Raw genomic sequence first — 96843 nt, forward strand, 5'->3', positions numbered from 1 at the left:
CTGACCCTGGACGCCAACGGCAACGCCGTCTACCACAGCAACCCGAACACCGTCGGCGCACCGGGCGCGACCGATGTGTTCACCTACACCGTGCGCGATGCCGATGGCGATGAAAGCACGACGACCATCACCATCGACGTGCACAACAGCTGCCTCGTCGCCGCAACCGACCATGACGTGACCGTCTACGAAAAAGCCCTCGACCTGAACCAGGACGGCCAGGACCTGGCCCCCGGCACCGTCACCGGCAGTGACCCGAGTGCCTCCGGTGAAACCGCCACGGGCACCTTGGTGGGGTCTGTCACCGGGGCAACGGGCGCCGTGTCTTTCGCCTTGGTGGGCAATGGCGTCGGTGCCCATGGCCAACTGTTGCTCAATCCGGATGGTTCCTACACCTACACCCTGACCTCGCCGGCCACGACGACGCCCGCCGCCAACGACGGCCCGAACGTGTTGAGTGAAAGTTTCACCTACCAGGCCAAGGACTCCCTGGGCAACATCGTCACGGGCAATCTGGTGGTGAGCATCGTCGACGACGTGCCTACCGCCATCGCGTCCGAGCGTTCGGTGACGGCGGTGGAGATCGATTCGAACCTGCTGATCGTGCTTGATGTGTCCGGCAGCATGAAAGACGATTCCGGCGTGCCGGGGCTCTCGCGTATGGATCTGGCCAAACAGGCGATCAGCGCCTTGCTCGACAAATACGACGACATGGGCGACGTCAAAGTCCAGCTGGTGACCTTCAGCGGCAGTGCCACCGACCAGAGTGCCGTGTGGGTGGACGTGGCGACCGCCAAGACGCTGATCGCCGCGCTGAGCGCGCACGGTGACACCAATTACGATGCGGCCGTGGCGATGGCCAAGACGGCGTTCGCCACCCCCGGACAACTGACCGGCGCACAGAACATTGGTTATTTTTTCTCCGATGGCAAGCCGACCTTGGGCGAAATCGGCTCGGCGGACGAGGTCGCGTGGAAAGCCTTTCTCGATGCCAACGGCATCAAGAATTATGCCGTCGGCCTGGGCAGCGGCGCCAGAAACGTCAATCTCGACCCGTTGGCCTATGACGGCAGCACCCACACCGACACCAATGCGGTGGTGGTCACCGACTTGAACCAGCTCAACTCGGTGCTTTCCGGTACCGTGCAAGGCGCGCCGGTCACCGGCAACCTGCTGGGCGAGGGGGGCTCGTTCGGCGCCGATGGCGGCTTCATCAAGAGCCTGGTGGTCGATGGCACCACGTACAGTTATGACCCGGCGGCCAACGGTGGGCAAGGTGCGCTGACCGCCAGTGGCGGGGCCAACCACGGCACGTTCAACACTGTTGGCAACACGCTGAGCATCGCCACCGCCCACGACGGTACCCTGGTGGTCAACCTCGACACGGGTGCATTCAGCTATACGTCGCAGACGGCCACCAGCACCCTGATCACCGAGCACATCGGCTACACCGTCAGCGACCATGACGGTGACCTGGCGAGCTCCAACCTGGTGATCAACGTCGTGCCCAACAGTCCACCGATCGCTGCCGACGACAACATCATCACCAACGTGCTGTCGGGCAACATCGTGATCCCGGGCGAGTTGCTGCTGGGTAACGACAGCGATGCCAACGGCGATCCGCTCACCGCGTCACCCACCAGTTTCAATACCGGTTGGGTCGCCAAAGGCGCGGACTTCACCGGCAGCACCGGCACGGCCAGCTTCACCGGCAACAACGTGCAGTCGATCAACCTCAGCCGCAGCGCTTTCGTCGCCAATACCGCGAGCATGACGGCGATGTTGGTGGTCAGCGGTGCATTGGGGATGGTGTCCAATAACAACACCAACGATGAAGACCGGCTCAACATCAGCCTCAAACAGGGCGAAACCCTGACCCTGGACCACAACCTGTCGGCCGGTCACATTGCGCTGGAGTATTCACTCAACGGCGGGCCGTTCATTGCCATCAACGACGGGGCTTCTTTCACCGCGGCAGCGGATGGCAATTACCAGATTCACGTCACCAACATCGCCAATCCCGGCGGCGGTAATTCCAACGCTGCGGAGAACTATCAACTGACCCTCACCGTCGACTATGCCGGGGCGCAAGACAAAACGCCGGATTACCACGGCAGCTACACCGCCAGCGACAACCACGGCGGCAGCGACAGCGCAGCGGTAGGCATCAGCTATCAGGCGGGCCATACCCTGACGGGCACCAGTGGCGACGATGTGCTGCTGGCTGGCAACGGCGACAACATCCTCAACGCCGGCGACGGCAACGATGTACTCAGTGCCGGTTCGGGCAACAACACCCTGAACGGTGGGGCAGGCAATGATCTGCTCTACAGCGGCACGGGCAACGACCTGCTCGATGGCGGTACGGGCAACGACACCGTCAGCTACGCCCACGCCACGTCGGCAGTCACGGTGAACCTGGGCCTGTTGGCGGCGCAGAACACCCTGGGGGCGGGCACCGATACATTGAGCCACATCGAAAACCTCGTGGGCTCGAACTTCAACGACACCCTCACCGGCGACGGGGCCAGCAACCGCCTCGACGGTGGTCTGGGTCATGACGTGCTCAATGGCGGTGGCGGCGACGACCTGCTGATCGGTGGCCTGGGCAACAACACCCTCACCGGCGGCAGTGGCGCCGACACCTTCCAATGGCTGGCGGGCAACAATGGCCACGACGTGATCACCGACTTCACGCCCGGCATCGACAAGCTCGACCTGTCCCAGCTGTTGCAAGGGGAGAATGGCAGCGCGGCGTCACTGGATGATTACCTGCATTTCAGCGTGAGCGGCAGCGGGGCGTCGGTCATCACCAGCATCGACGTCAGCGCCATCGCCGGCGCCACGCCGAATCAGACCATCGACCTGGCCGGCGTCAACCTCGCCAGTCACTACGGCGTCGCGCCAGGCGCGGGGGGAATCATCGGCGGGGCGGACACGGCGACCATCATCAATGGCATGTTGAATGATCATTCGTTGAAGGTGGACACGGTGTGAGGTGAGCTGGATCGCGGCGTCCGTCTGGGGCTGCCGGGAGCAAGCGCCTGCTGCAGGATATGAGGGCGGCTGAAGCGGACTGACGTTATCCCGGCGTTCAGGTCGCCCCACTGCCAGCGCCTGACGACGATTTCCGGGCGCTGGTCCTCGCGCGTCATATCGTGCCGACAATGATGATGAACGTCGCCGCCTTGCCGTTGGAAGTCGCGGTGACTGTCACGAAACCGTATCTGTTGCCGGCGATCAGCTTGGGTGACACCGCATCGCCATTCCTGTTAGTCGTCGCTGTCGGGGTCTGATCGGCCCCGACGAATCGGGTTCCGGTCTCCCTGTCATCGATGATCGTGTAGGTGACCCAGGCCCCCTCTACCGGATCCCGGTCCTGATTCAGTGTCCGTGCCGTGAGGGGGAGGGGGAGGGGGAGGGGGAACTCGGTTCCCTCCGGTGCGATCTGCCCTTGCCCGGTTATCACGGACAAGTGTTCCACCTCATCCGTCGGGTCACCGTCTTGCGACACCACCCGCAAGTGGAACGTGGCCGTCGTGCCGCTCGACATGGCAGTAACCTGCAATGTACCGGCCCTGGAGTCGGCGACCAGCGTTGGCGACGTCGCGTCACCCACGGTGTTCGTCTGCACGGTGGGTGTCTGATTGTCCCCTTCGAACCGCGTCCCTGTTCCACCGTCATCAGTGACCGCGAAGGTGACATCCGCGCCCACGACCGCCGCGTCCATCAGGTCTTTCGCCCGTGCGGTCAAGGGTTCCGGGAACCGGCTGTGCAGTGGGGCGGCCTGAAAATTCCCCGCCTGTGCTCGTAGTGACTGAACCTCGCCTGGGCCCCGCGACATCACGTTCAGGGTGAGGTTGTTCGCTCCGCGGATCTGTCCTGTATCGGACAATAGTCGTACCCGGCCATCGCTGACCAGGCCGTCGGGGGCGGTGTTATCCACGCGCAGCGCCACCGACTGTGCCGTGGTCCAGTTCGCTGCGCCTGACAAGGTGCATGACGCGGCCTTGCCGTTCTCGGCGATCCATTGGGTGGTTCCGCTCTGGCAGGACACGTCGGTGATCGTGGTATGTGTGGGGGCGTGATAATACAGCTGTTCACCGGGTGCCCCGGCCACCGGGGATTGCCCATCCACCTGCGTCACGCGCACGTTTACCTGTACGCCCACCGCTCCCGGCTTGGCCATCGGCACGCCCGGCTGCTCCACCGGGACACTGCCCTCAGGCAACTTCTCGTCGAAATATTCCGCGATAGCGGGCCAGATGCTGCTCATCTGCGCGCCAGCGTTGTACCCCGAACTGAAACCAAAGTTCAGGGCAATCACTGCGTTGGTTCGTGCATCGATCACTGGCGATCCGGAAGACCCTGAGTCGGTATCGCAGTTGTATTTTGCGAAATCAGTGCGACCGTTGTCGCGTACTTCGGTTACCCAGCAGGGATGTCCGTCATCATGAAGACGCGAAATCCGTTTCGGCCCCGCCAAGGGATGCCCTGCAACGTAGACCGGGTCGCCGACCTCCGAGATACGGGTATCCAGGCCCAGGTAGCCGAAGGCATCCAATACGCCGCTGTCGACCGCCTCCTGATCCAAGGCCAGCAGCGCAAAATCGGCCGACCCATCGGAGGCCAGGAGCCGCTCGACCGGAACCCGGACAGCAGGCTGAACTGCATCCGAGTCGCAGCTGGATTCCTCGTAATCGAACTCCACGACCATCCGAGCCAGATCCGGGTTCTCACCCACGACATGCAGGTTGGTGAGCACCAGGTTTCCAGGGCCTACCCGCCACGCAGTCCCGTAGCTGCTCCCTGTATAAAGCCGGCCCACGGCGCGTGAGCGTTGGTATTTTGCCGGTTCCGACTCCTGTACACACCGAGCCTTCTCGAGCTGACTCTCGCCGATGATCTGGCCCGGAGTGATCGGGATGGGAGGCGCAGGCTGCGCGGCGGCAGCGACGGCCGCCCCCGCGACCATTACCAGCCCAACACAGGCCTGTATCAACCCATGGGCAGCCGACCGCAAGGCCAGCGACACCGGAGTTTTTTTCAGTCGGGTCAGCATGGCAGACGCTCCGTTCGCGTAGGGACGATGGAGCGATTTATGCGGTGGAATGGGTTGACTGCCTACTGTCAGAGCTGACAGGGTTAAGCAGGTCAGACGGATGGTCGGGGCTTGCTTAAGGTTTGCGCAGGGTTTTTTGCTTGAGGATGTAAATTGTCACCAGCACTGCGCTGGTGAGCATGAATCCTCGCGCCCACGGCAGGGGCACCAGGTAGCAGGAAAAGAGAATGCTCGCCCACATCAATCCGATGGCATAGACCTTGCCCTTGAGCGGGATGCCGTTGCCGCTGAGGTAGTCGCTGATCCACGGGCCGAGGCGGGGATGTTCGACCAGCCATCGGTAGAAGCGCGGCGAACTGCGGGCGAAGCAGGCCGCGGCCAGCAGCAGGAAGGGGGTGGTGGGCAATACGGGAACGAAAATGCCGATGACTCCCAGCACCACGCTCAGCCAGCCGATGGCCAGTAGAGCGTAACGCAGGATCAGCGGGCGATTGCCAACTGGCGAGGGCACCCGGTCACTCAGTGGTGGCGAGGCTTGAGGATCGCCGGTTTCTCGTCCGGGGCGTTGCACAGCAGGTACAGGGCGGTGAGGGCTTCGGGGATCTGGACGATCATGTCGTCCATCAGGTTCGCGTCGGCGGCGATGTCGGAAAATTCCGGTTGCTCGTCGAACAGGCCGGAACCCACCATGATCGGCAGCAGCATTTCGCTGACTTCCTCTTCGGCGGTTTCGAACCAGGCGGCTTCGCGCAGGAACACGCCTTCCATGAAGCCGATGCACCAGCCACGCAGCTCCGAATCGTCCGGGTCATCGCCCAAGTCCAGTTCGCATGGCAATTCGAATTCTTCGTCGGAAGCCAGCTGACGGGCGATATGGGCCTTGAGGCCGACCAGGGTGGCTTCGATTTCGGCGCGCTGGGCTTCGTCGCTGTAATGCGGCTCCTCGGCGAACAGGGCGTCGATCCACTCACGATCCGGCACCGTTTCGGCGCAGATCGACAGGGCGGTCAGATAGCCGTGAGCGGCCACGTAGTCCAGCGCTTCCTCGTGCAGCTCATCGGCGTCGAGGAAGACTTGCAGGCGGGTCAGTTGCTCAGCGAAGGACATTACGGGCTACCTTGGGGAATAAACAATGCGGGAATTCTAGGCCTTCTTGAGCGTACAGGCCAGCCGCGTGGCGTATTTGCCTCTTGGAGGCCTGGGGGGAGGATACAAATGCGGAGGGCACCGCAAAGCAAATGTGGGAGCGAGCTTGCTCGCGATGAGGGCGTTACATTCCACATCTTCTCAAAATGACCCACCGCTATCGCGAGCAAGCTCGCTCCCACAGGGGCTTGTGGCAACAGAAGCCATGTGTTGGCCATCCCAGCCGCAAGCACCTCTTGTCAGCAGCGCCCTTCGCAGCGAAGGCCTCGGGTATACTGCCGCGTTTTGTGATGCCCTGCGGCGTCCCGCCGGTTCGAAACGCGCACTTACGATTTGCCGGTGCGGCGTTTGCGATTCTGAACCAGCCTTGCAGGGATGTTTCGGTGATTTTTGGAGTTTCTATGCTCGAACAGGCTCAACGCGTCCTCAAGGACATCTTCGGCTACGACAGTTTCCGTGGCCGCCAGGGTGCCATTATTGAGCGCGTGGCCAACGGTGGCGATGCCTTGGTGCTCATGCCCACCGGCGGCGGCAAATCCTTGTGCTTCCAGGTGCCGGCGCTGCTGCGCAACGGCCTGGCAGTGGTGGTTTCGCCGCTGATCGCGCTGATGGACGACCAGGTCGCGACCCTCGAGGAACTGGGGGTTGCCGCCGCTTCGCTGAACTCCACCCTCAGTGCCGAGCAACAGCGGGACCTGGCGACGCGGATCAAGCGCGGCGAAGTGAAAATGTTGTACCTGGCCCCGGAACGCCTGGTGCAGCCGCGCATGCTGGCGTTCCTGCAGAGCCTGGAAATCGCCCTGTTTGCCATCGACGAAGCCCACTGCGTGTCGCAATGGGGCCATGATTTCCGGCGTGAATACCTGCAACTGGGGCAATTGGCGGAACTGTTCCCCGACGTGCCGCGCATCGCCCTGACCGCCACCGCCGACAAACGCACCCGCGAGGAAATCGTCGAGCGCCTGCACTTGCAGAATGCCGAGCGGTTCCTGTCCAGCTTCGACCGTCCCAACATTTTCTACCGCATCGTGCCCAAGGAGCAGCCACGCAAGCAACTGCTGGCGTTCCTCGCCGAGCGCCGCAGCGATGCCGGTATCGTCTATTGCCTGTCGCGCAAAAAGGTCGATGAAGTGGCGGCGTTCCTGTGTGAACAGGGGTTCCCGGCGTTGCCGTATCACGCCGGCCTGCCCAACGACCTGCGGGCCTACCACCAGAAGCGCTTCCTCAACGAGGAAGGCCTGATCATGGTGGCCACCGTGGCGTTCGGCATGGGCATCGACAAGCCCAACGTGCGGTTTGTCGCACACCTGGACTTGCCCAAGTCCCTCGAGGCGTACTACCAGGAAACCGGGCGTGCCGGCCGTGATGGCTTGCCGGCCGACGCCTGGATGGCCTACGGCCTGCAAGACGTGGTGATGCTCAAGCAGATGCTGCAGAACTCCGAAGGCGATGAGCGCCACAAGCGCCTGGAGCAGCACAAGCTCGACGCCATGCTCTCGTTGTGCGAAGAAACCCGCTGCCGTCGCCAGACCCTGCTGGCCTATTTCGACGAAGACATGCCCCAGCCTTGCGGGCACTGCGACAACTGTGTCGATGGCGTGGAAACCTGGGACGCCACCGAACCGGCCCGCCAGGCTTTGTCGGCGATTTTCCGCACCGGCCAGCGCTACGGCGTCGGGCACCTGGTGGACGTGTTGCTGGGCAAGGACAACGAGAAGGTCCGCAACTTCGGCCACCAGCACCTCTCGGTGTTCGGCGTGGGCAAGGCGCGCTCCGAGAGTGAATGGCGCTCATTGTTCCGACAATTGGTGGCCCGCGGCCTGGCAGACATTGACCTGGAAGGCTACGGCGGCCTGCGCTTGTCCGAAACCTGCCGGCCCTTGCTCAAGGGCGAGGTGACCCTCGAACTGCGCCGCGACCTCAAGCCGGCCACGGCGATCAAGAGCAGCAAGAGCCAGGCCAGCCAATTGGTCCGTGGCGAAGAGCGCGATCAATGGGAAGCCTTGCGCGCCTTGCGTCGCAAGCTGGCCGAGGAACACGGCGTGCCACCGTACGTCATCTTCCCCGATTCGACGCTGCTGGAAATGCTCCGCAGCCAGCCCACCTCCCTGGCGGAAATGGCCCGGGTCAGCGGCGTGGGGGCGCGCAAGCTGGAGCGTTATGGCGAAGCCTTCCTCCAAGTCCTGGGGGGCGAGGGCGAACCGCCGAAAGCGGTGGCCGATGTGCGCCACGAGCTCATCACGCTGGCCCGGGCCGGCATGACCCCGTTGCAGATCGCCGGGCAATTGCAGTGCTCGGAGAAAAACGTCTACACGATGCTGGCCGAGGCCATCGGCAAACAGCAGTTGTCCCTGGAACAGGCACTGGATTTGCCCGAGGAACTGATGGGCGAGGTACAGGACGCATTCCTGGACGGCGAAGGCGAGTTACCGCCGGTGTCCGAAGTTGCCGCGCTGTTTGTCGGACGGGTGCCCGAAGGTGTGCTGTATTGCGTCAGGGCTGCGTTGCAGTCGGAATTTGAAGTCTGATCAGTGAGTTGCGCTCCTTTAACGATTCAGTACAAGGCGAACCTTGCTTGAATCCAAAGCTCATGCTTAGCTGACTAATAATTAGTTTTTCTCTATTTCAGATCTGATGAGTTTTTTATGCCGTTAACCGATCAACACCGTTTTGGCATGCAGTTGGCGCAAATGTCTCGAGGCTGGCGCGCCGAACTGGACCGCCGCCTGGCCGGGCTGGGCCTGTCCCAGGCGCGCTGGCTGGTGCTGCTGCACCTGGCCCGTTTCGAACAGGCGCCGACCCAGCGTGAACTGGCCCAGAGTGTCGCCGTCGAAGGCCCGACCCTGGCCCGGTTGCTCGACAGCCTGGAGACCCAGGGGCTGGTGCAGCGCCAGGCGGTGGCCGAAGACCGTCGGGCCAAGAAAATCGTGCTCTGTGCACCGGCCCTACCGTTGATCGAACAGATCGAAACCATTGCCACCCAATTGCGGCGGGAGCTGTTTGAAGGTGTCGACGAGGCGGACATGCGTGTGTGCATGCGGGTTCACGGCACGATCCTGGCTAACCTGGAAAAATCCTGAGGCAGATCCCTGGCGTCGGACTTTTGAGATTCGCCGGTTAGCGAACTATAACCAGTAGTAAGCGTTCCTAATGGAAGCGTTTACGCTGCGGTTGGTTCTGGTAATCGAAAGGGATGCCCATGCTTGTAAGTTTGCAGTCCACGTTGCGCAGTTGGGTCAACGTGTCGATCGTCGTGGGTGCCCTGGGGTTTCCGGCCTTGGCGTCAGCGCTGGGCCTTGGCGAGATCACGCTCCATTCCGCCCTGAACCAGCCGTTGCGCGCCGATATCGCCCTGGTCGATGTGGCCGGGATCGGTGAAGGGGATCTGTCGGCCAGCCTGGCGAGCCCGGACGACTTCAATCGTGCGGGTGTGGAGCGGGTGTTCTTTCTCAGCAACCTGCGCTTTACGCCAGTATTGCGTGGTGAACGCAGCTTCATTCGGGTGACGTCCAGCAAACCGGTGGAAGAACCCTTTCTCAATTTCCTGGTGCAGCTCAATCAGCCCAATGGGCGCCTGCTGCGCGAATACACCGTGCTGATCGACCCTCCGGGCTCACCGGGTATCGTGCCGGCCCGTGACGAACCGGCCTCGGAGCCTGCGACCCCGGCCATCAAGCCGCCCCCGGCGGCGCAGGGCAAGCGTTACACGGTCGTGCAGGGAGACAACCCCTGGGTGATTGCCCAGCGCCTGCATGACGCCGGCAGCAACGCGTCGGTCAACGAGTTGATGCAAGGGATCCAGGCCCTGAATCCCGGCAGTGACCGGCTCTCCATCGGCCAGCGCCTGTTATTGCCCGACTCGGCCGTGCTGCCGACATCGGCGGCATCCACCGCTGGCCAGGCCTCCGCCGCGTCCGATGAGCAGTTGGCCGCCAGCGTGCTGCAGAGCCAGGAGCAACAGAAGACCATCGAGGCTCTGCAGGCGCGGCTCCAGGCCCAGGACGAGGAAATCGCCGGCCAGCGCAAGCAGATCAGCGAATTGCAGACCCGGCTGGCAGAGACTCCAGCCCCCGTTGCGTCGGCGCAACCGCAACCGGCGAAGCCTGCGTCGGAGCCGGCTCCGGACGCCTCCCCCGTGACCGAACCGGTTGCAGAGCCAGAGGGCATCGATTGGACATGGGTGGCGGGGCTGGTGGCCTTGTTGGCATTGCTCGCATTGTTACTGTTCATTCGGCGTCGGCAGCAGCGGGACGAGTTGGAGCCGATGACCGAGCGCCCCGAGCCGATGCTGGAAAAGGGTGACGAAACCTTTGCGTCCATCCCCGACACGGAGCCATCCGAGGCTGCGAGCTCGTTCAACAACGGCGATGCGCCCCAGGGGGATGTGCTGGAGGGCGTCGGGATCTACCTGACCTACGGCCGTTTCACCGAGGCCGCCGGGTTGTTGCGCGCGGCCTTGCTGGCCGAACCGGAACGCACCGACCTGGGCCTCAAGTTGTTGGAGGTATTGGGCAAGCAGGGCGATGTCATCGGTTTCCAGGCCCAGGAACATCATCTGCTGGCACAAGGCGTCGATGCCGGAACGCTGGAGGATATCCGCGGGCGCTATCCCAAGGTTGCCTTGATCACCGCACCGATAGTGGAACAGGCGCAACCCCAGGTATCGGTTCTTGCGCCTGAACGTGAACAGGCACCCAGTGACGAGTTCGAGCTGGACCTGGATGCACTGTCCATGGACACCAGTTGGGACCTGGCGGATGACCAGGCCGCCCACGCCGGAGAAAAACCTGCAACGCCCCTGGCCGACAACAGTGTCGAGGGCTTGTCGCTTTCAGGTTTCGACGAATCGGAGTTGCAATGGGAAGCGCCCCTGGAAACCGAGTCGCTGGACGATGATTTCCTCGATGGCTTTGCCGATGAAGAACAGGCACTGGAATTTGAGCCGCTGGCCCTTGAACCTGTTTCCCTGGACACCCTGTCCCTCGAACCTCAGGTCCCGGAACATTCGGTCAAGCTGGAACAGGCACAGAACTGCATCGACGATGGCGACCTGAAGACCGCCGTCACCCTGCTTGAAGAGCTGCTCGAAGAAGGTGACGAACCCCTCAAGCAGACCGCCCGGGTACTGCTGGCGGGGATTCGCTAAGCGCCATCGAGGTTGTAGCGGCTGGCCTTATCGCGAGCAAGCTCGCTCCCACAGGAGTCTGCGCCCCCATGTGGGAGCGAGCTTGCTCGCGATGACGGCCTGTCAGGTTATCAAGCCAGCCCAGGCAAACACCCAGCCCCTCAAAACGTCTGCCCCAGGTTCAGGTACACCGCCTGTTCATCGTCGTCGTTGAAGCCATAGCTGAAGTTCAATGGCCCCAGCGGTGTATCGAAACCGAGGAAAATGCTGGCGGCGTTGATGTAGCCACTGTCGAATTCGTTATCGTTGTTCCAGGCCCGGCCGCGTTCCAACGAGCCGCCGATGTACAACGGGAAATCCAATGGCAGGTAGGCCCGCGGTGTGAGGCGGCGGTAATACACGGCACGCATCAGGCTCATGTTCTGTCCGGACACCCCATCTTCGCGAAAGCCCGACAATTGCCGCGCGCCACCGAGCACAAAGCTGGAGGTCACGATCTGCGCGGTGTCCAGGGTGCGACCGTAGCGTCCGCCCAGGATGAAAGTGTCCGGGCCGCTGCTAAGCGCCTTGTCCAGTTTGAATTCCCACTGGCGGTAGCGCTGGTCGGAGCCCAGCCCCGGTTCGTACTGGCGCCAGCTCAGGCCGATGTCTTCCCCTTCATGGGGGAAGTAGACGCTGTCGAGGGAGTCGAACGAATACTTGAGTTCGTAGAAACCTTCGTTGAAATTCTCGCTGGGCTGGTCGTGGTCGCCGATGCGCACATCGGCCTTGCCCCAGGCCTGGCCGACACCGAAGCGGATTTCGCCGCTGTTGCCGATCTGGCGGCCCACGTTGAGCCCGAAGCCATAACGTTCGACGCGATACTGGGCCACCGGATCGTTGTCCAGGATGGATTCCACATTGCGCGATTCGAATTGCCCATAGGGGGCAATGAAGTAGCGCGAACCGACGTCCAATGGCTGGTAGAACTCGCTGTACAGCTCCTGCCTGTCGCCGATCTGCGCCCGGGTCAGCCACTCGGCGCCCAGGCGATTGATGCCGTTGACCCGATAGCTGGCCCCCAGGTTGAAAGCGCTGTCGCCGCGCATATCGTCCGACAGGCTCAGCCCCAGCCGCAGGTAGTCGGTGCCGGTGCGTCGGCCCCGGGCGCTGATCACCAAGGTGTGGTCCGGGCCCTTGTGGACCACGCGGTATTGCACCTGTTCGAAGTAGTCCAGGCCGTACAGCGTGCCCATGTCGGTCTGCAGGCGGCCCAGGTCCAGCGGCTCGCCGATCTGCTGGCGAATGTAGTAGCGAATCACGTCATCGCCGACTTTCGAGTCGTTCTCTACGCGAATGGCGGTGATGACCGGCGTGCGTTCGCTGGGCGCGCGCGCGGCCATGAGTTCGGCGTCGGGCGCCTCGGGCGGGCGTAGCGCGGCCAGGCGTGCCTCGAGTATCCGGGTGGCGCGATAGCCGGCGTCGATCATGTCCCGGGCCCGGCCGAAGTCGGTGGAGCCGAAGCTCGCCAGGGCCGGCTGGATCAATACGTCGCTTTTTTTCAGGGTGGCCAGTTGTTCTTCAGAGTTGCGCCGGGTCATCAGGGTGGTCGACTGGTTCAGCACGTCGACCACCGTGACCAGTTGCTTGCGGGTGCGCAGCGGCGTGCCGATGTCGACCACGATGGCTACGTCCACGCCCATGTCCCGGGCCACATCCAACGGGATATTGTCGGCCATGCCGCCGTCCACCAGCAGCCGGCCGTCCAACTCCACCGGGGCGAACACCGCTGGGATCGACATGCTGGCGCGAATGACCTTGGGCAGGTGGCCTTTGCGGAAGACGACTTTTTCGCCTGTGGCGATGTCGGTGGCGACGGCGCGAAACGGGATCGGCAGTTTGTCGAAGTCCCGCGTGTCGCTGGCGTGGGCCAGCAGGCTTTCGAGCAGCAGGGCCAGGTTCTGGCCCTGGATGACCCCCAAGGGCAGGCCGAGGCTGCCGTCGTCACGAAAGCTCAGTTTCTGTTTCACCAGGAAGTCGCGGTCATCCTGCTTGCGCCGGAACGGCACGTCCTTGCGTGGCGGCGCATCGGACAAGGCCTGTTGCCAGTCGATGCCCAGGGCGAGCTTTTCCAGTTCGTCGATCTTGTAGCCCGAGGCATACAGCCCGCCGATCACCGCGCCCATGCTGGTGCCGGCGATGGCATCGATCTTGATGCCTTGCTCCTCCAGGGCCTTGAGCACGCCGATGTGGGCCAGGCCCCGCGCCGCGCCGCCGGACAGCACCAGGCCGATTTTCGGGCGTGGCGCTTCGACGGCGGGCTCGTTGGCATGGCCGGACAGGGGCAACAGCAGCAGAAGCAGGAGCAGGCGGCGCATCGTCTATCTCGGGGCGGGCGATCAAAGGCAGGTATTATAACGACGCCTTCGAACCCAGGAGTTCACCCGCAATGACCGAGCACAAGCCCGAAGTTGTCATCACCTATTGCACCCAGTGCCAATGGCTGCTGCGCGCCGCCTGGCTGGCCCAGGAACTGCTCAGCACCTTCGGCGACGACCTGGGCAAAGTGTCCCTGGTGCCGGGCACCGGCGGTGTGTTCCACATCAGTTGCGACGGTGCGCAAATCTGGGAGCGCAAGGCCGATGGCGGTTTTCCCGAGGCCAAGGTCCTCAAGCAGCGGGTTCGCGACCGGATCGACCCGGAGCGGGACCTGGGCCACAACGACCGGGTTCAGTGAGACGCGGCTTGGGCACCGACACCCGGTTTCTTCGAGCCGCCCGACTGGCTCGAGATCACGATGGCCGCGATGATCACCACGCCGCCCAGCAGCATGCGCAGCGTCGGGCGTTCGTCGAACAGCCACCAGGCCATGGCGATGCCGTAGACCGGTTCCATGGCGAAGACCACCGCCGCCGTGCGGGCCTTGATCACCGCCAGGCTGGCGACGAACAGGCTGTGGGCCAGGCCGGTGCAGAACACGCCGAGCAAGCCGATCCACAACCAGTCGAGGGGGCGAACGTCACTCAGTTGTGGCGCGGCCATCGGCAACAGGCACAACCCGACCACTACGTTCTGGCACAGCGCGGCCTGCACAGGCGGTACATGCGCGGAGCCGGCACGGTTGGTCAATGACAACAGGGCAAACAACAGCCCCGAAGACACGGCCCACAGCAGGCCGGTGGTGGCACCGCTGGCCAGGTCGAAGTTCGGCGTGACCAACACCAGGCCAACGCTCACCAGCACCACCAGCCAGATTTCATTGGCGCGAATCCGCTCGCGGAAGATCAGCCCCTCGAGCAATACCGTGAAGGCCGGGAAACTGGCGAACCCCAACGTGGCGATCGCCACGCCGGCCACCTTCACGGCGATGAAGAAACTCACCCAGTGCCCGGCCAGCAACAGGCCGCCCAGCAGCAATCGCCGGCCATCCTGTGCCCGCAGTTTCTGCCAGCGACTGCTGCTGGCGAACCGGGCGAACGCCGCCAGGGCCAGCACGGCGAAGACAGCACGCCCGAACACGATGACCGCAGGCGAAGCCGCGGCGAGTTTGCCAAAGACACCGGTCAGGCCAAACATGAGTGCACCAATGTGCAGGGCGCCGAGGGCGGTACGGGGTGTCATTTCAATCCTTTCAACAGACAGTGGGGCAACGGGCGAGTGTCTTCTGTGGGAGCGAGCTTGCTCGCGAAAGCGGTGGTTCAGGCAATGCAGATATTGACTGACAGATAGCAATCGTCGGACTGCCGCCCGGAGCAAGCTCCCACAGGACCGCCGCGTCACGGATGTCAGTATTTAAGCGTGGGTGAGGCGGCTGTGTCTGTCGCGATCCTAGCGATTTTTAGCGCGCATCTAGCGCTGACGCCGCAGCTTGCCCGGCGAGGCGCCGAATTCCCGCAGCACCGCCGCGGCGAAAGCACTCTGGGAGTTGTAGCCGACCCGGTGGGCGATCTCGCCGATGGGCAGGTCCGACTCGCGCAACAACGCCACGGCCTGGTGCAAGCGGCGGCTGCGGATGTACTCCATCGGGGTTTGTCCGCATTCGGCGATGAAGCGCGCATGCAGGCGGGCGCTGGAAAGGCCGGCGACCCGTGCCAGGTCCGCCACTTGCAGCGGGTAGGCGGCGTTCTGGTCGATGTGGGCGTTGAGCGCGGCGTAGGGCAGGCGCCGGCCACCGAGGGGGCGCTGGCGAACGCCATTGAGACTTGCCAGTAGCAGCACCGCGCCTTGCTGGGCGATCAACGGGTCGTCCACCGGGCTGCCCGCCAGCCAACTGACCAACTGGCTTTGTCCCGCGTCCAGGGGCAGGCGAGCGGTGTCGTCGAGCAAGCGGCGGCTGGCGTCGGCGTGATCCCCCAGGCATTGCCCGACCCAATCGTCACTGGGCACATCCAGCACCAGGCAGCGACTGCCCTGGGGACTGCCGCAGGCATGATGGGCGCCGGCGGGTACTACCACGAAACTCTGTTGCACCACCTGGCTGCCACGCCCTTCGACTTCGAAATCCAGCGCGCCGGACAACCCGAACACCAGTTGCGCGTGGTCGTGGCTGTGGACAATCAAGTCGTGGCTGTAGTGGCGTAGCGTGAGGATCGGTCTCATCGCGGTCTCCCGTGTCAGGCTGCCAGCATACACCGAGGGCACACCGCCCCGCGCTGTCATGTAATGGACTTGTGTTTGTCATGGGCCATTAACCGCCGGCGTGCACAGTGGCGAAAACGATCAGAGGGTTGCCCAATGACCAGCGCCGAGCTCGCCAAACCCAGCCGCAAGCAGCGTGTTCGCACCCTGTGGATTTCCGATGTGCATTTGGGCACCCGGGATTGCCAGGCCGAGCACTTGTCGCAGTTTCTCAAGGGCTACCACGCCGACAAGATCTACCTGGTGGGTGACATCATCGATGGTTGGAAACTGCGCGGCGGCATGTATTGGCCCCAGGCCCACACCAACGTCATTCGTCGCTTGCTGACCATGAGCAAGCGCGGCACCGAAGTGATCTACGTCACCGGCAACCATGACGAATTCCTGCGGCGCTATTCGAAGCTGATCCTGGGCAATATCCAGTTGGTGGACGAAGCGGTGCACGTCACCGCCGATGGTCGGCACTTGTTGGTGATCCATGGCGACCAGTTCGATGTCATCACCCGTTACCACCGTTGGCTGGCGTTCCTTGGGGATTCGGCCTACGAGTTCACCCTCACGCTGAACCGCTGGCTCAACCATTGGCGGGCCCGTTATGGCTACGGCTACTGGTCGTTGTCGGCGTACCTCAAGCACAAGGTCAAGACCGCCGTCAGTTTCATCAGCGATTTCGAAGAAGCCATCGCCCACGAGTGTGTGAAGCGCGAACTGCATGGCGTGGTCTGTGGGCATATCCACCACGCGGAGATGCGCAGGGTGGGCGAGGTGGAATACCTCAATTGTGGCGATTGGGTCGAATCCTGCACGGCGCTGATCGAGCATTGGGACGGGTCGATCGAGCTGTATCGGCTGGCGGAAGCCCAGGCGCGGGAGGCGCTGGCCAAGACTGAGTTGAAAGTGACTGAGCCGGTGTAGGTCTTCATGACGCCATCGCGGGCAAGCCTTGCTCCCACAAGTACTCACCGCCTATGAGAGCAGGCAACACTTGTGGGAGCAAGGCTTGCCCGCGATGGACCGCGCAGCGGTCCCCAGCAATCTGTCAGCCAGAGGGCTATTCAGCCATCGCCGCCTTGTAGATCGATTGCTTCGGCGTGGCAAAGACCCTTTCCAGCATCGGCTCGAAGAAACTCAACGGCAGGGTGTCGTATTCGGCATCGAATGCCGCCGCGTCGTACTTCGCACAGAACTCAATGGTCGCCTGGTACTGCGGATGGCCACTGAATTGCTCGCGCAGGTGCCGGTCCATGCCCAGGTGATGGAAGAAGTAATAGCCTTGGAAAATCCCGTGCTTTTCCACCATCCACAGGTTTTCGGCGCTGATGAAGGGCTTGAGGATGGCCGCAGCGATGTCCGGGTGGTTATACGAACCCAAGGTGTCGCCGATGTCGTGGAGCAGGGCACAGACCACGTATTCCTCGTCCCGCCCGTCACGGTAGGCGCGGGTGGCGGTTTGCAGGGAATGAGTCAGGCGATCCACCGGGAACCCGCCAAAATCGCCGTCCAGCAGTTTCAAGTGGGCCAGGATCCGGGCCGGCAATTGTCGCGCGTAGGCGCTGAAGTCGGCCGCGATGATCGCCCAGTCTTGTTGGGTGCCTTCTTTCATATGGGTAAAGCGCGCGTGGTTGCTCATCGGCAATCCTTATTAGAACGCGACCTTGCCCAGCAGCATGTCACGGTACATGACGAAATCGCCGAGCAGGCTGTAGAGCGGATGCTGGAAGGTGGCGGGACGGTTCTTTTCGAAGAAGAAGTGCCCGACCCAGGCGAAGCCGTAGCCGGCCACGGGCAGGGCGAGCCACAGCCACCCGTTACCCACGACCAGAGCGAGGGCGAACACCAGGATGACCAGGGAGGTGCCGATGAAATGCAGTCGCCGGCAGGTGCTGTTGCTGTGTTCGCTGAGGTAATGCGGGTAGAACTCGGCGAAGCTATTGAATCGTTTAGCGTTTTCCACGACGGCTGGCTCTGTGGTTATTGTTCTGATATTTGAAGTCTAGAACCATCAATCGCTACGGCCAGTGACAATCAGCGCCACTCTAGTGTCCGGTCTTACCAATAACGCCCCTTTTGGACGGCTTCTGTTGCCGTCATGCTGTGTTGCCACTCCTCGCCATAGCGGGCTATGACTCGGTCGTGGCGCCTTGCCTGACAACAACAGCCGCTCGTACAAAAAGGGGCGTTATTGATAAGTCCGGACACTGCTATCCTTCGCAAATCCAGCCGTACCCCGCGGCTCGTCATGCAAGTAAAACGTCATGAGCGAACGAACCACTTCTTCAAGCTGGGCGATGGGGATTGTCAAGGCGTTGGAAATGGACGGCCTCAATTGTCGGGTGCTGTTCAAGCAACTGGGGCTGGACTTCGATGCGCTGGAAGATCCGGATGCGCGTTTCCCCCAGGACTCGATGACCCGGCTCTGGCAACGGGCCGTGGAGTTGTCGGGTAACCCGGCCATTGGCTTGAACATGGGCAAGGTGGTACGCCCGGCCTCGTTCCATGTGGTTGGCTACGCCTTGATGTCCAGTCGCACCCTCGTGGAGGGTTTCCAACGGCTGGTGCGTTACCAGCGGATCATTGCCGAAAGCGCCGATTTGAGTTTTCGCCAGTTGGAAGATGGCTACGGGCTGATCCTGACGGTGCATGGCGACCATCTGCCCCCGACCCGTCAAAGTGCCGAAGCATCCCTGGCGTGTGCGCTGGCCCTGTGCAGTTGGTTGACCGGGCGCACCCTGCATCCGGTGAAGGTGTTGCTCCAGGGCGCGGAGCCGTTGGACCTGGCGCCTTATCACCGAGCCTTCCGCGCGCCGTTGGTGTTTGGCGCGCGTTATGACGCGCTGATCTTTGAGCGGGCCGACATGGAGGCGCCGCTGCCGACGGCCAACGAAGCCATGGCACAGCTTCACGACCGGTTTGCCGGGGAGTACCTTGCGCGTTTTTCGGAAAGCCGCGTGACCCACAAGGCGCGACAAGTACTGTGTCGGCTGTTGCCCCAGGGAGAACCCAAGCGAGACGTGGTGGCGCAGACCTTGCACCTGTCGCAGCGCACCTTGCAGCGGCGCTTGCAGGAAGAGGGCACCAGTTTCCAGAGCCTGCTCGAAGACACCCGTCGTGAACTGGCCGAGCAGTACCTGGCGCAGCCAGGCATGACGCTGCTGGAAATCGCCTATCTGCTGGGGTTCGCCGACCCGAGCAATTTTTTCCGGGCCTTTCGCCGCTGGTTCGACACCACGCCCGGCGAATACCGGGCGCGATTGACGAGCGAGCCTGAACCGGTCAGTGGCGCCAGAACGCCGGGATACACAGCACGAACACCGTGATGATCTCCAGCCGGCCCAGCAGCATGCCCCCGGACAGAATCCATTTGGCCGCGTCCGGCAGCGGTGCGAAGTTGCCGGCTGGCCCGATGGTTTCCCCCAGCCCCGGGCCGACACCGGACACGGTACTGGCCGCGCCGGTCAGGGCCGTCATCCACTCCACCCCCAGCAGTGACAGCAGTAGGGCGATCACGCAGATGGTGATGGCGAAGAAGAACGAGAACGTGAGGATCGAGCGGACGATTTCTTCGTCGAGGCGATGACCGTTGTACTTTTGCTTGATCACCGCACGGGGGTGGATCAGTTGGTTGAGGTTGGCCCGAAGCAGGATGTAGGCGACCTGGAAGCGGAAAATTTTGATCCCGCCGGCCGTCGAGCCCGAACAGCCGCCGACGAACCCCAGGTAGAAGAACAGCATCAACGAGAAATTGCCCCACAGGCTGTAGTCGCCCAGGGCGAAGCCGGTGGTAGTGACGATGGACGTCACGTTCAGCGCCACGTGCCGCAGCGCGTCCAGCCAATGCAGGTCGGTGGTCGCCCAATACCAGGTGCCGAGTACCAGCCAGGTCACCAGCAGCACGCCGATGAGCCCTTGGACCTGCTGGTCCTTGATCAGCGCCCGGCGATTGCCTCGCAGCGTCGAGACATACAGGGCAAACGGCAGGCTGCCGAGGATCATGATGACGATGGCGACCCAGTGCACCGCCGGCTGGGTCCATTTGGCCAGGGACAGGTCCGAGGTGGAGAAACCGCCGGTGGAGATCGCCGACATCGAATGGTTGATGGCATCGAACAGGCTCATCCCGGCCCACCAGAGCGCCAGGGTGCCGAGGATGGTGATGCCCACGTAGGACGCCACGATCAGCCGCGCCACCATGTGGGACCGGGGCATGACTTTTTCCGAGCGGTCCGACGACTCGGTCTGGAACAGCCGCATGCCACCGATGCGCAGCAGCGGCAGGATCGCCACCGCCATACCGATGAAGCCGATACCGCCGAGCCAGTGCAGCAGCGAGCGCCACATCAGGATGCCCGGGGACATGGTGTCCAGGCCGCTCAGGACGGTGGCGCCAGTGGCGGTGATGCCCGACATGCTTTCGAAGAACGAATCCGTATAGCTGATGTGCTGGGTCAGCAGGAAGGGCAGGGCGGCGAAGATACATACCACCAGCCAGCTGCTGACGGTCAGCAGGTACATGTCCCGCGGACGCAGGTGGATGTGTTCCGGGCGCCCGGGAAGCACCAGCGCCAGGCCGGCGACGAAGGTAATCATGCTCGACCAGAGGAACGACGGCAGGTCGCGGGTGCGCTCGAAGACCAATAGGGTGGCCATGGGCACGACCATGAAGATCGCCAGGGTGATCAGGAAGATGCCGATGATGAAACCAATGATCCGCAGGGTCGGCAACGCCATGAAGTCCGCTCAGGCTGTAAAGGGAAGGGCGCCATTCTACCCGCGACAAGCGGCATGTAAACCGGCAGCCGGCCGCGCTTCCCGCTAGAATAGCCAAACATTTTTTCAGGAGGTGGCCGATGCAGGCTCTCGACGCTTTGCTCAACCGTGTTTCCGTCCCGCGCCTGGTGGAGCCGGCACCCACGCCGGAACAGCGCGAGGTCATGTTCGCCGCGGCCATGCGGGCGCCGGATCACGGCCAGTTGCGGCCATGGCGCTTTCTGACGGTCGAGGGTCAGGCGCGGCATCGCATGGGCGAACTGCTGGCCGAGGCGGCGAAGTTCAATGACCCGCTCGTCCCGGAAGCTGTCGTGGAAAAAGCCCTCAACGGCCCATTGCGCGCGCCGCTGGTCGTGGTGGTGATTGCCCGTCTGCAGGACCATTTCAAAGTCCCGAAATCCGAGCAACTGCTGGCGGCCGGCTGCGCGGCCCATGGCATCTTGCTGGCCGCGTATGCCCAAGGGGTGGGTGGGGTATGGCGTACCGGTGAGCTGGCGTATTCACCGCATGTGGCCAGGGGGCTTGGCCTTGAAGAGGGGGAAGAGGTGATCGGTTTCCTCTACTTGGGCACACCGCAGAAAGAAGCGCGCACGGCGCCGCAGGAAGATCTCGGGCAGTTTGTCCGGGAGTGGACGGGCTCGTAGGAGCTGCCGAGCGAAGCGAGGCTGCGATCCTTTTTCAGACACTTGAGTCTCAAGTGGAAGATCAAAGATCGCAGGCTTCGCCAGCTCCTACAGGGACCGGGAGCAAGCTCCCTCGCCACAGGTGTTATCTGCACGCATCCGCAATCGCCTCGGCCAGCAGGTCCAGGCGCGTGGCGTCGATGCCGGCCACGTTGGCCCGGCCGGTGCCGACCATGTAGACACTGTGGCGCTCGCGCAGGTGCTTGACCTGTTCCGGCGTCAGGCCAGTGTAGGAAAACATCCCGTGTTGCACGCCGATATGGGCGAAGCGCTCGCGCAAGCCATGGGATTCGAGGGCTTCCAGCAAACCGCTGCGCAATTGCGCGATGCGCAGGCGCATGGTCTGGACTTCATCGGCCCACAAGCTTTTGAGTTCCGGGTCGCCGAGGATGGTCGCCACGACGGCCGCGCCATGGTCCGGCGGTGTCGACCAGAGGTTGCGGGCGATGTTTGCCAGTTGGCTGCGGATGTCCACCAGCTTCTCGCCATCCCGGGCGCAGACGATCAACGCACCGGTACGGTCGCGATACAGGCCGAAGTTCTTCGAACAGGAGCTGGTGACCAGCACTTCCGGCAGGGCCTGGGCAAACAACCGGACCGCCCAGGCGTCCTGCTCCAAGCCATCGCCAAAGCCCTGGTAGGCGAAGTCGATCAACGGCAGCAGGTCGCGGCTGCGCACCACCTCCAGCACCTGGCGCCATTGCTCATGGGACAGGTCGAACCCGGTGGGGTTGTGGCAGCAGGCGTGCAGTAGCACCACATCGCCTTTGGGCGCCCGGTTCAAGGTCGCCAGCATCGCCTCGAAATCCAGGCGATTATCGGCGCCCACGTACGGGTAATGGCTGGCCTTGACCCCGGCCGCGGCGAAAATGGTTTCGTGGATCGGCCAGGTCGGGTTGCTCAGCCATACGCCACGGCCCGGCAGGCACTGGGCGATGAAGTCGGCGCTCAGGCGCAGGGCACCGGTACCGCCCGGGGTCTGGGTGGCGCCAGCGCGTTTTTCGCTGATCAGCGGCGAGTCGGCGCCCAGCACCAGCTCATTGATCAGTTGGCCGAACGCGGCGTCGCCATGACCGCCGATGTAGGTCTTGGTGGTCTGGCGTTCCACCAGTCGCTGCTCGGCCCGCTTCACCGACTCAAGAATCGGTGTCAGGCCCTGGGCGTCCTTGTAGACACCCACGCCCAAGTCGAACTTGCTCGGGTTGCTGTCCGCCCCGTAGGCCTCCATCAGGCCGAGGATCGGGTCGCCGGGGACCCGGCCGATGGCATCGAAATGCATTACTTGCGGCCCTCGGCGGTCTTGGCCACGTCATCGGTGCGGGCCGCCATGATGAAATCGTTGCGGTGCAGGCCCTTGATGGAGTGGCTCCACCAGGTCACGGTGACTTTGCCCCATTCGGTGAGCAGGCCAGGGTGGTGGCCTTCGGCCTCGGAGATCTCGCCGACGGCGTTGGTGAACGCCAGGGCGTGCTTGAAGTTCTTGAACAGGAAAACTTTTTCCAGCTGCATGACGCCGTCGCGCACTTCGATGTTCCAGTCGGGGATCTGCTTGATCAGCACTGGCAGTTCTTCGTCGCTCACTTGCGGGGCATCGGCGCGGCAGGCTTCGCAATGGGCTTGGTTCAGAGTGTTCATGGTGTGTTCCTGGATCGAATATTTGGAAAACGTCGATGCACCCACGCTAAAGCAAAGCGGCGTCGTGCAACAGACTCAATTGGGATTAAAAGAGGCGGTTCACGCCGCTTTTGGTGGGAATTTCGGGGCATGCAAGCCCAGCTCCCGGCCGCGCTTGACCATGCCCATGATGTCTTCGTGGGCCAGGTCGAACAGACGCTTGAGTTCGGGCAGCACGAAATACACCGGTTGCAGGATGTCGATGCGATAGGGGGTGCGCATGGCTTCCAGCGGATCGAAGGCCTGGTGTTCCGGCTCGTCCGACAGGCAGTACACGGTCTCCTTGGGCGAAGACAGGATGCCGCCGCCGTAGATGCGCCGGCCTTGCGGGGTCTGCACCAGGCCGAACTCGATGGTCATCCAATACAGGCGCGCCAGGTAAACCCGTTCTTCCTTGGACGCCTGTAGGCCGAGTTTGCCGTAGGTGTGGGTAAATTCCGCAAACCAAGGGTTGGTCAGCAGCGGGCAGTGGCCGAAGATCTCGTGGAAAATGTCCGGCTCCTGCAGGTAATCCAACTCTTCCCGGGTGCGAATAAAGGTCGCCACAGGAAACTGTTTGCTGGCGAGCAATTCGAAGAAGGTCTGGAAGGGAATCAACGCTGGCACCCGGGCGACTTGCCAGCCCGTGGTCTGGCCCAGCACCTTGTTGATTTCGTCCAGTTGCGGGATACGGTCGTGAGGCAGGCCCAGCTTGTCGATGCCATCCAGGTATTCCTGGCACGCACGGCCTTCGATGACTTTCAGCTGGCGGGTGATCAGCGTGTTCCACACCGCGTGTTCTTCAGCGGTGTAGTGGATAAAACCTTGCGCATCGGGCTCACGGGCCACGTACTGCGTCTGCTTCATGCTGCTCTCCTGCTGATTTCCCTCAGGGGGATGATGTGTTTGTTGTTATGTCCAGCGATGCAATAGAGATAACGCGAAGCGGCGGCCTGTGCCGCACGCTGACAAGGGCGGGACAGGGGAAAGAAAAGCAAATCCGTAAAGTTTTCGTTACGAATTGAGCTGAACTACGATGCTCTAGGGATTTTCCGGTGGGAATCGGCCTACAACTGTCACATAATCTTGACGACTATTTGCGCTGCCATGCAGAAACCTTTGTGGCTCTCGCCACAGGGGACTTGAACGGCGCACCTTTCCATCTCATACGCACCCGGGCCTTTCCATGCGCATCAAAGCCCATTGCCAGAACCGCATCGGCATCCTGCGGGACATCCTCAACTTGTTGGTGGAATACGGCATCAACGTCGCCCGAGGGGAGGTCGGTGGCGAGCATGGCAACGCGATCTACCTGCACTGCCCCAACCTGATCAACATCCAGTTCCAGGCGCTGCGTCCGAAATTCGAGGGCATCGCCGGGGTGTTTGGCGTCAAGCGCGTAGGACTGATGCCCAGCGAGCGTCGGCACATGGAACTCAACGCCTTGCTCGGCGCCTTGGAGTTTCCGGTGCTGTCCATCGATATGGGGGGCTCCATCGTCGCGGCCAACCGGGCGGCGGCGCAGTTGCTCGGGGTGCGTGTCGACGAGGTGCCGGGCATTCCGCTGTCCCGCTACGCCGAGGATTTCGACTTGCCGGAACTGGTACGCGCCAACCAGTCGCGTATCAATGGCCTGCGAGTCAAGGTCAAGGGCGATGTGTTCCTGGCGGACATCGCGCCACTGCAATCGGAACACGACGACAGCGAAGCCATGGCCGGTGCGGTGCTGACGTTGCACCGGGCCGACCGGGTGGGCGAGCGGATCTATAACGTGCGCAAGCAGGAGTTGCGCGGCTTCGACAGTATTTTCCAGAGTTCGAAAGTGATGGCGGCGGTGGTCCGCGAGGCACGGCGCATGGCCCCGCTGGACGCGCCGCTATTGATAGAAGGCGAAACCGGCACTGGCAAGGAACTGCTGGCGCGCGCTTGTCACCTGGCGAGCCCGCGCGGGCAATCGCCATTGATGGCACTCAACTGCGCCGGGCTGCCCGAGTCCATGGCCGAGACCGAACTGTTCGGCTACGGGCCGGGTGCCTTCGAAGGCGCCCGGGCCGAAGGCAAGCTCGGTCTGCTGGAACTGACTGCGGGGGGAACGCTGTTCCTCGACGGGGTCGGGGAGATGAGCCCGCGCCTGCAAGTGAAATTGCTGCGCTTCCTGCAGGACGGTTGCTTCCGCCGAGTCGGCAGCGATGAAGAGGTGTACCTGGACGTCAGGGTGATCTGCGCGACACAGGTGGACTTGTCTGAACTCTGTTCCCGGGGCGAATTCCGTCAGGATTTGTACCACCGCTTGAACGTGCTTTCCTTGCACATCCCACCCCTGCGCGAATGCCTCGATGGCCTGGCGCCGTTGGTGGAACATTTCCTCGACCAGGCCAGCCGCCAGATCGGTTGTGCGCTGCCCAAGCTGGCCCCGGCGGCGATGGACCGCCTCAGTCACTATCATTGGCCGGGCAACGTCCGACAGCTGGAAAACGTGCTGTTCCAGGCCGTTTCCCTGTGCGACGGCGGGAAGGTGAAGGCTGAGCACATCCGCCTGCCGGACTACGGCGTGCGCCAGCCCCTTGGCGATTTTTCCCTTGAAGGCGGGTTGGACGAGATCGTCGGCCGCTTCGAGAAAGCCGTGCTGGAGCGCCTGTACGCCGATCATCCCAGCAGCCGGCAATTGGGCAAGCGGTTGGGGGTCTCCCATACCACCATTGCCAATAAACTGCGGGAGTATGAGGTAGGTAAAACCGAGTCATAGCTATTTATCTGTTGCGTTTTTACGGACCTCATCGCGAGCAAGCTCGCTCCCACATGAATCTTCAGTGTTCACTGGATTTGTCGGCATCCAGATAACCTTTTGGGAGCGAGCTTGCTCGCGATGGCGGCAGTGGCCGTTATCGAAGGACAAGCATTGCCACTCACCGGCACGACACCGCCGGTTTTTCGTCTTCGATACATTTCAAAAGTCCCTCCCACAATCCTGAACCCCTTGTTTGCCGGGGCGCGGGGCGCCAGAAAAAAGTTGGTCTGCAAATTGCTTAAGGCTGTGCAACACAGCAGTGGGCGGCAAACGTCCGGCATGCAGAGGAACGACAGTGGACAAGTACCTTTATGTGGCAATGACCGGCGCCAGCCAGAACGCCCTGGCGCAACGGGCCCATGCCAACAACCTGGCGAACATCTCCACCAATGGTTTTCAGAAAGACCTGGAGCAGGCGCGCTCGATGCCGGTATTCGGTGACAGCTTTCCGGCGCGGGCCTTTGCCCTATCCGAGCGACCTGCCACTGACTTCACCCCGGGCGCACTGGTGGAAACCGGTCGTGACCTCGACGTCGCGGTGAGCGGGCCGGGCTGGATGGCCGTGCAAAACCCCGACGGCGGTGAAAGCTACGTGCGCACCGGCAGCCTCAATGTCGATGCCCTGGGCGTACTGCGGGCCGGCAACGGCATGCCGGTGATGGGCAACGGCGGTCCGATCGCCGTGCCGCCGGAACAGAAAATCGAAATCGGCCAGGACGGCACCATCAGCATTCGTGCCATGGGCGAAGGCCCGCGGGTGATGGCTGAAGTGGACCGCATCAAGCTGGTCAACCCGGACCTCAAGAACATGACCAAGGGCCTGGACGGCTCGATTCGTACCAAGGACGGCCAGCCGGCGCCGATCGATGCCAACGTGCAGTTGGTGTCGGGTTTCCAGGAGGCGAGCAACGTCAATGCCGTGGATGAAATGACTTCGGTGCTGGCCCTGGCCAAGCAGTTCGAGCTCCACGTCAAGATGATGAACACCGCCAAAGAAGGCGATGAAGCCATGGCTCGGGTCTTGCAGATCTAATCATTAATTACAGCGTTGCGCCGAAAAACAGGCGTACGAGGAGAATCGAATGCTTCCGGCTCTATGGGTTGCCAAAACAGGTCTGTCCGCCCAGGACACCAACCTGACGACCATTTCCAACAACCTGGCGAACGTTTCGACCACGGGTTTCAAGCGTGATCGCGCCGAGTTCCAGGACCTGCTGTATCAGGTAAAACGCCAGCCTGGCGCCCAATCGACCCAAGACAGCGAATTGCCGTCGGGCCTGCAAGTGGGTACGGGTGTACGCATTGTCGGCACCCAGAAAAACTTCAACGCCGGCAGCCTGCAGACCACCGAGCAGCCGCTGGACATGGCCATCGACGGTCGCGGTTTCTTCCAGATCCTGCAGCCGGACGGCACCACGTCCTACACCCGTGACGGTACGTTCCACCTCGACTCCAACGGTCAGATCGTCAACGCCAGCGGTTTCGCCCTGGAGCCGGCGATCGTCATTCCGAACGATGCCCAGACCTTTACGGTGGGCCGTGACGGTACCGTGTCCATCACCGTGGCGGGCAACCCGGCCGCCCAGGTGATCGGCAACCTGCAGACCGCCGACTTCATCAACCCGGCCGGCCTGCAAGCGGTGGGCAACAACCTGTTCCTGGAAACCGCTGCCAGTGGCGCACCGCAAATCGGCACCCCGGGCCTGAACGGTTTCGGCACCACGCTGCAGAACACCTTGGAAACCTCCAACGTGAGCACCGTCGAGGAGATGGTCAACATGATCACCACCCAGCGTGCCTACGAGATGAACTCCAAGGTGATCTCCACCGCCGACCAGATGCTCTCGTTCGTTACGCAGAATCTGTAATCGTCACAACGTCCGTCACCACGTAGACAGGGCGGCCCCAGGGTCGCCTGCAACACCAAGAGGTAGGGTCATGAAACGCTTCGTATCTGTTCTGGCACTGAGTGGCATCACCGCACTCGCGGGCTGTGTCGCGCCGACACCCAGGCCCAATGACCCGTATTACGCTCCGGTGTTGCCACGCACGCCGTTGCCGGCTGCCGCCAACAATGGCTCGATCTACCAGGCCGGCTTCGAGCAGAACCTGTACAGCGACCGCAAGGCCTTCCGGGTCGGTGACATCATCACCATCACCCTGAACGAGCGGACTCAGGCCAGCAAGAATGCCAACTCGCAGATCGACAAGACCAGCGAAACCAGCGTCGGCCTGACCTCGTTGTTCGGCTCCAGCCTGACCACCAACAACCCGATCGGCAGCAATGACCTGAGCCTAAACGCCGGTTACAGCGCCGACCGGGCCACCAAGGGCGACAGTCAGTCGGGCCAGAGCAACAGCCTGACCGGTTCGATCACCGTGACCGTCGCCGATGTGCTGCCCAACGGCATCATTGCCGTGCGGGGCGAGAAGTGGCTGACCCTCAACACAGGTGACGAGCTGGTGCGCATCGCCGGCATGGTTCGCGCCGATGACATCTCTACCGATAATACTGTTCCGTCAACTCGTGTGGCCGATGCGCGCATCACCTATTCGGGCACCGGTGCCTTTGCCGATGCGAGTCAGCCAGGCTGGTTCGACCGTTTCTTCCTCAGCCCGAAGTTCCCTTTCTAGGTGGCCCAGTTGAATCTTAAGCAGCTGTTGATCGGTGTCCTGGTGATGTCCGCCGCCTTTACCGCTCAGGCCGAGCGTTTGAAGGACATCGCCAGTATTTCCGGCGTGCGCTCCAACCAGTTGATTGGCTACGGCCTGGTCGTGGGCCTGAACGGCACCGGCGACCAGACCACCCAGACCCCGTTCACCCTGCAGACCTTCAACAACATGCTGTCGCAGTTCGGCATCAAGGTGCCGGCCGGCTCTGGCAACGTGCAGTTGAAAAACGTCGCGGCGGTGTCGGTCAGTGCCGATCTGCCGGCATTCGCCAAGCCCGGCCAGCAAGTGGATATCACCGTTTCGTCCATCGGTAACTCCAAGAGCCTGCGTGGCGGTACGTTGCTGCTGACGCCACTCAAGGGTATCGATGGCAACGTCTATGCCATCGCACAGGGCAACCTGGTGGTGGGCGGTTTCGATGCCGAGGGACGCGACGGTTCGAAGATCACCGTCAACGTTCCGTCGGCCGGTCGCATCCCCGGCGGTGCGTCGGTGGAACGTGCGGTGCCGAGCGGTTTCAACCAGGGCAACAGCCTGACGCTGAACCTCAACCGTTCCGACTTCACCACCGCCAAGCGCATCGTCGACAAGATCAACGACATGCTTGGCCCAGGCGTGGCCCAGGCCATCGACGGCGGCTCGATCCGTGTCACCGCGCCGCTGGATCCGAGCCAGCGGGTCGACTATCTGTCGATCCTGGAGAACCTCGAGGTCGATCCGGGCCAGGCGGTGGCGAAAGTCATCATCAATTCGCGTACCGGCACCATCGTGATCGGCCAGAACGTCAAGGTTTCCCCGGCCGCCGTGACCCACGGCAGCCTGACCGTGACCATCACCGAAGACCCGATCGTCAGCCAGCCTGGGCCATTGTCCAACGGCCAGACCGCCGTGGTCCCGCGTTCGCGGGTCAATGCCGAGCAGGAAGCCAAGCCGATGTTCAAGTTCGGCCCGGGCACGACCCTGGATGAAATCGTCCGGGCGGTGAACCAGGTCGGCGCGGCGCCGGGCGACTTGATGGCGATTCTCGAAGCCTTGAAACAGGCCGGCGCGTTGCAAGCCGACCTGATCGTGATTTGAGGGGCGAGTCATGGATATGCGCAAGGGCGCTTTGATCAGCGGGGATTCGGGTTCCTACTCGGACCTGAATCGCCTGAACCAGCTCAAGGTCGGCGACAAGAACAGCGACGGCAACCTGCGTAAAGTGGCGCAGGAATTCGAATCGCTGTTCCTCGGTGAAATGCTCAAGTCCATGCGTTCGGCCACCGAGGCCTTGGGCAAGGACAACCCGCTGAACACGCCGGAAGCCAAGCAATACCAGGAAATGTACGACCAGCAATTGGCCGTTTCCATGTCCCGCGAAGGCGGCGGTATCGGCCTGGCCGATGTCCTGCTGCGCCAGATGTCGAAGAACAAGCCACTGGCGCCCGGTGAAGCGGCGACGTTGTCGGCGGCCAAACAGCAAGAGGTACTGGACAAGGTCGCCAAGGCGCCGGTCCAGACACCAGTGGCGGCCGGGACCTTGCCCACCGACGGCCCGTTGTCGCGCACCAACGGTCAGCGTCCGTTGTGGGCTTCGCGGGCCGTGAGTGCGCCGCAAGGCGCCGAGGGCGTCCACCGCAACGACATGGAACTGCTCAACCAGCGTCGCCTGGCCCTGCCGCCGAAACTGGCTGACCGCCTGCTCGCCGGGCTGGTGCCTTCGGCCTCGGCCAATGCCGATGTCCCTGTGCAGAACCTGCTGCCGGATCGCGCCATCGCCGCCGTCAAGCCGGCCGCCGGCGAACTGGCCAATGGCGACTGGCTGGCCGCGCTCAAGGCTTCCGAGCCGAAAGGGGACATGCAGGTCTATGGTCGCGCCGTGGCCCAGCCACCGCTGGCACCGGCGCGCAAGGCCTTCCGCGATGCCGATGAATTCGTCAACGCCATGCTGCCAATGGCCAAGGAAGCCGCCGACCGCATCGGCGTCGATCCACGCTACCTGGTGGCCCAGGCCGCCCTGGAAACCGGTTGGGGCAAATCGGTGATGCGCCAGCCCGATGGCAGCAGCAGTCACAACCTGTTCGGTATCAAGGCCAGCGCCAACTGGAAAGGCGATTCGGCGCGGGCGATCACCAGCGAATTCCGCAATGGCGAGATGGTCAAGGAGACGGCCGAGTTCCGTTCCTACGCCTCGTACCGCGACAGTTTCCATGACTTGGTCAACCTGCTGCAAAGCAACAGTCGCTATCAAGATGTGCTGAAGTCGGCCGATAACCCCGAACAGTTTGTACGCGAATTGCAGAAGGCCGGTTACGCCACCGACCCGCAATACGCCAGCAAGATTTCGAACATAGCCCGGCAGATGACGAGTTACCAAAACTACGCTTCGGCTGGTGCCACCACGACTTTATAAGGTCTGAACCATGAGTTTGCTCAATATAGGGATGTCGGGTCTGTCCGCAAGCCAGACCGCGTTGGTGACCACCGGTAACAACATTTCCAATGTCGATACCGCTGGATATTCGCGTCAGCAGACCGTGCAGACCACCAAGGCGTCGAACCAGTACGGCAACGTGTTCATTGGTTCCGGCACGACCCTGGCCGATGTGCGCCGGGTGTATAACTCGTATCTTGAAGCGCAACTGAAAACCACCACCTCGCTCAACAGCGATGCGGCGGCCTATCAGGGGCAGATCACCCCGCTTGACTCCCTGCTGTCGGACAGCGGCACCGGCATGAACGGCGCGCTGACCAAGTTTTTTGCCTCGGTGCAAAACGTCAATGCCAAGCCAGGTGACGATGCTTCCCGTCAGTTGCTGCTCAGCGATGCCCAGGCCTTGAGCAACCGTTTCAACTCGATCGCCAGCCAACTGACGGCGCAGAACGAGAACATCAACGGCAACCTGACGAACATGGTTGAGCAGATCAACAACCTGGCTACTACCGTTGCTCAACTGAACAAGAAGATCGCCGAAGTCTCCAACGCCGGCGGCGCGCCGAACGACTTGCTCGACGCCCGCAGCGAGACCATCCGCCAGCTGTCCACCTTCACCGGCACTCAGGTCGTGGAGAACGGCAGCAGTCTGGATATCTACCTGGGGTCCGGCCAGCCATTGGTGATGGGCAACATCACCAATAAACTTGAAGCGGTGCCGGACAAGAACGATCCAGGGCGCATCGGCATCCAGCTCAACAGCGGCTCCAGCGTCATGGACATCACCCAGGTACTCACGGGCGGCGAGATCGGCGGCCTGATGCGCTACCGCAGCACCGTGCTCGATCCGGCCATGAACGAGCTGGGCCGCGTGGCCCTGGTCGTCGCCGATCAGATGAACAGCATCCAGGCTTCAGGCATCGACAAGAACGGTGCGTTTGGTTCCAACCTGTTCACTAACATCAACAGCGCCGCGCAGATGAGCCAGCGCAGCGTCGCCTCGCTGGGCAACAGCGCAGGCTCCGGCAACTTCAACGTGTCCATCGAAGACACCGGCAAGCTGACCACCAACGACTACAAGATCACCTTCACCAGCGCCACCAACTACACCGTGCAGCGCTTGCCCGATAACACCTCGCTGGGCGCATTCAGCACCACGACCACGCCAGCACCGGTCGTCGATGGCTTCTCGCTGACCTTCGCCAATGGCACCGCGGCCACCGGTGATTCGTTCAAGATCACCCCGACCCGCAACTCGGCGAGCAGCATCAAGACCGAGATGACCGACTCCAAGCGGCTGGCGATCGCCGCGCCGCTGGGCGCAGCCATCACACCGGGCGGCAGCGGTACGCTGACCATTCCGGCCAGTGGCCAGCCGACGATGACCACCAAGCTGGACATCTACGACGAAGCCACCACTAGCATCATCCAGAACGGCATCAAGAGCTCCATGCCGGTCAAGGTGGTGTTTGGCGCGACGTCTTCCGACGGCACCAGCCAGGCTTACCAACTGCTGGATGCCAAGGGCGGTACGATCAGCAGCGGTACGATCAAGCCAGGCCAGAGCAACACCCTGAGCCTGAGCGTTCCGCTCAAGGACGCCAGCGGCGCCCCGATCATGGATTCATCCATACCGCCGGTGCAGCGTACCGTCACCTTCGACATGTCCATCGCCGGTTCGCCATCCAACGGTGCTGGCATTGACGTCAACCTCAGTCAGCCCGGCAGCCTGGACAACCGTAACGGTACGGTTCTGGCCGGTTTGCAGACGGCCAAGACCGTGGATACCAATTCCGCCAGCAAAGGGATTTCCCTGAACGACGCCTACGGCAAACTGGTGGAGGGCGTCGGCTCCAAGGCCGCCCAGGGCAAGCTCGACAGCGCCGCCACCGGTGCGATCCTGGATAACGCCAAAAGCGCCCGTGACTCGTTGTCGGGCGTGGACCTGGATGAAGAAACCGGCAACCTGGTCAAGTTCCAGCAGTACTACACCGCGTCTTCGCAGATCATCAAGGCTGCGCAGGAAATCTTCAGTACATTGATCAACAGTCTTTAAGGAGCCGTAGCCCATGCGCATTTCCACCTCCCAGTTTTACGAGAGCACGGCTGCGAACTACCAGAAAAACTTCGCCAAGGTGGTCAAGACCAGCGAAGAAGCCAGCAGCCTGGTGCGTGTGAATACTGCCGCCGATGATCCGGTGGGGGCTTCGCGTCTGCTGCAGTTGGGCACCCAGGCCTCGATGCTCGCCCAGTACGAAACCAACGCCAACACTATCAAGGCGACCCTGGGCACGACTGAAGCGGTGATGACCAGCATCGGCAACGTACTGCAGCGCGCCAAGGAGCTGGCCGTCGGTGCCGGCAACGCCGGCTACACCGACGCCGACCGCCAGGCCAACGCCTCGGAGCTGGCACAGATCGAAGAGCAGTTGCTGAGCCTGATGAACAGCAAGGACGAAAACGGCAAGTACATTTTCGCAGGTTCCAAGGGCGATACCATTCCGTTCACCCGCAACAACGATGGCAGCTACAGCTACAACGGCGACCAGGTGACCCTCGACCTGCCGGTTGGCGACACCATGTCGATGGCCACCAACAGCACTGGATGGGAAGCCTTCCAACAGGCCGTCAATACCAGCCGCAGCCAGGTGACCATGACCGCTCCGGCGGTGGATGATGGCCGTGTGGTGCTGTCCAATGGTCAGGTTTCGTCCAGTGTCAGCTACAACAGTAAATTCCGTAGCGGCGAACCGTACACCGTCGAGTTCGTCAGCGGCACGCAACTGAGAATCACTGACTCCGGCGGCAATGATGTCACCGCAGAAGCCAGCCAGGGTGGTGCTTTCGACCCCAACAGCAAAAGCGGCCAGGCGGTGCAGTTCCGGGGACTGGAATTGACCCTGAACATCAATCTGCAAACCGGTGATACGGCTGGCACCGTGTTGCCCGGTCATAGTTTCACCCTGGCCGCCAAGCCGGACACTTTTGTCGCGACCCGCAGCCCGGGCAACCCGACCCCGGTTCAGGTTACCAACAGCACGATCACTGACCCGGTGGCGTATCACGCCAGCTTCCCTACCGGTTCGGCTGTGTTGAAGTTCACCAGCGCCACTGATTTCGACCTGTACGCTGCGCCGTTGACCGCCGACAGCCAGCCGGTGTCCAGCGGCACCCTGGCCGGCAACGTGGCCACCGCTTCAGGGGTGAGCTTCACCCTGGACGGTACGCCGGCTGCCGACGATCAGTTCAGCATCGCGGTCAACACCCACGAGACCCAGAACATCCTGGATACCGTGAGTCAGCTGAAAACCGCGCTGAGCACGCCGACCAACAACGATCCGATTGCCTTGCAGAAATTGCAGGCATCGCTGGCCTCCGGTATCGGTAACCTGGCGAGCGGTACCGATCAATTGTCCAGCGCCTTGAGTTCGGTGGGCGGGCGCGGACAGGCCCTGGAAAATCAGAGCGACACCAACCAGAGCCTGATCCAGGCCAACACCCAGACTCAATCGTCGATCCGTGATTCCGACGCGGCCGAAGTGATGACTCGCCTGACCTTGCAACAGACCATGTTGCAAGCCTCGCAACTGGCGTTCAGCAAGATCACCCAGTTGGGTCTGTTCAACAAGATCTGAGCCGGTTCCACCGAGCCGCCAACCGTCTTTTTTAAGCGGTTCCGGGGCGCCGATCCGAAAGGGTCGGCGCCCGCCGCTCGAGAGTCTTAACCGTGAAATCACTTCCCCTCGTCAGCATCGTCATCCCCGCGTACAACCCTCGGTTTTTTGACCAGGCACTGCTCAGTGCTTTGGCCCAGACGTACGAGCACATCGAGATCGTTGTGTGTGACGATTCGTCAGACGACGAAATTCGCCAGATCGTCGAGTCCTTTACCGAGTCGTCTCACCCGATCCGCTATCTGCGTAACCCGCGGCGACTGGGGCTTCAGGGCAACCTGTTGCGCTGTGTCGAGGAGGCGCGAGGTGAATTCATCAAGGTGCTGTGTGACGACGACCGGCTGTTTGCGCCCTGCATCGCCCAACAGGTCCAGCCATTGATCGCGCAGGCTGAGGTCAGCGTGGTATTCGCCCTTCGATTGCTGTGTGACGCGGGTAACTTCATCTTGCCGCCTCGCATCGATAATTGCCGGTTTACACCGAGTGACGCCTTGTTCAAGGGCGACGACATGCTGGCAATTTTCGAGAGTACGCCGACGAACTTCATCGGCAACTTCAGCTCGGCCCTCATGCGCCGGAACGATGTGCTGGAGCTCCTGCCGGCGCTGATCCAGGATGGGGCCGGATTCGTCGCCATGCTCGACTTTGCCCTGTTCGTCTGCTTGATGCGCCGCGGCAATCTGGTTGCGCTGAACACAGTATTGAGCATCGATCGTCGTTACCCGGTGCGTTTGAGCAAAACCCCGGAAATGCTCAAGGCCGCGAAAGTGGAGTGGCAGTGGCTGGTCCAGATGCTCGCCGCTCGCAATGGCGAAGCGGCGCCATTCGCAGGCTGGGTACGCTATATCGAACTGGATAAAATCACGGATCAGCCCCATGCCTGGCAGGAGCTGTGCGTGACCCGGGTCCTGGGTAATCGCAATACCGTGATCAACGGTCGGGTAGGTGCGCAGAGCGACAGCTACGCCGAATTTTATCGTGAGTGGTTGTCGATCCGGCGATTCAGCGACGTGGAGCGGCGAGTCATGCCCGCGCGAATCGATAGCTGGCCCGTGCGTGCGAACATTGTCCCCATCGTCATTGACAGCGTTGGGGAGGGCGTTGCGCTGGCGGCAACGTTGCGCAGCATCAACGACCAGCTCTATCCCGCGCAAGCCGTCGTGGTGCTTTCCAACGCTGCTTGTGAGGTTCGTGACCGCGTGTTGCAAGTGCCTTATCAGTCTGACTGGGCGCGTCAACTCAATGCCATCGTTCCGCAATTGGAAGGCGCGCACTGGTTCTATCTATTACGAGCTGGCGACGTCTTGCGCGATTCGGCGCTGTTGATCCTGGCAGAGCATGTAGCAGGGCGGCCTGGGATGCTCTGTGCCTACAGCGACGAAGGAGCGCTGGCGGGGGGGGAGTCCCTCGAGCCGGTATTCAAGCCCGATTTCAACCTCGACTTGATGCGTGCCTATCCTTACGTGGGCCGGACCCTGGCGTTCGAGCGAGAGCACTTCATGACGCTGGGAGGTTTCGACCCGGCCCGCGGTGAGCTGGCACCTCATGATCTGCTCTGGCGACTGGTGGAAGAGGCTGGCCCGCAGACCATTGAACACATTGCCGAGATCCAGGTGGAGTCCGCCTTGAACTTCGCCCAGTGGTTGTCCTGGCCCCAGGTCATCGAGGGTAATGCACTGATGGTGGGGGCGCACCTGGACCGTATTGGCGTGACCCATGAGATTCGCCCGGATGTGTTGCCGCTGATCAATCGTATCGACTATCGATATGGGGCTCGCCCGCTGGTGTCGATCATCCTGCGTACCGGTGATTCACTGGCAGCACTGCAGCGTTGCACTGAAAGCCTGATCGAGCGCACTGCCTATAAGCACTATGAAATCCTGGTTGTGGACAGCGGCGTTGAGAATCCAGCCATGCTTGACTGGCTGGCGAGCATCGCACAGTTGGGTTCGAGCATGCTGCGCGTACTGCGCTACGCCGGTGATGACAATGAAGCCTCTGTGCGTAACTTCGCCGCGGACCAGGCCCGAGGCGAATACCTGCTTCTTCTTAGTCCGCAGACGGTCGTTTGTGAAGACGACTGGCTGGATGAGATGATCAATCATGCCCTGCGTCCAGAGGTCGCGGTGGTTGGCGCGAGCATACTTAGTCCCGAGGGTGCCATCATCGGTGGCGGGCAGGTGCTCGGTTTGACCGGTCCGGTGGGCTCGCCCTTTGCCGGCGAGTCGGCCGCATCCCGTGGTTATATGCAACGCTTGCATGCCGTTCAGAACTGGAGTTCGGTCAGCGGCGATTGTCTGATGGTGCGCAGACAGGTATTCGAGGACCTCAAAGGGCTCGATGATGCAACTTTCACCCTTGGGCTCAGCGACGTCGATTTGTGCTTGCGAGCTGGCAAGGACGGTTATCTGGTGGTCTGGACGCCCTATGCCAAGGTCATGCAGGTTGGCCCGCAACCTTCCCGGGGCCTGGCTGAAGACACGGCATCGCTTGAGCGCGAACGCGAACGCGAGATCTTTTACCGCAGTTGGTTGCCCCAGATTGCCCGTGACCCGGCCTACAATCCCTCTCTGAGCCTGGTGGCGTCGAGCTTCAGCCTGGAGCCTTCGTTGCGTAACAACTGGAACCCGTTTTGCAGCCGGGCGTTACCGCTGGTGCTCGGCTTGCCGGTTAACTCTAGCGCGGTTGGCCACTATCGAGTCACCGCCCCGTTGGCTGAGCTCGAAGCCGCTGGACGGGTAATAGCCCGTGTCGCCTACGAGTCGCCTTCGACCGTGGAGATCGAGCGTTTGTCCCCAGACACAATCGTTTTGCAGGGACGCTACAGTGAAGGCTCCGCCGGCGATATCCTGCGAATGAAAAAGTACTCCAGCGCTCTGCGGATTTTTGAGCTGGATGACTACATTGTCAGTGCTCCGAAGAAAAATACTCACACCCGTAACAAGCCAGTCAACACGGAACAAATGCTGCGCGAGGGTATCGCTTTGTGTGACCGTGTCGTGGTGACGACGCAGTCGCTGGCCGATGCTTTGTCGAGCATGCACAGCGAGATTCGTGTGGTGCCCAATATGCTGCAACCCGAGCCCTGGGCGCGTTTGACCAGTCGCCGCAGCACCTCTGCCAAGCCTCGCGTTGGCTGGGGTGGCGGGACCAGTCACAGCGGCGATCTTGAAATCATTGCCGACGTGGTGCGTGAGCTGGCCAACGAAGTGGACTGGGTTTTCTTCGGCATGTGTCCAGACGAGCTACGTCCTTACCTTCATGAATTTCATGAGGCAGTCGGGCTGAACGCCTATCCGTTCAAACTGGCGAGCCTGAACCTCGACCTGGCGCTGGCGCCGCTGGAATTCCACATCTTCAACGACTGCAAGAGCAACCTGCGCCTGCTGGAATATGGCGCCTGCGGCTACCCGGTGATCTGCACCGACACCAAGGCCTACGACGGTTTCCTGCCGTGTACCAAAGTACGCAGCAACAGTACCGAGGAATGGGTCGCGGCGATCCGCATGCACTTGGCCGATCCTGACGCCAGCTACCGCATGGGAGATGAGCTGCGCGAAGCGGTGTTTCGCGATTTCATGCTCAGTGGGGATAACTTGCAGCATTGGCTGTGGGGGTGGCTGCCGGACTGAGCACCTGACACAAGCGAGCCTGCTCGCCGCCATGGCGAGCAGGCTTTTCCCCGGCTTCTGGCCTCTTTTCATTTTTTGGCTGGCCCTTCTACTGAGCGCTCCTTTAGGTGGCGCGTTTCCTGCAAGCTCCCCTTATATCGCCATAAAACGAGCGCTTCCCGGCAAATCGGCGCGCTCCGAACGGCATCGAAGGTGTAATCCCGCGCCCGCAAAAGCGAAGCACGCTTGGCCGAGCCCGGTGATGAACAAGAGGGGAGACGATGAAGGCAGTTATCTTGGCGGGTGGCCTCGGCACGCGGATCAGCGAGGAGTCGCACCTCAAGCCCAAGCCGATGATCGAAATCGGTGGCAAGCCAATTCTTTGGCACATCATGAAGCAGTATTCCGCCCATGGAATCCACGACTTCGTCATTTGCCTGGGCTACAAGGGCTACGCCATCAAGGATTTCTTCGCCAACTACTTCCTGCACACCTCCGACGTCACCTTCGACATGTGCAACAACCGCATGGACGTTCACCAGAACTACAGCGAGCCGTGGCGCGTGACGCTCATCGACACCGGTGAAGACACCATGACCGGCGGACGGCTGCGTCGTGCGGCCCGTTATCTGGAAAATGAAGAGGCGTTCTGCTTCACCTATGGCGATGGTGTTTCGGACCTCAATATCGGTGCGCTGGTGGATTTTCACCTGGCGCACGGCAAGCTCGCCACGGTCACCGCAGTCCAGCCGCCGGGACGCTACGGCGCGCTAGAGCGCGATGGCGACACGGTCCTGGGCTTTACTGAAAAACCTCGGGGTGACGGGGGCTGGATCAACGGTGGTTTCTTTGTACTCTCGCCGAAGGTCCTGCCTTATATCGCTGACGACCAGACTTCCTGGGAAGCCGAGCCCCTGGCGGAATTGGCGACCGAGCAGCAGCTCCAGGCGTTTCAGCACGACGGTTTCTGGCATCCGATGGACACCCTGCGGGATAAAAACCACCTCGAGGCCCTGTGGCAAAGCGGGGAGGCCCCATGGAAGCAATGGGGCTGAGCCCGGAATTCTGGCGCGGTAAGCGGGTGCTGGTTACCGGTCATACCGGTTTCAAGGGCAGTTGGCTGACGCTGTGGCTGCAAAGCCTGGGCGCCCAGGTCAGCGGTTTTTCCCTGGACCCGGCCACCAAACCGAGCCTGTTCGAGTTGGCCAGGGTGGGCGAGGGTATCGACGATCGGCGTGCTGATCTGCGTGACCTCGGTGCCTTGCTCGAAGTGCTGGCTGACGTGCAACCGCAGATTGTCCTGCACCTGGCAGCCCAACCGCTGGTACGTGAGGCGTATCGTGATCCGTTGGGTACCTATTCCAGCAATGTCATGGGCACCCTCAACCTGCTCGAAGCTATCCGTCAGATTGGCGGCGTGCGCGCCTGTGTCCTGGTCACTACCGACAAGGTCTACGCCAATCAGGAATGGCTGTGGCCCTACCGCGAAAACGAAGCCCTGGGTGGTCACGACCCCTACAGCAGCAGCAAGGCCTGCTGCGAATTGCTGGCGCAGTCCTATGCCGCCTCGTTTTTCTCCGCCGATCGTTACGCTGAACACGGACTGGCCCTGGCCACGGCGCGGGCTGGCAACGTATTGGGCGGCGGTGATTTCGCCCCTGAACGGCTGATTCCGGACGTGCTCAAGGCCTGGTCGGCGGACGAGCCGGTGACACTGCGTTATCCCCAAGCCGTTCGCCCGTGGCAACACGCCCTGGAGCCGCTGGCCGGTTATCTACAGTTGGCCGCTGCCCTCTATGAGCAGGGACCGGAATGTGCCGGTGCCTGGAACTTCGGCCCCGGCGAAGCGGACATGTGCAGTGTCGGGGACGTCGTTCAGTTGCTGGCCGAGCACTGGCCGCAAGCGCCTGGCTTGCGCATCGAACCGAGTGATCTGCATGAGGCCGGTCTGTTGCGCCTGGACAGCAGCCGCGCCCGGCAATTGCTGGGCTGGCAGCCGCGTTGGTCGCTGCGGCAATGTCTGGCCCAGACCCTTGATTGGCACTTGGCCTGGCAGAACGGCGATGACATGCGCCAGGTCACGCTGGGTCAGTTGCACCTGTACCGAGGCACGTTGTGAGCGAGTTCGCATTGAAGGCATTGCCGCTGGCCGACTTGTTCAGCGTCCAGCACAAGCGCTTCGAAGACCAGCGCGGGCATTTCGCCCGGTTGTTCTGCGAAGGCAGCCTGAGCGCGTTCGGCCAGCCGTTTCATATTCGTCAGATCAACCATTCCTGCACCCGTGAGCGGGGCAGTGTGCGTGGCCTCCATTATCAGAACGCAGCACAACCGGAAGCCAAGCTGATCACGTGTCTGCGCGGTGAAGTCTGGGACGTGGCCGTGGATCTACGACCCGATTCCGAAACCTTCCTGCATTGGCACGCCGAGCAGTTGAAGGCGGGTGATGGTCGCAGCCTGTTGATCCCGGCCGGGTTTGCCCACGGGTTCCAGACCCTGACCGATGATGCCGAGCTGCTGTACCTGCACAGCGCCGATTACGCCCCGGAGCATGAGGGCGGCCTGTCGGTTAACGATCCGCGGCTGGCGATTGCCTGGCCGCTGCCTGTCAATAATCTGTCGACCCGGGACAGCAATCATCCCCTGCTCGACGAGCGTTTCGCTGGAGTGCGTCTATGAATTGCCGAGGTTGCGGGACTGCCCTGGCGTTGCCACTGATCGACCTCGGTACGTCGCCGCCGTCCAACGCCTATGTGCGTGCCGACCAATTGGAACAGGCCGAGCAATGGGTGCCGCTCAAGGTCGCCGTGTGCCAGCAATGCTGGCTGGTGCAGACCGAAGACTACACGCGTGCCGACAGCCTGTTCGACGCCGAGTACGCCTATTTCAGTTCGTTCTCCAGCACTTGGCTGGCCCATGCCGAGCGCTACGTGGTCGAGATGGTCGAGCGGTTTGACCTGAACGCCGATAGCCGCGTGGTGGAAATCGCCGCCAACGACGGTTACTTGTTGCAGTACGTCGCCAGGCGCGATATCCCGTGCCTGGGCGTCGAGCCGACCCGCAGCACCGCCGAGGCTGCCCGTGGGAAAGGCCTGGAAATTCGTGAGCTGTTCTTTGGTCGCGAAACGGCGTCGCAATTGAAAGGCGAAGGCTGGGCTGCCGATCTGATGGCGGCCAATAATGTGCTGGCCCATGTGCCGGACATCAATGATTTTCTCGCAGGTTTTGCCACGTTGCTGAAGCCCGCTGGCGTGGCCACGTTCGAGTTTCCACAGCTACTGACGCTGATGGCCGGGCAGCAGTTCGATACGCTCTATCATGAACACTTTTCCTATCTGTCGCTTACGGCGGTGCAGACCCTGTGCGAGCGCAATGGCCTGGAGGTGTTCGACGTCAGCCAACTGTCGACCCACGGCGGTTCGTTGCGGGTGTTTGTCCAGCGTGCCGATGGCATTCGCCGGCCAGTGCTGGCGACGGTGCAACAGCAATTGCAGGCCGAACGGGATGCCGGCGTGAAAACCGCCGCGTACTACGCCACCCTGGCGCCGGCCGCCGAGGCCACCAAGCATGGCTTGCTGCGCTTTCTGTTGCAGGCCAAGGCCGATGGCAAGCGTGTGGTCGGTTACGGTGCCGCGGCCAAGGGCAATACCTTGCTCAACTATGCCGGGGTCAAGCCGGACCTGCTGGCCTGGGTGGCAGATGCAAACCCGCACAAGCAGGGCAAGTACTTGCCGGGCAGTCGGATTCCTATCGTGTCGCCCGAGCGTATCGCGATAGAGAAACCTGACTACGTTCTCGTCCTGCCCTGGAACTTGCTGAACGAAGTCAGCCAGCAGTTGGCTGAGGTTCGCCAATGGGGCGGGCAATTCGTCATCGCGGTGCCTGAGTTGACGGTGCTATGAAGGTTTTAGTGACTGGTGCCACCGGGTTTGTCGGCCGTCATCTGGTTGCGGCCTTGCTCGCGCGCGGTTGCCAGGTTAGAGCCGTCGCGCGCCGGTTGGAGCCGGCCAGGGCATTGCCCTGGTTCGACCGGGTTGAATTCGTCGCGGCCGATGTCCACGCCGAAGAACTGGATATCGCTGCATTGGTCGAGGATGTCGATGCCTTGGCGCATCTGGCGTGGCCGGGCCTACCGAATTACCAGGCACTGTTTCATTACGAACATAACTTGATGGCCGATTATCAGTTCATCAAACAGGTCATTGTGGCGGGGGTTGGGCAGGTGCTGGTGACGGGTACCTGTTTCGAATATGGCCTGCAGAGCGGGCCACTCGACGAACAGACTGCGCCTCAACCGGCCAACCCTTATGGGTTGGCAAAAAATACCTTGCGCCTGTTTCTTGAACACCTTCAACGCGAGCACCCGTTTACCCTGCAGTGGGCTCGTTTGTTCTACCTGCACGGCGCCGGTCAGAACCCTAACAGTCTGCTCGCGGCGCTGGACCGGGCCATTGATGCCCAAGCCTCGGTCTTCGATATGTCCGGGGGCGAGCAACTGCGCGATTACCTGGCAATCGAAACAGCCGCTGCTTACCTGGCAGGGCTGCTGTTGCGGCGCGAATTCAATGGTGTCGTCAATTGCTCAAGTGGCGAACCGGTGTCGGTTCGCGCACTGGTGGAAACACGGCTGCGCGAGCGTGGCGCGGCCATTCGCCTGAACCTGGGCCATTACCCCTACCCGACTCACGAACCCATGGCGTTCTGGGGCGTGGCCAAGCGTTTGCACACCTTGTTGGGAGCCGAACATGATGCGTGAGCTGTACCGGGCCACCGGCCTTCCGGTTCTGCAGAACCGTACCTTCGCCGATGAGCTGTCGGCCAGAGCCTCGGCGAGTGCCGACATGGTGTTGGTCCAGGACGACGTGAGCGGATTGGTTTTCAATCGAGCGTTCGATGCCGACAAGCTCAGCTATGACAGCGACTACCAGAATGAACAGGCCCATTCCGGTCAGTTCCAGCAGCATCTCACTGACGTGGAAGGCATCATCGCCCGGCATTTCAGCGGCCAGGAATTGATCGAGGTCGGTTGCGGCAAAGGCTATTTCCTGGAACTGCTCAAGGAACGTGGTTACGCGATCACGGGTATCGACCCGGCCTATGAGGGCGATAACGCCGACGTGATCAAGGCGCCGTTCACCCGCGATCTGGGCCTGTCGGCCGATGCGGTGGTGCTGCGTCACGTGCTGGAGCATATCCAGGACCCAGTGGCTTTCCTTGCTGAAATCGCAGCGGCTAACCAGGGCGGACAGATTTACATCGAGGTGCCGTGTCTGGACTGGATCCTGGACCACCGGGCCTGGTTCGATCTGTTCTACGAGCACGTCAATTATTTCCGCCTCGATGACCTACGCCGGATGTTCGGTACGGTACATGAGGCTGGACACCTGTTCGGCGGTCAGTACATGTACATCGTCGCTGACCTGGCCACGTTGCGCCTGAAGCCGGAACAGCCCGTTCCAGCCTTGCAATTACCCGACGAATTTACCGCCAGTCTCGGGCGGGCGGTGCAGATTATCCAAGCTTCGCCGCAGCAGGGGGCCGCGATCTGGGGGGCATCCTCCAAGGGAGTGATCTATTCGCTGTTTCTGCAACGAACCGGTGTCGCGGTGGACTGCGTGGTGGATATCAATCCCGCCAAGCAGGGACGGTATCTGCCGTTGAGTGGTGTACGGGTTTCCTCGCCTGAGGAGGCAATGGATGCTCTGCCTGAAGGGGCGCATGTATTTGTAATGAATTCCAATTACCTCGAAGAGATCAAGCGGATGACCGGTGGGCGCTACGTCTACCATGCCGTTGACAGCGCTTCGTTCCAATAACCGCGAGATTCGAACATGACCGACAACACTATCCATAAAGCTTTCGAAGCCCAATGCCAGACCGAAATCGCCGGTCAAGGCCAAGACCAGAAACTCGTCGGCTTGGCCAAGGCGTTCTTCAACGAATCGGCGCGCCATAAGTACAGCTACCATTTTTCCTGGATGGGCCGACCGATCATCCAGTTGCCACAGGACATGATGGCGATGCAGGAGCTGATCTGGCAGATCAAGCCTGACCTGGTCATCGAATGCGGCATCGCTCACGGCGGTTCGATCATTTATTACGCCTCGTTGCTGGAGCTGCAGGGCCACGGCGAAGTGCTGGGCATCGACCTGGATATCCGTCCCCATAACCGCGAAGCCATCGAGAGCCACCCGATGAGCAAGCGTATCTCGATGATTGAAGGTTCGAGCATCGATCCGGCCATCGCCGAGCAGGTCCATGCAGCGGCCAAAGGCAAGAAAGTCATCCTTGTGCTCGATTCCAACCACACCCATGACCATGTGCTTGAAGAGCTGCGCCTGTATGCGCCGTTGGTTTCGGTGGGCAGTTATTGCGTAGTGATGGACACGGTGGTGGAAGACATGCCGGCCGACTTCTTCCCGGATCGGCCATGGGGCCCGGGCGACAATCCGAAAACCGCGGTATGGAAATACCTTGAAGAAAACGGTGACTTCGAAATCGACCAGCAACTGCAGAACAAGCTGCTGATCACTGTCGCACCGGATGGCTATCTGCGCCGGGTTCGTTGATTCATCCGTTTCAAGTCATTGGCGTTTGGCAGGTTGTGGGGACTAGGAAATATGCAGGTTCGAAATATGCTTCAAAGCAACGTGGCACCGCTGAGCGAGCGGTTCACCGTGGTGGTGATTTCCCACAATCGCAGTGCATTCTTGCGCCGTACATTGCACTACTACAGCAGCTATCCCTGTTCGGTATTGGTGCTTGATTCGTCGGTCGAGCGCGATGAACAAATTGCCCTGGATTTCCCATCGGTCGATTACCGCCACCTGCCCCAGTTCACCTATAAGGGGCTGCAGGACAAGCTGGTTTATGGCGTAAACCAGGTCAAAACGCCTTACATGGTGTTCGCCGCCGATGACGACTTCCTGCTCCACGACGCCTTGACCGAGTCCGTGGAATTCCTTGAAGCCAATCCCGACTATGGCCTGTGCCACGGCTATGGGTTCATGTACGTGGCTTGTGCGACCGAAGTGAATTACTTCCGTCGTGATCGCAAGGTGCATGAGGATTACAACAGCGAGCTGGCCGAAGACCGGGTGATTCGTTTCATGGATCATTTCCTGCCCCCGTTCTACGCCGTGACCCGTACCGATCTGCTGCAGCAGTGGTATAGCCTGTTGCCCCCCGGGACCAGTTTCGAATGGCAGGAGATCGGTCATACCTTTTATTTGCTGGCCTGTGCGAAGGCCCGGATCCTGCCGATCCCGTTCGCTGTTCGCGAGCTCAATTACGGCGGTTCCGAGCACAACACCAACGTGTTGACGGTGCTGAGCTACAAGGACGCCAAAAGCGTGGCGGAGCGCGAGCAGTTCGCCGAGTTCCTGGCGTCGCTTCCAACACCGCTGCGCGAGCAGGCACCGGGACGTGTCAAGCAGATCGCCCTGGACAGTTTTGCGGCCATGGCCGACTGCCTGCTGCAGGGGCGCTCACTCAAGGGTACACAGATCATCAATTCGGTCTGGACGCAGGCGGGGGGCGAACCGGTGCGTTCGTTCGGACCGCAGCAGTTTGTCGAAATGCCTTTCTATAATCAGCGGGTGTTCGATCTGCTGACCGAATTTGAATTTTTGTTGCATGCCATGCCGGCCGGGCGTCTTCAGCTTCAGCAATTGGAAGGTATTCTGGTGCGCCAGCATGAACTGATGCGCGTGCAGCCCAACGACAACGAACGTACCTTGCGCAGTCGTCTCTGGGAGGCCCAGGGCCTTTATGCGTTCAACCGTACCGTGGTCAAGCGCCTGGCAGAGTCGTTGAAAAGCAGCGATGAGCCTGAGGAAGCGATCAAGTTGCAGGCTTGGGCCGAGCGGTTGGATTCGGTGCCCGGGCAACAGGGCCGCCGGTTGTTGGAGAACATGCACTCTGGCCGCCTGTTGAACTGGCTCGAAGCGCGTGATCCGGATGCCGGGCAACTCAAATCCATTCACGCTCGCCTGGCCGAGCATCAGGGCGGGCCGCGTTTCGGTATCCTGCTGTTGGACCTGGACGCGGACATGTTCAAGCTACAGGCCACCTTCGACAGCCTGGTCAACGGCCACTGCAAGGCGTTCAACGTGGTGGTCTTCACCACCGGCGACCTGCCGGCGACCACCACCGTGCGCGACACCGTGCACTTCGTCAAAGTCAGCACCTCCAATTATGTTGAGCGCGTCAATCAGATCATCGGGCAATCGACGGCTGACTGGATGGTGCTTGCCGAGGCCGGTGACCTGTTCACCCCGAGCGGCCTGTTGCGCGCCAGCCTCGAGTTGATCGATGCCGACGGCGTGCGCGCGGTGGCCATGGATGAAATCCAGCGCAAGGCCGATGGCAGCCTCACCGATGTGTTCCGCCCTGGCGTCAATCTCGATTTCCTGCAATCGGTGCCTTCGCTGATGGCGCGGCATTGGCTGATTAATCGCGAAGTGCTGGCCCAGGCCCGCGGATTCACGCCCGAATACACCCAGGCCCTGGAGCAGGATCTGCTGTTGCGCCTGATTGAAGACGCAGGGCTGGCCGGCCTGGCGCACCTGGCCGAGCCGTTGCTGATCTGCGCCGCCCCGTCGGAAGAGGAAAATCCCCAGGAGCGTCAGGTACTGACGCGCCACCTGGCCGCCCGCGGCTATCGCGCCCAGGTCACCTCGGCGCTACCGCTGACATACCAGATCGATTACCAGCATGCCGAGCGGCCACTGGCGTCGATCATCCTCGAAAGTCGAGACAATTTCGAGCAGGTACAGCAGGCGCTGGTCAGCGTGCTGCAACGCACCCGCTACCATCGGCACGAAATATTGGTTGCTGATAACCACAGCCAATCCGAGGAACTGGCTCAGTGGCTCGATAGCCTGGAAGGCAAGGGCGAGCGGATCCGCATCCTGCGCAGCGACCGGCGCCTCAGTGCGTCGGCCCTGTACAACTGGGCGAGTGCGCAGGCCAAGGGCGAGTACCTGGTACTGTTGTCGGCCGAAGCGCAGGTGATCAACGCCAACTGGCTCGACAGCCTGCTCAATCAGGCCCAGCGACCGGAAGTGGGGATCGTCGGCAGCAAGCAGATGGATATGCGCGGCATTACCACCCAGGCGGGCCTGGTGCTCAAGCCCGATGGCCGGGTCGCTTCGGTGTTCGTTGGCGAACGCAAGGACGCCAAGGGCTATCTCAATGGGCATCAAGTGGAGCAGAACTACTCGGCGGTGTCGGGTGCTTGCCTGATGATCCGCAAGGACCTGTTCGAAGCTGTGGGAGGTTTGGACGAGGCACATTTCGCCGACGCCTTCGCCGATGTCGACCTGTGCCTGAAAGCGGCAGATGCGGGTTATCTCACGGTCTGGACGCCCCAGGCCCAGATGCTGCATTCAGTCTCATTTGCCGAGGCGCCCCAGGCGACCGACGCCCTGCGTGACAAATGGCAAGCGCGCTTCGACCACGACACCGTTCGCAACCCCAATCTGGCCCTGATCGACACTGGCTTCGCGCTGGGCACCGCCACTGCGGTGGATTGGGCGCGGTTGCTTGCTTAAGCCTGGCTGTCAGGTAAAGGATCAAAGGTATGTTTAACGGTAAATCGATTTTCATCTCAGGCGGTACCGGTTCATTCGGGCGCAATTTCATCCGTCGGTTGCTGGAGCAATACCAGCCCAAGCGCGTGGTGGTGTTTTCCCGCGATGAACTCAAGCAGTACGAGATGCAACAAACCTTCAATGCGCCATGCATGCGCTATTTCCTGGGGGACGTGCGCGATGCCGATCGTCTGCGCCAGGCCATGCGCGGCATTGACTATGTCGTGCACGCCGCGGCCCTCAAACAGGTGCCAGCGGCGGAGTACAACCCTACCGAATGCATTCGCACCAACGTCAATGGCGCCGAAAACATTATTGCCGCGGCCATCGACAATGGCGTCAAGAAAGTGGTTGCGCTGTCCACCGACAAGGCCGCCAGCCCGATCAATCTGTACGGTGCAACCAAGCTGCTGTCGGATAAGCTGTTCGTGGCGGCCAACAACATCGCCGGCGAGCAGCAGACCCGGTTCGCCGTGGTGCGCTATGGCAACGTCGCCGGCTCGCGGGGGTCAGTGGTGCCGTTCTTCAGCAAGCTGATTGCGGACGGTGCGACGCAGCTGCCGATTACCGATGAACGTATGACCCGTTTTTGGATTACCCTCGATCACGGCGTGCAATTTGTGCTCGACAGCTTTGCCCGCATGCACGGTGGCGAAGTCTTCGTGCCAAAGATTCCGTCGATTCGCATCGTCGATCTGGCGTCAGGCATGGCTGGGCATCTGCCCCACAAAAACGTCGGGATTCGCCCCGGTGAAAAACTCCACGAACTGATGGTGCCGCTGGACGATGCACGCATGACCATCGAATTTGCCGATCACTACACTATCCAGCCGTCCATTCGCTTTACCAGTGTGGATGTGGATTTTGGTGTGGACAATCTGGGTGAGCGAGGCAAGCCCGTGGCAGAAGACTTCGAATATCGTTCTGACACCAACCCGCACTTTTTGTCGGTGGAGCAGATCGCTGACCTGCACGCGCGGTTATCGGCATGATCCCCTATGGTCGGCAGAGCCTCGATCAGGCTGACATCGATGCCGTGGTGGCCGTATTGCGGTCCGACTGGCTGACCCAGGGGCCGACCCTAGAACATTTCGAAGAGGCCATGGCCAATCGTTGTCAGGCCGCTTATGCCGTGGCGGTGTGCAACGCGACGGCCGCACTGCACATCGCCTGTCTGGCAGCGGGGTTGGGGCCTGGGGATCGTCTGTGGACCACCCCCAATACGTTCCTGGCCTCGGCCAACTGCGGTCGGTATTGCGGTGCGCTGGTGGATTTTGTCGACATTGATCCGCTGACCTGGAATCTTGACGCTTGTGCCCTGGCTGCCAAGCTTGAAGAGGCCGAGCGTGACGGAACGCTGCCCAAGGTGTTGGTGGCGGTGGCGTTTTCAGGGCAAAGCTGTGACATGCGCAAGATCGCCCAGTTGTCCGAGCGATATGGCTTCACAGTGATTGAGGATGCGTCCCACGCTGTCGGGGCGTCTTATGCCGGTCGCCCGGTGGGGTGTGGCGAGTTTGCGTCCATGACCGTGTTCAGTTTCCATCCGGTGAAGATCATCACCAGCGGTGAAGGCGGCATGGTCCTGACCAATCGCCCGGAACTCGCGCAGCGGCTGCAACGTCTGCGCAGCCATGGGATGACTCGCGACGCGCAGCAGATGACCGAACCCAGTCACGGCCCCTGGTACTACCAACAAGTCGAGCTGGGTTTCAATTACCGCATGACCGATCTGCAGGCTGCATTGGGGCTTTCGCAGCTGAGCAAACTGGATGACTTCATCGCTCGGCGTCGCGAACGGGTTACACGCTACAATCATCTGCTGGCAGCTTTGCCGCTCGTTTTGCCCGGCTTGCAACCTGAAGCCGAGTCGGCCTGGCATTTGTATGTGGTGCGCTTGCAACTCGATAGCATCACGCCTGGTCATCGCCAGGTGTTCGAGGGCTTGCGTGCAGCCGGGATTGGCGTGAACCTTCATTACATCCCGGTTCATTTGCAGCCGTATTATCGTGACCTTGGGTTTGCCGCAGGCGATTTCCCCCAGGCCGAGCGTTATTACGCCGAGGCCATCAGCTTGCCCATGTTTCCTACCCTCAGTGATGAACAGCAGGACTATGTGGTCGAGCAACTGCGCCGAATGCTTGAGGAGTGACGGTGAGCACAGTCGCGATCATCCCCGCCCGTGGCGGTAGCAAGCGGATTCCACGCAAAAACCTGAAGCTGTTCGATGGCGTGCCAATGATTGTCCGGTCGATTGAAATCGCGTTGACCTCTCGGCTGTTCGATGAGGTAGTGGTCAGCACGGACGACGAAGAAATCGCCGATATGGCGCAGGCTCATGGTGCGCAAGTTCCGTTCATGCGCCCGGCGTCGCTGGCTGATGATTTCTCCGGGACGGCTGCCGTGATTGCCCATGCATTGACTGAGCTGCACGAGCGCTCGTTCGATTTCGCCTGTTGCATCTATGCTACCGCGCCGCTGTTGCAGGGGAGGTTCCTGCGTCAGGGGTATGAAGCGCTACGCACGCATCCTGACAAGTCGTACGCATTTTCGGTGACGGGTTTCGGCTTTCCTGTACAACGTGCCTTGACGCTGGATGAACAGGGCGCGCTGACGCCGCTCTATCCTCAGTTTCGTGAAACTCGCTCCCAGGACTTGCCCGAAGCGTTCCAGGACGCGGGCCAATTCTACTGGGGGCGCCGGGAGGCTTGGTTGCGCGGTGACGTGTTGTTTTCGCCCAAGAGCTTGCCGGTGGTCCTGCCTCGTCATCTGGTACAGGACATCGACACACCAGAGGATTGGAAGCGAGCCGAATACCTCTACGCCGTATTGAAGGCGGGTGGGGAGCTGGAATGAGGGTTTTGATCCGTGCTGACGCTTCGCCAACCATCGGCAGCGGACACATCGCCCGCTGCCTGACCCTGGCTCGCGTGTTGCGTGGGCACGGCGCGCATGTCACGTTTGCCTGCCGCCAATTGCCAGGACATCGCTTACAAGCGTTGGAGGAGGAGGGCTTCGAGACGTTCGCCTTACCGGATTTCTATCCTGGGGAGGATCCGCAGCAGGCTATTGAATCCTTGCTGCCCTGGCAGGCGGATATCGCAGCGTTGCAACAGGTATCGAGCGACCAGCCTGGTTTCGATTGGGTCATCGTCGATCATTATGGCCTGGACCATCACTGGCAGACGGCTGCCCGGTGCTTTGCCCCAAGAGTCATGGCAGTGGATGATCTGGCGACCCGTACCTACAGCGTCGATCTGCTGCTCAACCAGAACCTGTCTGGTACCCGGGCCGCCTACACGGGTTTGTTGCCCGAGTCTTGCCGAACGCTACTCGGACCGCGTTACGCCCTGTTGCGCGATGAGTTTCGCTGTGAGGCGATTGACATCAAGCCCAGGGCCCGGCGAGTGCTGGTTAACTTCGGCGGGTTTGACGCGGCGATCCAAACCCATCACGCCATGTTGGCGTTGGCGGATTTTTCGGAGCTTGAAGTCGATTTTGTTGCCGGTGCGGACAACCCGGCGTGGGCTCGGATGCAACTGATGGCAGCAAGTCGACCCCACTGGCGGTTGCATAGCTTTGTCGGCCATTTCCATCAGCTCATGATCGAAGCTGATTTGTTCATTGGGGCTGGTGGCGGCACCAGTTGGGAGCGCGCCGCCCTGGGCCTGCCAACGATCTGCATCGCGGTGTCGAATAATCAGCATGCCAATAGCGAGGCGATGGCGACGTTTGGAGCCCACGTTTATCTCGGCCCTCGAGAGAACGTCACGGTCGCACAGTTGCGCCAGGCCATCGGCTTCGTGGCGGGCAATCAAGGCTTGCGCAAAAGCCTGGCTGAGCATTCCCGGCGGTTGGTCGATGGCTTGGGCGTCCAGCGGATCGCCGCCACGCTGGCCGGTGCATTATTGAGGATTCGCCCAGCTACACAGGCCGATGCCCAATTGATTTTCGAAGGTCGTAACGCCGAGGCTGTACGCCGCGTATCGTTGGATACATCATGCATTGACTGGAGCAGTCATTGCCAATGGTTGCAAGCCAGCTTGCTCAACGGGCAACGCCTGCTACTGGTCGGCGAAGCGGCTGATGGACCGGTAGGCGTATTGCGCTATGACCTGCAAGGCAGTGACGCGCAGGTATCCATTTATCTGTTCGAAGGCCGCATCGGGCTTGGTTGGGGAAGGGCATTGCTGGCCCGCGGTGAAGCGTTTGCCGTTGCCCACTGGCCTCAATTACGAAGCCTCAGCGCTCATATATTGCCGGCCAATCAAGCCTCCCTGAGCCTGTTTCGCGAGGCTGGCTTCATCCAGAACACTTGCGTGTTTACGCGCATATTGAAGGATCGCGTTCATGACTAGCTTCAAGATTGGCCACTGTGTCATTGGGGCCGAGGCACCGCCTTTCATCATTGCCGAAATGAGTGGCAACCATAACCAGTCCCTGGAGATGGCGCTGGAGATCGTCGAGGCCGCGGCCAAGGCTGGTGCGCACGCTTTGAAACTGCAGACCTACACCGCCGAGACCATGACGCTGGATCTGAATGAAGGTGAATTCTTCATCAAGGATCCCAACAGTCTGTGGGCTGGAACGTCGCTTTATGAGCTGTATGAAAAGGCCCACACACCGTGGGAATGGCACGCTCCGATTTTCGCCCGGGCCAAGGCGCTGGGCATGTTGGCGTTCTCGACGCCGTTTGACGAGACGGCCGTGGATTTCCTTGAAGCGCTCGATGTGCCGGCCTACAAGATCGCCAGCTTCGAAAACACCGATCTACCGCTGATCCGGCGAGTCGCCGCCACCGGCAAACCCTTGATTATCTCCACCGGCATGGCGAGCGTTGCTGAGCTCGACGAAACTGTACGGGCGGCTCGGGAGGCCGGTTGCAAGGATCTGGTATTGCTCAAGTGCACCAGCACCTATCCGGCTACCCCGGTCAACAGCAATGTGCGCACTATCCCTCATCTACGGGAATTATTCGGCTGTGAGGTGGGGTTGTCGGACCACTCCATGGGGGTTGGTGTGTCTGTCGCCGCAGTGGCGTTGGGGGCAACCGTGGTCGAGAAACACTTCACTCTCGACCGCGCGGCGGGTGGGGTAGACGCCAGCTTCTCCCTTGAGCCGGCGGAGCTGACGGCGCTGGTGATCGAAACCGAGCGTGCCTGGCAAGCGATGGGGCAGGTGCACTATGGCGTGACCGAGGCTGAGCGCAAGTCGCTGGTCTATCGGCGTTCTCTGTACGTGACGCAAGACATGAGCCCTGGCGACGCGTTTACAGCACAGAACGTCCGGGCTATTCGCCCAGGTCTCGGACTGCCTCCCAAGTACGCCGACTCTCTAATGGGCCGTTGTGCTCGTCAAGCCATCAAACGCGGCACTCCATTGGCCTGGTCGCTGGTTGAATAGCCCTTTCAAAAAGGGCTTATTCGGAAAAATTGGCGTGACCTGCGAGTCATAACGCGCATCTTCACTGTATTGTATTGACCGGGAAGATGGCGCCTGGCCCTTATCAGGACCAGTGATAGCCCTTTACACTTCTCGCTTGTCGGCGCCCCTCGATTCCTTGCGAGCGGTGGTATTGGGCTGTTTTTGATTGGGAAGCCGTAATGATTGGCATAAAAAGCATTGCGAGCTACGTTCCTGTAGCCGGCGTGGACAATTACGCACAAGGTGCAAAATTTGAGAAGGATGAAGAATTCATCCTTGGCAAGATTGGTTCGGCCTTCTTGCCACGCAAGGATGACGGGCAGGAAACCTCTGACCTTTGTGTCGAAGCGGTCAACGCGCTGTTTGCCAACAATCCCGGCCTGAAACGCGAATCCATCGACGTGCTGATCGTCGTTACGCAGAATGGCGATGAAGAAGGCTTGCCTCATACGGCAGCAATCGTCCAGGACAAGCTCGGCTTGCCTACCACAGTGGCAGCGTTTGATATTTCCCTGGGGTGCTCGGGGTATGTCTATGGCATCTACGCCATCAAGGGCTTTATGGAGGCCGCTGGTCTGAAGAATGGCCTGTTGGTGACGGCCGATCCGTATTCGAAAATCGTCGATCCGGAAGACCGCAACACCACGATGCTGTTCGGCGATGCCGCCACCGCCACCTGGATGGGTGAAGATGCACCGTGGCAATTGGGCAAGGCCAAGTTTGGCACTGACGGTTCCGGTGCGCCGCACCTGAAGGTCAGCGATGGTGTGTTCTTCATGAACGGCCGCCAGGTGTTCAACTTCGCCTTGCTCAAGGTGCCGGCTCATTTGCATGAGTTGCTCGCCGATTCCAACCTGCAAGCCAGTGATATCGATGCGTTCTGTATTCACCAGGGTAGCGCGGCAATTGTCGATGCCGTGGCACGACGTTTCGAGGGTGAGCCGGAGAAGTTCATCAAGGACATGGTCGAGACCGGGAACACCGTGTCGTCGAGCATTCCATTGCTGCTGGAGAAGCACGTGCTCGATTCCGATTGGAAGCGCGTGGCCTTGAGCGGTTTTGGCGTAGGCCTGTCCTGGGGTTCGGCGATCATTTATCGTCCTTGAGCCACTAAAACCCAGGCACAAAAATAGCGTCCAAGGTGTAACCTTGAACGCTATTTTTTTGCCTGATGAAAAAGCGAGACGCCATGAGCGAGTTCTTTGAGCGCAATCTCCAAGTCATTCAACGGCGCTGGCCGGCCCTGGCCGAACGTCTGCTGCTGGAGAATGCTGGCGCGTTGAAGGCCGATCTGGTCGAGGGGCTTGGGTCGACCCTGAGCATCAACGGCATTCAACTGACCAGCCGGCATGACCGACTCGCCGAGGCCGATCTGCAAGCCGCCAGTGTGGCGCTGGATGCCGTCGTTGTGCATGTCTATGGCACTGGGCTGGGCGATCTGCAACAACGGCTGCTGGAGCGCGAGGGGCTTGAGAAGCTCTATGTGCATATTCTTAACGGTTCGGTATTCGCGCTGGTGTTGCAGGTCATGGACCAATCGCCGTGGCTCGTCGATTCACGGGTCGAACTGCTTTATGCGGGCGATCTGACAGAGATCCAATTACCATTTTTCGCGTTGCCTGCCGAGCTGGTGTTGGCTGATGATTTCAACGCGAAAATTCGCGATCGATTGATCAGTGAAACCCATCTGGCGTTCAACAACTGTGAATTCCACCCGGAGGCACCGCAAATCATCGAGCGCCTGCAAGCCACGTTCGGCCTGGTGCAAGCAGATCGTGACGTTGCCGAGTTGTTCAACTCCCTGGGCGGACGGGAAGCGTTTGTCATTGCCACCGGCCCCAGTCTCGAGCAGCACTTCGAGACGCTGCGCGGGCTGAACGAGCAACCTGGGCGCCCCTTGCTGATTTGTGTCGATACGGCCTACCGACCGTTGATCAACCATGGCATCCACCCGGATGTTGTCGTGAGCATCGATCAGCGCATCTCGATGCAACATCTTCCGCCACAAGATACTGATGCCATTGCTCTGGTCTATATGCCAATGGCTGACCCCACGGTCCTCAACGCCTGGCGGGGGCCACGTTACTGTGCTTATTCCTTCAGCCCCATTTATGAACGGCTACGTCAACAATTGCGCAGAGGCGAACTGCATATGGGCGGTAGCGTGATCCACCCGGCGGTGGACCTGGCGGTAAAAATGGGGGCGGAACACATCACTCTATTCGGGGCCGATTTCGCCTTCCCCCATGACAAGACCCATGCCGGATGGGCGGATGGCGAGCTTGGGCCGCAACTGGGCGCGGCAAAACACTGGGTGCTGGATGGTCATGGCCAGCGGGTCAAGACCCAGCTCAACTTCCGCAGCTATCTGTGTGAGCTGGAGCGTTTTATCGCCGGGCACCCCCACGTGCGTTTTTATAACAGCAGTCGGGATGGGGCGATGATCGTCGGCACTTATTTTCATCCGGAGTTTGCGCAATGACCGGGCTTGAAGCTGTGATTGTTGATGCCCGTGAGTGTGCGCGTTTGTTTCGTCTGGGGCGCGATGTCGAGGCGGGGCTGGCGATGGTGGCGATGATTGAAGCTGCACAGGCTTTTATCGAGCCTATGCCTGGCGACCTCCAATCATCGTGGAGCGGGTTGCTCGCGTTGATGTTCAACGATCAACAGGGCCAGAACTGGCTCTCGCTGGCTGATTATCTTGAGTACGAGTGGGTTGATCTGCTGACCGCTGGTCAGGCGATTTAAGTCGTTGGCCTGTTGATCGTTGCCACCTTCCGGTTGGGTTTCGATTGCGACAGTTCCCTGGCGTCATTTTCTTACTCCCCGGGCGTTGCCAAGTCCTTGATTTTCGAGGGGTGGCACCCTGATGGCAAAATTTTTGAAAAAACTGCTAAAGCAAGTTCCGATTACGACGATAACTATTACGAAGGTTCTCTAGGCCACACCCGGCGGTTGCCAGGGCCGGAAGCCGCAGTACCCAACCAACGAGGAATTCGTCATGGCTTTAACAGTAAACACCAACGTCACATCGTTGAACGTTCAGAAGAACCTGAACCGGGCTTCCGATGCTCTCTCCACTTCGATGACCCGCCTGTCTTCCGGCCTGAAAATCAACAGCGCCAAAGACGACGCCGCTGGCCTGCAGATCTCCACTCGTATGACTTCGCAAATCCGCGGTCAGACCATGGCGATCAAAAACGCCAACGATGGTATCTCCATCGCGCAAACCGCTGAAGGCGCACTGCAAGAGTCCACCAACATCCTGCAGCGTATGCGTGAGCTGGCTGTTCAGGCACGAAACGACTCCAACGGCACCGACGACCGTATCGCTCTGAACAAAGAGTTCGCTACCATGTCGGACGAGCTGACTCGTATCGCCAACTCCACCAACCTGAACGGTAAGAACCTGATCGACGGTTCCGCTGGCACCATGACCTTCCAGGTCGGTTCCAACACCGGTGCTGACAACCAGATCACCCTGACCCTGGGCAGCAGCTTCGACGCAGCGACCCTGAGCGTTGGCTCCGGCACCGTGGTTATCAGTGCTGTTGACAGTGCAACGGCAGAGAGCGCCACCTCGGCTGCAATCGACGCAATCGACGCGGCTCTGAAAACCATCAACACCAGCCGTGCTGACCTCGGTGCTGCACAAAACCGTCTGACCAGCACCATCTCCAACCTGCAGAACATCAACGAAAACGCCAGTGCTGCACTGGGTCGCGTACAAGACACCGACTTCGCTGCTGAAACTGCACAACTGACCAAGCAGCAGACTCTGCAGCAAGCGTCTACCTCGGTTCTGGCCCAGGCCAACCAACTGCCATCCGCTGTACTGAAGCTGCTTCAGTAATAGCCGGATGAGTTTTAGCGGGGGGGTGCGCTTGCGTGCTCTCTCGCTTTTTCCGTTCAAGAGGTGATGGACATGGATATGAGCGTGAAGCTGAACTTGTCTTATCCGGCGGCGAACCCGGCGCTCAATATTGCCGATAAGCCCGTGGAGAAGCCTCGGGCCGAGGTTGCTGTGGTAGCTCCGGTCAAAGAAGCCCCTAAGGATGCTGCTGCCGAGCAGGACAAACTCAAGAAAGCCGTTCAGGAAATCGAGAAGTTCGTCCAGTCGGTCAAGCGTAACCTGGAGTTTTCTATCGATGAGCCTTCAGGCAAAGTAGTAGTCAAGGTAATTGCCAGTGATTCCGGTGAAGTGATTCGCCAGATCCCGAACGAAGAAGTTCTGAAACTGGCCAACAGTTTGAATGATGCAAACAGCTTGTTGTTCAGCGCAGAAGCCTGACAACCGGCACGAATTCTGTTGTTATGTTCTTTTGGGCGTTGTAAAGGTCAAAAGGCCGGCGACACACTGAAGGGAGTCCCGTATGGCAAGTCCAATTCTACCCGGCTTGGGTTTAGGCTCTGGCCTCGATACCACCGCTATCGTCAAGGCATTGGTGGATTCTGACAAAGCGGCCAAGCAAGGTCAGATTGATCGTGCCACCAAGACCAACACGGCCAATATTTCGGGGATCGGTACCCTGAAGTCGCTGCTGGCTACCTTCCAGTCTGCGCTTGAAAGCCTGGGCAGCACGACCACGCCTCAATTCACCGGGGTTGCTGCCACGTCGGCCAACAACAGTGCCTTGACGGTGACGGCCGGCAACTCGGCGGTAAGCGGCACTTACTCGGTAAACGTCACTCAGTTGGCGACGTCATCGAAAGTCGCTACCGCTGCGTTCGCCGGTGGCGCTTCCAGTGCCGTAGAGGCTGGCACGCTGACCATTAGTCAAAGTGGCAAGGATTACACGCTTGATATTCCAGCCGACGCGACGCTGCAGTCGGTTCGGGACGCGATCAATAGCAAGTATTCTTCCAGTGGCTTGACTGCCAACATCGTCACGGACAATTTTGGCTCCCGCCTAGTAGTAGGGTCGACAAAAACCGGCGCCGGCAGTGATATTTCGCTCAGCGGTATTGCCAGCTTGGCTGCCAACGGTTCTGTGGAGATGGGGACGCCTAGCGCAACCTCTTCGGGATCAATCGGCCTCGCCAAGGACGCGGTTTTTACGGTCGATGGGCTGTCGATGACCAGTCCAACCAACAAGTTGGATAATGTTATTTCAGGCTTGAACATGACATTGCTCGTCGCCGGCTCCGGACCGACGACTGTTACCGTCGCCACCAACGCCGATGGCTTGAAAGCTTCGATCCAGAAATTCGTCGATGCTTATAACGCCATTGCCAAGGCAGTCACCTCGTTGACCAAGCCCACGACGGACGCTGATGGTAATTCGGTCCCTGCGGCGCTGACGGGCGACTCGTTGCCGCGTTCTCTGCTGGCAGCTATTCGTGCGCCTTTGTCCGAAACCGGAGCGGGCGACAAGCTCACCGTATTGTCTCAGTTGGGTATCACCACCAACCAGACAACGGGTGCGCTTGATTTCAACAGTGCGAAATTCACCGAAGCCTTGGACACCAAGCAGTTGGGAGGGGAAGTCCAGACGTTGTTCACCGGTGAAAACGGTTTGATCGAGCGTATGCAGAACGCGCTCAAGCCTTACACTGAGACTGGCAAGACGGATTCCAATGGCAAGCCTGTCGATAACATCCTGACGGCGCGCTCCAAGAACCTTGAAGTCCTCAAGGCGAAACTGAGCGATGACCAGTTGGCCTTGGATCGCCGGATCGAAACCCTTACTGCGGTTCTGACTAAGAAGTACAACGACATGGACACCCTGGTCGGCAAGCTGAAAGCCACCGCCAGTAACATCACTTCCATGTTCGAAGCGATAACGGCCCAGCAGAAAAACAGCTGATTTTCGACCGATGAAAAAAGCCCGGCAGCGTTTTGACAGCGCTCCGGGCTTTCGGCTTTTTCGATCTAAAGTTTTTTGACGTGACGTCGATACGCTGTTTATACGAACCGAAGTTTTCAGATGAGGTAGAACATGAATCCGATGTTAGCCCTTCGCCAATACCAGAAGATTGGCGCCCAGGCGCAAACCTCCGAAGCAAGCCCCCATCGTCTGGTGCAAATGCTCATGGAGGGCGGGCTGGACCGTATCGCCCAGGCCAAAGGCGCGATGGAACGTAAGGATATCGCCAACAAAGGCGTATTGATCAGTAAGGCCATCGGAATCGTCGGTGGTCTGCGTGAAGGTCTGGACCTGGAAAACCAGGCTGAAGCGGTGACTGAGCTGGATAACCTTTACACCTACATGATGAAGCGCCTGGCCGAAGCCAACGCCAAGACCGACCCGAAGATCCTCGACGAAGTCGCTGATCTGCTTCGCACGGTCAAGGAAGGCTGGGATGCCATTGCCGCACCTGGCCCGCAATTCTAAGGAGCACGCTCATGAGTCTTGTCCTGCAGCGAATCGAACAAACCCGTGATGCCCTGGTCGATGCCTTGGCTGAGCGCAACTGGGAGGCCATCGGACAATTGGACCTGGCCTGCCGTTCCTGCATGGAAGACGTCCTGAGCGAGTCCGAGGTGGATGAGGCGGCGTTGCGTAGTAACCTTGAGGAGTTACTGGGGGTGTACCGGCAATTGCTGGAGGCGGCGACAGGAGAGCGTCAGGCGATCGTCGACGAGATGCAACAGATCCATCAAGCACAGAACGCCGCAAAGGTTTACCATCTGTTCGGTTAATACTCAGTTAATCCGAGTCCGTTGCGCCATAAATTTGACTGTGCACGGTTTTTTGACTTAACTAGTAGCTGTTTACAGATTTAAGGCGTCTACAGGCATGACAAGTCTGCAAGCGTCTAGCTTGCCCCCTAATTTCGGGCATTGGGTTGACTAGGGAAGTTGCTATTGCATGTGGCGTGAAACCAAAATTCTCCTGATCGATGACGATAGCGTCCGCCGCCGCGACTTGGCGGTGATCCTGAATTTTCTTGGCGAAGAAAATTTACCCTGCGGAAGCCATGATTGGCAGCAGGCTGTCGGCTCGTTGTCGTCCAGTCGTGAAGTCATCTGTGTCCTCATCGGGACCGTAAATGCTCCCGCAACGCTTTTGGGCTTGCTAAAGACACTCTCGACCTGGGATGAGTTCCTTCCGGTTTTGTTAATGGGCGAAAATTCTTCCCTTGACTTGCCTGAAGACCAGCGTCGCCGGGTACTTTCCACGCTCGAAATGCCGCCCAGCTACAGCAAGCTGCTCGATTCGTTGCACCGCGCGCAGGTTTATCGCGAGATGTACGATCAGGCCCGCGAGCGCGGCAGGCATCGCGAACCCAACCTGTTCCGAAGCCTCGTCGGCACCAGTCGGGCGATCCAGCATGTGCGCCAGATGATGCAGCAGGTCGCCGATACTGACGCCAGCGTGCTGATCCTGGGCGAGTCGGGCACCGGCAAGGAAGTGGTCGCGCGCAACCTGCATTACCACTCCAAGCGTCGCGAAGCGCCGTTCGTGCCAGTCAACTGTGGCGCGATCCCGGCCGAGTTGCTGGAAAGCGAACTGTTTGGCCATGAGAAAGGTGCTTTCACCGGCGCGATCACCAGTCGCGCCGGGCGTTTCGAATTGGCCAACGGCGGTACGCTGTTTCTCGACGAGATCGGCGACATGCCGCTGCCAATGCAGGTCAAGCTGTTGCGGGTCCTGCAGGAGCGCACCTTCGAGCGCGTGGGTAGCAACAAGACCCAGAGCGTCGATGTGCGCATCATTGCCGCCACGCACAAGAACCTCGAGAGCATGATCGAGGTCGGCAGTTTCCGCGAAGACCTCTATTACCGCCTCAATGTTTTCCCGATCGAAATGGCGCCACTGCGTGAGCGCGTCGAAGACATCCCGTTGCTGATGAACGAACTGATCTCGCGCATGGAGCATGAAAAGCGCGGTTCGATCCGCTTCAATTCGGCGGCGATCATGTCCTTGTGTCGCCATGGTTGGCCGGGCAACGTCCGCGAGCTGGCCAACCTGGTGGAGCGCATGGCGATCATGCACCCGTACGGGGTGATCGGCGTGAATGAGTTGCCGAAGAAATTCCGCTACGTCGACGACGAAGACGAGCAAATGGTCGACAGCCTGCGCAGTGACCTGGAGGAGCGGGTGGCGATCAACGGTCACACGCCAGACTTTACCGCCAATGCCTTGTTGCCGCCCGAAGGCCTGGATCTCAAGGATTACCTGGGAGGCCTTGAACAAGGGCTGATCCAGCAGGCGCTGGACGATGCCAACGGTATCGTGGCCCGTGCGGCAGAACGGCTGCGCATCCGTCGTACCACCCTGGTGGAGAAGATGCGCAAGTACGGCATGAGCCGTCGCGAAGGAGATGAACAGGCGGATGATTGACGCCTGTTTTCCAACCGCCTGATTCTTGGGCGGTTTTTTTTCGGCACGGGTATTGCTATAGCCCTCGCAACGTTCCGTTTAACTGACGGTCAGCCAAGCGAGAGAGCACGATGACCCAAGCCGCCCAGATGTCTCCTGTCCCCGAACCGGGACACATGCCGTCCGCCGAACAGGCAAGCCGGCTTGGACTTGAGCAGGCATTTTCGCTGTTCAGCCAGATGTCCAGCCAACTGACGGATTCCTACAGCCTGCTCGAAGCCCGGGTCACCGAGCTCAAGGGCGAGTTGGCCGTGGTCAGCGCCCAGCGCATGCAGGAGCTGGCGGAAAAGGAACGCCTGGCCAATCGCCTGCAAAATCTCCTCGACCTGTTGCCCGGTGGCGTGATCGTCATCGACGCCCACGGCCGTGTGCGCGAAGCCAACCCGGCGGCCTGCGAGTTGCTCGGCCTGCCCCTGGAGGGCGAGCTGTGGCGGCACGTCATCGCCCGCTGCTTTGCGCCCCGGGACGACGACGGCCATGAAGTGTCCCTCAAGGACGGTCGGCGCTTGTCCATCTCGACGCGCTCGCTGGACGCCGAGCCTGGGCAATTGGTGCTGCTCAATGACTTGACTGAAACCCGTCACCTGCAAGACCAGTTGGCTCGCCACGAGCGCCTGTCTTCCCTGGGACGGATGGTGGCCTCGCTGGCCCATCAGATTCGTACGCCGCTGTCCGCCGCGCTGCTCTATGCCAGTCACCTGACCGAGCAGCAATTGCCGATGGAAACCCAGCAACGCTTCGCCGGACGCTTGAAAGAGCGCCTGCACGAACTGGAGCACCAGGTGCGGGACATGCTGGTGTTCGCTCGCGGCGAGCTGCCGTTGACCGACCGCGTCACCCCCAAGGCCTTGTTGCAATCGCTGCAGGCCGCGGCGTTGACTCATGTGCAGGAGCTGCCGATCCGCTGGCAGTGCGACAGCCATGTCGGTGAAGTGCTGTGCAACCGCGACACACTGGTGGGCGCGGTGTTGAATCTCATCGAAAACGCGATCCAGGCCAGCCGCGGCGACGTCCGGCTGAAAGTGCACTTGTACACACGGGACAACACCTTGCGCCTGTCTGTCAGCGACAACGGCAGCGGTATCGAGCCGGCCGTGCTAGCGCGCCTGGGCGAGCCATTCTTTACCACCAAGACCACCGGCACGGGCCTGGGCCTGACCGTGGTCAAGGCCGTGGCCCGTGCTCATCAGGGAGAATTGCAATTGCGCTCGCGGTTGGGCCGTGGCACGTGTGCGACGGTGTGCTTGCCGCTGTTTTCCAATGCGCCAGGGGTGGAGTGAAAGCAATGGCGATCAAGGTGTTGCTGGTTGAGGATGACCGGGCCCTGCGCGAGGCGCTGGCCGATACCCTGGTGCTGGCCGGGCACGACTACGCCGCCGTCGGTTCGGCGGAGGAAGCGCTGCTGGCGGTGGGCCGGGAAGCGTTCAGCCTGGTGGTCAGTGACGTCAACATGCCGGGCATGGACGGCCATCAATTGCTCGGCCTGTTACGTGCCCGTCAGCCGCAACTGCCCGTCTTGCTGATGACCGCTCACGGCGCTGTCGAGCGAGCGGTGGATGCCATGCGCCAGGGCGCGGCGGATTACCTGGTCAAGCCGTTCGAGCCAAAGGCACTGCTGGATCTGGTCGCGCGCCATGCCTTGGGCAGTCTCGCGGTCGAGGGCGAAGGCCCGGTGGCCATCGAACCGGCCAGTGCGCAACTGCTGGAATTGGCCGCACGGGTCGCTCGCAGTGATTCAACCGTGTTGATTTCCGGCGAGTCCGGTACGGGCAAGGAAGTGCTGGCCCGCTACATCCATCAACAATCCCGGCGTGCCGGGGAACCGTTCATTGCCATCAATTGCGCGGCGATTCCCGACAACATGCTCGAGGCGACCTTGTTTGGCCACGAAAAGGGTTCGTTCACCGGCGCCATCGCGGCCCAGGCCGGCAAGTTCGAGCAGGCCGACGGTGGCACGATCCTGCTCGATGAAATTTCCGAAATGCCGTTGGGCCTGCAAGCCAAGCTGTTGCGGGTATTGCAGGAGCGGGAAGTGGAGCGGGTGGGGGCGCGCAAGCCCATCAGCCTGGACATTCGCGTGGTGGCGACCACCAACCGCGACCTGGCCGGCGAAGTGGCGGCGGGGCGTTTCCGTGAGGACCTCTATTACCGTCTGTCGGTATTCCCGCTCGCCTGGCGTCCGTTGCGCGAGCGCACCGCCGATATCCTGCCGCTGGCCGAGCGCCTGCTGAACAAACACGTCAATAAAATGAAGCACGCGGCGGCACGGCTTTCAGCCGAGGCCCGGGCCTGTCTGGTTGCCTACCCGTGGCCGGGCAATGTCCGAGAGCTGGATAACGCCATTCAGCGGGCGTTGATCCTGCAACAGGGCGGTTTGATCCAGCCGGAGGATTTCTGCCTGGCCGGTCCGGTGGCCTGCGCGCCATTGCCCGCATTGGCACCGCCACCGACCGCAACCCCCATGCCGCCGATGGATGTCGAGGGCGATTCGGTCGGCGCCTTGGGCGATGACCTGCGGCGTCGCGAGTTCCAGATGATCATCGACACCCTGCGCGCCGAACGCGGTCGTCGCAAGGAGGCCGCCGAACGCCTGGGGATCAGCCCGCGCACCCTGCGCTACAAGTTGGCGCAAATGCGTGACGCCGGCATGGATGTCGAGGCTTATCTGTTCGCCAGTTGAATAAGCACCAAAAACCCCTGTGGGAGCGAGCTTGCTCGCGATAGCGGTGGGTCAGTCAAGTTGGGGGCGGATGTGATGGGGTAATCGCGAGCAGGCTCGCTCCCGCAATGGGCTTGTGCGCGCATTTGTTTTCCATCGCCATGGAGCTGGCACCCTTGTTGCTAATACCTGAATACCCGCTGAGTAAGTGTCAAAAAAATGCGGGCCGCCAGAGAGAGTAGACCATGAGCCAAGGTATTGAATTTAATCGGTTGATGTTGGACATGCGGGCCATGCAAATGGACGCCATGGCCCAGCCTAAATCGGTCGCGGTCCCCCAAGTGGGTGGCAGCAGCTTTTCCGACATGCTCGGTCAGGCCGTCAATAAAGTGAACGATACCCAGCAGGCGTCGAACCAGTTGGCCAGTGCTTTCGAGATTGGCAAAAGTGGCGTCGACCTGACGGACGTAATGATCTCCTCGCAGAAAGCCAGTGTCTCGTTTCAGGCGCTGACCCAGGTTCGCAACAAACTGGTTCAAGCCTACCAAGACATCATGCAGATGCCGGTTTAAGGAAATTATTGAGTCATGGCAGAAGCAGCCGTTGATAACGTTCCAGCCAAGGCCACTCCGGTAGACGGCAAACCGCCGTTGTTCGGCCTGTCCTTCCTGGAAAATCTCTCCGAGATGACCATGCTGCGTCAGGTTGGCCTGTTGGTCGGCCTGGCTGCCAGCGTGGCGATTGGTTTTGCCGTGGTGCTGTGGTCCCAGCAGCCGGACTATCGTCCGCTGTATGGCAGCCTGGCGGGCATGGACGCCAAGCAAGTCATGGAGACCCTGGCTTCCGCCGACATTCCTTACACCGTTGAACCCAATTCCGGTGCCTTGCTGGTCAAGGCCGATGACGTCGCTCGTGCGCGCCTCAAGCTCGCCGCGGCCGGCGTGACGCCGACCGATGGCAACATCGGTTTCGAGATCCTCGACAAGGACCAGGGCCTGGGCACCAGCCAATTCATGGAAGCGACCCGTTATCGTCGCGGCCTGGAAGGTGAGCTGGCGCGGACCATTTCCAGCCTGAACAACGTCAAGGGTGCCCGGGTGCACCTGGCGATCCCGAAAAGCTCGGTGTTCGTGCGCGACGAGCGCAAGCCCAGTGCTTCGGTATTGGTCGAGCTGTATTCGGGCCGTTCCCTGGAGCCAGGCCAGGTCGTGGCCATCGTCAATCTGGTGGCGACCAGCGTACCCGAACTGAGCAAATCGCAGATCACCGTGGTCGACCAGAAGGGCAACCTGCTGTCCGACCAGGCGGAAAACTCCGAACTGACCATGGCCGGCAAGCAATTCGATTACAGCCGTCGCATGGAAGGCATGCTGACCCAGCGGGTGCACAACATCCTGCAACCGATCTTGGGTAATGATCGCTATAAAGCCGAAGTGTCGGCCGATGTCGACTTCAGCGCCGTCGAGTCCACTTCCGAGCAGTTCAACCCGGACCAGCCGGCGTTGCGCAGCGAGCAGTCGGTGAATGAACAACGTACCGCCAGCAATGGCCCGCAAGGTGTCCCGGGTGCCCTGAGCAACCAGCCGCCGTCGCCGGCCAGCGCGCCGCAAACCACCGGTGGCGCCACGGCGGCTGCCGGCATGGTGCAGCCAGGCCAGCCGCTGATCGATGCCAATGGCCAGCAGATCATGGACCCGGCCACCGGCCAGCCGATGCTGGCGCCGTACCCGGCCGACAAGCGTCAGCAGTCGACCAAGAACTTCGAGCTCGATCGTTCCATCAGCCACACCAAGCAACAGCAGGGCCGTTTGAATCGCTTGTCGGTCGCGGTGGTGGTGGACGACCAGGTCAAGGTCAACCCGGCCAACGGCGAAACCAGCCGTGCGCCATGGAGCGCCGACGAATTGGCGCGCTTTACCCGTCTGGTGCAGGACGCCGTCGGTTTCGACGCCAGCCGCGGCGACAGTGTCAGCGTGATCAACGTGCCGTTCTCTTCTGAGCGTGGTGAGGTGATTGCCGATATTCCGTTTTATTCGCAACCCTGGTTCTGGGATGTGGTCAAGCAAGTACTGGGTGTGCTGTTCATCCTGATACTGGTGTTCGGCGTACTGCGTCCGGTGCTCAATAACATCACCAATGGCGGCAGGAACAAGCAGTTGGCCGGCTTGGGTGATGTGGAGCTGGGCGGCATGGGCGGCCTGGATGGCGAATTGGCCAATGATCGCGTCAGCCTCGGCGGGCCGCAGAGCATTCTGCTGCCAAGCCCGAGCGAAGGCTATGACGCTCAGTTGAACGCTATCAAGAGTCTGGTGGCAGAAGACCCGGGTCGTGTGGCCCAGGTCGTGAAAGAGTGGATTAACGCAGATGAGTGATAATCGAGCCGCTGTTGCCAAATTGTCCCGGGTCGACAAAGCCGCGATCCTGCTGCTGTCCCTGGGGTCGACCGACGCCGCCCAGGTGCTGCGCCACATGGGGCCCAAGGAGGTCCAGCGCGTGGGCGTGGCCATGGCGCAGATGGGCAACGTGCACCGTGAGCAGGTCGAGCAGGTGATGAGCGAGTTCGTCGACATCGTCGGCGATCAGACCAGCCTGGGCGTGGGTTCCGACGACTACGTGCGCAAGATGCTCACCCAGGCACTGGGCGAGGACAAGGCCAACGGCCTCATCGACCGGATCCTGCTGGGTGGCAATACCAGCGGCCTGGACAGCCTCAAGTGGATGGAGCCGCGGGCGGTTGCCGACGTGATCCGTTACGAGCACCCGCAGATCCAGGCGATCGTGGTGGCTTACCTCGACCCGGACCAGGCCGGCGAAGTGCTGGGCAACTTCGATCACAAGGTGCGCCTGGACATCATCCTGCGCGTTTCTTCGCTCAATACCGTGCAGCCGGCGGCCCTGAAAGAATTGAACCAGATTCTCGAGAAGCAGTTCTCGGGCAACTCCAATGCCTCGCGCACCACCCTGGGTGGCATCAAGCGTGCGGCGGACATCATGAACTTCCTCGACAGTTCGATCGAAGGTCAGTTGATGGACTCGATCCGCGAATTCGACGAAGACCTGTCCGGTCAGATCGAAGACCTCATGTTCGTGTTCAACAACCTGTCCGATGTCGACGATCGTGGCATCCAGGCCCTGTTGCGCGAAGTGTCGTCCGACGTGCTGGTACTGGCCCTCAAGGGCTCGGACGAAGGCGTCAAGGAAAAAATCTTCAAGAACATGTCCAAACGAGCGGCCGAACTGTTGCGCGACGACCTCGAGGCCAAGGGCCCGGTGCGCGTCAGCGATGTGGAAACCGCACAGAAGGAAATCCTCACCATCGCCCGCCGCATGGCCGAAGCCGGGGAGATCGTTCTCGGTGGCAAGGGCGGCGAAGAGATGATCTAAGGTCGTTATGTCTGCCAAGAGTGATGAAGCCCCCAGCGACCTGATCCGCGCCCGGGACGTCGGTGGTTTCGACGTCTGGTCGCTGCCCAGCTTCGACCCCCACGTGCCCGAGCCTGAGCCGGAGCCGGTGGAAGAACTGCCGGAAATGGAGGAGGTGCCGCTGGAAGAAGTCCAGCCGCTGACCCTCGAGGAAGTCGAGAGCATTCGCCAGCAAGCCTATAACGAAGGCTTTGCCGTGGGTGAAAAGGAAGGCTTCCACAGCACCACGCTCAAGGTTCGCCAGGAAGCCGATGTGGCGCTGACGGCCAAGCTCCGTGCGTTGGAATCGCTGATGCTCAACCTGTTCGACCCCATCGCCGAGCAGGACAGCCAGATCGAGAAATCCCTGGTGGGCCTGGTGCAACACGTCGCCAAGCAAGTGATCCAGCGCGAACTGGCCATCGATTCGAGCCAGATCGAACACGTCATGCGTGAAGCGCTCAAGTTGTTGCCGTTGGGTGTGGGTAACGTGCGGCTGTACATCAACCCCCAGGACTTCGAACTGGTCAAGGCCCTGCGCGAGCGCCATGAAGAAACCTGGCGCATCGTCGAGGACGCGGCGCTGCTGCCGGGCGGTTGCCGGGTGGAAACCGAACACAGCCGCATCGACGCCACCGTTGAAACCCGCATTAGCCAGATCATGGCCAAGTTGTTCGACCAACTGCACGAACAGGCCCTGCATCCGGCCGCCGCCGACCTGAGCCTGGAGTTGCCGGACGATCCCCTGATCAGTGCCGATGCCACGCCGGCCGATGTGGAACTGGAGGTGCCTGAATTGGACGCTTCTGTACCGGACAACCGCGATGCGCCTTGAGCGAACCAGCTTCGGCAAGCGCCTGGGCAGCTACGCCGAGGCCAGTGAGCTGGCCGGCCAACCGATCCTGGAAGGTCGTCTGCTGCGCATGGTCGGCCTGACCCTCGAAGCCGAGGGCCTGCGTGCCGCCATGGGCAGCCGCTGCATGGTGATCAACGATGACAGCTACCACCCGGTGCAGGTCGAAGCCGAGGTCATGGGCTTCTCCGGCAGCAAGGTCTTCTTGATGCCGGTGGGCAGCGTCGCCGGTATCGCGCCCGGCGCGCGCGTCGTGCCCCTGGCCGACAACGGTCGCCTGCCCATGGGCATGAGTATGCTCGGGCGCGTGCTGGACGGGGCCGGGCGCGCCCTGGACGGCAAGGGCGGCATGAAGGCCGAAGATTGGGTGCCGATGGACGGCCCGACGATCAACCCCCTCAAGCGTGACCCCATCAGCATGCCGCTGGACGTGGGTATCCGTTGCATCAACGGTTTATTGACGGTCGGTCGCGGCCAACGCCTGGGCCTGTTCGCCGGTACCGGCGTGGGTAAGAGTGTGCTGTTGGGCATGATGACCCGCTTCACCGAAGCCGACATCATCGTGGTGGGGCTGATCGGTGAACGGGGCCGTGAGGTCAAGGAGTTCATCGAGCACATCCTCGGCGAGGAAGGGCTCAAGCGTTCGGTGGTGGTAGCTTCGCCTGCGGACGATGCGCCGTTGATGCGGCTGCGGGCCGCCATGTATTGCACGCGCATTGCCGAGTATTTCCGCGACAAGGGCAAGAACGTCCTGTTGTTGATGGATTCGCTGACCCGTTTCGCCCAGGCCCAGCGGGAAATCGCCCTGGCCATCGGCGAACCGCCGGCCACCAAGGGCTATCCACCTTCGGTCTTCGCCAAACTGCCGAAACTGGTCGAGCGTGCTGGCAACGCGGAAAAAGGCGGTGGTTCGATCACCGCGTTCTATACCGTGCTGTCCGAAGGCGACGACCAGCAAGACCCCATCGCCGACTCGGCCCGGGGTGTGCTCGACGGTCACATCGTGCTGTCCAGGCGCCTGGCCGAAGAAGGTCACTACCCGGCCATCGACATCGAGGCTTCCATCAGCCGGGTCATGCCGTCGGTGATCAGTGCCGAGCACATGAAGCGGGCCCAGCAGTTCAAGCAGTACTGGTCGCGCTACCAGCAAAGCCGTGACCTGATCAGCGTCGGTGCCTATGTGCCCGGCGGTGATCGCGAGACCGACACCGCCATCAGTCTTTACCCGGCCATGGCCGTCTACCTGCGCCAAAGCTTGAACGACAACATCGGCATGGGTGCCAGCGAGGCGCACTTGCAAACTATTTTCGCGCCGGTCTCAGGCACGTAACCGGCCATGGCCACGAGTCGTGCGGCGCGCCTGGCACCCGTGGTGGACATGGCGGAAAAAGCCGAGAAGACCGCTGTCCAGCGACTGGCGTATTTCCAGGGACAAGTGGCCGTTGCCGAGAGCAAGCTGGCAGACCTGGAAAACTTTCGACTCGAATACCAGGAGCAGTGGATTGCCCGAGGCAGCCACGGGGTGTCTGGGCAATGGTTGCTGGGTTACCAGGGGTTCCTGGCACAGCTGGGCACCGCCATCGACCAGCAGCGCCAGAGCCTGGTCTGGCATCAGAACAACCTGGAGAAGGCTCGCCAGAGCTGGCAAGAGGCGTTTGCCCGAGTCGAAGGGTTGCGCAAACTGGTGCAGCGTTATATCGATGAAGCGCGTCAGTTGGAAGACAAGCGCGAACAGAAACTGCTCGATGAATTGTCCCAGCGCCTGCCGCGGCAGAACCCCTACTGAGGCGAAATGAGGATTTTGTCGGATGAACGAGGCAAAACCTTGCTCAGACCTTTACCAGATGCTACACCTTGTACACGTATGTCCATGACAAGGAAGCCGATCATGTCAGTCGTTACCGAAGTATCCCCCGATGGGCATAAGCTGACGATTTCGATCAAGGGTCGATTCGATTTCGGGCGGCATCAGGAGTTTCGTGAGTCCTATGAGCGGCTCGATACGAAACCCGAGTCCATCGTGGTGGATTTGAAGGAAGCCACTTATCTCGACAGTTCCGCCTTGGGCATGCTCCTGCTGTTGCGCGATCATGCTGGCGGCGATGAGTCGGATATCCGGGTCGTCAACAGCAGTTCCGACGTCAAGAAAATCCTCGCGATCTCCAATTTCGACAAGCTGTTCGACATCAGTTGATCGCCATGCAATCGTCGTCGGAGCCACTGACGGTCCTGATTGCCGAAGACAGTGCCGCTGATCGACTGCTGTTGTCGACCATTGTCCGCCGCCAGGGTCACCACGTGCTCACCGCGGCCAATGGCGCCGAAGCGGTCGATATCTATATGGAACAGCGTCCGCACCTGGTGCTGATGGACGCGATGATGCCCGTGATGGACGGCTTCGAAGCCGCGCAGAGAATCAAGCAACTGGCTGGGGACCAATTGGTCCCGATCATTTTCCTCACCTCGCTGACGGAGAGCGAAGCCCTGGCCCGTTGCCTGGAAGCGGGCGGCGACGACTTCCTGGCCAAACCCTACAACCAGGTGATCCTGGCGGCCAAGATCAAGGCCATGGACCGCTTGCGCCGGTTGCAGGCCACGGTGGTGGAGCAGCGCGACCAGATCGCCCGGCACCATGACTATCTACTCAACGAACAACGGGTCGCCAAGGCCGTCTTCGACAAGATCGCCCACTCCGGCTGCCTGAGTGCACCCAACATCCGCTACCTGCAATCGCCCTATGCGTTGTTCAATGGCGACTTGCTGCTGGCCGCGTTCAACCCGGCTGGCGACATGCATGTCCTGCTGGGGGATTTCACCGGGCACGGTTTGCCGGCGGCGGTCGGTGCGATGCCGCTGGCGGAAGTGTTCTACGGGATGACGGCCAAGGGCTACGGCCTGGCGCAGATCCTGCGGGAGATGAATGCCAAGCTCAAGCGCATCCTGCCGGTGGATATGTTCTGTTGCGCAACGCTGTTGTGCCTCAGTTTCCAGCGTTGCACGGTGGAGATCTGGAACGGTGGCATGCCCGATGGTTACCTGCATGACAGCCTCAGCGGCGAGCGTACGCCATTGCCGGCGCGGCACTTGCCGTTGGGTGTGCTCGCGCCGCACTTGTTCGATGACCGCACCGAGGTGCATTCGATGTCCCTGGGGGACCGAGTGTTCCTGTTGTCCGATGGCGTAATCGAGACCAGTGACCACGATGACCGGCCGTTTGGCGTGGAGCGGTTGCATCAGGTGTTTTCGGCCAATCGTGAGCCTGACCGTCTCTTCGAGGACATCCAGCAGGCCCTGCGGGATTTTCGTGGTGAGGCCCGTGACGACTTCAGCATGGTCGAGGTGCGACTGGTCGCACCGACGCAACTCAATCCGCCGCCGCCGGTCTATTCCGATAGCGGCCAGTCCAGCCCGCTGGACTGGTCGGTGAGCTTCGAGTTCCGGGCCCAGACCCTCAAGCGCTTCAACCCGATGCCCTACCTGTTGCAGTTGCTGCTTGAGGTCCATGGGCTCAGGGCCCAGAGTGGCGCCCTTTATAGCGTCATGTCTGAGCTCTACTCCAATGCCCTGGATCACGGGGTGCTGGGGCTCGACTCGAGCCTCAAGCGTGATGCGGCGGGTTTTGCTCGCTACTACAGCGAGCGTAATACACGCCTGGATGAACTGAGCGACGGTTACGTGCGGGTGCACTTGCACGTTTCGCCAAGCGGCGAGGGTGGTCGCCTGGCCATTGAGGTCGAAGACAGTGGCGAGGGTTTCGATGTCGCCCGGGTGCTGGCACGGCCCGTGGACAGTGATCGGTTGTCGGGGCGCGGCGTGAGCCTGGTGCGCCAGTTGAGTCACCAGGCCCGCTGGTCAGACGATGGTCGTAATGCACGCGTGGAGTTTTTCTGGGAGGCTCTGGCATAATTGGCGTCATTCTTGATCAGGGAGCGAACAAGTGAACGAGATTCATCTGGACCGCGACGTGCTCAGCACGTTGAAGGAAGTCATGGAGGAGGGGTATCTGGAGTTGCTGGATACGTTTCTCAACGACTCCGAGGCTCGCCTGCGCGTGCTGCATGAAGCGCGGGACGCTGAAAAATTGAGCGCCACCGCCCACAGCTTCAAGGGCAGCAGCAGCAACATGGGCGCGATCCGCCTGGCCGAGCTGTGCGGCGAACTGGAACAGCGTGCCAAGCAACCGTCATTAGGTGGTATCGAGAAACTGGTCAACGAAATCGACAGCGAGTTCGCCCATGTCCGCAAGCTTTGCCGGGAAGAGCGTGAAGGCTTCCACTGCTGAGATTTGACGGCCGGGTAAACGTTGGCCCGTGCCTTGCATTGCCTAGTCTCGACTGTGCAAATGATTCCAGTGCAGCGGAGACCTTTTTATGCCCGTTACCCCCAATTCATTGCTTCAGGCCTCTGTCCAGGCCAAGCCCAAGGCCGCCGTCAATTCACCGGCAGCGGCCCCGGACCTCGGGGATAGAGCCTCCAGCTTCGCTCAAGTCTTCGCCAAGCAGGCGCCTTCCAAAGCGGCGGCGGCCCCGGAGCCCGTGGTGAAATCGGTGCGCGACAAGGCCGCCGATAACACCGTCAAAAAAGACACCGGCAACGAAAGCCCTGCCGCCCCGGAACCGACGGTTGCCGATAGCGGCAAACCCTTGCCCGCGGACAAACCGGCCAGCACCGACGACAAGGCCGCCAGCGATACCAGCGCCGACTCGGCTGAAACGTCCGTGGCGGATGCGGCGCCGGTCGATCCGAGCCTCGATCCTGGCGTGCTGCCGGACATGACGGTGCCGGTCGCGACAGCCCCGGCGGAACCTGCCCCCGTGGCGGTCACGACTGAGGCCCCGGTCGCCACGGCAGTCGCGGCGCCCGTTGTCCCATTGGCCGCCGCGGCCCAGCCTGCGGTCCCGGTCGTCGATCCAGCCTTCGACCCAGAAGCCGACCCTCTCGACGCATTGCCCGCCTTGCGCTTGGCAATGGAGCAGGGCGGTCATGTTTCCGCCACCAGCCAGGCGCAGCCCAAGAGCGCTGCCCCGGTGTCGCTCGACGGTGAGCCGACCTCGGCGCAGACCTTTGCCGCCGGTATGGCCAGCATGCTCAGCGTGCAAGCCGATCAGAACAGCACCGAGTCCGGTAGCCAGGGGGGCGACAAGGCCTTCGGCGGCTTGATCAGCGAAGGTCTCAAGGACCTGGGCGCGGCGTCCAGCGACACCCGCGTGGATGATTTCGCCAACCGCCTGGCCGCACTGACCCAGGCCGCTACACCCAAAACTGCCAACGCAGTGCCGGTCAACCAACCTATCGCGATGAATCAGAGCGGTTGGACCGAAGAGGTGGTCAACCGAGTGATGTACCTGTCCAGCGTCAATCTCAAGGCGGCCGACATCCAATTGCAGCCCGCGGAGCTTGGACGCCTGGATATCCGGGTGAACATGGTTCCGGACCAGCAGACCCAGGTCACGTTCATGAGCGCCCACTCCGGCGTTCGTGAAGCCCTCGAAGGCCAGTTGCATCGCCTGCGGGATAGTTTTAGCCAGCAGGGCATGGGCCAGGTCGACGTCAGCGTATCGGATCAATCCCGGGGTTCGCAGAACCAGGAGCAGCAAGCCCAGCAGCAGGCCCGGGCCGGGCGTACGACGTCATCTGGCGGGCGGGTGGATTCAGCGGAGGAAGCTGGCCCGGTCGGCATCGCCGAAGTGGCCGCCAGCACCACCAGCGTCATTGGCACCAGCGCGGTCGACTACTACGCCTGATCCAACGATGCTCACCCCTGGGGGAGCGAGCTTGCTCGCGATAGCCGATAGTCCAGTCATCCATGCAGAGACTGGTTCATCGCTATCGCGAGCAAGCTCGCTCCCACATTGGTTTCATGGGGACTGAAGAGCGTATCTGCCCGTCATCCCAGGGACCGACACTTCTGGCATAACACTTGCTCCTGCCTTGCCGTGCAACAGTGAAAACCCCGATTAGTGACGGATTATTGGCATGGCGAAGAGTGAAGCAGCAGCTGTAAAAGACCCTGCAACCAAAGGCAAACTCAAGCTGATCATCATGATCGTGGTGGGTTTGCTCCTGGCGATCGGCGTGTCCGTGGGGGCGACCTGGTATTTCATGCACAGCGCTCAGAGCAAGCCGGCAGCGGCGGTCGAGGCTGCGCCGGTGGGCAAGCAGCCGGCGATTTTCGAACCGATGGCGCCCGCCTTCGTGGCCAACTACACCGTGAACGGTCGTCAACGCTACATGCAGGTCAGCATTACTTTGCAGGGTCGCAACCAGGCTGACCTGGAAGCGCTGCGGGTGCACATGCCGCTGATCCGCAACAACCTGGTGATGCTCTTTTCCGGACAGAATTTCGACACCCTGGCCACGCCCGTCGGCCAGGAGATGCTGCGTCAGAAAGCCACGGCCAGCGTGCAGGAAGTGGCTCAGAAAGAGCTCGGCAAAGTGGTGATCGAACAGTTGCTCTTCACTAACTTCGTATTGCAGTAGGAACACGACATGGCCGTGCAGGACCTGCTGTCCCAGGACGAAATCGACGCGCTGTTGCATGGTGTCGACGACGGTCTGGTACAGACCGAAAACGCTGCTGAACCGGGCAGCGTCAAAAGCTACGACCTGACCAGCCAGGATCGCATCGTTCGCGGACGCATGCCGACCCTGGAAATGATCAACGAGCGTTTCGCCCGGTACACTCGCATCAGCATGTTCAACATGCTGCGCCGCTCGGCCGACGTGGCTGTCGGTGGCGTGCAGGTGATGAAGTTCGGCGAGTACGTGCATTCGTTGTACGTGCCCACCAGCCTCAACCTGGTGAAGATCAAGCCGTTGCGCGGCACCGCGTTGTTCATCCTCGACGCCAAGCTGGTGTTCAAGCTGGTGGACAACTTCTTTGGTGGCGACGGTCGTCACGCCAAGATCGAAGGTCGTGAATTCACCCCGACCGAGCTGCGGGTGGTGCGCATGGTGCTGGAACAGGCCTTCATCGATTTGAAGGAAGCCTGGCAGGCGATCATGGAAGTGAACTTCGAGTACATCAACTCGGAAGTGAACCCGGCCATGGCCAACATCGTCGGGCCGAGCGAAGCCATCGTGGTCTCGACCTTCCACATCGAACTCGATGGCGGTGGCGGCGACCTGCACGTGACCATGCCGTATTCGATGATCGAGCCGGTGCGCGAAATGCTCGACGCCGGTTTCCAGTCGGACCTCGACGACCAGGACGAACGCTGGATCAACGCCTTGCGCCAGGACGTGCTCGACGTCGATGTGCCGATCGGCGCGACAGTCGCCCGGCGCCAGCTGCGTCTGCGGGACATCCTGCACATGCAGCCGGGGGACATCATCCCCGTCGAGATGCCGGAAGATATGATCATGCGCGCCAATGGCGTGCCGGCTTTCAAGGTCAAGATGGGCTCTCACAAAGGCAACCTGGCGTTGCAGGTGATCGAGCCGATCGAACGCCGCTGAGCGGTGTCAACTTCTCAAGTTTGTAACGGATTTTACGTTTTTTACTGATTTTTGCCCGCCGAGGACAAATGATGGCTAACGATATGAACACCCAGGATGACCAGGCGCTGGCCGACGAATGGGCTGCGGCCCTGGAAGAAACCGGCGACGCCGGGCAGGCCGACATCGATGCCTTGCTGGCCGCCGACAGCGGTAATCACGGCTCCAACCGCCTGCCGATGGAAGAGTTTGGCAGCGTGCCCAAGAGCAACGAACCGGTGACGCTGGATGGGCCAAACCTGGATGTGATCCTCGACATCCCGGTGTCGATCTCCATGGAAGTGGGCAGCACCGATATCAACATCCGCAACCTGCTGCAGCTCAACCAAGGCTCGGTGATCGAGCTGGACCGCCTGGCCGGCGAGCCGCTCGACGTGCTGGTCAACGGCACCTTGATCGCCCATGGCGAAGTGGTGGTGGTCAACGAGAAGTTCGGCATTCGCCTGACGGACGTGATCAGCCCGAGCGAACGCATCAAGAAGTTGCGCTGAGTGAAAGGTTTCTTCGCCGCAGCGTCGATGCTGCCATTGAGCGTGCTGGCGGCCGAACCGGTTGCCACGGCGGCCGTTGCGCCGGCGGCAGGCAGTGGGGTCGCCGGACAACTGGCGCAACTGGTGCTCGGCTTGCTGTTGGTGCTGGGCTTGATCTTCTTTCTCGCCTGGTTGTTGCGCCGCGTGCAGCAGGCGGGACCGGCCGGCAAGGGCCAGGTCATCGATATCGTCGGTTCGCGCGCGCTCGGGCCGCGCGACCGGCTGGTGCTGGTGCAGGTCGGCAATGAGCAGATCCTGCTGGGCCTGAGCCCGGGCACCATCACCGCCTTGCACGTCCTCAAGGAGCCGGTGCAGGTACCCTCCACCGAGCCGGCCAGCCCCGAATTTGCCCAGCGCCTCATGGAGCTGCTGGGGAAAGACCAGAAGGATAAAAAGTAATGCCGTTGCGCATTCTGTTGGCATTGGCCCTGATGCTGGCCGCACCGTTGGCGTTCGCCGCCGATCCGCTGTCGATCCCGGCGATCACCCTGGGGACCAACGCCGAAGGGGCCCAGGAGTACTCGGTCAGCCTGCAGATCCTGTTGATCATGACGGCGCTGAGTTTCATCCCGGCGTTCGTCATGCTGATGACCAGTTTCACCCGGATCATCATTGTCTTTTCGATCCTGCGCCAGGCCCTGGGCCTGCAACAGACCCCCTCGAACCAGATCCTCACCGGCATGGCGCTGTTCCTGACCCTGTTCATCATGGCGCCCGTGTTCGATCGGGTGAACCAGGATGCGCTGCAACCCTACCTGGCAGAAAAAATCACTGCCCAGGATGCCGTGGCCAAGGCCGAGGTGCCGATCAAGGATTTCATGCTGGCCCAGACCCGCAGCAGCGATCTGGAGCTGTTCATGCGCCTGTCCAAGCGCACCGACATCCCCAGTGCCGACCAGGCGCCGCTGACGATCCTGGTGCCGGCGTTCGTGACGTCCGAGCTGAAAACCGCGTTCCAGATCGGGTTCATGATCTTCATCCCGTTCCTGATCATTGACCTGGTGGTCGCTAGCGTGCTGATGGCCATGGGTATGATGATGCTCTCGCCGCTGATCATTTCCCTGCCGTTCAAGATCATGCTGTTTGTGCTGGTGGACGGCTGGGCGTTGATCATCGGTACGCTGGCGGGCAGTTTCGGCGGTGTTTAGGCCTTTTGTGCGGGTAGGACGATATGACGCCTGAAGTAGCGGTAGACCTGTTCCGTGAAGCGCTCTGGCTGACGACCGTGATGGTTGCCATCCTGGTGATCCCCAGCCTGCTGGTGGGGTTGCTGGTGGCGATGTTCCAGGCCGCGACCCAGATCAACGAACAGACCTTGAGCTTCCTGCCGCGCCTGCTGGTGATGCTGGTGACGCTGATCGTCGCCGGCCCCTGGATGGTACAAACCTTCATGGAATACATCCTGCAGTTGTACGGCAGTATTCCGCAGTTGATCGGCTGACCTGATGTCGATGCTCGCGCTGACGGACACCCAGATCAGTTCCTGGGTGGCATCGTTCGTCCTGCCGCTGTTTCGCGTCACCGCAGTGCTGATGAGCATGCCGGTCTTCGGCACGACCCTGGTACCCCGGCGCGTGCGCTTGTATTTCGCCCTGGCGATCACGGTGGTCATCGCACCCGGGCTACCACCGATGCCGCCGGTCAATGCCCTGGACCTCAGCGCGCTGATGCTGGTGGCCGAGCAAATCCTCATTGGCGCCTTGATGGGGTTCTCGTTGCAGCTGTTCTTTCAGGCATTCGTGGTGGCCGGGCAAATCATCTCGATCCAGATGGGCATGGCCTTCGCGTCCATGGTCGACCCCACCAATGGCGTGACGACGGCGGTGATCGCTCAGTTCCTGACGATGCTGGTGACCCTGTTGTTCCTGGCCATGAATGGGCATCTGGTGGTGTTCGAGGTGTTGACCGAGAGCTTTACCACCATGCCGGTGGGCAGTGCGTTCCTGGTCAATCACTTCTGGGAAATCGCCGGCAAGCTCGGCTGGGTCCTGGGTGCGGCGATGGTGCTGGTATTGCCGGCAATCACCGCGTTGCTGGTGGTCAACATCGCGTTTGGCGTGATGACCCGCGCGGCGCCGCAATTGAATATTTTCTCCATTGGCTTCCCGCTCACGCTGGTGCTGGGCATGGTGATTTTCTGGGTCAGCCTGGGGGATATCCTCAATCAGTATCAACCGCTGGCCATCCAGGCCTTGCAGCTTCTACGCGACATGGCACAGGCACGCTGAACCATGGCCGAGAGCGAGAGTGGTCAGGACAAGACAGAAGACCCCACGGAGAAGCGCCTGCGCGAATCCCGTGAAAAGGGCGAGACCGCCCGCTCCAAGGAGCTCAACACGCTGGCGATCATGCTGGCCGGGGCGGGCGGGTTGCTGATTTATGGCGGCGGGTTGGCCCTGGACCTGCTGGAAATCATGCGTCTGAATTTCTCCCTGCCCCGCGAGGTGCTGCTGTCTCCGGGGGCCATGTCCCAGTATCTGCTGCACTCGGGCAAGATCGCGATCCTGGCGGTGCAGCCGGTTCTGATCTGCTTGCTGTTGGCCGCCTTGATCGGTCCGATTTCCTTGGGTGGCTGGTTGTTCGCCGCCGGTAGCCTGGCCCCCAAGTTCAGCCGGATGAACCCGGCCGCCGGTCTCAAGCGGATGTTTTCCACCACGGCACTGATGGAGTTGCTCAAGGCATTTGGGAAGTTCCTGCTGGTGCTGTTCGTCGCGCTGACGGTGTTGCAGAGCGACATCGACGATCTGCTGCGCATTGCTCACGAACCGCTGGAACAGGCAATTATCCACAGCGTGCAGTTGGTGGGCTGGAGTACGTTGTGGATGGCGTGCGGCCTGATCCTGATCGCCGCCATCGACGTGCCGATCCAGCTGTATCAGAGCAAGCAGAAGCTGATGATGACCAAGCAGGAAGTGCGCGACGAGCACAAGGACGCGGAGGGCAAGCCGGAGGTCAAGCAGCGTATCCGTCAATTGCAGCGCGAGGTCTCCCAGCGGCGGATGATGGCGGCCATTCCCGATGCCGATGTGGTCATCACCAACCCGACTCACTACGCCGTCGCCCTCAAATACGACCCCGAAAAAGGCAACGCGCCCGTGTTGCTGGCCAAGGGCAGTGACTTCCTGGCGCTGAAGATCCGTGAGATCGCCGTGGCCAATGAGGTGATGCTGCTTGAGTCCCCGGCGCTGGCGCGATCGATTTACTACTCCACCGAACTCGATCAGGAAATCCCCGGGGGGCTGTACCTGGCCGTGGCCCAGGTATTGGCCTACGTCTACCAGATCCGCCAACACCGCGCGGGCAAGGGCAAGCGCCCCGAGCCGCTCAAGGATTTGCCGATTCCGCCGGATTTGCGGCGTGATTCCTAGCGGGCTCGAACATTGTGCGGTGGCGATGCACGGGTTCCTGCATCATTAGTCCTCAGCGGCCGATTCTTCGCTGGCGCTAAGGTGTCTGCGCCACTTTCTTGTGGAAGCGATGTATCGGAAGACGAGCGTGTCGCCTTTTTTAAGTTGTACGGAGGCGCCTGTTTCCAGGTTGCTGCCCATGACCGTGGCTGTCAGGGTAGCGTTAGAGGTCAGGATGACTTCGTCGTCCTGCCAGGCTGTGACAGGCAGGGTGATTTCCCTGACCCAGTCGCCGTCCCTGAAGTGCACTCGCGTTTCTTCAGTGCCGGTATCTATCATCTGGGCACCGGCCTGGGCCGCGCCGTAGGAGTGTATGGCGGTCTTGACGGCCTCCCAGGTGAGTTGGCTGTTGAGCATGAAGAGGTACCGGTCACCCCGTTGGCAGCGGTAGACCCTCTGGTCGGGGCGGCGATGGATCTCGCTATGCCAGCCTTCGGTAGCCGTTATCTCGGAAGATATCTCGACATAGCTGTAGATTGGAGCAGAGGAGGGTAGATAGATGTGGTCCGTCCAGTTGTAGTCCTCGGTCCGATAGCTGATGAATTTTTCATCGGCGCGGACGGCGGGGATGTTGTCTCCCGACGTGTTGGGGGAATAGACAGCCGCCGGTTGCAATATCCATTTTCCTTGGCTGCTGTCGTACATGAACAGCAGAATATTGCCTTGGGCCAGGATCATGCTGCCTGTCGGAATGTTGCTGTTGGTAACTTGCAGATTTGTATTCCATTGGGCTTTGCAGATGATGAGCAAGGTGGCGTTTCTCAGTCCGCTTGCGGGAAGCCTCATTGTATCGATCCAATTACCGTCGTACGTCTCCACGGCGATTGCCTGATGACCGTGGGGAATGTAGCCATTGGCGGGAAGGTTCTGAGGGGTCAGATAAAGAGAAGTCCGACCTTTGCTCCTGAAGCTGTTGGCATGAATGCAATTATCGATATGCCGGTGGCGCAAGGACCAGTCGGTGTTGATGATGTAGAACTTCATGATCGGCGAATCGTCTGCGCCCGCTGCAAACCAGTTCATGACGTCCGGTGACATATCGTCCGGTTGCCCGACTTTAGTGTATTTGTGGGCTTGGATGGAGCGCAGTTCATACTCCGGCTTTATCTCATTACCGACTTGATCGATAAAACTCTTCAGCTCGCTGCTGGAGGGCGTGTCCTTTTGTATCCAGCGATGATTGACCCCGGGCCAGAACAGCGGATCCCGTTGGCTGTGGTTGTAGGCAATCACCACATTTTTCTGCAAAGCCCACAGCTGCCTGAGCGACAAGACATTCCACTTGGGTTCGATCAGTCTGCTGCCCAGCCGATTCTTAATAATCGTGGCCAACTCGCGATGTGCCGCGTCGGTAAAGTTCTTGAATTGATGGAAGTCGAGGATGACCACCTCGTTGCCGTAAGCGGTGTAGAGGTTGATGGCAGCTTGAAGGCAGTCGCCTTCGATGGTTCTTCTGGAGTTCAAACTGTGGTAAATCATGAATCTTTTCGCATCCCCCACGTCATAGCCGAAAAAGAACTCAACCCTTAAGTCCAGCACCCGGATCCCTGTTTGCAACTGGCTGTGGGGGGATACGTCCTGGCAGGTTTCATAGCTGTTGGAGTAGGGCGCCTGTTTATCCATCGCCGAGTTGTGGGTCCCGGGCAGTATCATCTCGTCGATGCGCAGGCTCGCAGTGGCGCTGGGGTAGTAGCCCATCCAGTTTGGTCGCACATTATTGAACGGGGTGCAGATTCCGCTGTTGATACTGCCGCTCGGGCACCAGCCTACCCTGGGTGTCGAGAGCGGTTCATCGCCAGGTGCGGGATCGCAACGGGTAGGCTGCTCGGTATCGGGATATTCAGCGGGAGGATAAGGGGCAAGCTCGGGCGCCACATAGGGCTTCAACACGCCATGCTCGTCCAGGTCGTCTGGATGTACGCCCATTTGTTCAGCCAGTTCGACGAGGGAAATATTCTTGGTCATGACAGGCCTCCGTCTAAGGGGGGCTGAATCGATCATTGCAACCTCCCGAGTGGCCATTCAATACCTTTGTTGCCGTCTCGACCACTCACAGAAGTACTAGGTTGACGCTTTTGAAGTTTCGTGCTTGTAGGGGGGGGGCTATGTTCCGGGCCGGGTGCTCTCATCCGAGTCAATTTCCTATCGCTTCCAAAGTTGGACGGCTTTTTGCAAAAGCAGGCCATATGACGCTACCAGCGTCAAAAGTTTGCTTCACAGGAACGGGGAAAATCGGTGGATCGCTCACAGTTACTCAGCACCGCGCGCAGCAACGTCGTAGACCTCAGCCGGGGTAATCTGGGCGTGCCGCTGTTGCTGCTGGTCATGCTTGCCATGATGATGCTGCCGGTGCCGCCGTTCCTGCTGGACGTGTTCTTCACGTTCAACATCGCCCTGTCGATCGTCGTGCTGCTGGTGTGCGTCTACGCCCTGCGGCCACTGGATTTCGCCGTCTTCCCGACCATCCTGCTGGTGGCCACGCTGTTGCGCCTGGCGCTGAACGTGGCGTCCACCCGCGTGGTGATGCTCCATGGCCAGGACGGGCACGCCGCCGCCGGTAAGGTGATCCAGGCCTTCGGTGAGGTGGTGATTGGCGGTAACTACGTGGTCGGTATCGTGGTCTTCGCCATCCTGATGATCATCAACTTCGTCGTGGTGACCAAGGGCGCCGGGCGGATTTCCGAGGTGAGCGCGCGTTTCACCCTCGATGCGATGCCCGGCAAGCAGATGGCGATCGACGCCGACCTCAACGCCGGCCTGATCGACCAGAGCCAGGCCAAGCTGCGGCGCCTGGAAGTGGCCCAGGAAGCCGAGTTCTACGGTTCCATGGACGGTGCCAGCAAATTCGTGCGCGGTGACGCCATCGCCGGCCTGTTGATTCTGTTCATCAACCTGATCGGCGGCATGGCTGTCGGCATCTTCCAGCACAACATGTCGTTTGGCGACGCGGGCAGGGTCTACGCCTTGTTGACCATTGGTGACGGTTTGGTGGCGCAATTGCCATCACTGTTGTTATCCACAGCGGCCGCGATCATGGTGACCCGTGCTTCGGGCTCCGAAGACATGGGCAAGCAGATCGGTCGGCAGATGTTCGCCTCGCCCAAGGCCCTGGCCGTTGCCGCTGGCCTGATGGCGGTAATGGGCCTGGTGCCGGGGATGCCCCATATTTCCTTCCTGAGCATGGCGGCCATGGCGGCCGGTGGCGCCTACCTGTTCTGGAAGAAGCAGAACGCACAGAAGGTCCAGGCCCTGCAAGAGGTCAAGCGCCAGCAGGAGCTGCTGCCGTCGCCGGCCCGCGCCATGGAAACCAAGGAACTGGGCTGGGATGACGTGACCCCGATCGACATGATCGGCCTGGAAGTCGGCTATCGCCTGATTCCCTTGGTCGACCGTAACCAGGGTGGTCAGTTGCTGGCGCGGATCAAGGGGGTGCGCAAGAAGCTCTCCCAGGACCTGGGCTTCCTGATGCCCACCGTGCATATCCGCGACAACCTCGACCTGGCGCCGAGCGCCTATCGCCTGACCTTGATGGGAGTGATCCTGGCCGAAGCCGAGATCTACCCCGACCGCGAATTGGCGATCAACCCGGGCCAGGTCTATGGCAGCCTCAACGGCATCACCGCCAAGGATCCGGCTTTCGGCCTGGAAGCGGTGTGGATCGAAATCAGCCAGCGGGCCCAGGCCCAGTCCCTCGGTTATACCGTGGTGGACGCCAGTACCGTGGTGGCGACCCACTTGAACCAGATCCTGTACAAGCACTCCAGCGAGCTGATCGGCCACGAGGAAGTCCAGCAACTCCTGCAAGTGCTGGCCAAAGGCTCGCCGAAACTGGCTGAAGAGCTGGTGCCGGGCGTGGTTTCGTTGTCGCAGTTGCTCAAGGTGCTGCAGGCGCTGCTGGCCGAACAAGTGCCCGTGCGCGACATACGCAGTATCGCCGAGGCCATCGCCAACAACGCCTCCAAGAGTCAAGATACCGCCGCCTTGGTGGCTGCGGTTCGGGTCGGCGTGTCCCGCGCAATCGTCCAAAGCATTGTAGGCACTGAGTCTGAGCTGCCTGTGATCACCTTGGAGCCAAGGTTGGAACAGATATTGCTCAATAGTCTGCAGAAGGCAGGACAAGGCTCGGAAGAGGGTGTTCTGCTGGAGCCAAGCATGGCCGAGAAGCTGCAGCGTTCGCTGATCGAAGCAGCCCAGCGGCAGGAGATGCAAGGCCAACCGGTGATCCTGCTGGTGGCCGGTCCGATTCGCGCGATGCTCTCGCGATTCGGTCGCCTCGCGGTCCCGGGGCTGCATGTGCTGGCGTACCAGGAAATACCGGACAACAAGCAAGTGACCATCGTTGCGACAGTAGGGCCCAACGGCTGAGGTAGTGGTTTATGCAAGTGAAGCGTTTTTTCGCCGCCGACATGCGTCAGGCCATGAAACTGGTTCGTGACGAGCTGGGCGCTGAAGCAGCCATCATTGGCAACCGTCGTATCGCCGGCGGTGTCGAGCTGACGGCGGCCCTGGATTACAAACTGTCTGCGCTGGCCCCGCGGGTTCCGAACATGGAACTCGAAGACGAGCTGCGCAAGACCCAATCGCGCATCGCCAGCGCCCAGGCCGAACTGAGCCTGCGCAGCAGCGAAGGCGAGGGTGCCCCGGGCACCAATCGTCAATTGTTCGCCGGTCAGCCACTGACCGCCGGCCTGCCGTTGACCGCTGCCGAGCCGCTGATCGAGCAGGCCCAGGCCCAACCGCGTCGTCCGGAGCCGGCACCCGCCGCGCCTGCCCGTGGGCTCGACCCGCGCGCCCTGGACTCGATGCGCTTCGAACTCAACAGCCTGCGCGAGCTGATGGAAGTCCAACTTGGCTCCCTGGCCTGGAACCAACTGCAAGGCAGCCGTCCGGCCCAGGCCAACCTGTGGCGTCGCCTGCAACGCATCGGCTTGTCCGGCCCGCTGTCCCGGGACCTGCTGGCGCTGATCAATGGTATCGAAGAGCCTCGCCAGGCCTGGCGCATGTTGCTGGCGCACCTGGCGCGGATGATCGCCACGCCGGAAGTCGAGCCGCTGGAGGAGGGCGGGGTGATTGCCATGGTCGGTCCTGCCGGCATGGGCAAGACCACCACCCTGGCCAAGCTCGCCGCCCGTTATGTACTCAAGTACGGCGCCCAGAGCATCGCCCTGGTGAGCATGGACAGTTTCCGCATCGGTGCACAGGAACAACTCAAGACCCTGGGCCGGATCCTCAATGTGTCGGTGACCCATGTGGATCCGGGCCAATCCCTGGCCCAGGCGCTGGAGCCGCTGCTGCGCAAACGCGTCGTGCTGATCGATACCGCGGGCCTGCAAGCCAGCGATCCGGCCCTGCGCATGCAGCTCGAAAGCCTGGCCGGACGCGGTATCAGGTCAAAAAATTATCTCGTGTTGGCAACCACCAGCCAGAAACAGGTTCTAACCGCCGCATACCACAGCTACAAACGCTGCGGACTGGCTGGCTGCATCCTGACCAAGCTGGACGAAACGGCAAGCCTGGGCGAGGTACTGAGCCTGGCGATCGGTCATGAACTGCCGGTGGCCTACCTGACCGATGGGCCGCGGATCCCGGATGATTTGCATCTGCCGCGCCGTCATCAGCTGGTCAGCCGTGCCGTGAGTGTGCAAATGCAGGAAGAACCCAGCGAAGAAGCCATGGCTGACATGTTCGCTGACATCTACCACAGCCCGACCAAACAGGTCGGCTGAGGTAATCATGAATATTTTTTGTACCTACATCGATGGTCTGCCATGCATTGTTCCTTATGCGAACGCGCAGCCAGTAATGTGGCCTCCGTCTAAGAAGACAAGGTAAAGAACGAACATGGGCAGCATGCATCCCGTACAGGTGATCGCGGTGACCGGCGGCAAAGGTGGCGTCGGGAAGACTAACGTGTCAGTGAACTTGTCCCTGGCTCTGGCAGAGCTTGGCCGACGGGTCATGCTGCTGGACGCCGACCTGGGCCTGGCGAACGTCGACGTGCTGCTGGGGCTCACCCCCAAACGCACCCTGGCGGACGTGATCGAGGGCCGTTGCGAACTGCGCGACGTGCTGCTGCAGGGGCCGGGCGGGATTCGCATCGTGCCGGCTGCCTCCGGCACCCAGAGCATGGTTCACCTGACCCCGGCCCAGCACGCGGGCCTGATTCAGGCCTTCAGCGACATCGGCGACAACCTCGATGTGCTGGTGATCGACACCGCGGCCGGCATCGGCGACTCGGTCGTCAGTTTCGTCCGCGCCGCCCAGGAAGTGCTGCTGGTGGTCTGCGACGAACCGACGTCCATCACCGATGCCTACGCCCTGATCAAACTGCTGAACCGCGACTATGGCATGAACCGCTTCCGCGTCCTGGCCAATATGGCCCAGAGCCCGCAGGAAGGGCGCAACCTGTTCGCCAAGTTGACCAAGGTCACCGATCGCTTCCTGGACGTCGCCCTACAATACGTCGGCGCCGTGCCGTACGACGAAAGCGTACGCAAGGCCGTCCAGAAGCAACGTGCCGTTTATGAAGCTTTTCCACGTTCCAAATGCGCGCTGGCGTTCAAGGCGATCGCCCAGAAGGTCGATACCTGGCCACTGCCGGCCAACCCCCGCGGGCATCTGGAATTTTTCGTCGAGCGTCTTGTGCAACAAACAGCAGGGCCCGTGCTATGACAGCCAGCGGTTACAACCATCTCTATAAAAAATCGGCACGGGACGCCCAATACGAATTGATCGAGCGTTATGCGCCACTGGTCAAGCGTATTGCCTACCACTTGCTGGCGCGGTTGCCGGCCAGTGTCCAGGTCGAGGACTTGATCCAGGCCGGCATGATCGGCCTGCTTGAAGTGTCGAACAAATACGACGCCAGCAAAGGTGCCAGTTTCGAGACCTATGCCGGTATTCGCATTCGCGGGGCGATGCTCGATGAAGTCCGCAAGGGCGATTGGGCGCCGCGTTCGGTGCACCGTAATACCCGCATGGTCAGTGACGCGATTCGGGCAATTGAAGCGAAAACCGGGCGTGACGCTAAAGATCACGAAGTTGCGGCCGAACTCCAGTTGAGTCTCGACGATTATTACGGGATTTTGAACGATACCTTGGGCAGCCGCCTGTTCAGTTTCGACGACCTCTTGCAGGACGGCGAACACGAAGGGCTGCACGAGGATAACGCGAGTGCTCACATGGAGCCGTCGCGTGACCTGGAAGATGAACGTTTCCAGAGTGCGCTGGCGGATGCGATTGCCAATTTGCCGGAGCGTGAGCGGCTGGTCTTGGCGCTGTACTACGACGAAGAGCTGAACCTCAAGGAAATCGGTGAGGTTCTGGGGGTCAGCGAATCGCGGGTCAGCCAGTTACACAGCCAGTGCGCGGCCCGTTTGCGGGGGCGTTTGGGGGAGTGGCGAGCGCGCTGACAGGCAGTGTGGGGACACTGCGACGAGGCTGGCCTGGCAAGTGCTGCGCCAGTCTCCATCCGTTGTGCTCCAGACCGTTGTCGAGTGTTGTGCCGGATTGATTGAAATGGCGCGTCCAGGTGCTGGGCGCGTTTAAGACTGCTTGGAGGTCGAATTGGACAAGAACATGAAAATCCTCATCGTTGATGACTTCTCAACGATGCGGCGGATCATTAAAAACCTGTTGCGTGACCTTGGGTTCACCAACACGGCCGAAGCAGATGACGGGACCACTGCGCTCCCGATGTTGCATAGTGGCAACTTCGATTTTCTGGTCACCGACTGGAACATGCCGGGCATGACCGGTATCGACCTGCTGCGCCAGGTGCGTGCCGACGAGAAACTCAAGCATCTTCCGGTGTTGATGGTCACTGCCGAAGCCAAGCGCGAGCAGATCATCGAAGCGGCCCAGGCCGGTGTGAACGGCTATGTGGTCAAACCCTTCACGGCCCAGGCGTTGAAAGAGAAGATCGAAAAAATCTTCGAACGCATCGGTTAACGGCGCCACGGGGGAGCTATGGACAACGAATCTTCAATGGGCGATTTCGAATCGACCCTGAAAAAACATGCCCGCGAACTGGTCGAGAGCCTTGAAAAAGGTCGCTTTGGCGATGCGGTTCAAATGATCCATGAGCTCAACCAGACCCGTGACCGCGGTCTGTATCAGGAAGTGGGCAAGCTCACGCGTGAACTGCACAGTGCGATTGTCAATTTCCAGATCGACCCGCACATGCCGCAGGCCGAGGAAGTCTCGCAGATCACCGACGCCACCGAGCGCCTGGGGTATGTGGTCAAGCTGACCGAAGCCGCGGCCAACCGCACCATGGACCTGGTGGAAAGCGCTACGCCGCTGGTCAATGGCCTGAGCGAAGAAGCCCAGGCCTTGAGCACCGACTGGGGCCGGTTCATGCGTCGTGAGGTCGGTGCTGAAGAGTTTCGGGAGCTGGCCCGCCGGGTCGACGGTTTCCTGACGCGCAGCAGCACCGAGAACCGCGCCGTGGCAAGCAACCTCAACGACATTCTGCTGGCCCAGGACTATCAAGACCTGACCGGCCAGGTGATCAAGCGTGTGACCCAGTTGGTCACCGAAGTGGAAAGCAACCTGCTCAAACTGGTGTTGATGGCCAGCCAGGTCGACCGCTTTGCAGGCATCGAACACGACCGTGAAGCGATGCTTGCTGAAAAAGATCCACAAAAACATCTCTCTCAGGGTGAAGGTCCGCAAATTCATGCCGATAAAAGAGAAGACGTTATGTCCGGTCAGGACGATGTGGACGATTTGCTGTCCAGCCTTGGATTCTGAGTTTTAGCCCTGTTTTAGGAGCAGCCATTAATGAGCTTCGGCGCCGATGAAGAGATCCTTCAGGATTTCCTGGTTGAGGCCGGCGAGATTCTAGAGCAACTGTCTGAGCAACTGGTCGAGCTGGAAAGTCGACCCGATGATGCAGACTTGCTCAATGCAATTTTTCGCGGTTTCCACACTGTAAAAGGAGGCGCCGGCTTCCTCCAGCTCAACGAGCTGGTGGAGTGCTGTCACATTGCCGAGAACGTGTTCGACATCCTGCGCAAGGGTGAGCGCCGCGTTGACTCGGAATTGATGGACGTGGTGCTCGAAGCGCTGGATGCGGTCAACAGCATGTTCAGCGAAGTGCGCGAGCGCTCGCCGATCACCCCTGCCACCCCCGAGTTGCTCGCCGCGTTGGCACGCCTGGCCGAGCCGCAATCGGCTGACGAAGCGGCACCGGTTGCCGAAGCGGTGGTTGAAGAGCCGGTCGCCGAAGAATCGGGCGACATCACCGATAACGAATTCGAACAGCTGCTGGACTCCCTGAATACCGTCAAGGCCCAGGCCGAGGCGCCGGCCGCTCAGGTCGCTCCTGCTGCGCAAGCCGCCGGGGCTGGCAGCGATGAAATCACCGATGCCGAGTTCGAGTCGCTGCTCGACCAGCTTCACGGCAAAGGCCAGTTCGCGCCGGATGCGGTCGTCCCGCCGACGGCTCCGGCCGCCCCGAAAGCGGCGGGCGACAGTTCCGACATCACCGACGACGAATTCGAAGCGCTGCTCGACCAGTTGCATGGCAAGGGCACCTTTGCCGTTGACGCGCTGGATTCGGCCATCGCTTCAGCACCGACCCCGGCCAAGCCTGCCGCGGCTGCCGCTGGCAGCGATCTGATCAGCGACCACGAATTCGAATCGCTGCTCGATGAATTGCATGGCAAGGGCAAGTTCAGCGAAGTCGGTACGGCGTCTGCCGCGCCTGCCGCCACCGCGGCGGCACCGGCGGCCAAGGCTGCTGCACCCAAACCCGCCGCCAAGGCACCGGAACCCAAGGCCGAGCCCGCCAAGCCTGCCGCTGCCGCCGCGGCGCCAGCCCGGGCTCCGGCGGCTGCACCAGCGGAAAAACCGGCCAGCGAAGCCGAGACCACCGTTCGTGTCGATACTGCGCGCCTGGACGAGATCATGAACATGGTCGGCGAACTGGTGCTGGTGCGTAACCGTCTGGTGCGCCTGGGCCTCAACAGTCAGGACGAAGCCATGTCCAAGGCCGTGTCGAACCTCGACGTGGTCACGGCCGATCTGCAGACCGCGGTCATGAAGACCCGGATGCAGCCGATCAAGAAAGTCTTCGGGCGCTTCCCGCGCCTGGTTCGCGACCTGGCTCGCCAGCTCAAGAAAGAAATCAACCTGGAACTGGTGGGTGAAGAGACCGACCTCGACAAGAACCTTGTCGAGGCCCTGGCCGACCCGCTGGTCCACTTGGTGCGCAACGCGGTCGACCACGGCATCGAGTCGCCGGAAGAACGCGAAGCGTCGGGCAAGGTCCGCAGCGGCAAGGTGATCCTGGCCGCCGAGCAGGAAGGCGACCATATCCTGCTGTCGATCTCCGACGACGGCAAAGGCATGGACCCCAACGTGCTGCGTTCCATCGCGGTGAAACGCGGTGTAATGGACAAGGATGCCGCCGACCGCCTGAGCGACACCGAGTGCTACAACCTGATCTTCGCCCCGGGTTTCTCGACCAAGACCGAGATTTCCGACGTGTCGGGTCGTGGCGTGGGCATGGACGTGGTGAAAACCAAGATTTCCCAGCTCAACGGTTCGATCAACATCTACTCGACCAAGGGCCAGGGCTCGAAGATCGTCATCAAGGTCCCGTTGACCTTGGCGATCATGCCGACCCTGATGGTGATGCTGGGCAACCAGGCCTTCGCCTTCCCGCTGGTCAACGTCAACGAGATCTTCCACCTCGACCTGTCGCGCACCAACGTGGTCGACGGCCAGGAAGTGGTGATCGTACGGGACAAGGCATTGCCGCTGTTCTACCTCAAGCGCTGGCTGGTCAGCTCCGCGGCTCATGTGGAACAGGGCGAGGGCCATGTGGTGATCCTTTCGGTGGGCACCCAGCGGATCGGCTTCGTCGTCGATCAGTTGGTGGGCCAGGAAGAAGTGGTCATCAAGCCGCTGGGCAAGATGCTACAGGGCACCCCGGGCATGTCCGGCGCCACCATCACCGGCGACGGCCGCATCGCGTTGATTCTCGATGTGCCAAGCATGCTCAAGCGTTACGCCGCCCGGCGTATTTGATTCTGGAGGAGGGCGGCCCAGGGCCGCGCCTCGTCTAACGGAGTGTTTATGGTAGTTAAAGTCCTGGTGGTGGACGATTCGGGTTTTTTCCGTCGCCGTGTCTCGGAAATTCTTTCGGCGGACACGAGTATTCAGGTCGTCGGTACCGCGACTAATGGCAAAGAGGCGATCGATCAGGCCCTGGCACTCAAGCCGGACGTGATTACCATGGACTACGAGATGCCGATGATGGACGGCATCACGGCCGTGCGGCATATCATGCAGCGCTGCCCGACCCCGGTCTTGATGTTCTCGTCCCTGACTCACGAAGGCGCCCGGGTAACCCTCGATGCGCTGGACGCCGGGGCGGTGGATTTCCTGCCGAAGAATTTCGAAGACATTTCGCGCAACCCCGACAAAGTCCGGCAGTTGCTGTGCGAAAAGGTCCACAGCATTTCCCGCAGCAATCGTCGTGTCGGTGCCTACAGCACACCGGCGCCAGCCCCGGTTGCGGCGCCAAGCCCCGCGCCAGCGCCGACGGCATCGAGCGGCTTCAATCCGGCCCCGGTACGCAGCGCCCCGGCACCTGCGCCGACGCGTTCGGCACCTGCCAGTGCAACGTCGCCGGCACCCAAGCGCAAAGCCTACAAGCTGGTGGCGATCGGTACGTCCACGGGCGGCCCGGTGGCGCTGCAACGGGTCCTGACCCAGTTGCCGGCCAACTTCCCGGCGCCCATCGTGCTGATCCAACACATGCCGGCGGCGTTCACCAAAGCGTTTGCCGAGCGTCTGGACAAGCTGTGCAACATCAACGTCAAGGAAGCCGAGGATGGTGACATCCTGCGTCCGGGCCTGGCCTTGTTGGCGCCGGGTGGCAAGCAGATGATGATCGACGGCCGCGGTGCGGTGAAGATCCTGCCGGGCGACGAGCGCCTGAACTACAAGCCTTGCGTGGACATTACCTTCGGTTCCGCGGCCAAGTCCTACGGTGACAAAGTTCTGGCGGTGGTGCTCACCGGCATGGGGGCCGACGGTCGCGAAGGCGCACGGCTGCTCAAGCAGGGCGGCAGTGCGATCTGGGCCCAGGACGAAGCCAGTTGCGTGATCTACGGCATGCCGATGGCTATCGTCAAAGCCGATCTTGCCGATGCGGTGTACGGTCTGGACGACATCGGTAGACACCTAGTCGAGGCCTGCCTGTAATGGATGTGCTCAGCCTGATTGGCATCATCATGGCGTTCGTCGCCATCATAGGCGGCAATTATCTGGAAGGCGGTCATCTGGGCGCGCTGGCCAACGGCCCGGCGGCGTTGATCGTGCTGGGTGGCACCATTGGCGCGGCGCTGTTGCAGTCGCCCATGAGCGCTTTCAAGCGGGCCATGCAGGTGCTGATATGGATTCTGTTCCCGCCCCGTGTCGACCTGGCCGGTGGCATCGACCGCGTGGTGAACTGGAGCCTGACCGCTCGCAAGGAAGGCCTGCTGGGCCTGGAAGGGGTGGCTGACGCCGAACCCGACAGCTACTCACGCAAAGGCCTGCAACTGCTGGTGGACGGCGCCGAGCCGGAAGCCATCCGCAGCATCCTGGAGGTGGATTTCTACACCCAGGAAAGCCGTGACATCGAAGCGGCCAAAGTCTTCGAAAGCATGGGCGGCTACGCGCCGACCATTGGCATCATCGGTGCGGTGATGGGCCTGATCCATGTGATGGGCAACCTGGCCGATCCGTCGCAACTGGGCAGCGGCATCGCCGTGGCGTTCGTCGCCACGATCTACGGCGTGGCCAGTGCCAACCTGGTGCTGCTGCCCATCGCGGCCAAACTCAAGTCCATCGCGTTGCGCCAGTCGCGTTATCGCGAAATGTTGCTGGAAGGCATCCTGTCGATCGCCGAAGGTGAAAACCCGCGCTCCATTGAATTGAAGCTCCAAGGTTTCATGGACTGATGGGAGGCATGGGAAATGGCACGTCGCAGGCATCGTGAAGAACACGTCAATCATGAACGCTGGCTGGTTTCCTATGCCGACTTCATCACGTTGCTGTTCGCTTTTTTCGTGGTCATGTATTCGATTTCGTCGGTCAACGAAGGCAAATACAAAGTCATTTCCGAGGCGTTGATCGGGGTCTTTACCGACTCCGACCGCGCCCTCAAGCCGATTCCCATCGGTGAAGAACGGCCCAAGACCACCACTCCGGCCAAGCCCTTGGTCAAGGACAGCGAGCAGGTCGATGCCGGTATCGCCGGCAGTAGCGATCCGTTGAAAAGCATCGCCGACGACATCAGCGCGGCGTTCGGTGACCTGATCAGCTCCAACCAGATGACCGTGCGCGGCAACGAGCTGTGGGTCGAGATCGAACTCAATTCCAGCCTGTTGTTCGGCAGCGGCGACGCCATGCCCAGCGACATGGCGTTCAACATCATCGATAAGGTCGCGACGATCCTCAAGCCCTTCGACAACCCGATCCATGTCGAAGGTTTCACGGACGACCAGCCGATCCGTACCGCGCAATACCCGACCAACTGGGAACTGTCCTCGGCTCGTTCGGCGAGCATCGTGCGCATGCTGGCGATGCAGGGCGTGAACCCCGGTCGCCTGGCCTCGGTGGGCTACGGTGAGTTCCAGCCGGTGGCCAACAACGCCACGGCCGAGGGACGTGCGCGCAACCGGCGGGTGGTGCTGGTGGTGTCGCGTAACCTCGATGTACGTCGTAGCCTGACCGGTACCGGTACGGCCAATGCAACCCCGGATGCGGCATTGAAGCGGGCTGGCACACAAACTGCACCGGCTCCGGTCAAGTCGCCGGGAAGACAGAGTGCCGTCAATTCTCCGTCACCCGCTTTATAACCGAGCTATTTCTCGGTCGAGCCTGTTTCGGCCGGGAGGAACGATCCGAATGAGAGTCTGGGCAGTCGCCAATCAAAAAGGTGGTGTGGGCAAGACCACATCTTCCATCGCTTTAGCCGGGTTGCTGGCCGAGGCGGGTAAGCGCGTGGTCATCGTCGATCTGGACCCCCATGGCTCGATGACCAGCTATTTCGGCTACGATCCCGACAGCCTGGAGCACAGCAACTTCGACCTGTTCCTGCACAAGGGGGTCGTGCCCGAGGGCTTGCCGGGGCAGTTGTTGCTGTCCACCAGCGACGAGCGGATTTCCCTGTTGCCGTCGAGCACCGCCCTGGCCACCCTGGAGCGACAATCGCCCGGGCAGAGCGGCCTGGGCCTGGTGATCGCCAAGAGTCTGGCGCAGCTGTGGCAGGATTTCGATTACGCGATCATCGACAGCCCGCCGTTGCTGGGGTTGCTGATGGTTAATGCTCTGGCCGCCAGTCAGCAATTGGTGATCCCCGTGCAGACCGAACATTTGGCCGTCAAGGGGCTGGAACGCATGGTCAATACACTGGCGATGGTCAATCGCTCGCGCAAACAGACGCTGGCCTTCAACATCGTACCGACGCTGTTCGACCGTCGCACCCAGGCGTCCCTGGGGACCCTGCGGGTATTACGGGACAAGTACCCGGATGACATCTGGCAGGGTTATATCCCCGTCGACACCCGCCTGCGGGATGCCAGCCGCGCCGGTGTGACCCCTTCGCAATTCGATGGCAAGAGCCGTGGCGTGCTGGCTTACCGAGCGCTGCTCAAGCATCTGCTGGCCCAACAGCTTGTTTCGCAGCAGGTGGCTTAAGGTGACGAGGCTTTCCACTGGCAGTGTGTTCGCTTGCGAACGCTCAAGTCCTGCCGCATTCATGCCGATAACCTCTTCAAGTGGCGCACTGTTCCTATGAGCCGCCCAGTAAAGACAACCTCGCGTCCGCAAATGGCCCTGCAGTCCTATCTGGATGGGCTGTTGCAGGAAGCGACCGAAGAACTGCCACCGCCGCCAGGCGTGATCGAGGCGTTGCCCGAACACGTCGAAGCCGAGGGTGTGCTGGATGAATTTCAAGCGGCCGTGCTCGAAGAGCAGGCCCGTGACGCACAGAAATCAGTGGTGGCCGCGGCGGTCGAAGCACCGTTCATCAAGCCACAACTGGCGGTAATGGAGGCACCTGCTCCGATCCTGGCGCCGGTCTCGACCGTTGCCCCGTTGCTGCAGGGGCTGGTGACGCCGGTGGTGGAAGTCCACTTGCCGCCGAGCAACCCACCGCCACCGGTGCCGGGCGACGACCGTCCGGCCTGGGCCGCCGAGCCGTTCGAGTGTTTGTTGTTCGATGTGGCCGGGTTGACCCTGGCGGTGCCGCTGGTCTGCCTGGGATCGATTTACTCCCTGGCCGGGCAGGAGCTGACGCCGTTGTTCGGCCAGCCGGAATGGTTCCTCGGGATCCTGCCGAGCCAGGCGGGCAACCTGAAGGTACTGGATACGGCGCGCTGGGTGATGCCGGACCGTTATCGCGATGATTTTCGCCAGGGTCTGCAATACGTGATCTCGGTGCAAGGTTATGAGTGGGGATTGGCGGTGCACCAGGTCAGCCGTTCGCTGCGCCTGGATCCGAACGAGATCAAGTGGCGCAGCCATCGAGGGCAACGGCCATGGCTGGCCGGTACGGTGATCGAGCACATGTGCGCCTTGCTGGACGTTGCCGAGCTGGCGGAGTTGATCGCCAGCGGCGGGGCAAAACACCTGGGCGGCAGCAAGAAGCCGGTCCAGAAACCGAAATAAGACAACCGGTGGCGCACAGCGTCGCCGGACAGAATACACGCCGCCACAGGCGGTTTTTCGAGGGGTCAAGGTATGAATGATAAGGCGTCGTCTCAAAAGGGTTCTGAAGATCCGATTCTGCAATGGGTGACCTTCAAGCTCGATAACGAAACCTACGGCATCAACGTGATGCGCGTTCAGGAAGTGCTGCGCTATACCGAGATCGCCCCGGTACCGGGTGCACCCAGCTATGTGCTGGGCATCATCAACCTGCGTGGCAACGTGGTCACCGTGATCGATACCCGTCAGCGCTTCGGCCTGATGAACGCCGAGATCAGCGACAACACCCGGATCGTCATCATCGAAGCCGACAAGCAAGTGGTTGGCATCATGGTCGACAGCGTCGCCGAAGTGGTTTACTTGCGTCAGTCGGAAATCGAGACGGCGCCGAACGTGGGTAACGAGGAGTCCGCCAAGTTCATTCAAGGCGTGTGCAACAAGAATAACGAGTTGCTGATTCTGGTTGAACTGGACAAGATGATGAGCGAAGAAGAGTGGTCGGAACTGGAGAGTATCTGATTTGATTCTTGAGGTAGCAGTCATTGTCCTGTTCCTTTTCTGGGCAGGTACGCTGGCGATGTTCTTGGCATACATACGTGGCCAGCGGCAGATTGCCGCTCAGCAGGCCCAGGGCGATGCGCTGCGCGACCAGCGCATCAAGGACCTGGCCAAGCGCGTCGACGATTACCAGAACGGCACCGTGCGCATGGGCGAAGCGCTCCATGAGCTGCGTGCCGTGGTTGCGCCGTTGCCGGACAAACTCGCCCAGTTGGAACAGCGTGACCCCTCCAGCCTGTCCTTCGCCCAGGCCGCCCGCCTGGTGGGCATGGGCGCCAGCGTCGACGAACTGACCCAAGCCTGCGGCCTGACCCAAGCCGAGGCGGAGTTGATGAGCAAGCTGCACCGAGGCGGCTGATCGCTTTCATCGCAGCATTCATGTGGGAGCGAGCCTGCTCGCGATAGCGGTGTGACCGTCGACAGCGATGTTGAATGTGAGCCCGTCATCGCGAGCAAGCTCGCTCCCACAGTTTTTTCTGGCGTTCACACACTGATCATTCCAGTCAGCCCGTAACCCCCGTGGCGAGGGAGCTTGCTCCCGCCGGCCGGCGAAGCAGGCCCCAGCACTTTGCCCGCGCTCTGTCGCAGCACTTATGTGGGAGCGAGCTTGCTCGCGATAGCGGTGTGACCGTCGACAGCGATGTTGGATGTGAGCCCGTCATCGCGAGCAAGCTCG

At 61.1% G+C, this 96843-nt stretch carries 86 protein-coding genes; 73 read left to right on the forward strand and 13 right to left on the reverse strand.

Annotated elements, in window-relative coordinates:
- Nucleotides 1–2997: type I secretion C-terminal target domain-containing protein (locus BM321_RS20960; RefSeq protein ID WP_139230506.1), on the forward strand; the 2997-nt coding region annotated here is incomplete at its 5' end.
- Between the two features lie 154 nt (nucleotides 2998–3151).
- Here BM321_RS20960 and BM321_RS20965 read toward each other — a convergent pair.
- The 3 genes from BM321_RS20965 to BM321_RS20975 all read right to left on the reverse strand — a co-directional run bounded on the left by BM321_RS20965 (nucleotide 3152) and on the right by BM321_RS20975 (nucleotide 6169).
- Nucleotides 3152–5062 carry a trypsin-like serine peptidase gene (locus tag BM321_RS20965; protein WP_092444500.1) on the reverse strand — a complete coding sequence of 637 codons (1911 nt, stop codon included), beginning with the start codon at nucleotides 5060–5062 and terminating at the stop codon, nucleotides 3152–3154.
- Nucleotides 5063–5177: 115 nt separating this feature from the next.
- Nucleotides 5178–5573, reverse strand: a complete 396-nt coding sequence (locus tag BM321_RS20970) for a YbaN family protein (protein ID WP_092444502.1) — start codon at nucleotides 5571–5573, stop codon at nucleotides 5178–5180.
- Nucleotides 5574–5581: 8 nt separating this feature from the next.
- Nucleotides 5582–6169, reverse strand: coding sequence for a UPF0149 family protein (locus BM321_RS20975; RefSeq protein WP_060738682.1), 588 nt, complete (start codon nucleotides 6167–6169; stop codon nucleotides 5582–5584).
- Nucleotides 6170–6609: 440 nt separating this feature from the next.
- Between BM321_RS20975 and recQ the strand changes: the two genes are divergently transcribed.
- The 3 genes from recQ to BM321_RS20990 all read left to right on the forward strand — a co-directional run bounded on the left by recQ (nucleotide 6610) and on the right by BM321_RS20990 (nucleotide 11354).
- The gene (gene recQ, locus BM321_RS20980; protein ID WP_092444504.1) at nucleotides 6610–8736 is read left to right on the forward strand and encodes a DNA helicase RecQ; all 2127 of its coding nucleotides are present in this window, start codon (nucleotides 6610–6612) and stop codon (nucleotides 8734–8736) included.
- Between the two features lie 117 nt (nucleotides 8737–8853).
- The gene (locus tag BM321_RS20985; protein ID WP_003199001.1) at nucleotides 8854–9288 is read left to right on the forward strand and encodes a MarR family transcriptional regulator; all 435 of its coding nucleotides are present in this window, start codon (nucleotides 8854–8856) and stop codon (nucleotides 9286–9288) included.
- A gap of 119 nt (nucleotides 9289–9407) precedes the next feature.
- Nucleotides 9408–11354: a FimV/HubP family polar landmark protein gene (locus tag BM321_RS20990; RefSeq protein ID WP_092444506.1), complete on the forward strand. Its 1947-nt coding sequence runs from the start codon at nucleotides 9408–9410 to the stop codon at nucleotides 11352–11354.
- A gap of 140 nt (nucleotides 11355–11494) precedes the next feature.
- On the opposite strand, the gene BM321_RS20995 is transcribed toward BM321_RS20990, so the two are convergent.
- On the reverse strand, nucleotides 11495–13690 hold the full coding sequence (locus BM321_RS20995; protein WP_092444508.1) for a patatin-like phospholipase family protein: 2196 nt from the start codon (nucleotides 13688–13690) through the stop codon (nucleotides 11495–11497).
- Nucleotides 13691–13761: 71 nt separating this feature from the next.
- Between BM321_RS20995 and BM321_RS21000 the strand changes: the two genes are divergently transcribed.
- A complete protein-coding gene (locus BM321_RS21000; RefSeq protein ID WP_060738678.1) occupies nucleotides 13762–14049 on the forward strand; it encodes an Rdx family protein in 288 nt (95 codons plus the stop codon).
- On the opposite strand, the gene BM321_RS21005 is transcribed toward BM321_RS21000, so the two are convergent.
- Both BM321_RS21005 and BM321_RS21010 read right to left on the reverse strand, forming a co-directional pair.
- Entirely contained in the window at nucleotides 14043–14933 is an 891-nt protein-coding gene (locus tag BM321_RS21005; RefSeq protein ID WP_092444510.1) for a DMT family transporter, read from the reverse strand. The two genes, BM321_RS21000 and BM321_RS21005, sit on opposite strands and share 7 nt — an antisense overlap.
- 228 nt (nucleotides 14934–15161) lie before the next feature.
- Nucleotides 15162–15911 carry a helix-turn-helix transcriptional regulator gene (locus tag BM321_RS21010; RefSeq protein WP_092444512.1) on the reverse strand — a complete coding sequence of 250 codons (750 nt, stop codon included), beginning with the start codon at nucleotides 15909–15911 and terminating at the stop codon, nucleotides 15162–15164.
- Between the two features lie 135 nt (nucleotides 15912–16046).
- On the opposite strand from BM321_RS21010, the gene BM321_RS21015 reads away from it, so the two are divergent.
- Nucleotides 16047–16865 carry a UDP-2,3-diacylglucosamine diphosphatase gene (locus tag BM321_RS21015; RefSeq protein ID WP_092444514.1) on the forward strand — a complete coding sequence of 273 codons (819 nt, stop codon included), beginning with the start codon at nucleotides 16047–16049 and terminating at the stop codon, nucleotides 16863–16865.
- 136 nt (nucleotides 16866–17001) lie between these two features.
- Here the strand turns inward: BM321_RS21015 and BM321_RS21020 are convergent, their stop codons facing one another.
- Together BM321_RS21020 and BM321_RS21025 are read right to left on the reverse strand one after the other, a co-directional pair.
- Nucleotides 17002–17580: an HD domain-containing protein gene (locus tag BM321_RS21020; protein WP_092444516.1), complete on the reverse strand. Its 579-nt coding sequence runs from the start codon at nucleotides 17578–17580 to the stop codon at nucleotides 17002–17004.
- Between the two features lie 12 nt (nucleotides 17581–17592).
- Complete coding sequence (locus BM321_RS21025) at nucleotides 17593–17904, reverse strand: Mpo1-like protein (protein WP_092444518.1); 312 nt, start codon at nucleotides 17902–17904, stop codon at nucleotides 17593–17595.
- Nucleotides 17905–18205: 301 nt separating this feature from the next.
- Between BM321_RS21025 and BM321_RS21030 the strand changes: the two genes are divergently transcribed.
- On the forward strand, nucleotides 18206–19267 hold the full coding sequence (locus tag BM321_RS21030) for an AraC family transcriptional regulator (protein ID WP_092444520.1): 1062 nt from the start codon (nucleotides 18206–18208) through the stop codon (nucleotides 19265–19267).
- Here BM321_RS21030 and BM321_RS21035 read toward each other — a convergent pair.
- Nucleotides 19224–20678, reverse strand: a complete 1455-nt coding sequence (locus tag BM321_RS21035) for a TrkH family potassium uptake protein (RefSeq protein WP_060738671.1) — start codon at nucleotides 20676–20678, stop codon at nucleotides 19224–19226. The two genes, BM321_RS21030 and BM321_RS21035, sit on opposite strands and share 44 nt — an antisense overlap.
- Before the next feature lie 119 nt (nucleotides 20679–20797).
- Between BM321_RS21035 and BM321_RS21040 the strand changes: the two genes are divergently transcribed.
- Nucleotides 20798–21361 (forward strand): NAD(P)H nitroreductase, encoded by a 564-nt coding sequence (locus BM321_RS21040; RefSeq protein ID WP_092444522.1) that lies wholly within the window; start codon nucleotides 20798–20800, stop codon nucleotides 21359–21361.
- Nucleotides 21362–21485: 124 nt separating this feature from the next.
- Here the strand turns inward: BM321_RS21040 and BM321_RS21045 are convergent, their stop codons facing one another.
- The 3 genes from BM321_RS21045 to phhA all read right to left on the reverse strand — a co-directional run bounded on the left by BM321_RS21045 (nucleotide 21486) and on the right by phhA (nucleotide 23920).
- Complete coding sequence (locus BM321_RS21045) at nucleotides 21486–22679, reverse strand: amino acid aminotransferase (protein ID WP_092444524.1); 1194 nt, start codon at nucleotides 22677–22679, stop codon at nucleotides 21486–21488.
- Complete coding sequence (locus BM321_RS21050; protein ID WP_003184087.1) at nucleotides 22679–23035, reverse strand: 4a-hydroxytetrahydrobiopterin dehydratase; 357 nt, start codon at nucleotides 23033–23035, stop codon at nucleotides 22679–22681. The genes BM321_RS21045 and BM321_RS21050 overlap by 1 nt, the downstream gene beginning before the upstream one ends.
- A gap of 99 nt (nucleotides 23036–23134) precedes the next feature.
- Nucleotides 23135–23920, reverse strand: coding sequence for a phenylalanine 4-monooxygenase (gene phhA, locus BM321_RS21055; RefSeq protein WP_060738668.1), 786 nt, complete (start codon nucleotides 23918–23920; stop codon nucleotides 23135–23137).
- Nucleotides 23921–24239: 319 nt separating this feature from the next.
- Between phhA and BM321_RS21060 the strand changes: the two genes are divergently transcribed.
- The 51 genes from BM321_RS21060 (at nucleotide 24240) to flhB (ending at nucleotide 79859) form a co-directional block, all read left to right on the forward strand.
- Nucleotides 24240–25799: a sigma-54-dependent transcriptional regulator gene (locus BM321_RS21060; protein WP_092444526.1), complete on the forward strand. Its 1560-nt coding sequence runs from the start codon at nucleotides 24240–24242 to the stop codon at nucleotides 25797–25799.
- 337 nt (nucleotides 25800–26136) lie between these two features.
- A complete protein-coding gene (locus BM321_RS21065; RefSeq protein WP_060738660.1) occupies nucleotides 26137–26874 on the forward strand; it encodes a flagellar basal body rod protein FlgF in 738 nt (245 codons plus the stop codon).
- Between the two features lie 49 nt (nucleotides 26875–26923).
- Nucleotides 26924–27709 (forward strand): flagellar basal-body rod protein FlgG, encoded by a 786-nt coding sequence (gene flgG, locus BM321_RS21070; RefSeq protein WP_092444528.1) that lies wholly within the window; start codon nucleotides 26924–26926, stop codon nucleotides 27707–27709.
- Between the two features lie 70 nt (nucleotides 27710–27779).
- Nucleotides 27780–28475: a flagellar basal body L-ring protein FlgH gene (gene flgH, locus BM321_RS21075; protein ID WP_018614454.1), complete on the forward strand. Its 696-nt coding sequence runs from the start codon at nucleotides 27780–27782 to the stop codon at nucleotides 28473–28475.
- 45 nt (nucleotides 28476–28520) lie between these two features.
- A complete protein-coding gene (locus BM321_RS21080; RefSeq protein WP_162488974.1) occupies nucleotides 28521–29591 on the forward strand; it encodes a flagellar basal body P-ring protein FlgI in 1071 nt (356 codons plus the stop codon).
- Between the two features lie 10 nt (nucleotides 29592–29601).
- The gene (gene flgJ / locus BM321_RS21085) at nucleotides 29602–30906 is read left to right on the forward strand and encodes a flagellar assembly peptidoglycan hydrolase FlgJ (protein WP_092444530.1); all 1305 of its coding nucleotides are present in this window, start codon (nucleotides 29602–29604) and stop codon (nucleotides 30904–30906) included.
- A 10-nt stretch (nucleotides 30907–30916) separates the two neighbouring features.
- Nucleotides 30917–32983 (forward strand): flagellar hook-associated protein FlgK, encoded by a 2067-nt coding sequence (flgK, locus tag BM321_RS21090; protein ID WP_092444532.1) that lies wholly within the window; start codon nucleotides 30917–30919, stop codon nucleotides 32981–32983.
- Nucleotides 32984–32996: 13 nt separating this feature from the next.
- Complete coding sequence (locus BM321_RS21095; protein ID WP_092444534.1) at nucleotides 32997–34562, forward strand: flagellar hook-associated protein 3; 1566 nt, start codon at nucleotides 32997–32999, stop codon at nucleotides 34560–34562.
- 92 nt (nucleotides 34563–34654) lie between these two features.
- Nucleotides 34655–38233: a glycosyltransferase gene (locus BM321_RS21100; protein ID WP_092444536.1), complete on the forward strand. Its 3579-nt coding sequence runs from the start codon at nucleotides 34655–34657 to the stop codon at nucleotides 38231–38233.
- A gap of 260 nt (nucleotides 38234–38493) precedes the next feature.
- Nucleotides 38494–39267, forward strand: coding sequence for a glucose-1-phosphate cytidylyltransferase (gene rfbF / locus BM321_RS21105; RefSeq protein WP_092444538.1), 774 nt, complete (start codon nucleotides 38494–38496; stop codon nucleotides 39265–39267).
- Nucleotides 39249–40331, forward strand: a complete 1083-nt coding sequence (gene rfbG / locus BM321_RS21110; RefSeq protein WP_092444540.1) for a CDP-glucose 4,6-dehydratase — start codon at nucleotides 39249–39251, stop codon at nucleotides 40329–40331. Before rfbF ends, rfbG begins: the two co-directional genes overlap by 19 nt.
- A complete protein-coding gene (rfbC, locus tag BM321_RS21115; protein WP_092444542.1) occupies nucleotides 40328–40888 on the forward strand; it encodes a dTDP-4-dehydrorhamnose 3,5-epimerase in 561 nt (186 codons plus the stop codon). The genes rfbG and rfbC overlap by 4 nt, the downstream gene beginning before the upstream one ends.
- On the forward strand, nucleotides 40885–42111 hold the full coding sequence (locus tag BM321_RS21120) for a class I SAM-dependent methyltransferase (RefSeq protein ID WP_092444544.1): 1227 nt from the start codon (nucleotides 40885–40887) through the stop codon (nucleotides 42109–42111). The genes rfbC and BM321_RS21120 overlap by 4 nt, the downstream gene beginning before the upstream one ends.
- Nucleotides 42108–42965, forward strand: a complete 858-nt coding sequence (locus tag BM321_RS21125) for an NAD-dependent epimerase/dehydratase family protein (protein WP_092444546.1) — start codon at nucleotides 42108–42110, stop codon at nucleotides 42963–42965. The genes BM321_RS21120 and BM321_RS21125 overlap by 4 nt, the downstream gene beginning before the upstream one ends.
- On the forward strand, nucleotides 42955–44025 hold the full coding sequence (locus BM321_RS21130; RefSeq protein ID WP_092444548.1) for a class I SAM-dependent methyltransferase: 1071 nt from the start codon (nucleotides 42955–42957) through the stop codon (nucleotides 44023–44025). The genes BM321_RS21125 and BM321_RS21130 overlap by 11 nt, the downstream gene beginning before the upstream one ends.
- Before the next feature lie 15 nt (nucleotides 44026–44040).
- Complete coding sequence (locus BM321_RS21135; protein ID WP_092444550.1) at nucleotides 44041–44778, forward strand: cephalosporin hydroxylase family protein; 738 nt, start codon at nucleotides 44041–44043, stop codon at nucleotides 44776–44778.
- 51 nt (nucleotides 44779–44829) lie between these two features.
- Complete coding sequence (locus tag BM321_RS21140) at nucleotides 44830–47763, forward strand: TIGR00180 family glycosyltransferase (protein WP_092444552.1); 2934 nt, start codon at nucleotides 44830–44832, stop codon at nucleotides 47761–47763.
- A 29-nt stretch (nucleotides 47764–47792) separates the two neighbouring features.
- The gene (gene pseB, locus BM321_RS21145; protein ID WP_063322418.1) at nucleotides 47793–48794 is read left to right on the forward strand and encodes a UDP-N-acetylglucosamine 4,6-dehydratase (inverting); all 1002 of its coding nucleotides are present in this window, start codon (nucleotides 47793–47795) and stop codon (nucleotides 48792–48794) included.
- The gene (gene pseC, locus BM321_RS21150; protein WP_092444554.1) at nucleotides 48791–49951 is read left to right on the forward strand and encodes a UDP-4-amino-4,6-dideoxy-N-acetyl-beta-L-altrosamine transaminase; all 1161 of its coding nucleotides are present in this window, start codon (nucleotides 48791–48793) and stop codon (nucleotides 49949–49951) included. Before pseB ends, pseC begins: the two co-directional genes overlap by 4 nt.
- Nucleotides 49952–49953: 2 nt before the next feature.
- Nucleotides 49954–50655 carry a pseudaminic acid cytidylyltransferase gene (gene pseF / locus BM321_RS21155; protein WP_092444557.1) on the forward strand — a complete coding sequence of 234 codons (702 nt, stop codon included), beginning with the start codon at nucleotides 49954–49956 and terminating at the stop codon, nucleotides 50653–50655.
- Nucleotides 50652–52157, forward strand: a complete 1506-nt coding sequence (gene pseG, locus BM321_RS21160) for a UDP-2,4-diacetamido-2,4,6-trideoxy-beta-L-altropyranose hydrolase (protein WP_092444559.1) — start codon at nucleotides 50652–50654, stop codon at nucleotides 52155–52157. The genes pseF and pseG overlap by 4 nt, the downstream gene beginning before the upstream one ends.
- Nucleotides 52150–53202, forward strand: coding sequence for a pseudaminic acid synthase (gene pseI, locus BM321_RS21165; RefSeq protein ID WP_092444562.1), 1053 nt, complete (start codon nucleotides 52150–52152; stop codon nucleotides 53200–53202). Before pseG ends, pseI begins: the two co-directional genes overlap by 8 nt.
- Before the next feature lie 200 nt (nucleotides 53203–53402).
- Complete coding sequence (locus BM321_RS21170; RefSeq protein WP_092144979.1) at nucleotides 53403–54329, forward strand: ketoacyl-ACP synthase III; 927 nt, start codon at nucleotides 53403–53405, stop codon at nucleotides 54327–54329.
- 83 nt (nucleotides 54330–54412) lie between these two features.
- The gene (locus BM321_RS21175; protein WP_092444564.1) at nucleotides 54413–55705 is read left to right on the forward strand and encodes a motility associated factor glycosyltransferase family protein; all 1293 of its coding nucleotides are present in this window, start codon (nucleotides 54413–54415) and stop codon (nucleotides 55703–55705) included.
- On the forward strand, nucleotides 55702–55971 hold the full coding sequence (locus tag BM321_RS21180; RefSeq protein ID WP_092444566.1) for a hypothetical protein: 270 nt from the start codon (nucleotides 55702–55704) through the stop codon (nucleotides 55969–55971). The genes BM321_RS21175 and BM321_RS21180 overlap by 4 nt, the downstream gene beginning before the upstream one ends.
- A gap of 253 nt (nucleotides 55972–56224) precedes the next feature.
- Nucleotides 56225–57076 carry a flagellin domain-containing protein gene (locus BM321_RS21185; protein WP_092444568.1) on the forward strand — a complete coding sequence of 284 codons (852 nt, stop codon included), beginning with the start codon at nucleotides 56225–56227 and terminating at the stop codon, nucleotides 57074–57076.
- A gap of 72 nt (nucleotides 57077–57148) precedes the next feature.
- Complete coding sequence (locus tag BM321_RS21190) at nucleotides 57149–57514, forward strand: flagellar protein FlaG (RefSeq protein WP_092444570.1); 366 nt, start codon at nucleotides 57149–57151, stop codon at nucleotides 57512–57514.
- 82 nt (nucleotides 57515–57596) lie between these two features.
- Nucleotides 57597–59030 (forward strand): flagellar filament capping protein FliD, encoded by a 1434-nt coding sequence (gene fliD / locus BM321_RS21195; RefSeq protein WP_092444572.1) that lies wholly within the window; start codon nucleotides 57597–57599, stop codon nucleotides 59028–59030.
- A gap of 132 nt (nucleotides 59031–59162) precedes the next feature.
- Nucleotides 59163–59558, forward strand: a complete 396-nt coding sequence (gene fliS, locus BM321_RS21200) for a flagellar export chaperone FliS (RefSeq protein ID WP_092444573.1) — start codon at nucleotides 59163–59165, stop codon at nucleotides 59556–59558.
- 11 nt (nucleotides 59559–59569) lie between these two features.
- Nucleotides 59570–59866 carry a flagellar protein FliT gene (locus BM321_RS21205; protein WP_092444575.1) on the forward strand — a complete coding sequence of 99 codons (297 nt, stop codon included), beginning with the start codon at nucleotides 59570–59572 and terminating at the stop codon, nucleotides 59864–59866.
- 169 nt (nucleotides 59867–60035) lie between these two features.
- The gene (locus BM321_RS21210) at nucleotides 60036–61511 is read left to right on the forward strand and encodes a sigma-54 dependent transcriptional regulator (RefSeq protein ID WP_003199076.1); all 1476 of its coding nucleotides are present in this window, start codon (nucleotides 60036–60038) and stop codon (nucleotides 61509–61511) included.
- 110 nt (nucleotides 61512–61621) lie between these two features.
- A complete protein-coding gene (locus BM321_RS21215; RefSeq protein WP_092444577.1) occupies nucleotides 61622–62830 on the forward strand; it encodes a sensor histidine kinase in 1209 nt (402 codons plus the stop codon).
- Nucleotides 62831–62835: 5 nt separating this feature from the next.
- The gene (gene fleR / locus BM321_RS21220; RefSeq protein WP_092444579.1) at nucleotides 62836–64230 is read left to right on the forward strand and encodes a sigma-54-dependent response regulator transcription factor FleR; all 1395 of its coding nucleotides are present in this window, start codon (nucleotides 62836–62838) and stop codon (nucleotides 64228–64230) included.
- Nucleotides 64231–64454: 224 nt separating this feature from the next.
- Nucleotides 64455–64781 (forward strand): flagellar hook-basal body complex protein FliE, encoded by a 327-nt coding sequence (gene fliE, locus BM321_RS21225; protein WP_003199082.1) that lies wholly within the window; start codon nucleotides 64455–64457, stop codon nucleotides 64779–64781.
- A gap of 15 nt (nucleotides 64782–64796) precedes the next feature.
- On the forward strand, nucleotides 64797–66581 hold the full coding sequence (gene fliF, locus BM321_RS21230) for a flagellar basal-body MS-ring/collar protein FliF (protein ID WP_092331779.1): 1785 nt from the start codon (nucleotides 64797–64799) through the stop codon (nucleotides 66579–66581).
- Nucleotides 66574–67593: a flagellar motor switch protein FliG gene (fliG, locus tag BM321_RS21235; protein ID WP_003199086.1), complete on the forward strand. Its 1020-nt coding sequence runs from the start codon at nucleotides 66574–66576 to the stop codon at nucleotides 67591–67593. The genes fliF and fliG overlap by 8 nt, the downstream gene beginning before the upstream one ends.
- 7 nt (nucleotides 67594–67600) lie before the next feature.
- The gene (gene fliH / locus BM321_RS21240) at nucleotides 67601–68446 is read left to right on the forward strand and encodes a flagellar assembly protein FliH (RefSeq protein WP_092444581.1); all 846 of its coding nucleotides are present in this window, start codon (nucleotides 67601–67603) and stop codon (nucleotides 68444–68446) included.
- Nucleotides 68436–69794 carry a flagellar protein export ATPase FliI gene (fliI, locus tag BM321_RS21245; RefSeq protein ID WP_092204543.1) on the forward strand — a complete coding sequence of 453 codons (1359 nt, stop codon included), beginning with the start codon at nucleotides 68436–68438 and terminating at the stop codon, nucleotides 69792–69794. Before fliH ends, fliI begins: the two co-directional genes overlap by 11 nt.
- Nucleotides 69795–69800: 6 nt before the next feature.
- On the forward strand, nucleotides 69801–70250 hold the full coding sequence (fliJ, locus tag BM321_RS21250) for a flagellar export protein FliJ (protein WP_053182982.1): 450 nt from the start codon (nucleotides 69801–69803) through the stop codon (nucleotides 70248–70250).
- A gap of 102 nt (nucleotides 70251–70352) precedes the next feature.
- A complete protein-coding gene (locus BM321_RS21255; protein WP_072408521.1) occupies nucleotides 70353–70658 on the forward strand; it encodes an STAS domain-containing protein in 306 nt (101 codons plus the stop codon).
- Nucleotides 70659–70663: 5 nt separating this feature from the next.
- Nucleotides 70664–72370: an ATP-binding SpoIIE family protein phosphatase gene (locus BM321_RS21260; RefSeq protein ID WP_092444583.1), complete on the forward strand. Its 1707-nt coding sequence runs from the start codon at nucleotides 70664–70666 to the stop codon at nucleotides 72368–72370.
- 31 nt (nucleotides 72371–72401) lie between these two features.
- Entirely contained in the window at nucleotides 72402–72746 is a 345-nt protein-coding gene (locus BM321_RS21265) for an Hpt domain-containing protein (RefSeq protein ID WP_003199096.1), read from the forward strand.
- 88 nt (nucleotides 72747–72834) lie between these two features.
- Nucleotides 72835–74208, forward strand: coding sequence for a flagellar hook-length control protein FliK (locus BM321_RS21270; RefSeq protein ID WP_092444585.1), 1374 nt, complete (start codon nucleotides 72835–72837; stop codon nucleotides 74206–74208).
- Between the two features lie 232 nt (nucleotides 74209–74440).
- Nucleotides 74441–74944 carry a flagellar basal body-associated protein FliL gene (fliL, locus tag BM321_RS21275; protein WP_092204548.1) on the forward strand — a complete coding sequence of 168 codons (504 nt, stop codon included), beginning with the start codon at nucleotides 74441–74443 and terminating at the stop codon, nucleotides 74942–74944.
- Between the two features lie 9 nt (nucleotides 74945–74953).
- Entirely contained in the window at nucleotides 74954–75922 is a 969-nt protein-coding gene (gene fliM, locus BM321_RS21280; protein WP_053120288.1) for a flagellar motor switch protein FliM, read from the forward strand.
- A gap of 71 nt (nucleotides 75923–75993) precedes the next feature.
- Entirely contained in the window at nucleotides 75994–76452 is a 459-nt protein-coding gene (gene fliN, locus BM321_RS21285; RefSeq protein WP_072408512.1) for a flagellar motor switch protein FliN, read from the forward strand.
- Nucleotides 76453–76890 (forward strand): flagellar biosynthetic protein FliO, encoded by a 438-nt coding sequence (fliO, locus tag BM321_RS21290; RefSeq protein WP_092444587.1) that lies wholly within the window; start codon nucleotides 76453–76455, stop codon nucleotides 76888–76890.
- Nucleotides 76890–77639, forward strand: coding sequence for a flagellar type III secretion system pore protein FliP (gene fliP, locus BM321_RS21295; RefSeq protein ID WP_092331793.1), 750 nt, complete (start codon nucleotides 76890–76892; stop codon nucleotides 77637–77639). Before fliO ends, fliP begins: the two co-directional genes overlap by 1 nt.
- A gap of 23 nt (nucleotides 77640–77662) precedes the next feature.
- The gene (fliQ, locus tag BM321_RS21300; protein ID WP_053178505.1) at nucleotides 77663–77932 is read left to right on the forward strand and encodes a flagellar biosynthesis protein FliQ; all 270 of its coding nucleotides are present in this window, start codon (nucleotides 77663–77665) and stop codon (nucleotides 77930–77932) included.
- A 4-nt stretch (nucleotides 77933–77936) separates the two neighbouring features.
- Complete coding sequence (gene fliR / locus BM321_RS21305; RefSeq protein WP_092444588.1) at nucleotides 77937–78719, forward strand: flagellar biosynthetic protein FliR; 783 nt, start codon at nucleotides 77937–77939, stop codon at nucleotides 78717–78719.
- A 3-nt stretch (nucleotides 78720–78722) separates the two neighbouring features.
- The gene (flhB, locus tag BM321_RS21310) at nucleotides 78723–79859 is read left to right on the forward strand and encodes a flagellar biosynthesis protein FlhB (RefSeq protein ID WP_092444590.1); all 1137 of its coding nucleotides are present in this window, start codon (nucleotides 78723–78725) and stop codon (nucleotides 79857–79859) included.
- A gap of 45 nt (nucleotides 79860–79904) precedes the next feature.
- Here flhB and BM321_RS21315 read toward each other — a convergent pair whose 3' ends face one another.
- Entirely contained in the window at nucleotides 79905–81863 is a 1959-nt protein-coding gene (locus BM321_RS21315) for a hypothetical protein (RefSeq protein ID WP_092444592.1), read from the reverse strand.
- Between the two features lie 270 nt (nucleotides 81864–82133).
- Between BM321_RS21315 and flhA the strand changes: the two genes are divergently transcribed.
- The 14 genes from flhA to BM321_RS21385 all read left to right on the forward strand — a co-directional run bounded on the left by flhA (nucleotide 82134) and on the right by BM321_RS21385 (nucleotide 96525).
- Entirely contained in the window at nucleotides 82134–84263 is a 2130-nt protein-coding gene (gene flhA / locus BM321_RS21320) for a flagellar biosynthesis protein FlhA (protein ID WP_092444593.1), read from the forward strand.
- A gap of 11 nt (nucleotides 84264–84274) precedes the next feature.
- Nucleotides 84275–85624: a flagellar biosynthesis GTPase FlhF gene (gene flhF, locus BM321_RS21325; RefSeq protein ID WP_092331803.1), complete on the forward strand. Its 1350-nt coding sequence runs from the start codon at nucleotides 84275–84277 to the stop codon at nucleotides 85622–85624.
- A 115-nt stretch (nucleotides 85625–85739) separates the two neighbouring features.
- Nucleotides 85740–86570, forward strand: coding sequence for a flagellar synthesis regulator FleN (gene fleN, locus BM321_RS21330; protein WP_003184001.1), 831 nt, complete (start codon nucleotides 85740–85742; stop codon nucleotides 86568–86570).
- Nucleotides 86567–87310, forward strand: a complete 744-nt coding sequence (fliA, locus tag BM321_RS21335; protein ID WP_014337177.1) for an RNA polymerase sigma factor FliA — start codon at nucleotides 86567–86569, stop codon at nucleotides 87308–87310. Before fleN ends, fliA begins: the two co-directional genes overlap by 4 nt.
- Before the next feature lie 166 nt (nucleotides 87311–87476).
- A complete protein-coding gene (locus tag BM321_RS21340) occupies nucleotides 87477–87848 on the forward strand; it encodes a chemotaxis response regulator CheY (protein WP_003199125.1) in 372 nt (123 codons plus the stop codon).
- Nucleotides 87849–87866: 18 nt separating this feature from the next.
- Nucleotides 87867–88652, forward strand: coding sequence for a protein phosphatase CheZ (locus BM321_RS21345; protein ID WP_092444595.1), 786 nt, complete (start codon nucleotides 87867–87869; stop codon nucleotides 88650–88652).
- A gap of 30 nt (nucleotides 88653–88682) precedes the next feature.
- Entirely contained in the window at nucleotides 88683–90935 is a 2253-nt protein-coding gene (locus BM321_RS21350; protein WP_092444597.1) for a chemotaxis protein CheA, read from the forward strand.
- A 48-nt stretch (nucleotides 90936–90983) separates the two neighbouring features.
- On the forward strand, nucleotides 90984–92117 hold the full coding sequence (locus BM321_RS21355; RefSeq protein WP_092444599.1) for a protein-glutamate methylesterase/protein-glutamine glutaminase: 1134 nt from the start codon (nucleotides 90984–90986) through the stop codon (nucleotides 92115–92117).
- Nucleotides 92117–92857, forward strand: a complete 741-nt coding sequence (locus BM321_RS21360) for a flagellar motor protein (RefSeq protein ID WP_003199135.1) — start codon at nucleotides 92117–92119, stop codon at nucleotides 92855–92857. Before BM321_RS21355 ends, BM321_RS21360 begins: the two co-directional genes overlap by 1 nt.
- Nucleotides 92858–92872: 15 nt before the next feature.
- Nucleotides 92873–93757 carry a flagellar motor protein MotD gene (gene motD, locus BM321_RS21365; protein ID WP_092331811.1) on the forward strand — a complete coding sequence of 295 codons (885 nt, stop codon included), beginning with the start codon at nucleotides 92873–92875 and terminating at the stop codon, nucleotides 93755–93757.
- A 49-nt stretch (nucleotides 93758–93806) separates the two neighbouring features.
- Complete coding sequence (locus BM321_RS21370; protein ID WP_072408494.1) at nucleotides 93807–94598, forward strand: ParA family protein; 792 nt, start codon at nucleotides 93807–93809, stop codon at nucleotides 94596–94598.
- Nucleotides 94599–94694: 96 nt separating this feature from the next.
- Nucleotides 94695–95570, forward strand: a complete 876-nt coding sequence (locus tag BM321_RS21375) for a CheW domain-containing protein (RefSeq protein ID WP_092331816.1) — start codon at nucleotides 94695–94697, stop codon at nucleotides 95568–95570.
- Nucleotides 95571–95642: 72 nt separating this feature from the next.
- Nucleotides 95643–96128, forward strand: coding sequence for a chemotaxis protein CheW (locus BM321_RS21380; protein WP_003199144.1), 486 nt, complete (start codon nucleotides 95643–95645; stop codon nucleotides 96126–96128).
- A gap of 1 nt (nucleotide 96129) precedes the next feature.
- Nucleotides 96130–96525, forward strand: coding sequence for a DUF2802 domain-containing protein (locus BM321_RS21385; RefSeq protein WP_060738629.1), 396 nt, complete (start codon nucleotides 96130–96132; stop codon nucleotides 96523–96525).
- Nucleotides 96526–96843: the final 318 nt, after the last annotated feature.

It is taken from the genome of Pseudomonas sp. NFIX10 (assembly GCF_900111955.1).
GTDB classification, from domain to species: Bacteria; Pseudomonadota; Gammaproteobacteria; order Pseudomonadales; family Pseudomonadaceae; genus Aquipseudomonas; species Aquipseudomonas fluorescens_AA.

Bases quoted from the DNA above. Each gene is read 5' to 3' on its own strand.
- BM321_RS20965 (WP_092444500.1), bottom strand. From the start codon at position 5,062: ATGCTGACCCGACTGAAAAAAACTCCGGTGTCGCTGGCCTTGCGGTCG.
- BM321_RS20975 (WP_060738682.1), bottom strand. From the start codon at position 6,169: ATGTCCTTCGCTGAGCAACTGACCCGCCTGCAAGTCTTCCTCGACGCC.
- recQ (WP_092444504.1), top strand. From the start codon at position 6,610: ATGCTCGAACAGGCTCAACGCGTCCTCAAGGACATCTTCGGCTACGAC.
- BM321_RS20985 (WP_003199001.1), top strand. From the start codon at position 8,854: ATGCCGTTAACCGATCAACACCGTTTTGGCATGCAGTTGGCGCAAATG.
- BM321_RS20990 (WP_092444506.1), top strand. From the start codon at position 9,408: ATGCTTGTAAGTTTGCAGTCCACGTTGCGCAGTTGGGTCAACGTGTCG.
- BM321_RS20995 (WP_092444508.1), bottom strand. From the start codon at position 13,690: ATGCGCCGCCTGCTCCTGCTTCTGCTGCTGTTGCCCCTGTCCGGCCAT.
- BM321_RS21000 (WP_060738678.1), top strand. From the start codon at position 13,762: ATGACCGAGCACAAGCCCGAAGTTGTCATCACCTATTGCACCCAGTGC.
- BM321_RS21005 (WP_092444510.1), bottom strand. From the start codon at position 14,933: ATGACACCCCGTACCGCCCTCGGCGCCCTGCACATTGGTGCACTCATG.
- BM321_RS21010 (WP_092444512.1), bottom strand. From the start codon at position 15,911: ATGAGACCGATCCTCACGCTACGCCACTACAGCCACGACTTGATTGTC.
- BM321_RS21015 (WP_092444514.1), top strand. From the start codon at position 16,047: ATGACCAGCGCCGAGCTCGCCAAACCCAGCCGCAAGCAGCGTGTTCGC.
- BM321_RS21020 (WP_092444516.1), bottom strand. From the start codon at position 17,580: ATGAGCAACCACGCGCGCTTTACCCATATGAAAGAAGGCACCCAACAA.
- BM321_RS21030 (WP_092444520.1), top strand. From the start codon at position 18,206: ATGAGCGAACGAACCACTTCTTCAAGCTGGGCGATGGGGATTGTCAAG.
- BM321_RS21035 (WP_060738671.1), bottom strand. From the start codon at position 20,678: ATGGCGTTGCCGACCCTGCGGATCATTGGTTTCATCATCGGCATCTTC.
- BM321_RS21040 (WP_092444522.1), top strand. From the start codon at position 20,798: ATGCAGGCTCTCGACGCTTTGCTCAACCGTGTTTCCGTCCCGCGCCTG.
- BM321_RS21045 (WP_092444524.1), bottom strand. From the start codon at position 22,679: ATGCATTTCGATGCCATCGGCCGGGTCCCCGGCGACCCGATCCTCGGC.
- BM321_RS21050 (WP_003184087.1), bottom strand. From the start codon at position 23,035: ATGAACACTCTGAACCAAGCCCATTGCGAAGCCTGCCGCGCCGATGCC.
- phhA (WP_060738668.1), bottom strand. From the start codon at position 23,920: ATGAAGCAGACGCAGTACGTGGCCCGTGAGCCCGATGCGCAAGGTTTT.
- BM321_RS21060 (WP_092444526.1), top strand. From the start codon at position 24,240: ATGCGCATCAAAGCCCATTGCCAGAACCGCATCGGCATCCTGCGGGAC.
- flgG (WP_092444528.1), top strand. From the start codon at position 26,924: ATGCTTCCGGCTCTATGGGTTGCCAAAACAGGTCTGTCCGCCCAGGAC.
- flgH (WP_018614454.1), top strand. From the start codon at position 27,780: ATGAAACGCTTCGTATCTGTTCTGGCACTGAGTGGCATCACCGCACTC.
- BM321_RS21080 (WP_162488974.1), top strand. From the start codon at position 28,521: ATGTCCGCCGCCTTTACCGCTCAGGCCGAGCGTTTGAAGGACATCGCC.
- flgJ (WP_092444530.1), top strand. From the start codon at position 29,602: ATGGATATGCGCAAGGGCGCTTTGATCAGCGGGGATTCGGGTTCCTAC.
- flgK (WP_092444532.1), top strand. From the start codon at position 30,917: ATGAGTTTGCTCAATATAGGGATGTCGGGTCTGTCCGCAAGCCAGACC.
- BM321_RS21095 (WP_092444534.1), top strand. From the start codon at position 32,997: ATGCGCATTTCCACCTCCCAGTTTTACGAGAGCACGGCTGCGAACTAC.
- rfbF (WP_092444538.1), top strand. From the start codon at position 38,494: ATGAAGGCAGTTATCTTGGCGGGTGGCCTCGGCACGCGGATCAGCGAG.
- rfbG (WP_092444540.1), top strand. From the start codon at position 39,249: ATGGAAGCAATGGGGCTGAGCCCGGAATTCTGGCGCGGTAAGCGGGTG.
- BM321_RS21120 (WP_092444544.1), top strand. From the start codon at position 40,885: ATGAATTGCCGAGGTTGCGGGACTGCCCTGGCGTTGCCACTGATCGAC.
- BM321_RS21125 (WP_092444546.1), top strand. From the start codon at position 42,108: ATGAAGGTTTTAGTGACTGGTGCCACCGGGTTTGTCGGCCGTCATCTG.
- BM321_RS21130 (WP_092444548.1), top strand. From the start codon at position 42,955: ATGATGCGTGAGCTGTACCGGGCCACCGGCCTTCCGGTTCTGCAGAAC.
- BM321_RS21135 (WP_092444550.1), top strand. From the start codon at position 44,041: ATGACCGACAACACTATCCATAAAGCTTTCGAAGCCCAATGCCAGACC.
- BM321_RS21140 (WP_092444552.1), top strand. From the start codon at position 44,830: ATGCAGGTTCGAAATATGCTTCAAAGCAACGTGGCACCGCTGAGCGAG.
- pseB (WP_063322418.1), top strand. From the start codon at position 47,793: ATGTTTAACGGTAAATCGATTTTCATCTCAGGCGGTACCGGTTCATTC.
- pseC (WP_092444554.1), top strand. From the start codon at position 48,791: ATGATCCCCTATGGTCGGCAGAGCCTCGATCAGGCTGACATCGATGCC.
- pseG (WP_092444559.1), top strand. From the start codon at position 50,652: ATGAGGGTTTTGATCCGTGCTGACGCTTCGCCAACCATCGGCAGCGGA.
- pseI (WP_092444562.1), top strand. From the start codon at position 52,150: ATGACTAGCTTCAAGATTGGCCACTGTGTCATTGGGGCCGAGGCACCG.
- BM321_RS21170 (WP_092144979.1), top strand. From the start codon at position 53,403: ATGATTGGCATAAAAAGCATTGCGAGCTACGTTCCTGTAGCCGGCGTG.
- BM321_RS21175 (WP_092444564.1), top strand. From the start codon at position 54,413: ATGAGCGAGTTCTTTGAGCGCAATCTCCAAGTCATTCAACGGCGCTGG.
- BM321_RS21180 (WP_092444566.1), top strand. From the start codon at position 55,702: ATGACCGGGCTTGAAGCTGTGATTGTTGATGCCCGTGAGTGTGCGCGT.
- BM321_RS21185 (WP_092444568.1), top strand. From the start codon at position 56,225: ATGGCTTTAACAGTAAACACCAACGTCACATCGTTGAACGTTCAGAAG.
- BM321_RS21190 (WP_092444570.1), top strand. From the start codon at position 57,149: ATGGATATGAGCGTGAAGCTGAACTTGTCTTATCCGGCGGCGAACCCG.
- fliD (WP_092444572.1), top strand. From the start codon at position 57,597: ATGGCAAGTCCAATTCTACCCGGCTTGGGTTTAGGCTCTGGCCTCGAT.
- fliS (WP_092444573.1), top strand. From the start codon at position 59,163: ATGAATCCGATGTTAGCCCTTCGCCAATACCAGAAGATTGGCGCCCAG.
- BM321_RS21205 (WP_092444575.1), top strand. From the start codon at position 59,570: ATGAGTCTTGTCCTGCAGCGAATCGAACAAACCCGTGATGCCCTGGTC.
- BM321_RS21210 (WP_003199076.1), top strand. From the start codon at position 60,036: ATGTGGCGTGAAACCAAAATTCTCCTGATCGATGACGATAGCGTCCGC.
- BM321_RS21215 (WP_092444577.1), top strand. From the start codon at position 61,622: ATGACCCAAGCCGCCCAGATGTCTCCTGTCCCCGAACCGGGACACATG.
- fleR (WP_092444579.1), top strand. From the start codon at position 62,836: ATGGCGATCAAGGTGTTGCTGGTTGAGGATGACCGGGCCCTGCGCGAG.
- fliE (WP_003199082.1), top strand. From the start codon at position 64,455: ATGAGCCAAGGTATTGAATTTAATCGGTTGATGTTGGACATGCGGGCC.
- fliF (WP_092331779.1), top strand. From the start codon at position 64,797: ATGGCAGAAGCAGCCGTTGATAACGTTCCAGCCAAGGCCACTCCGGTA.
- fliG (WP_003199086.1), top strand. From the start codon at position 66,574: ATGAGTGATAATCGAGCCGCTGTTGCCAAATTGTCCCGGGTCGACAAA.
- fliH (WP_092444581.1), top strand. From the start codon at position 67,601: ATGTCTGCCAAGAGTGATGAAGCCCCCAGCGACCTGATCCGCGCCCGG.
- fliI (WP_092204543.1), top strand. From the start codon at position 68,436: ATGCGCCTTGAGCGAACCAGCTTCGGCAAGCGCCTGGGCAGCTACGCC.
- fliJ (WP_053182982.1), top strand. From the start codon at position 69,801: ATGGCCACGAGTCGTGCGGCGCGCCTGGCACCCGTGGTGGACATGGCG.
- BM321_RS21255 (WP_072408521.1), top strand. From the start codon at position 70,353: ATGTCAGTCGTTACCGAAGTATCCCCCGATGGGCATAAGCTGACGATT.
- BM321_RS21260 (WP_092444583.1), top strand. From the start codon at position 70,664: ATGCAATCGTCGTCGGAGCCACTGACGGTCCTGATTGCCGAAGACAGT.
- BM321_RS21270 (WP_092444585.1), top strand. From the start codon at position 72,835: ATGCCCGTTACCCCCAATTCATTGCTTCAGGCCTCTGTCCAGGCCAAG.
- fliL (WP_092204548.1), top strand. From the start codon at position 74,441: ATGGCGAAGAGTGAAGCAGCAGCTGTAAAAGACCCTGCAACCAAAGGC.
- fliM (WP_053120288.1), top strand. From the start codon at position 74,954: ATGGCCGTGCAGGACCTGCTGTCCCAGGACGAAATCGACGCGCTGTTG.
- fliN (WP_072408512.1), top strand. From the start codon at position 75,994: ATGGCTAACGATATGAACACCCAGGATGACCAGGCGCTGGCCGACGAA.
- fliP (WP_092331793.1), top strand. From the start codon at position 76,890: ATGCCGTTGCGCATTCTGTTGGCATTGGCCCTGATGCTGGCCGCACCG.
- fliQ (WP_053178505.1), top strand. From the start codon at position 77,663: ATGACGCCTGAAGTAGCGGTAGACCTGTTCCGTGAAGCGCTCTGGCTG.
- fliR (WP_092444588.1), top strand. From the start codon at position 77,937: ATGTCGATGCTCGCGCTGACGGACACCCAGATCAGTTCCTGGGTGGCA.
- flhB (WP_092444590.1), top strand. From the start codon at position 78,723: ATGGCCGAGAGCGAGAGTGGTCAGGACAAGACAGAAGACCCCACGGAG.
- BM321_RS21315 (WP_092444592.1), bottom strand. From the start codon at position 81,863: ATGACCAAGAATATTTCCCTCGTCGAACTGGCTGAACAAATGGGCGTA.
- flhF (WP_092331803.1), top strand. From the start codon at position 84,275: ATGCAAGTGAAGCGTTTTTTCGCCGCCGACATGCGTCAGGCCATGAAA.
- fleN (WP_003184001.1), top strand. From the start codon at position 85,740: ATGGGCAGCATGCATCCCGTACAGGTGATCGCGGTGACCGGCGGCAAA.
- fliA (WP_014337177.1), top strand. From the start codon at position 86,567: ATGACAGCCAGCGGTTACAACCATCTCTATAAAAAATCGGCACGGGAC.
- BM321_RS21340 (WP_003199125.1), top strand. From the start codon at position 87,477: ATGAAAATCCTCATCGTTGATGACTTCTCAACGATGCGGCGGATCATT.
- BM321_RS21345 (WP_092444595.1), top strand. From the start codon at position 87,867: ATGGACAACGAATCTTCAATGGGCGATTTCGAATCGACCCTGAAAAAA.
- BM321_RS21350 (WP_092444597.1), top strand. From the start codon at position 88,683: ATGAGCTTCGGCGCCGATGAAGAGATCCTTCAGGATTTCCTGGTTGAG.
- BM321_RS21355 (WP_092444599.1), top strand. From the start codon at position 90,984: ATGGTAGTTAAAGTCCTGGTGGTGGACGATTCGGGTTTTTTCCGTCGC.
- BM321_RS21360 (WP_003199135.1), top strand. From the start codon at position 92,117: ATGGATGTGCTCAGCCTGATTGGCATCATCATGGCGTTCGTCGCCATC.
- motD (WP_092331811.1), top strand. From the start codon at position 92,873: ATGGCACGTCGCAGGCATCGTGAAGAACACGTCAATCATGAACGCTGG.
- BM321_RS21370 (WP_072408494.1), top strand. From the start codon at position 93,807: ATGAGAGTCTGGGCAGTCGCCAATCAAAAAGGTGGTGTGGGCAAGACC.
- BM321_RS21375 (WP_092331816.1), top strand. From the start codon at position 94,695: ATGAGCCGCCCAGTAAAGACAACCTCGCGTCCGCAAATGGCCCTGCAG.
- BM321_RS21380 (WP_003199144.1), top strand. From the start codon at position 95,643: ATGAATGATAAGGCGTCGTCTCAAAAGGGTTCTGAAGATCCGATTCTG.